Raw genomic sequence first — 112,634 nt, forward strand, 5'->3', positions numbered from 1 at the left:
CGAATCCGACAACAAGCCACGGCCTACCCAGAAGGCGGCCGCGCGAGTCGTCACCCACGCCGGTCATGACTGACACCGTACCTGCTCGTAATCCGAACGAGACCTACTCGGTCCAGCGAGCGGTGGGATTCCAGCGCTAACCGGTCAGCCGCGGGTGGGTTCCCGATCTTGGCCGCGCGGGGTCCGGCAGCAGTGTTCGAGCCACAAACCCCCTGCTACCAGCAGTGCCGCGGAAACCACGCCGACCACCGCGGCCCGGGTGTCGAGCACCGCGGCGACGAGTTCGTCACGTCGGGGAAAAAGGTAGCTGAGCGCCGCCAGCCAGGCGCCGGTCATGAATGCGCCGGCGAGTGACGAAGCCTTCGCCAAGGCCACCGATCGGGCGATCCCGATAGCGGCAACGACCCGGCCGCCCTTGATCCGGGAGCGGATGACGAACGCGAGCACGACCTCGATCACGGCGAGCACCGCGAACGTGACGCCGGCGAGCAGCGGCAGCTGGGGCAGCGAGCCGTAGGCCACCTGGAAGAGGAGGTAGCCGAGGACCAGGCCGAGGACCCCGGCCACCACCAGGTCGCGAGGCCGGGTGAAGTGCATGACCCAACCGTACCGTGGAATCCTTGACTCTCCCCCAACTGGAGAGTTCAAGATGCGTCTTGTGGGCACCACCGCGACCTTCACCATCGGCGAGCTGGCCCGGCGCACGGGCCTGCCGGTCAAGACCATCCGGTTCTACTCGGACGAGGGCCTGCTGCCCCCGACCGACCGGACGGACGCCGGCTACCGGCTCTACGACGCCACGGCCATGGCCCGGCTCGAGCTGGTCCGCACCCTGCGCGAGCTCGGCCTCGGCCTCGCCGACGTCTCCGCCGCCCTGACCCGGTCCTCGACCGTGGGCGAGCTGGCGAACCGGCACGTCGAGGCGCTCGACGAGCAGATCCGGCGGCTCCGGCTGCGCCGGGCGGTGCTGCGCGCGGTGGCCAAACGTGATTCCGAGCTGGAGGAAGTGAAACTGATGAACCGTCTCGCGTCGATGTCCGACGAGGAGCGCAAGCGGCTGGTCGACGAGTTCTGGGACGAGATGGTCGCCGGGCTCGAGATCGATCCGCAGTTCTACGAGCGGATGCGCGCCGGCAAGCCCGAGCTGCCGGACGACCCGTCGCCGGAGCAGCTGGAAGCGTGGATCGAGTTCGCCGAGCTCGTCCAGGACCCGTCGTTCCGGACCCTGATCCGCACGATGAGCGAAACCCAGGCCCAGCAGATCCGCGAAGGCGACTTCGAGCAGCCGTCTTCGGCCTGGCGGGAGAACTGGAACGCGTGGGTTGCCCGCGCCCAGGAGGCCGTCGACGCGAAGGAAAGCCCCACGTCGACGGCGGGGCAAACGCTTGCGGCGGAGATCGCGGCAGCCTCGGCCCGGCCGGACCAGGATCCGGCGTCGGCGGAGTTCCGCCACGAGCTGGCCGAACGCTTCGCCGCGGGTGGCGACCCCCGCGCCGAGCACTACTGGAAGCTGCTGGGGATCATCAACGGCTGGCCCCCGTTCCCGACAACCCGGCCGGCAGTCGGCTTCATGATCGCGGCACTGCGCGGCTGACCGCCCCTGGGCGGCAACTCGGCGACGAGCTGCCGCCCAGGGCTTGACTTTGGTCAGCTCAGCGTGAGGTCGGTACGCCGGACGGTGTCGACGTCGGACGCCGGACGCGCGGCCAGCAGCGCGGTGACCGGGCCGTGACCGGGCAGGACCGCGCGGGGCTCGATCTCCAGCCACGGGATCAGCACGCTCGCCCGGTCCGGCGTGCCCGGGTGCGGCAGCAGCAGCTCCGGGTCGGTGGATGTGACACCGTCGACCGTGACGACGTCGACGTCCAGCGTCCGCGGCCCCCAGCGCAGCTCCCGCACCCGCCCGGCCGCCTGTTCGGCGGCCTGGCCCGTGCGCAGCCACGCCCAGTGGTCGCGGTCCGGGTCGTCGACGACGCAGACGGCGTTGAGGAAGTCGGGCTGGTCCTCGACACCCCACGCCTGGGTTTCGTACACGCTCGACACCGCGACCAGCGCGGGCCGGACGGCGTCCAGCGCGAGCTTCAGGAAGCCGAGCCGGTCGCCGAGGTTGGACCCGAGGGAAAGGACGGCGCGGCTCATCGCTCGCGCCGGACCGTGACGGCCACGTCGTCGAAGGTCAGCGGGATCGGCGCCGACGGCTTGTGCACGGTCACCTCGACCGCGCTCAGGCGTTCGTCCCGGATGACCGCGTCGGCGATCGTGCCGGCGACCTTCTCGATCAGGTCGTACGGCTCACCCGCGACGATCCCGGCGGCCAGCTCGGCCAGCTCGCCGTAGTGCAGCGTCTTGGTCAGGTCGTCCGACGCCGCGGCCGGCCCGAGATCGAGCCACACCGTGATGTCGACGACGAACTCCTGGCCGTCCCGCTTCTCGTGCTCGAACACGCCGTGGTGCCCGAACACCCGCAGGCCGGTCAACGTGATCCGGTCAGACATCCGGCGAACCCTTCCACCACGCCGCGGCCACGGTGACCGCGTCCAGCGACGCCCCGACCTCGTGCACCCGCACGCCCCAGGCCCCGGCGGCCGCGGCGAGCGCCGAGATGGCCGCCGTCGCGTCCTCCCGGCCGTCCGGCGGCCGCGGCGTACCGCCCTTTTCGGACAGCAGCCGGCCGAGGAACCGCTTGCGGGACGCACCGACGAGCACCGGGAAACCCAGGGAGAGCAACGAGTCCAGCCCGCGCAGCAACGCCCAGTCGTGCTCGGCGTTCTTCGCGAACCCGAGCCCGGGATCCAGCACGATCGCGCTCTCGGCCACGCCGGCCGCGAGGGCGTCGTCCACCCGGGCCAGCAGCTCCGACCGGACGTCGGCGACGACGTCTTCGTACTTCGCGAGGGCCTGCATGTCCTCGCTGTGCCCGCGCCAGTGCATCAGCACCCACGGCGCCCCGGACTCGGCCGCGACCCGCGCCATGTCGGGATCGGCCAGCCCACCCGAAACGTCGTTGACCACGTGCGCCCCGGCCTCGAGCGCCGCGGCGGCCACGGCCGCGCGCGTGGTGTCGACCGACAACGCCACACCCTCACCGGCAAGCGTCCGGATCACCGGGAGCACCCGCGCCAGCTCGGTCTCGGCGTCCACCCGCAGCGCACCGGGCCGCGTCGACTCCCCGCCGACGTCGATCAGGTCGGCCCCCCGCGCCCACATCGCCCGCGCGTGCTCCAGCGCCTGGTCGACGTCGAGGTAACGGCCACCGTCCGAAAAGGAATCCGGCGTCACGTTCAGCACGCCCATCACGACGCACCGCCCGGGCGCGGGCAGGTTCGTGCTCACCGACGCGCCTTGATGAGGTCGAGCGCCTCCGCCCGTGACGAAGCGGAGGTCTTGAGCTGCCCCCGCACGGCCGAGGTGGTCGTGCGAGCACCGGGCTTACGGATCCCGCGCATGGCCATGCAGAGATGCTCAGCCTCGATGACGACGATGACGCCACGCGGCTCGAGCTTGCGGACGAGAGCGTCGGCGACCTGCGAGGTGAGGCGTTCCTGGACCTGCGGGCGCTTGGCGTAGAGGTCGACGAGGCGGGCGAGTTTCGAGAGCCCGGTGACCTTGCCGCCCGCGTTCGGGATGTACCCGACGTGCGCAACCCCGTGGAAGGGCACCAAATGGTGTTCACATTGGCTGTACATCGGGATGTCCGTGACCAGGACCAGCTCTTCGTGGGATTCGTCGAAGGTCTTGTCCAGTACCGAGTCCGGCTCGATGTAGAGGCCGGCGAACATCTCCTTGTACGCGCGGGCGACCCGGGCCGGGGTGTCCTTCAGGCCGTCCCGGTCCGGGTTTTCGCCGCAGGCCAGCAAAAGCTCGTGGATCGCCTTCTCCGCCCGGTCTTGGTCGAAGACCGGGCGGCCGGCGTCACTGGGGCTTTTCTGGTCCATCCACGTCACGACGCTCCCCCTCGCTCTGCTGGTTGCCCGCTTGATCGGCGAACCAGCCGTGCTCGCGAGTGCGTTCTTCGCCACCGGGACGCCACGACTGACCCGGCTGGCCGCCGGGAGAGGTCGCGGGGGTCCAGCCCGGAGGGGCACCGTAGTTCGGCGGGCCGCTCTGGCCTGCCGGGCCGCCCTGGTAACCACCGCCGGGCTGGGCGCCGTAGTTCTGCGGCCAGTGCGACGTGCCGTTCGGGCCACCGTTCGACCCGCCGTAGGGGCGGCCGCCGTTCGGGTAGGAGCCTGGGGGCGGCGGGGCGTACGGGTTGGCGTTCGGGTCCGGCGCCGAGGTCGGGTACGGCGGTCCGCCGGGCAGGTCGCCGCCGCCCTGTGCGGTGCCGACCGGGGTCGGCTCCGGCTTGAGGACCGGCTTCTCCTTCTCCGGCGGGGGCCACGGCTCGCCGCGCTCGATCGCCAGCTCGCCCGGGGTCTTGATGGGCGGCTTGTCGGAGGGCGTCCGCTCACCGAACTCGTTGAACACCGTGATGTGCGGGCGCTTCTCGACCGTCGCGAAGATCCGCTCGAGGTCCTTGCGGGTCAGCGTCTCCTTCTCGAGGAGTTCGATGACCAGCTCGTCGAGCACGTCACGGTAGGTGTTGAGCACGTGCCACGCCTCGGTGTGCGCGGTCTCGATGAGCTTGCGCACCTCCTCGTCGATCTCGTGCGCCACCTCGAGCGAGTAGTCCGCCTGACGGCCGGCCGAGCGGCCCAGGAACGGGTCGCCCTGCTCCTGGCCGTACTTGACCGCGCCCAGGCGGGCGCTCATGCCGTACTCGGTGACCATCGCGCGGGCGATCTTCGTCGCCTGCTCGATGTCCGAGGACGCGCCGGTGGTGGGCTCGTGGAAGACGAGCTCCTCCGCCGTGCGACCTCCCATCGCGAAGACCAGCCGCCCGATCATCTCGGAGCGGGTCATCAGGTCCTTGTCGTCCTCCGGGACGAGCAGCGCGTGCCCGCCCGTGCGGCCGCGCGGCAGGATGGTCAGCTTGTAGACCGGTTCGATGTCCGGCATCGCCCACGCGGCGAGCGCGTGGCCGCCCTCGTGGTAGGCCGTGATCTTCTTCTCCTTCTCGGAGATGATCCGGCTCTTGCGGGCGGGGCCGCCGACGACGCGGTCGACGGACTCCTCCAGCTCGACCTCGCTGATCACGTGCCCGTTCTTGCGGGCGGTGAGCAGCGCGGCCTCGTTCAGCACGTTCGCCAGGTCGGCGCCGGACATGCCGACGGTCCGCTTGGCCAGGCTGGTGAGGTCGGTGCCCTGGGCGATCGGCTTGCCCTTGGAGTGCACCTCGAGGATCGCCTTGCGGCCGCGCAGGTCGGGCGCCGAGACCGGGATCTGCCGGTCGAAGCGGCCCGGGCGCAGCAGCGCGGGGTCGAGGATGTCGGGCCGGTTGGTCGCCGCGATCAGGATGATGCCGCCGCGGGCGTCGAAGCCGTCCATCTCGACGAGCAGCTGGTTCAGGGTCTGCTCGCGCTCGTCGTGGCCGCCGCCGAGGCCGGCGCCGCGCTGGCGGCCGACCGCGTCGATCTCGTCGACGAAGATGATGCACGGCGCGTTCTGCTTGGCCTGTTCGAACAGGTCACGGACACGCGACGCACCGACACCGACGAACATCTCGACGAAGTCCGAGCCGGAGATCGTGTAGAACGGCACGCCCGCTTCACCCGCGACAGCTCGCGCGAGCAGCGTCTTGCCGGTACCGGGCGGCCCGTAGAGCAGGACGCCCTTCGGGATCTTCGCGCCGAGTGCCTGATATCGCGCCGGGTTCTGCAGGAAGTCCTTGATCTCGTAGAGCTCTTCGACGGCCTCGTCGGCCCCCGCGACATCCCCGAAGGTCGTCTTGGGCATGTCCTTGTTCAGCTGCTTGGCCTTGGACTTGCCGAAGTTGAGGACGCGGTTGCCGCCGCCCTGCGCGTTGTTCATCATCCACATCAGCAGGCCCAGCACGAGGGCCAGCGGGATGGCGAAGATGAGGATCTGGGTCAGCACGCCCTGCTGCGTGACCTTGGTGGTGAACTTGATCGGCTGGCCGCCGGTCTTCGCCGCGATCAACGAGTCGTAGATCGGGCGAGTGGCGTCCGCCGGGTACTGCGAAATGATCTGAGTGACCTGCTGGCCGTCGACGTCGATGGACTTGTTCAGCAGCAGCTTGAGCTGCTGCTCCTTGTCCTCGAGGCTGGCTTCCTTGACGTTGTTCGTGGTGATCTGGGAGTTCGCCACCGAGATGGGTGCCTGGGTGTACCCACGATCACTGTCGAAGATCGTGTTGTACGCGAACAACGCCAGCAACCCCGCGACGATCCACAGCAGTGGGTTCCTGAGCACGCTCTTCCGGTTCATACGACTCGGCCCTGGTGGCCTCGACCCTCCCTGGTTGGGCGGCTCCTGTGATACCCGCCATCACGATCTTGACAACCCGTGGTGCCTGGACACCCGTCCCAACAGGGTACCGTCCGCTGCCGCGTTCATCCCCTGTGAGCCTCTCGCAGGTCAACGGGCGATACCGCGTCCTGGTTCCCGTTCGGCCCGCACCCTTGTCACGCTATCGCGTGCCGTCCGACACACTGCTCACCATCTCGCCCAGCCGCGTCCGCAAGGTCGCCGGGTCCGCGGGGGCCACGGTGACCCACTCCCGACCGTCCGTACCTGCACGGGAGAGGCTGAGGTACCGCCCGGTGGCGGTGTCGAACCAGGCCAGCACCCGGGACCGCTGCTTGGCCCCGACGTGGGACCGGCTGTTCGCTGCCAGCTGACCGCCGCGCAGCCGGGGCTGCCCCGCGAGCCGCCCGTAGGCCTCCCGGGGGTCGGCGACGACCCGCTCGCTCAGCGGTGTGCGGCGCTTGCCCTTGGTCTCTTCCGCGCCGGTCGACGGCAGCGACACCGGCACCCGGATCGGGGCGGTGTGCAGGGCTTCGTCCAGCGGGAGCGTGACCGAGGCCTCGGTGCCGCGTGGCCCGCCGGGCAGCACGCCGACGACGGCCGAGACCAGCCCGTCCTTCGGGATGTCACGCAGCCAGATGCCGTCGGCGTCCTGGACCGCGAGCACGCCCTTGGTGTCGTCGGCCGCGGCCAGCACTCCGACGGTCGGCGTCTCGAACTGCGGGATGTGCAGCGCGTCGATGGTCAGGGGCGCGAAGGCCAGCAGCTCCAGCGCGTCCTCGATCGGCGGCGCCAGCCTGCCCCGCGGCTCGCGGATGCCGCGCGCCTTCAGCTCGACGTCGGTGCGGTGGCGCAGCGAGACCCGCTCGTCTTCGGTCGCGCCGTGCGAGCGGATCTGCAGCGGGTACGGCAGCTCGCCCACGCCGGCCGACTCCCACAGGAAGTCGAACGTCAGCGGCGAGAAGAACTCTTGCATCACTACTCTCCCGGATCGGACTCTTGCTCAGCGTAGCCCGCACCACCGACAAAACGGGATCGTTCCCGTCTGCAGGGTGGGCACGCTCGGAGAACCCGGGCCGATCTTGGCAGAGGAGGTGTGGGGCCGGTGTTCACGGTGTCCGGAACGAGGCCGCGGGTCAGACCGTGCTGGTCGCCGACGCTCCCGCGAGCATCTCGCCGAGCCGGTGCCGCAGCGTCGCCGCGTCCGCGGGCGCGATGGTGATCCAGTCGCGGCCGTCGCGGCCCTGGCTCGCCTGGGTGAAGTAGCGGCCCGACTCCGTGTCGAACCAGCTCAGCACCGGCGTGCGGGTCCGGGCGCCCATGCGGGTGCGGGCGTTCGCGGCGATCTGACCGCCGCGCAGGCGCGGCTGGGCGTGCAGGCGGGCGAGGGCCTTGCGGTCGTCTTCGGCGCTGGTGCGGTCGTCGCCGGTGCCGCGGCGCTGCAGGAAGTCGACGCCGTGCGCGCCGACCAGCTGGTCCAGCGGCACCGTGATCGACTTCTCGCTGCCGCGCGGGGCCCCGGGCAGCAGCGAGACGATCGCGCTGGCCAGGCCGTCCACCGGACACGGCTGCAGGTGCAGGCCCCGGGTGTCCTGGACGGCCAGCAGACCCTGTCCGCCCAGCACGCCGGCGATCGCGAGCAGCGGCTCGGCGTCCGGGGCGATCAGCTGGACGGCGTCCAGGCTCAGTTCCGGCGTCGCCAGCAGCCCGAAGTAGTCCTCGACGTGCGGTTCGGGACGGCCGCGGCCGTCCGCGAGCCCCCGCGCCGCCAACCCCTCCAGCGTCCGCTGGCGCAGCAGGGACCGCTCGTCCTCGGTTTCGCCGTGCGACCGGACGCGCAGCGGGTACGGCAGCTCACCCAGCCCGGCGGACTCCCACAGGAAGTCCACCTCGACCGGGGTCAGCAGCTCAGCGTTCGGCATCGAGCCACCCCCCAGAAAGACTCAACGGCAAGAAAAGCGGGCCGGACGCGCTGGGCGCGCCCGGCCCGTGCGGATCAGCGGTCTTCGTCGTCCTCGGACCACGCGCCGATGACCGGCGGCGGAGTCGCCTGGTCGGCGCCGAAGGCGGCGTCCGGGTCGGCTTCGATGAGGAACGAGGCGTGCGTGTGCTCCTCGTCCTGCTCGCCCTGGGCACCGTGCGGGGCCATTCCGCCGCCCATGCCACCCATGCCGGGCGGCGGCGGGGTCTGGCCGCCGATGGTGCCCGCGGACGACACGAGACCCTGCTGCGGCGCCTGGGCCGAAGCGGCGCTCTGCGCCTGGCCCTCCGCCGACGCGAGGCTCGTTTCGTTCTGCGACTTGGCGCCGGACCGGTTGCCCTTGCCCAGCGCGCGGGAAGCCAGCGCACCGAGACCGCCGGCGGCGCCGCCGATGCCGAGGCCCATGCCGATCTTGCCGAGCGGGTTGCTGCTGCCGCCGCCGGTGTGGCCGCCGCCGGGCACCTGGCCCGCACCCGTCGCGGTACCACCCGGGGTGGTGCCCGCGGTGCCACCAGGGCCGCCGGGACCGCCCGGACCGTCGGCGCCGAGCGCGGCCGCGGCTTCGTGGCCGCCGAAGCCCGCCGCGGCACCGTGGCCCGAGTTCGGGCCGAAGGCCGCGTGCTGCGCGTCGAACGCGCCGCCGTTGCCGCCGAAGCCCGCGCCGCTCGAGGCGAAGACCGCGTTGCCCGCGCCGCTCAGGCCCTGGACCGGGCCGGCGTTGCCGACGCTGCTGATGCCGCTGAACGAGATCGAGTTGTGCGACCCCGTCGGCTTCATGCCGAGCGACTCCGGGCCGAAGCTCGGGGTCGAGCTGTCGACCTCGCTCATCGACTTGGTGTAGGCGTTGAAGAACGCGACCTGCTGCGCCTTGACGTCGTTGGCCGCGTCCGACTGCGCCTTCTGGTCGGCGAGCAGCGCCGCCGGCCCGCCGGCCAGCGCCGCCGCCATGGCCTGCTTCGGGTCGAAGTCCTTCGGGGCCGGCATCTTCTTGACCTCGGCGGCCGCGGCGGCCTGCCGGGCGAGCCGGTCCGACATCGTGTTCGCGGCCTCGGAGGCCTGCGAACCGGAGTTGGCGATGGCCACCAGCGCGCCCTGCGCACCCGCGGCACCGCGACCGACCCAGGCGTTGCCCAGCTCGGAGATCGCGTTGTACAGGTGGTCGGAGGCCGCCTTCAGCTCGCTGCCGTGGTGCGCCCAGGCGTGCCCGGTCGCCTCGGCGGTGCCGGGGTCGTTGTTGTTGACCGCGCCGTTGTAGAGCTGCTGGCTGGCCTGCGCGTTCCAGTTCGGCGGGTTGGCGATCGCGCGGTCGCTGCCCATGTCGAAGCCGTCGGAACGGCCGCGGGCGTCCGCGACGATGTTCTGCGACGCCGAGTTGTCGCCGAGCGGGACGAGCGAGCCCTGATCAGCAGAGCCCGGAGTGGTGGCCGGCGGCTGGTCGCTGTGGTTCGGAGCCATGATTTCGAATCCCCCTCTGGGCTCAGGCGTTGCGGAACGGGTCGGCCGCGGCCTGGTCGATCTCGTGGTACCGGGACATCGCCGTGACGATGCCCTCCTCGGCGGCGGAGTACTGGTCGAGCAGGTTCTGCAGGGCCGCGGAGTACGAGTCCCCGCCACCGTCCGCGCGCTGGACGAACTTCGCCGCCATCGCGTTGCCGACCGGGTTGTCCCCGAGCTTCGGCGGCTGGGCGAGCGTGCCCGCGCCGCTGAGCAGGGCCTCGACGGCGTCCTTGCCGGTGCGGATCTTGTTCAGCACGGTCTGCGCGGCGTCGGGGTCGATGCCGACCTGACCCGCCGCGGCCGCGGCCTTGAAGGCGTTCGCGTCGGCAGTGCTGCTGTTGCCCATCTGCACTCTCTCCCGTTCCCCCGACCCGGATCACCGCGGGCACGAATAGGTCTTCGCATAGGTTAACGCACGTGATCAGAGCCTATGACGCAATCCGCGAAGCCAGGGTTCCGCAAATCCGGTCCTTGCGGTGAACGGTCGGTGAACTAGGACGTGTAGACCTTCGGGTCCAGCGTCCCGATGTAGGGCAGGTCCCGGTAGCGCTCGGCGTAGTCCAGGCCGTAGCCGACGACGAACTCGTTCGGGATGTCGAAGCCGATGTACTTCACCGGGACGTCGACCTTGACCGCGTCCGGCTTGCGCAGCAGCGAGACCACCTCGAGCGACGCGGGGTTGCGGCTGGCCAGGTTCTTGAGCAGCCACGACAGGGTCAGGCCGGAGTCGACGATGTCCTCGACGATCAGCACGTCCCGGCCCGCGATGTCGCGGTCGAGGTCCTTGAGGATCCGCACGACGCCGGACGACGACGTCGACGAGCCGTAGGAGGAGACGGCCATGAATTCCAGCTGCGTCGGCAGCGGCAGCGCGCGGGCGAAGTCGGTCATGAACATGACCGCGCCCTTCAGGACACCCACCAGCAGGAGTTCACCCTGCCCGTTGGCCGGATAGTCGGCGGCGATCTGCGCCGACAGCTCCGTGATCTTGTCCTGGATCTGCTGCTCGGTGACGAGCACGGAGGCGATTTCGCCCTCGTACACGGGTCAGTCCCCTCGGGTGGTGGGTTGGGAGATGACGCAGAGCCTGCCACGGCGCCGCCGGGCTTCCAAGTTGCCCGGCAACCAGACACCGCCCTGACCACGCCACCGGGCGACGAGCGCGTCGACCGCCCGGAGGTGCGCGTCGGTGAGCTCGCGCACCCCCGACTCCAGCAGCCACCTGCGGAGAACCCGCCGCCGCAGTGCCGCGGGCTCGCTCTCGAGGACTGCGACATCCAGACCTTCGACGCCGCCCGCACGGGTGAAGATCCTGTCCGCCGATGTGTCCAACGCCTCGCTGTCCTCACGCAGCTGCGCGGCCGTGCGGGCGAGTGCGGCCGCCACGCCGCCGTTGAGGACGTCCTCCAGCAGCGGCAGGACCTCGGTCCGCAGCCGGACCCTGGTGAAGCGCGCTTCGGCGTTGTGCGGGTCCTCCCAGGGCTCGACGCCGAGCTCCGCGCAGGCCGCCCGGGTCGTCGCGCGGGGCACCGCCAGCAGCGGACGGCCCCACGGCGGGTCGTGCGGGCGCATCCCGGCGAGGCTGCGCGGGCCGGACCCGCGGCCCAGCCCGAGCAGGACGGTCTCGGCCTGGTCGTCGAGGGTGTGGCCGAGCAGCACGAGGTCGTGCCCGGCGAGAGCGCCGTAGCGGGCCTTGCGCGCGGCCGCTTCCGGGCCGCCGGGACCGGTGACGTCGACCCGGCGCACCTCGGCTTCGTCGGCGCCCAGTGCCTTCGCCGCCGCGACGGCGTCGCGCGCGATCTTCGCCGAGCCGTCCTGCAGCCCGTGGTCGACGACCAGGGCGCGGACCCGGTGGCCATGAAGGCCACGGTGGTGCCCGACGTACGCCGTGGCCTCGGCCAGTGCGAGGGAGTCGGCGCCGCCGGAGACGGCGACACACAGTTCGGCGGGCGCGTCGATCGTCGCCAGGAACTCGCGGACGGCGCGCCGGACGGCCGCGACCGCCGGCCCGCTCACCCGTGCAGGCGCCGGACCCACGCGGCCGGATCGGCGATCTCGGCGCGCGACGGCAGCGTGTTCGGCGAGCGCCAGACGGCGTTGAACCCTTCCATGCCGACGGCGTCCACGACGTGCTTCGTGAACTTCGCGCCTTCTTCGTACTGACGGATCTTCGCGTCGACGCCGAGCAGCGCGCGCAGCAGCCGGTCGAAGACGCCGCCGCCCTTGCGCCGGGCGGTGAACCGCGCGCGGATCGTGTCGACGCTCGGCACGACCCGCGGGCCGACGGCGTCCATCACGTAGTCGGCGTGGCCCTCGAGCAGCGTCGAGAGCGCGAGCAGCCGGTCGAACACCGCACGTTCCTTCGGCGACTGGAGCAGCTCGGCGAGGTTCAGCTTCGGGCCCTGCTTGATCGCCTCGGGCAGCCGTCCGACGAGGTCCGCGAGGCTGTCGGAGCTGCCGCCGGCCAGGCCGGAGACGAGCCGCTCGACCTCGTCGGCGAAATAGTCGCGCAGCCAGGTGACCGCGGTGAACTGGAGCCGGTGGGTGCACTCGTGCAGGCAGACCCAGAGCCGGAAGTCGTGCCCGGGCACCTTCATCGCGCGTTCCGCGGCGACGACGTTCGGCGCGACCAGCAGCAGCTGCCCGGCGCGCTCGGGACCACCGAACGGGTCGTACTGACCCAGCACCCGGCTGGCCAGGAACGCGAGCACCAGGCCGGTCTGGACGCCGGCACCGCCGGCCAGTATCGGCCCGAACGGCCCGCCCTGCTGCGGCAGCGCGCGCCCGGTGAGCGCGTCCAGGCCCGCGGCGGCGGAGCGCACCCAGCCCGGCCGGTCGACGACCTCGCCGGGCAGCAGCGGCAGGTCGAGCCCGAGGCCCGTCAGCTCCCGGACGTGCCCCTCGGCTTCCATGGTCAGTTCGCGCAGGTCGGTGACGGCCGCCTCGGCCTCGTCGCGCGGCACCTGCGGGCCGCCGCGCACCAGCAGCGCCCCGGTCTGCGCGGCGAGCGACCAGTCGACCATGGGCCGGGTCTCGGTTTCCTGACTCACCCTTTCGACGCTACCTGCCCCGAGCGCGTTTCCGGCCACGACTTCCGCACGCTTCGCACACGGAGAGGTGGTGATCAGCCGCAGCCACACTTGCGCAGGCTCGTCGCGAGGACGTCGAGGGCGTTCCGGCCGGCGTCGGTGTCCGAGCCGTTGGACATGAACGCGAACACCAGTACCCGGCCGTCCTGGTCGAGGACCACGCCGGCGAGGGTGTTGACGCCGGTGAGCGTGCCGGTCTTGGCCCGCACCCAGCCGCGGCCGGCCTGCGAACCGGGGGTGTCGAACCGCTTGTCGGCGAGCGTGCCGGAGCCGCCGGCCACCGGCAGCCCGGCCAGCATCGCGCGCAGCTTGGCGGTGTTCGGGTTCTTGCCCTCGGGAGCCGCCGCGGCCGCCATCAGCTGGGTCAGCAGCTTCGCCGGGATCCGGTTCAGCGTGGTGATGCCGCTGCCGTCGCTCAGCTCGACGCCCGAGACGTCGAAGCCGTGGTCCTTCAGCACCTTGATGGTCGCCGCCGCACCGCCGGCGAAGCTCGCTTCCTGCCCGTTGGCCAGAGCCACCTGCCGGGCGAGGGCCTCGGCGAGGACGTCGTCCGACAGCTCCATGGTGTCGGAGACCAGCTCGGTCAGCGGCGCGGACTTGACCTCGGCGAGCACCTTCGCGTCCTTGGGCGCGGTCGCCTGGCCACCGGCCGAGGCACTGAGCTTCGACGCGATCGTCCCGGCGAGCGCGCTGCCCGCGTTGGGGATGCGCTGGGAGTTGTTGTTCTTCGGGTCGATGCGCCCGGAGTCCGCCATCACCGACGAGATCTGGGTGGCGAACGTCGACGGCGCGTCGCCGGCGGCCCAGCCCGGCGCGGTCGTCGCGCCCTTGAACAGGCTCAGGTCGACCTGCACCTTCTTGACGCCCGGGTGGGCCTTCTTCACCTGCGCGACGAGGTCGTCGACGTGCGCGGCGCCCGGGTACAGCGGCGATTCGGTGCCCAGCGGCAGCGCGGTGAGGGTGGGGTCGCCGCCGCCGACGAGGATCACGGTGCTCGGATCGGCGCCCTGGACGATCTTCGTCGACAGCCGGGTGTTCGGGTCCAGCGACAGCAGCGCGGCGGCGGAGGTGAGCACCTTCGTCGTCGACGCCGGCGTCACCGGCGACGTCGCGTTGTGGTTCCACAGCTCGGTGCCGCTGACCGGGTCGACGACGCTGCCGGTGAGCTGGCCGAGCGCGCTGTTGCCGGCCGCACTGGCCAGCGCCGACTTGACGCCGTTCGCGGTCGGCGCCGTCCCGGACGTGTTCGGCCCCTGCAGTGCGCGGGTGGCCGCGGCGGGGTCGGGGCTGTCGCCCTTCGGGGCGTTCGGGGCCCAGGGCAGGGCCAGCCGGTTGGCCACCTTCGGCATCGCGGCGGCGACACCGAGCCCGGCGAGCACCACCAGCACGAGCGCGCCGATCAGGATCAGCTTGCGCTTGCCCTTCTTCTTCGGCGGTTCCGCGGCGGCGGCCGGCTCGGCCGCGGGCGGCTCGGGAACCGGGGGCTCGGCCTGCGGTTCGTTGCGGGGCTGCGGCTGCTGCTGGAAGGCGGCGGGGAACTGGGTGGGCCGTTCGATCCCGACGGTCGCCTCGGCGTCGAACTGCCGCCCGTCCGGCTCGATCCGCATCGGCCGCGCGAGCGACCCCGCGGACGCCGACGGGACGATCCCGCGCGGCGGCTCCGGCGGCAGGCCGGGGCGACGCTCACCGGGCTCGGCCGGCCGGTCGCCGCGGTGTTCCCGCAGGTCGATGCGCTGCGCCCAGGGCGCGTCCGACGGGGACCGCTGCGGCTGCGCATCGGCGCGCTGCTGATCCTGCGGTCGCTGCTGCTCCTGCTGGCGCTGCTGCTGCGCGTCGGCGCGCTGCTGGTCCTCGCGGCGCTGCTGCTCGTCGCGCCAGTGCTGCAGCTCCTCGCGCCACGGCTGCTGCGGCTCCTCCGGCCCCTTGGCCTCGCCCGGCTGCGCCTCCGCCGCCCCACTGGGCCAGACGTTGCGCTCGACCGGCACCACCGGCGTCGGCTCCGGCTTCTTGATGTCGAGTTGCTTGACGTCGATCTGCCGCGTGCTCTCGGGGTCCCACTTCGGCTCGGCCGCCTCCGCCTCCGCGGGTTCGGCCGCCTTCTTGAGCTGCTTGACGTCGATCTGCCGGGTGCTCTCCGGGTCTGCCTTCAGCTCGTCGGCCGCCTTCGGCTCGGCGGGCTCGGCAGGCGCCGGCTCGGCCGGCTTGGACTCGGCGGCCTCCGTGGGCTCGGCGGGCTTCGGCGCCTGCTTCGGCAGCTTCGGCTTCGCCGTCCCGCCGAGGCGGTCGGCGAGGTCCTGCTTGACCGCGGGCGGCGACGGCGGCTCGACGGGCTCGGCGGGCGCGTTCAACCCCGGCACCGGCTCGGGTGGCACGTTCGGCGCGAACCACGACCCCTTAGGCGCCTCACTTCCTGTGACCTTCGGCACGCTCACCCGTTCGGCGGACTCCGGCGGGCTGTCGGGCAGCGACATCGGAGTGGTCTTGCCCGCGCCCGACGACGAGCGGTCTTCGTCCGACGAAGGCCACATCGGCTGGTCGTTTTCCGGCACCCACCACTCCTTCTCACCTGCCCCGGAAGGGGCCAAGCTCACATGCCGAGCAGCCGACATCGATGCGACCGCGAGGCAGGGCGTAGTCCACACTAGGAGACGTCAAGACAGCCCTTGAGGTTGCCGCCTGCGTCGCGCGGGCATGCCGTACCTACAAAGAAGCAAGTGAGGGACGCCGTGGAGTTCGACGTCACGATCGAAATCCCCAAAGGGGAGCGCAACAAGTACGAGGTCGACCACAAGACCGGCCGCATCAAGCTGGACCGGACCCTGTTCACGGCCACGCAGTACCCGGCCGACTACGGCTTCATCGACGACACTCTCGGCCAGGACGGCGACCCCCTGGACGTGATGGTGCTCGTGCAGGAGCCCACGTTCCCGGGTTGCCTGATCCGCTGCCGCGCGATCGGCATGTTCCGGATGACCGACGAGAAGGGCCCGGACGACAAGGTCATCGCCGTTCCGTCGAACGACCCGCGCCTGGAGCACCTGCGCGACATCCACCACATGAACGAGTTCCACCGCCTCGAGATCCAGCACTTTTTCGAGGTGTACAAGGACCTCGAGCCCGGCAAGAGCGTCGAAGGCTCGTCCTGGGTCGGCCGCACCGAGGCCGAGGCCGAGATCGGCCGTTCGTACGAGCGGGAGACCGACCGCCTGGCCAAGGAGAAGGCCGACGGCGGCGCCGCCCACTGACGTCCGCACGCGAAAGAGGCCCCTCGGATCCCGAGGGGCCTCTTCGCGTTTCAGCAGTCGGTTCAGCTGGTCAGTGCGCCAGGGCGAGGGCGGGAGCGTCCTCGGCCTCCGCGCGCTGCTCCATCGCGGACTTGTCCGACAGCGGCTTCTCCTTGAGGAACCACACCAGGGCGAACCCGACGGTCAGCACGATCCCGCCGACCAGGAACACCGTGCTCATCGACTCGGCGAAGCCCTGCAGGATCGGGCGGGCCAGCACCGGGTCGAGCGAGGACAGGAACGACGTGTCGTTGACGTCCAGGCCGCCCTTCAGCTGCTGCGCGAACTCCGGGTGCTGGGCCAGCGCCGCCGTGTAGGCCGGGGTGGCGATCGCCGAGCGGACGGCGTTCGCGATCTTGTCGCCGACCGTGCCGAACAGGATCGACAGGAACACCGCGGTGCCCGCCGTGCCGCCGATCTGCCGGAAGAACGTCGCCGCCGAGGTGGCGACGCCGATGTCCTGCGGACGGACGTCGTTGGTCGCGGCCAGCACCAGCGTCTGCATCGAGGCGCCGAGGCCGAGGCCGATCACGAAGGCGATCACCATGACGAAGGACAGCGAGGTGTCGGCGGTGATCGTCGACAGCGCGAACAGCGCCGCCGCCATCAGGCCGATCCCGGCCACCGCGAACATCTTGTAGCGCCCGGTCTTCGAGATCAGGCGGCCGCTGGTCAGGCTGGCGATCATGATGCCGAGCGTCAGCGGGAGCATCTGCAGGCCGGCCTGGGTCGGCGTCGCGCCCTTGACGATCTGCAGGTACAGCGGCAGCGACATCATCGCGCCGAACATCCCGGCGCCCTGCACGACGGTGACCAGCGTGGCCATCCGGAACACCGGGCGCTTGAACAGCCGCAACGGCAGCAGCGCGGCGTCACCCATGCGGCGTTCCTGCCAGACGAAGGCGGCGACACCCAGCGCGCCGATCGCGTACATCGCGATCGAACCGGCCGAACCCCAGCCCCACTCGCGGCCCTGCTCGGCGACGATCAGCAGCGGCACCAGCCCGACGGCCAGCGTCACGGCGCCCCAGTAGTCGACCTTCTGCTCGACGCGGGTGTGCGGGAGGTTGAGGACCTTGCTGACCACGACCAGCGCGGCGAGCGCGATCGGGACGTTGACGAGGAACACCCAGCGCCAGCCGGTGATGCCGGCGAAGGAGTCGATGCCGGCGAAGAAGCCGCCGACGACCGGGCCCGCGACGCTCGAGATGCCGAACACCGCCATGAAGTAACCCTGGTACTTGCTGCGCTCACGCGGCGCGGTGATGTCGGTGATGATCGCCAGCGCCAGGGACATCAGGCCACCGGCACCGAGGCCCTGGAACGCGCGGAACGCGGCCAGCTCGTACATCGACGTCGCCATGCCGCTGGCCAGCGAGCCGACCAGGAACAGCGAGATCGCCGTCAGGTACATGGGCTTGCGGCCGTAGAGGTCGGACAGCTTGCCGTAGAGCGGCGTCGAAAGCGTCGCGGTGATGAGGTACGCCGTGGTGGCCCAGGCCTGCAGTGACAGGCCGTGGAGCTCGTCGGCGATGGTGCGCATCGACGACGACACGATGGTCTGGTCGAGCGCGGCGAGGAACATACCGAGCATCAGCCCGGACAGGATGGTCAGGATCTGACGGTGCGATAGCCGGCCTTTCGTAGCGGCTGCTCCTTCCGCCGTGGTGGTGTCGCTCATGGTGGTCTCCCTCGGATACGCCTTCGTCGTAGTTGCTTGTAGCTGTCAACTACTTGCTCGGGCCAACTATTCCGCGGAAGCTTGTATCGTGCAATCAAATATCCTGTGACCCTGGTCTCCCACCCCGCTTGACGGCCCGCGCGACCACCGTGACCTCGGCGGACGGCACGTCGAGGCCGGTGACGAACGCGTAGAGGTCGCCCAGATCACGGCACCAGACGGCGGCCATCAGGTTGGTCACGCCGGTCGTGGCGAGGGTGCCGTGGACCATCGGGTGCCGCGCCAGCACGCGCCCGACGTCGTCGAGCCGCCCGGGCGGGACGGTCATCCAGACGTTGGCGTCGACCGTCAACCCGAGCGCTGTGACGTCGATGTTCGCGTAGGTCCGGATCCGCCCGGCCACGGTGAGCCGGTCGAGCCTCCTTCGCACCGTGGATTCCGGCGCTTCGGTGGCCAGTTCGCCGGGGCCGAGGCGGGCGTCGACCGCGAGCCGCGCCAGGAGCCGCCGGTCGAGCACGTCGAGGGTGACGTCGTCGCCGGGCGGCGGCGGGGCCAGCGCGGCGACCTCGGCGTCGGTGAGCAGGCCGGTGCGCCACCCGGTCGCGTCGGAGAAGACGTGGAGGACCGAGTGCGCGCGCAGCTCGGTGACCGCGGAGGTGGACGGCAGCGCGTCGTGCACCAGCCGGCCGTCGAGCCCGCCGAGCGCCACGGCGCTGATCTCCTCACCGCCGGCCAGGATGTCGACGAACAGGACGTCGTCACGTTGGGCGAGTGCGTCGGCGATCACCGGCGTCCGGCCGCGGAGCACCTTCAACCGCAGAAGCAGCGCGCCGCGCAGGCCGTGCGCGGGGTTCGGGACGCAGACGACCTTGAGCCGCCCGTCGGCGGTGAGCCGGGCGATGACGCGGGTGACCGTGCGCGGCGACAGGTCGAGGACCTCGGCGATCCGGCCGGGTCCGGCCCGGCCGTCGACCTGCAGAGCCGAAACGACGCGCTGTTCGATTTCGGTCAGTAACTGCATCCGCGAGTCCGTTTCCGCTCGATTTTTCACGCTGGAGTACCTGCAAGCGCCGCCCGAGCGTAACCCTGGACGCATGCTGAAATCAGTGATCGACATCGTGGAAACCCTGGCCACCGGCATCCGCGCCCCGCAGCGGCCGCCCACGTCGCTCGGCGAACTCGCCACGACGTTCTCCGCGATCGACGACCCGCTGGCCGCGAGCCTGCGCGCGGCGCTCGCCGAGATCCGGCCGGACGCGGGCTGGGTGGACGAGTTTGAGGACGTCCCCGGCGGTGAGGTCTGGGTGGTCGACGCGCTCGACGGCGCCGTCCAGCTCGTCCAGGGCCTGCCGCAGTACTGCGTCACCGTGACACTGCTGCGCGACGGCGAGGCCGAGCTGGCGGTGCTGCACTCGCCGTGGCTCGGCGAGACCTACTCGGCTTCGCGCGGCGCGGGTGCGTGGCGGAACGGGACGCCGATTTCGCCGTCGCGCAAGACTTCCCTGGACGCGGCGGTCGCGGCGACCAGCCAGCCGCCCTTCGTCACTCAGCAGCCCGGCGTCTCGGCGGCCGCGGGCCGATCGCTCACGGCGGTGCTCGACGAGGTCGCCGCGGTCCGGAACCTCGGCCCGACGTCGTGGCAGGTCGCCGACGTCGCGGCCGGGCGGCTGGACGTCTTCTGGCAGTACGGCCGCGACGCGACGAACCTCGTCGGCGCGGCCCTGATCGCCCGCGAGGCCGGCGCGGTGGTCACCACCGCCGACGGCACCCCGTGGGCGCCCACGTCGCCAAGCTTCCTCACCGCCACCCCCACCCTGCACCCCCTGGCGCTCGCCGCCCTGGCCGGAAAGCCGTGAATGTCGCATTGAGGGACTTAGAGTCCCTCAATGCGACATTCACGGACTTGGGCTCAGGCGGAGTAACCCGGGATCGGGAACGGCGCCAGGAACTCGCGGATCTCCGCGGCGATCGTGTCCAGCGAGGACTCGTTTTCCGCGGCGGCCGCGGTCACCGTGCGGTCGATCCAGTCCGCGACCTGCACCTGGTGCTCCGGCCGGAGACCGCGGGTGGTGATCGCGGAGGTGCCGAGCCGGATGCCCGACGGGTCGAACGGCTTGCGCGGGTCGAACGGCACCGTGTTGTAGTTCAGCTCGATGCCCGCGCGGTCCAGCGCCTGCGCGGCCGGCTTGCCCGCGACGGCCTTGTTCGTCAGGTCGATCAGCAGCAGGTGGTTGTCCGTGCCGCCGGAGACGAGGTCGTAACCGCGAGCCAGCAGCGCGTCCGCGAGAGCGCGAGCGTTGGCGACGATGGTGTGCGCGTAGTCGCCGAACGACGGCTGCTGCGCCTCCCCCAGAGCGACCGCGATGGCCGCCGTCGTGTGGTTGTGCGGACCGCCCTGCAGGCCGGGGAACACCGCCTTGTCGACGGCCTTCGCGTGCTCGGCGTCGGAAAGGATCATCGCACCACGCGGACCGCGCAACGTCTTGTGCGTCGTCGTGGTGATGACCTGCGCGTGCCCGACCGGCGACGGGTGCGCGCCACCGGCGACGAGTCCGGCGATGTGCGCGATGTCGGCGACGAGCACCGCGTCCACCTCGGCGGCGATCTCGGCGAACGCCGGGAAGTCGATGGTGCGTGGGATCGCCGTGCCGCCGGCGAAGATCAGCTTCGGCCGGTGCTCACGGGCGAGGTCGCGGACCTGGTCGAGGTCGACGCGGCCGGTCTCCTTGCGCACGCCGTAACGCACCGGCGTGAACCACTTGCCGGTCGCGGAGACGCTCCAGCCGTGCGTCAGGTGGCCGCCGTCCGGCAGCGCCATGCCGAGCACGGTGTCACCGGGCTTCGCGAAAGCGAGGTACACGGCCAGGTTCGCCGGAGACCCGGAGTACGGCTGGACGTTCGCGTGGTCCGCGCCGAAGACGGCCTTCGCGCGCTCGATGGCGAGCTGCTCGATCTGGTCGATGAACTGCTGGCCCTCGTAGTACCGCTTGCCCGCGTACCCCTCGGAGTACTTGTTGGTGAGCACGGTCCCGGTGGCTTCGAGCACGGCCTGCGAGACGTAGTTCTCCGACGCGATCAGGCGGATCTTGTCGTGCTGGCGCTTCGCTTCGTCCTCGACGAGCCCGGCGATCGCGGGATCGGCGGTGGCGAGCGCGTTCAGTTCCGGCTGGTGAGTCATGGGCGTACTCCGGCTCTGGAGTGGCCTTCACCCAGGCGCGCGGTGCCGGCCTCGTCGTCGCTTCCCGGTGGTGCTCCACCTCGATGGCGCCAGTCGCTGCTGCGCGGACCAGACTAGTGCACCCCGCTCGAGGCCCGGCGGTGTTCGGCGCACCACCTGCGCGTGCAGCCGGAGGTGCGGTCGCAGAACGGCCGGGCGCAGGTCGCGCACCGCTTGACCCGGCGCCAGCCGCCGACGGTGACCAGCTCGGCCAGGCCGGCCGCGGCCGTCGCCAGCTCGCCCGTTTCCGCACTGGACGTCACGTACACGATGCGCCACGCCGAGCCGGTGCCGACGAGCCGCGGCCGCGCACCCGCCTCGGCCAGCACGGCGTTGAGGCGACGCGCGGCCGCACGCTCGTCCGGGAGCTGCGCGACGATGCCGCTCAGCTCGGGATTTCCCTGGCGCAGCAACCATTCCGCCACCCCGAGCTCGGGGTCCAAAGCCCGGAACGGCGGCACGATCGCGTGCTTGCGCATGTCAATCGACGACCGCAACGCCCATCGACCGGGCCGTGCCCGCGATCGTGCGCATCGCCATCTCGACGTCCGAGGTGTTCAGGTCCGGCAGCTTGCGTTCGGCGATCTCCCGCAGCTGCTGCGTCGTGATCTTGCCGGCGACCTCGTGTCCCGGCCGCGAAGATCCCTTGTCCCCCAGCGCCTTCTTGATCAGGAAGGACGTCGGCGGGGTCTTGAGCCGGAGCGCGAAGGACCGGTCCTCGAACACCGAGACCACGACCGGGACGATGTCGCCGCGCTGGCTCGCGGTCGCCGCGTCGTAGGCCTTCTTGATCTCGACGAGGTTGACCCCGGTCTGCCCCAGCATCTTGCCGAGGTCGACGACCGGGGCGTTGCCCGCGGCGAGTTCGAGGGTGGCCTGGTGAGTGAGTTTCTTCGGAGCCATGGCCCGAAGCTAGAGTCTCCAGTTACTGGAGAGTCAAACTCAATCGACTGGCTTGGTCCCGGCGCGGTGACGGCGGGCGAGCTCCTGGTAGATCGCGGCGTTGTGCTCGACCCACATCCGCGCCGAGTCGGTCAGCGGCACGAACTTCTTCGCCGGGCTGCCCATCGCGATGACCTCCTCGGGCACCTCGGTGGCCGGCGTGACCGTCGCACCGGCCGCGACCAGCGCCCGCGCGCCGATCTTCGCCTTGTCGAGCACGGTCGAGCCGTTGCCGATCAGCGCCTGCTCCCCGATGGTGCAGTCGTGCACCAGGCACTGGTGGCCGACGGTGACGTTCTTGCCGACCTCGCAGACGCCGTCGTTGACGTGGATCACCGAGTTGTCCTGGATGTTGGCGCCCTCCCGGATGACGATCCGGCCGAAGTCGGCCCGGATCACCGCGCCGAACCAGACCGAGGCGTCCTTCTCGACGACGACGTCGCCGATGAGCGTGGCGGTGGGCGCGATCCAGGCGTCCGGGTGGACCTGCGGGCTGAGCCCTTCGAACGAGAACAGAGGCATGTCCGCACCCTAGACGAGCAGTTGCTAGCCGTAGTTGGCGAAGCAGAGCGCCTCGATGTCACCGCGCAGGGTGGCGAACGGGCGCGGCCGCACCCGCTGCTGGACGACCGTGCCGAGCAGGTACGACAGCAGCGCCCGGGCGCGCGCCCGGGGGTCGTCGACGTCCAGCGGCGCCAGCAGCTCGGCCAGGAGTTCGGTGAGCGACGTGAGCATCACGTCGATGGCCTGCGGGTGCTGCGCCCGGCCGGCGGCGATCCAGTACTCGAACCACAGGAACGCGGCGTTCGGGTTCGCGGCGAACACGCGCAGGTACTCCTCGACGACGGCGAACAGCCGCACGCGGGGGTCGTCGTGGGCCGCGGCGACGTCGCGCAGGCCCGAGGCGAACGCGGTGATGTGCGCGGCCATCGCGCGGTCGATGAGGACGTCGATGTCGGCGAAGTAGTAGTGGATCGCGCTCTTGGTGAGCGGTCCGGCGTCCGCGATGGCCCGGACGGTGCACCCCGCGAGCCCGTCACGCGCCAGGACGACGCGGGCGGCCTCGACGATCTGTTCCTGCTTGGCCAGCTGGTTGGGAGAGAGCCGGTCACTGCGACCGGGGACTGCGCTCACGGTGATTCTCGTTACCTTCTTTCCGGACGTCAGCCCCGAATCCTAGGGCAGACGTCCCGCGAGGGGCCTTCGGGTGAAAAACCGGATTGGCCACCCCGGTCCGCGCAGCGGACAATGCGCGGCATGGTGATCTCAGGGGACAAGGGGCTCAGCCCGGCTGCGCGCAGCCAGCTGGAGAAGGAAATCGCGAACTTGCGCGCTCAACGGGAAGCTCTCGCGCCGCAACCCGGCGAGCAGGAGCGCACGGGCGACGCGGCGGACCAGGCGGACGTGATCGACCGTGCGGAGGCCGCGGCGCGGCTCGACCGCCAGATCGCCGACCTGGCCGCGAAGATGGAACACGGCGGCTACGGCAACGCCCAGCTCCCGGACGGCACAACGGTCACCCTCCGCTTCTCGGACGGCGACGAAGAGACGTTCCAGGTGGTGACGGTCCCGGGCGAAGACTCGGACGCGATCACGTCGGACAGCCCACTGGGCCTGGCACTGGTAGGCGCCAAAGCGGGCGACGCGATCACCTACCGCACCCCCCGAGGCGAAGCCAAGGCCACGGTCGTCAAGGTCTCCCCGCCGAAGTAGCCCCCTGCTCACCCGAAGGCCCCCGCCCACAAAGCGGGGACCTTCGCCATCCACGCACCCCAAAACTTGACCCACCCGGGTGGTTCCTCAAAAGAATCTCGCCACCAAGATGGCCACGCGAGCCGACACGCGAAGGCGACCACCGAGGGGGGCCGGGGGCGAAGCCCTCCGGGCGGGGTGTGGGGCGGAGCCCCACAAAAACACGCGAGACAAGCCAAAAGGCCCGCGCTCTGTGCGAGCACGGGCCTTCCAGGTCTTGTCGAGCCGCCTAGGGGAATCGAACCCCTGACCTATTCATTACGAGTGAATCGCTCTGGCCGACTGAGCTAAGGCGGCATGTCTCCGGCTCGCGCTGGCGACGGGAACCAGTGTAGCGGAGGCTGTCAGCGTTACTTTCCCGGGGCACCGTCGTTAGGGCCCTATGACGTCGATCTCACACCACGGTCGACCTACCTGGAGGCACTGGCACATGCGGCGAAGACTGCCCCGTTCGGCGGCCCTGCCGGCGGCCGCGGCGTTGCTCCTGCTCAGCGCGGCGCCGGCGATGGCCGACCCGACCTATCCGACCACGCCGATTCCGCAGCCGGCGAGTTCCGGGCAGGCGCCCATCTCGGCGCCGATCGGGCCGCAGCCGCTGGGGCAGGCCGTCGGCGACGCGGGGACCGCGCTCGGGATCGTGCGCCTGCTGCCCAACTCCGTGCCGACGAGCACGATCCTGCCCGGCTTCGGGGACACCCTGCCGAAGCAGTCGGCGCTCGAGGCCGGGATGGGCCTGTCCAGCGCGTCCGCGAACTCCGACGCCTACCTCAGCTACGAGAAGGCGGTCGCGCAGGCGTCGCCGTTCGGGCTGTCGGTCGGCGGGAACGCGCCGCAGACGCCAGGGAGCGTCGTGCAGACCGCGCTGCCGGACAACCCGCAGCCGATCAGCGGTGGGCTGAACGCGCCGTCCAATCCGTTGCTGAACGTCGGGCTGCTGAACGGGACCGCGCACGCGCGCTGGAGCCCGACGCTCGGCCCGTGCGTCGACACCATCGCCGACGCCAGCACGTCGGTCGCGAGCCTTTCGCTGCTGAACGTCGTGCCGTCGCTGCCGAACCTCGGGCTCGACAAGCTGGCGCTCGACCCGTCGACGCTGGCGAAGGGGTTCGACCTGACCAAGGGCCTGCAGAGCCTCGGCGGCCTGCTGCAGGGCGGCGGCCAGACCGCGGCGAACGGCACCGGCTCGCTGCTGAGCCTGCCGAACACGCTCTCGTCGCGGTCGCAGGTGAAGCTCGTCGACCTGCCCGGCTCGAAGAACAAGGCCGTGCAGTCGACGTCGACGGTGCAGGGCGCCGACATCGAGATCCTCAAGGGCACCCCGCTGGCGCTGAGCATCAAGGTGGCCAGCCAGCCGACGCTGAAGGTGACCTCCACCGGCGACGCGAAGACGTCCAAAGTGGAGTACACCGCGCCGGTGCTGACCATCGAGGCCGGCGGCAAGGTGCTGTACACGCTCGACGCGGCGCACCCGACCAAGGACATCCCGATCGGGCTGCCGCTGGCCGGGCTGAGCGACCAGTTCGGGCAGCTCAACGACATCCCGGTGGTCGGCGGCCTGGTTTCGACGCTCACCAAGGGCGTCCAGCAGGTCGGCAACACCGCCGGCACCGTGCTCGACCTGGGCGTGCTGCGGCTGAGCATCGCCGGGCTCGACCAGAAGAGCGCCGCGATGACCACGCCGTTCAAGGGCTTCCAGCTCGGTGCGTCGGCCCGGATGTTCGACCTGCAGCTGCTGCCCACGACGAAGCTGAAGAGCCTGCTTCCGGCCGACCAGCAGAAGAACCTGCCGTCCTCGCTGGCCCAGCTGTCGCTCGGCGAGCAGATCGCGCGGGCCTACGCGCCGACCGACGGCGTGGTGTGCGGGACGACGAGCACGCCGCCGCCCGCGGGTGGCGAAGCGCCCAAGGGTCCTGTGAAGAACCTCGCCTACACCGGCGGCGCGTACGACACGGTGCCGCTGTTCTGGTCGGGCACCGCGATGTTGCTGCTGGGCGTGGTCATGGTGGCCGCGATGCCGGGCACACGCCGTCGTCCGCTGGCCGTGGCGGTCGAGGAGAAGCCGTTCAAGCCGTCACCTCGCCCGCGCGAGTGATCTGAGACAACCCCGGGGACAGTGGAGAAACCCCGTCAGGAGCTCGGCTCTTGACGGGGTTTCTTCGTGTCAGCCCTGGCGAAGCGTGGTGACCATCGCTTCGACGGCGATGCGCGGCTTCACGTTCAGGTCGATCGCCTCGCGGCATTCGAGCACCGCTTCGAGGCGGCGCAACGTCGACTCCGGGGTCCACGACGAGGCCGCCTCGGCGATCTGGTCGGCCTGGTCGGGGTGGTTGAGCGTCGCGCCGGAGCGGGTCGTCGTCACCAGGACGTCGCGGTAGAAGCCCAGGAGGTCGATCAGCGCGAGGTCGAGCGTGTCGCGCTGGGTGCGGGTGGCGCGGGACTTCTGCTTCTTCTCCAGCTGCTTCACCGCGGCTTCGGCGGCACGCTTCGCGCCGGCGACGCCCTTGCCGACGCCGTCGCCGCCCATCGCGGTGCGCAGCTCGTTGCGCTCGTCCTCGTCGCGGCCCTTGCTCGCCTCACCGGCGTCGGCCTCGGCCGCGCTGATCAGCTGGTCGGCGCACGTGAAGACGTCACTGGGCCGGCGCAGGCCGAGCGGGATCCGCAGCACGGTGGCCCGCCGCTGGCGCGCGGCTTCGTCGGTGGCGAGCCGGCGCGCGCGGCCGACGTGGCCGCCGCACACCGACGCGGCCCAGTGCGCCCGCTCCGGGTCGACGTGGTCACGGCGCACGAGCACGTCGGCGATCGCCTCGGCCGGCGGCGTCCGCAAATTCACCAGGCGGCAGCGCGAGCGGATCGTCACGGAGACGTCGTCGGGGTGGTCCGAAGGCGCGCACAGCAGGAACACCGTGCGGTCCGGCGGTTCCTCGACGGCCTTCAGCAGAGCGTTCGACGCGCCCTCGGTGAGCCTGTCCGCGTCCTCGATGATCACGACCTGCCAGCTGCCGGTGGTCGGGCGGCGCGCCGCGGCCTGGACCAGCGCGCGCATCTCGGCGACCGAGATCGACAGGCCTTCCGGCACCACGAGCCGGACGTCGGCGTGGGTGCCCGCCATCGTCGTGTGGCAGCCGGGGCAGGCGTCACAACCGGTGCCGGTGCTGCACTGCAGGCCCGCGGCGAACGTCCGCGCGGCCACCGAGCGGCCGGACCCGGCCGGCCCGGTGATCAGCCAGGCGTGGGTCATCGCGCCGGGCGGCGCCGGCTCCCCGGCGACGATCTTCGCCGCGGCGGACGCGGCCGCCGTCAGGGTTTCGACCGCGGCCTCTTGGCCGACCACGTGGTTCCAGACGCCGATGCGTTCGGTCGTCGTCACTTCGCCTCCACGCGAGACTCTTCCGATGTCTCGAGGGTTTCGACGGTCAAGGGGTCGTCGACTTCGAGCGGCAGCGTGACCGGCTTCTCGGTCGTCGGGGCCAGTGCCGACAGCCGGCCGACGAACACGGCGCGCAGCGCGGTGCGGATCCGCTCGGCGACCTCGGTGTCGGTGCCGTCGGCGTCGATCACGACGTACCGCTCGGGATCCGCCGCGGCCATTTCGATGAGCAGGTGCTGCACCCGCCACTGGTCGTTCATGGTGGCCGCCTTGTCGCGCGGCGCCCCGGGCGGCGCGGCGTCGAGCAGGACGGTCAGATCCGGGCGCAGCCGCCCGGTCGCCCAGTCGGCGAGGCCTTCGAGCTCGCTGCTGTCGAGGCCCGCGACGGCGGACAGGTGCGCCAGTGGCGAGTCGACGAAGCGTTCCATCACGACCACCGAACCGGCGTCGAGCGCCGGCTGGACGTGCCGCTCGACGATGTCGGCCCGCACCGCGGCGGCGGCCAGCGCCTGGGCGCGCGCGCCGGTCAGCGACGCGCCGGAAACCAGAGCCGTCAGCCGTTTGTCGTCGAGCGCCGGGTCGGCCGCGACGACGACCGGCCGGGTCCCGCCGCGCATCCAGTCGGCCAGGTTGACGGCCTGGATCGCGGTGTTGATCGCGGTGGTGCCCTCGACGGCGATGAGGAACCCGTTGACCCGCCGCGGCGTGAGGCGCAGCGCGTTGCGCAGGTCGGAGAGGATCGGCTCGGTGCGCTTGTCGTCCATCTGCCGGTAGGCGAAGAGCCCGGCGACCAGCGCGATCACGGCGCCGGCGAACATGATCGGCCGCGTGCCGTCAACCGAGACCCTGCCACCCCAGACGTCGAAGGTGCGCGTCCCCACGACACCGACCAGCAACGGGACGGTGACCGTGGTGCCGAACAGCACCAGCTTCATCATCAGCTGGTAGATCGCGTTGATCCGGCCGCGGATGGCGTCCTCGACGCGGGAGCCGATGATCGTGACACCGGTGAGGAACGCCGTCCCGGCCCAGAACCCGACCAGGACCACGGTGATCAGCGAGACCGACAGGTGCGGTGACAACGCGACCAGCGCGAGCGAGAGCCCGGCCGCGATGATGGAGACGCCGAACAGCCGGTCGTGCGGGAGCCGCCGGGACAGCTTCGGCGCGAAGGCCATGCCGGAGGCGAGGCCGACGAACACGGCCAGGACGAGCAGGCTGAACGCCGAGTCACCGGCCAGCAGGCTCGAGGAGTACGGCTTGGCCGAGCCGATCACGGCGCCGCCGGCGGCGAACGCGCCGAACGCGCCGACCAGCAGCCCGCGCACGAGCGGCGTGCTGCGGATGAAGCGGAAGCCGTCGGCGATCATCGTCCCGATGCCGAGCTTCTCCTCGTCGGCCGCCTTGACCTTCTGCTCCGGCAGCGCGTGGACGTTGCGCAGCGACAGTTCGGGGATGCGGGTGGCGATGAGGATCGCGCTGGCCAGGTAGAGCAGGCCGGTGATGACGACGACGAGCTTCGCGATGCTGAGGCTGGTGTCTTCGCCGGGAACGTGGAGGAAATTCGTGTTGATGCCGGTGAGGATCGCGTTCGCGCCGGCCGCGGTGACGACGGCGAGGCCGTAGGTCATCACCATGCCGAGCTGGTTGGCCGTCTCGACCTGGTCCGGCCGGCGGAGCAGGTTCGGGACCGCCGCTTCCTTGGACGGGATCCACATGCTCGCCGCGCTGCCGACCAGGAAGTTGCCGACCAGCAGCCACCACGGCGCGCTGACGAAGGCGATGGACAGCAGGAAGCCGCACCGCAGCAGGTCCGCCACGATCATGACCTTGCGGCGGTCGAACCGGTCCGCGAGCAGGCCGCCGACCGGGGCGAACAGCAGCCCCGGTGCCAGTCCGGTCAGCACGACGCCGACGAAGGCGAAGTTCTGCGCGAAGTAGTTGTTGGTCAGCTTCGTGGCCAGGCCGGTGAGAGCCAGGATGTTCAGCCAGTCGGCCACGCTGCACAGGTACGTGACGCCCCAGAGGCGCCGGAACGGTTTGATCGCCAGTACCCGCCGCACCCGGCTGATCGTGGACGCCTCGGCGCCCGACGACCCACCGGGAGCGGTCCCGGGTACCGATCGCACGCCCTCGCTGATACGCCCACCCCACTAGTCACCGCGGTGCCGGGCACCCTCGTGAGTTAGCCCGACCGTGTAGCCAGGGTAGCCCGATCGGCCTCTGGCACGCGGACGACCCCGAGGTCCCAATGGGGTGGGGAACAGCGGGAGAACGTCAGTCGAACAACCCCGTCACGCTGCTGACCAGGCTCGACACCATCTCGATGGCGACGAACCCGAACACGATCAGCAGCACCACCGCGAGGATGACGCCCGACGCGCTCGACGACGGACGGCCGATCGCCGGCATCGACATCGCCGGCATCTTCGGCAGCTTGCGCCGCTTGATGGGCACGACCTCGAGATCTTCGTCGAAGTCGTCCGCCGCCGGCGGCGCCTGCTGCGGCCGGACGGGCCGCAGCATCTGCGGTGCCCGCTTCGGCCAGGTCCGTTGCCGGTTGCGTTGCCGTGGCAGCACCCCGAGCGGCGGCGCCACGTCCTCGCCGAGCGTGCCCGTGGTGCCGGCGGGTGGGATCGCCCCCGGGGCCTGGGCCCCGGGCACGCCGTCTTCGCGGAGGGTCTCCTCCACCATCCGGCGTACGACCTCCTCGTCGTGCTGCACGGGCCCGGCGACCGGGATGGCGGCGGGCTCGTGGCCGTTCGGCATCGCGGTGCGGGGCTCGGGGTCCGTGGTGACCAGTCCGGAGACCGGGTCCGCGAACATCTCGCCTGGTGCTTCGGACAGTGTGCCGTCGCGCTGAGTGAGCTCGGGGGCACCGAAGAAGGGAGCCTCACCGTTCGCGCTCATGGTGACCACCTCACTACTGAATGTCCTCGCCTTTCCAGGGTAGCGACCATGGCGGATAACGCATCCGCCCAATGGCTCTGTCTCCAAAGGAGGGTTCGTCACGCAGCGCAAGCCCACGCCCGAACCCCCAGCAGTGTCCAGTCCGCCGAGGCTTCGGTCGACCGCCAATGGTGACAGATCGTAGTGAAGCCCATCACAGTCACGGCCGGCGACCAGCACGGAAGCGGTCACACCCAGGGTGTCAAGATGGCCGGTTTCGCGCGTGGCGATCGAGCCCGGATGGAGCAACCGCCCCTCGGTCATCGGGTCAGGAAATCTCCTCCTGCCCCAGATCGATCATCTTCCGGCACCAGTCGCGGAGCATCTCGCGGCTGAACGGGCTCAGCACCAGCTGGCGCCGGCCGTCACCACGGTCCAGTGCCGCCAGCGCGAAGCGGCCCAGGTCCGTGTCGACCAGGACGAACCCGTGGTCGGGGAACTCGGCGCACAGCCCGCCGAACGCGAGCATGTCCAGGACGGCCGTGCCCGAACGCGGGCGGGCCAGCACCTCGCGCATCGCGCCGACGTCGTCGTCCTGGCCGTCGTGGACCAGGCCGTCGGCGTCGACCGAGACCCAGATCGCGCGGCGCGGGCTGCCGAACGGCACTTCCGGCAGCTCCGCCACCAGCATCTCCGGCAGCTCGTCGAAGTCGGCGAGGTGGATCGCGGTGCGCCCCGGCAGCGAGCCCATCATGAACGCCCGCTCGCCGTCGGCGTAGCACCGGATGTCCGCGGTCTCCGGCCCTTCGTCGAACACGCCGCACAGCGCCGCGCGCACCGAGCCGCGCAGCATCAGCGACACCACCTCGAAGCCGACTTCGTTGAGCTCGCCGTCTTCGCCGAACGGTGTGCCGTCGATCCAGGCGGCCCACGCCACGTGCCGCTCGACCTCCTCGGCCAGGTCCGCCGGGTCGTCGGAGACCGGGCCGTGCACGAGGATGTCGTGGTCGCTGACGTCCGGGTTGTACAACCGGTCGACCGGCTCGCGGTCCGGCATCGCCGCCAGGACCGGCCAGGCCGCCAGCTCCAGCAGCTCGCGCGCCGCGGTGCGCTCAGCCATGGCGCCGCACCTCGCTCCGCCCGCGCCGGTCCGCCGCTCCCGTGTCGCGCGGCTCGACCGGCGCCGCGGCCGCGCCGCGCCACATCGGCACGCCGCTGTTCTCCTCGACCGCGGCGAGGATCGCGTCGCGCACCGTGAGATCTCTCCGCGCCGCCGGCTCAGGCATGGCTCTGCACCGCCTCGACGATCCACTGCTCGGCCGTGCTCCGCGACGCTGGTCCCCACGTGACGGTCCAGCGCCCGCTCCGCCCGATGGCCGCGCTGAACTGGTAGCGCCCGAGGTCGTTGTCCACCAGGCCGAACGCGCCGTGCGGGTACTCGGCCAGTATCGAGTTCCGCACCGCGAGGTCGACCAGCACCGTGCCCAGCCGCGGCCGCGCCGCGCACTCCCGGATCAGCTCGACGGCCTCCTCGCACCGGCGCGGGATCAGGCCGCCCTCGTCGGTCTCGATGCGCACCTGCCGGCCCGGGCCGGGTGGCCGGTCGGGCAGCCCGTCGAACACCCAGCCGGGCAGCTCGCTGAGGAACCCCGACCGCAGCCGCGCGCGGTTGCCCAGCTTGTGCAGCACCGTGGTGTAGTCCTCGTCGCCGAAGAACCGGACCTCCCACGGCTCGCGCCGGGCCGGGAAGACGCCGGTGACGACACCGCGGATGAAGCCGCCCCGCAACGCCCGGTACAGCCCGACGGCCTCCGCCGTGACCTCGCCACCCGGCGCCAGGCCGATCGCGGCCATCCCGGCGACGAACCGGGTGTACTGCTCGACCTCGTCGGCCAGGCTCCGCGGCCGCTCGTCCGGCCGCGAGAAGCGGGGTTCGGTGTCCGCCAGCACCGGCGGGATCTCGAACTCGGGGTCGTAGAACTCCATCACGGAGGGCCGCTCCGGGACCTCGGCCGAGAGCGGGGCGATGACCTCGTCGATGACGTCGAAGACGGCGACTGAGTTGTTCACCCCTCGATTGAACACCCTGGCACCGACAATTTCTCGCACATATGTTCGACTCCACGAGACGAGTCGCCGAACGGTCGGCAGGCGGTCCGAAACGCCGCGAAGGCCCCCTTACCGGACATAAGCGCCGGCGAGGGGGCCTTCGGGAGAGCGCTACTTGGCCTTGGTGGCCGTGGTGCGCTTGGGAGCGGTCTTCGTGGCCGCGGCCTTGGCGGTCTTGCTCGTCCCCGCCTTGACCGTCTTCGCCGTCGTCGACGCCGGCTTGCGCGCCGGCGCCTTCCGCTTCGGCGCCGGCCCCTTCGCCCGCTTCTCCGCCAGCAGCTCGGACGCCCGTTCGGCGGTGAGCTCGTCGATGTCGTCACCCTTGCGCAGCGTCGCGTTGTATTCGCCGTCGGTGACGTACGGGCCGAACCGGCCGTCCTTGACGACCATCGGCTTCTTCGACACCGGGTCCTCGCCGAGTTCCTTGAGCGGCGGCTTCGCGGTGGCGGACCGGCCGCGCTGCTTTGGCTCGGCGTAGATCTTCAGCGCCTCTTCGACGGTGATCGAGAACAGCTGGTCCTCGGTCGTGAGCGAGCGCGAGTCCGTGCCCTTCTTCAGGTACGGCCCGTAGCGCCCGTTCTGCGCCGTGATCTCGTCGCCGGACTCCGGGTCCTTGCCGACCACGCGCGGCAGCGAAAGCAGCTTCAGCGCGTCCTCGAGGTTCACCGTCTCGATGTCCATCGACTTGAACAGCGAGCCCGTGCGCGGCTTCGGCTGCTTCGCCTTCGCGGCCTTCTTCTGCGCGGCCGTAGCGGTCTCGGGCAGCGGCTCGGGCTCCGGCAGGACCTCGGTGACGTACGGCCCGAAGCGGCCTTCCTTCGCGACGATCTCGTGCCCGCTCACCGGGTCGGTACCCAGCGTGCGGCCCTCCTGCGGGGTCGCGAACAGCTTCTCCGCGATCTCCAGGGAGAGCTCGTCCGGCGGCAGGTCCTCGGGCAGGTTCGCGCGCTGCGAGTTCCCGTCGACCTCGCGCTCCAGGTACGGCCCGTAACGGCCGACCCGGACGACGACGGTGTGCCCCTCGGAGTCGCTGAACAGCGGGATCGAGTTGATCTCACGCGCGTCGATGTCCTCGACGCTGCCCTCGACCAGCTTCTTCAGCCCGCCCAGGCGGCCGATCGAGCCGTCGACGCCCATGTCGCCGCCGAAGTAGAACTTCGACAGCCACTGGCCGCGCTGCTCGTCGCCGTTGGCGATGCGGTCGAGCTCGTCCTCCATGCCGGCGGTGAAGTCGTAGTCGACGAGCCGCTCGAAGTGCCGTTCCATCAGGCCGATCACGGCGAACGCGACCCACGACGGAACGAGCGCGGAGCCCTTCTTCCAGACGTAACCGCGGTCCTGGATGGTCTTGATGATCGACGCGTACGTCGACGGGCGGCCGATGCCCAGCTCTTCCAGCTTGCTGACCAGGCTCGGCTCGGAGTACCGGGCCGGCGGCGAGGTCGTGTGCCCGTCCGGGCTCAGCTCGGTCGCGGTGAGGTCCTGGTCCTTCTCGAGCACCGGCAGGCGGCTCTGCTTGTCGTCGGCCTCACCGCCGGTCTCGGTGTCGACCGCCTCGACGTACGCCTTCAGGAAGCCTGCGAAGGTGATCGTGCGGCCCGAAGCGGCGAAGGTGCACTCCTCGCCCGAAGTCGCGTTGCCGACGATGCGCACCGACATCGTGGTGCCCTTGGCGTCGGCCATCTGCGAGGCGATCGTGCGCTGCCAGATCATCTCGTAGAGGCGGTACTCGTCGGTGTCCAGCTCGCTCGCGACCTGGCCCGGCGTGCGGAAGACCTCGCCGGAGGGACGGATCGCCTCGTGCGCCTCCTGCGCGTTCTTGACCTTGCGGGTGTACTGGCGCGGCGACGGCGAGACGTACTCCTTGCCGTACAGCTGCGTGGCCTGGCTGCGTGCCGCCGAGATCGCCGACTCCGAGAGCGTCGTCGAGTCGGTACGCATATAAGTGATGTAACCGTTCTCGTACAGCTTCTGCGCGATCCGCATGGTGCGCTCCGACGTGAACCGCATCTTGCGGCCCGCCTCCTGCTGCAGCGTCGAGGTCATGAACGGCGCGTACGGCTTCCGCGTGTACGGCTTCTCCTCGACGCTCGAGACCTCGAAGTCACGCTGCTTCAGGGCGTCGGCCAGGCGACGCGCGTCGGCCTCGGCCAGCACGCGGACCTCGTTGTTCGACGCCTTGAGCTGCCCGTCCGAACCGAAGTCGCGGCCGGTGGCCAGGCGCGCGCCGTCCACGGCGACCAGCCGGGCCGGGAAGTTCCGCGGCGAGGCCTCTTCGCCCGCGTCCATCGTCGCCGAGATGTCCCAGTACGACGCCGACGTGAAGCGCATCCGCTCGCGCTCCCGCTCGACCACGATCCGGGTCGCCACCGACTGCACGCGGCCCGCCGAAAGCTTCGGCATGACCTTCTTCCACAGCACCGGCGAGACCTCGTAGCCGTAGAGGCGGTCGAGGATGCGGCGGGTCTCCTGGGCGTCGACGAGGTCGGCGTCCAGCTCGCGGGTGGAGTCGGCGGCCGCGAGGATCGCCTGCTCGGTCACCTCGTGGAAGACCATCCGGCGGACCGGGACCTTCGGCTTCAGCGTCTCGAGCAGGTGCCACGCGATGGCTTCGCCCTCGCGGTCGGGGTCCGTCGCGAGGTAGAGCTCGTCGACGTCCTTCAGCAGCCCCTTGAGCTCGGTGACCTTGGACTTCTTGTCCGGGGTGACCACGTAGAGGGCCTTGAAGTCGTTGTCGACGTCGACCCCGAGCCGGGCCCACGACTCACCCTTGTACTGGGCGGGGACGTCAGCGGCTCCACGCGGCAGGTCGCGGATGTGGCCGACGGAGGACTCGACGACGTAACCGCCGCCGAGGTAGGGGGCGATCTTGCGGGCCTTGGTCGGCGACTCGACGATAACGAGCCGCCGGTGCCCGGCGCCGTTGTCCGCCCCGGCTCCGTTCTTCTTGGTCCGTGCTCCTGCCACGCTGTCCTGCTCTCCGCTCATCTCGTCCCGCCGCCGCGGGACTGCACCACGTCCGAACCCCTGACGGGGGGTCCAAGCCCGCGTCTCGACCTGTCAGTGTGCACGCTCTCCCAGCCCGGACGGCGTGGAGGTGGCCCAACACGCCGCTGAGCCTGTGTCCACCGCATCGCCGTTGACCTCGGCGATGTTTCCTCTCTACACCGGGCACGTGATTTCGGCCACGTGCCGCGCAGCCTAGCGCGTGACCGGCCGGATACCCTCCGTTCGACGGTGGTGGGCGCGGGGACGTGACCGCTTCACTGGATTCCCCGTCCAGCCGAAAGGATCCGCCATGACCCGACGCCTGCTCGGCGCCCTGCTCACCGCCGTGACCGCCACCGTATTACTGGGAGTCACTCCGGCGAACGCGGCCGCGGCGAACTTCGCCGGCACCGTGGCGCTGTCCAACTGCTCGGGCTCGGTGGTCAAACCGGTCGCGACGCCGGACACCGCGCCCGCCCTCGTCATGTCCAACGGCCACTGCCTCGAAAGCGGCTTCCCCGGCCCCGGCCAGGTGATCACCAACCAGGCGTCGAGCCGGACGTTCACGCTGCTCACCGCCAGCGGGAGCAACAAGGCGACCCTGCGGGCGAAGAAGATCATCTACGGCACGATGACCGACACCGACGTGTCGCTCTACCAGCTCAACACCACCTACGCGCAGATCAAGTCGAGCTACGGGATCTCGCCGCTGGAGCTGTCGAACGCGCACCCGACCGCGGGCTCCGCGATCGACGTCGTCTCGGGCTACTGGAAGCGCGTCTACTCCTGCAACATCGACGGGTTCGTCTACCGCCTCAAGGAGGGCAGCTGGACCTGGAAGGACTCGATCCGCTACACCTCCGCCTGCCAGACCATCGGCGGCACTTCGGGCTCGCCGATCATCTCCGGCGGCAAGGTCGTCGGCGTCAACAACACCGGCAACGAGGACGGCCAGCGCTGCACGGAGAACAACCCGTGCGAGGTCGACCAGGCCGGCAACGTGACGGTGCACCACCTGACCAACTACGGCCAGGAGACCTACGGCATCCCGGCCTGCCTCACCGCGGCCAGCGAAATCGCGCTCACCCAGACCGGCTGCACCCTGCCCCGGCCCTGACGCGGCAGCCGCACCCGGTCAGGCCGTGCTCGTCACGGCCTCCGGGTGCGGAGCCGCCTCCGGCGCCGCACCGGGCCACGCCGCTTCGGCGCCTCGCGGCGGCTCTCCGATCAGTTCCAGCAACGCCTCCAACCTGCGTTTCCCGGTGACCTTCACCGCCGGGACCTCGGCCTTCGGGCCGGTCAGCTTCGCCAGCACACCCAGCGGCGTCAGCGCCTCGACCAGCCGCTCGTGCATGCCGGGCGCCAGCGGGTCGACGCCCAGGAGGTACCCCTGCGTCCCGGGCCGGCCGCCGGCCAGCGCCCACATCCGCAGCACCGCGCCGCTCAGCCGGAAACCGTCCGGCACCGCCTTGCCCGAGTCGTCCTCCACCGGGCCGGCGCAACCCTCGCGCAGCCATCTCAGCGCCAGCGGGAGCAGGTCCACCCGGAACGACGTCCGCACCTGCGGGTTGCCGCACTCGGCCTTCGAGACCTGGGCGTCCGCGCCGCGCTGACGCAGCTCACGCGCCAGGACGTGCGCCCGCCACGGTTCCTCGACGACCACCGAAAGCCGCGCGGCGGTGCGCCCGAAACCGGTGATCTGGCCGTGGCAGCACAACAGCCCGGCCAGGTCGCCCAGGCCGGGCCCGCTGGCCTCCGCGGAGAAGAGCGAGATCGTCCGATCCACCGCGCCATACTAGAACACAAGTTCGATTCGTGGCGAGGGTCACCGTGATCTTTCAGCCGGGCGGCTGGTCGAGCTGACCGCAGCTGGGCGCCCGTCGCTGAGCCGACTCCAGGGCGGGGACGTTCTTGAGGCCCCTGAGGTAGTCCAGGGCGTCGATGCGGTCCAGCGTGGCGCCGGCCTCGCCGAGCGCCGCTTTGGTCGCCTCCGCGTCACCCTGGACGGCGGCGATGCGCTGCCGCGCGTTCTCGGCCTGCGTGCGGATCTCGGTGAACTGCCCGATGACGTCCTCGCGGCCGGCGTCCGCGGCGGGCACCGGCGGCGCGCCGAGCGCGTTCAGCCCGGCGAGGCTCCGGTCGAGCCCACCCACCACCGAAGAAAGGAGATCGCCCGTCGTCCGGGACGCCTGCTGCGGCGTGCTCGGATCGACCGTCGGGAGCGAGGCCAGCGCGCGGACCAGGTAACCCATCGCACCGCAGTAGCCGTCCGCCCATCTCGCCACGGGATCGGCCTGCGGCACCACGGTCGTCACCGACAGACCCTGGTCCCGCGCCGGCGACTGCGTTGGGGCTTGCTGCCCGCAGCCGGCGAGGCCGATGGTGATCGTCGTGGTCAGAGCGGCTAAGACGGTTGACCGCGGCCGCACCCGCACACCTCCAGCTCGACGACGTCCCCCGAGAGCCCGACGGTACCGACTCGGTGCCGCTTCGCAAGTCGCCAGGCCAGTGTGGGAAGTGCTGACACGCCCCGGGCCCGGCACGCGACGCTGCGTGCCGGGCCCGGGAAGCGGGTACTGCGTGTGTCAGGCCGTGATCTCGGTCGGGGTGTCCGTGAGGACGGTGCCCCGGCGCTTCGACACCACGATCGCCGCGACGATCACGGCGAGCGCGACCAGCGAGATGATGATGCGCACGGCGGTGTTCTGGTCCGGGCCGATCGAGAACTGCACGACGGCGGGCGCGATCAGCACGGAGACCAGGTTCATCACCTTGATCAGCGGGTTGATCGCCGGGCCGGCGGTGTCCTTGAACGGGTCACCCACGGTGTCACCGATGATGGTGGCCTCGTGCGCGGACGAGCCCTTGCCACCGTGGTTGCCGTCCTCGACCAGCTTCTTCGCGTTGTCCCACGCGCCACCGGAGTTGGCGAGGAAGATCGCCATCAGGGTGCCGCAGGCGATCGCGCCGGCCAGGTAGCCGGCGAGCGCGCCGGTGCCCAGGCCGAAACCGACCGCGATCGGGGCGAAGACCGCCAGCAGACCCGGCGTCGTCAGCTCACGCAGCGAGTCGCGCGTGACGATGTCGACGACCTTGCCGTACTCGGGACGGGTGGTGCCCTCCATGATCCCGGGGATGTCGCGGAACTGGCGACGGACCTCGTAGACCACCGCGCCGGCGGCGCGGGAGACCGCGTTGACGGCGAGACCGGAGAACATGAACACCACGGCCGCGCCGACGATGACGCCGACGAGGGTGTTCGGGCTGACGATCGTGTTGACGAACGAGTTCGCCGCACCGAGGCCGCTGGCCACGCCCGCGCCCATGCCCGACAGCGTCTTCTCGATCGCGTCGGAGTAGGAGCCGAACAGCGCCGTCGCCGCGAGCACCGCCGTGGCGATCGCGATGCCCTTGGTGATGGCCTTGGTGGTGTTGCCGACCGCGTCCAGCTCCGTGAGGATCTGCGCGGCCTTCTCGTCGACGTCGCCCGACATCTCGGCGATGCCCTGCGCGTTGTCCGAGACCGGGCCGAAGGTGTCCATCGCGACGATGACGCCGACGGTGGTCAGCAGGCCGGTACCGGCGAGCGCCACGGCGAACAGCGCGACGCCGCCGCCCAGCAGGTACGCGCCGAACACGGCCGCGCCGATCACCAGCGCGGTGTACACCGCGGACTCGAAACCGACCGAGATACCGGAGAGGATGACGGTCGCGCCGCCGGTCTCCGACGTCTGCGCGACGTCCTTGACCGGCTTGTACTCGGTGCCGGTGTAGTAACCGGTCAGCTTCAGGATGACCGCGGCGAGCACGATGCCGATGATCACCGCGATGGTCGCGATGACCGCCGGGTTGCCCGCGTTTTCGAAGCCCGCGCCGAAGTCCGAGAAGCTGCTCGGCAGGTAGACGAACGCCGCGATCGCCGACAGCACCGCGGAAATGACCGCGGAGATGTAGAAGGAGCGGTTGATCGTGACGAGGCCACCCTCGCCGACGCGCGCCTTCGTGATGTAGACGCCGATCACCGCGGTGATCACGCCGATGGCCGGCACGATCAGCGGGAAGATCAGGCCGTGCACGCCGAAGGCGGTGCTGCCCAGGATCAGGGCGGCGACGAGCATGACGGCGTAGGACTCGAAGAGGTCCGCGGCCATGCCGGCGCAGTCACCCACGTTGTCACCGACGTTGTCCGCGATGGTCGCGGCGTTGCGCGGGTCGTCCTCCGGGATGCCCTGCTCGACCTTGCCGACGAGGTCGGCGCCGACGTCGGCGGCCTTGGTGAAGATACCGCCGCCGACACGCATGAACATGGCGATCAGCGCGGCGCCGAAACCGAAACCTTCGAGCACCTTCGGGGCCTGGCCGGTGTACACCAGCACGACGACCGCGGCGCCGAACAGGCCGAGGCCGACGGTGATCATGCCGACCACACCACCGGTGCGGAAGGCCACGCGCATGGCGGTTTCGCGGCCGCCTTCCTCACGCGACGCGGCGGCCACGCGCAGGTTCGCCTGCGTCGCCAGCCACATGCCGAGGTAACCGATCGCGAACGAGAATGCCGCGCCGACCAGGAAGAAGATCGAGCGGCCGATCTTCTCGTTCCAGTCGTCGGCGGGGAGTGCGAAAAGCAGGAGGAACACGATCACGCCGAAAATGGCGAGGGTGTTCCGCTGCCGCTTCAGATATGCGGCCGCACCTTCCTGCACCGCCTTGGCGATGTCCTGCATCTTGGCGGTGCCCTGGCCCGCGGCCAGCACCTCCTTGAGCAAGACGTAGCCGATGACGAGTGCGGCAAGCGCGACCACGGCGACTACACCGACAATCGTGTAGCCACCTCCGGAGAGCGTGATGTTGCCGCCCTCCGCGAGGAACTGCCGTGCCATTCGTCCTCCAGGAGACGTCGACATGCGCCAGCGTCGACGAGCCGAGGGTTCGACACGGCCTACGCTGGCATGGACCCTGTACCGAGCGACACGCTAGCCGGGCAGCAATGCACGTCTCACATGACGCTCACCACAGAGGGTGTGGATTGCGGGAGTGTATTGGTACTGCAACCAGGCCCGACAAGCCGTCCCGGGGACGGTACATTCCGTTACCTTGTGAGCCTCCTCACTTGATCGATCACTCTGCTGCCGATCTGTTGGCCCAGTTGGCATGCGCCGGAACTGTCGGACCCCTGTGCCAAGCTCGGCGGGTGGACGAATCACGTGGGCGGCGGCTGCTGGGGCGGGTGACCGCGGGCATCCCGGCGCGCGAAGACCCGATCACGCACGTCGCGGACCTGCCGGGCCGGGCGGCGCGGTGCGTGCCGTGGCCGTCGTGGGCCGATCCGGCGGTCGTGAACGCGCTGAGTGACTGCGGGGTGCCGGCGCCGTGGGCGCACCAGGCCGAGGCTGCTTCGCACGCGTACGAGGGCCGGCACGTGGTGATTTCGACCGGCACGGCGTCCGGTAAGTCGCTGGCTTACCAGCTGCCGGTGTTGTCGCGGCTCGCCGCGGGCGAGAAGACGACGGCGCTGTACCTCTCGCCGACCAAGGCGCTGGGCGCCGACCAGCTGCGGTCGGTGTCCTCTTTGGACGTGCCGGGCGTCCGGGCGGCGTCGTTCGACGGGGACACGCCGATGGTGGAACGCGACTGGGTGCGCGCGCACGCGAACTGGGTCTTCACCAACCCGGACATGCTGCACCGCGGGATCCTCTCGGCGCACGGGCGGTGGGCGCCGTTCTTCCGGCGGCTCGGCTGCGTGGTCGTCGACGAGTGCCACAGTTATCGCGGGGTCTTCGGGTCGCACGTGGCCCTGCTGCTGCGCCGGCTCCGGCGGGTGGCCGAGCACTACGGCGCTTCGCCGGTGTTCGTGCTCGCGTCGGCGACCACGGCTTCGCCCGCTTCGTTCGCTTCGCGGCTCACCGGCGTTCCGTGTGTCGCGGTCACCGATGACGCGTCACCACGCGGCGCCCGGACGGTCGCGTTGTGGGAGCCGCCGCTGCTCGACGAACTGACCGGCGAGAACGGCGCGCCGGTCCGGCGGTCGGCCGGCGCGGAGGCGTCGCGAATCCTCGCCGACCTGGTCGTCGAGGGCGCGCGGTCGCTGGCCTTCATCCGCTCGCGCCGCGGCGCGGAGCTGGCCGCGCTGGGTGCGCGTCGCATACTGTCCGAAGTGGACCCCCGGTTGTCGGTAGCCGTTGCGGCGTATAGGTCTGGTTACTTGCCAGAGGAGCGCCGAGCACTCGAGGCGGCGTTGCTGTCGGGGCGTCTGCTGGGCGTCGCGACGACCAACGCGCTCGAGCTGGGCGTCGACATCGCGGGCCTGGACGCGGTGGTGCTGGCCGGCTACCCGGGCACCCTCGCGTCGTTCTGGCAGCAGGCCGGCCGCGCGGGCCGTTCGGGCGACTCGGCGCTGGTGGTTTTCGTGGCGCGGGACGACCCGCTGGACACGTACCTGGTGCACCACCCGGCGGCGTTGCTCGACCGGCCGGTGGAGACGGCGGTCCTCGACCCGGCGAACCCGTACGTGCTGGCGCCGCAGCTCGCCTGCGCCGTCGCCGAGCTGCCGCTGACCGTGCCCGAGCTGGAGATGTTCGGTGGCGACGCGGCGCTGGAGGTGCTCGCCGAGCTGGCGGACCAGAAGCTGCTGCGGCGCCGCTCGAGCGGCTGGTACTGGACGTCCCGCGACCGCCCACACGCCGACGTCGGCATCCGCGGCACTGGCGGCGACCAGATCGCGGTGGTGGAGTCGGACTCCGGCCGGATGCTGGGAACGGTCGACCCGGGCTCGGCCTGCTTCGCCGTCCACCCCGGCGCGGTCTACCTGCACCAGGGGTCGTCGTACGTCGTCGACGAGCTGGACCTGGAGACCGGGCTGGCGATGGTCCACGCGGAAAACCCGGACTGGACGACGACACCGCGAGAGATCGTGGACATCTCGGTGCTGAGCACGCTGGAGAAACAGGACTTCGGCGGCGTGACGGTCTGCCTCGGCGAGGTGGCGGTGACGTCCCAGGTAGTCGGCTACCTGCGGCGACGTCCGTCGGGTGAGGTGCTGGACTCCACGCCGCTCGACCTGCCGGAGCAGAGCCTGCACACGAGAGCGGTCTGGTACACGATCTCGTCAGAGCTGCTGGGGACCGACGCGGTGCGCGCGAGGTCAAGCGGTCTTGCGCGCTCGGCCGGGGTTCGGGTTACTTCGAGTTCCGCGGATCCGGAGATGACCGGCCTGGGCGGTTCCGCGGCTCCGGCTGGCCCGACCGGATCCACGAGTTCAGGGGAATCGGAGCTTACCGGCCCAGGCGGATCCGCGAATTCAGCGAATCCGGGTCTGACTGGTCCGAGCGGTTCTGCGGCTCCGGGGCCTACAGGCCCGATCGCTTCAGCGGCTCCGCGGCTTACAGGCCCGATCGCTTCCGCGGGTCTTGCGGATTCTGGGCTGACTGGCTCAAGTGGATCCGCGGATTCGGGGCCAACTGGTCCTGCGGCTCCGGGTCCGGCTGCCGCGAGCGGTTCCACGAATCCGGCCTCGGCTGGACCGAACGGCTCCACGGATCCGGGGCTGGCAGGTTCGAGCAGCTCCGCGGGTCTCGCGGATTCGGCTGCTCCGAGCGGTTCCGCGGCTCCGGCTGGGACGAGCAGTTCCGCGAGCTCCGCGGTTCCGGCGGGTTTGGGCCGTTCCGCGAATGCCTCAGAACTGACTGGGCCGAGTGCAACGGTTCCGGCTGGTTCGAGCCGCTCCGCGAATGCCTCAGAACTGTCTGGGCCGAGTGCCGCAGTTCCAGCTGGTTTGAGCCGCTCCGCGACTGCTGCAGACCTGACTGGGCCCAGTGCCGCAGTTCCAGCAGGTTCGAGCCGCTCCGCGAGTGCCGCGGATCAGGCTGGGCCGGGCGATTCCGCGAGTTCCGCGGATTCGGGTTCGGCCGATGGCGAGGCGGGGACCGGGGGCCATCGGGTGGGGACCGAATCTGCGGGGCCGGTGGGGACCGGGAAGGAGACCCTGGCGAACGGTCGGGGGCCCGTTCACGAGGGTGGCAGGGCACCGGGGGGTGCCGGATTGATTCCGGCACGGGTCCCCGGTGCCCTGCATGCCGCCGAGCACGCGGCGATCGGCCTGCTACCGCTGTTTGCTACGTGCGACCGATGGGACATCGGCGGGGTGAGTACCGCGTGGCACGAAGACACCGGGGAGGCAACGGTGTTCGTGCACGACGGCCATCCCGGGGGTGCGGGATTTGCCGAGCGCGGTTATGCCGCGATTGTCCCGTGGCTGGTCGCAACGCGGGAGGCGATCGTCTCCTGCGAGTGCCCGACGGGATGCCCGTCCTGCGTTCAGTCGCCGAAGTGCGGGAACGGCAACGAACCGCTGGACAAGGCGGGGGCGGTGGCAGTTCTGGGAACCGTGCTCGGGGCGTTGCGTCAACACAGCACCTAGAACAGCCACACAGTGGTCCATGGAGTTGTGTCCTGCTCCGCCTCGGCCGGGCTGGGACCGGCCGGGCGGCGGTTCGGGTGACTCAGGCCGCAGTGGTGTGAACCAGCTGCGCGGCGTCGGCGCCGGCCAGCGCACGGACGAGCACGTCCTGCACTTCGGCGGCGTCCGGCAGGTGCCAGCCGCAGACCTCGGGCTTGACGCGCCAGTGCACAACACCGTGCTGGAACGGCGAAGGAGGCAGCGGGATCCAGCTGTCCTTGCCGTGCCACTGGATCGAGGCGCGGGAGGCGAGCTCGGCCGGCACGTGGTCGGCGACGGTGGTGAGGAAGAGCCAGCGGCCGTTCGGCAGCGCGATGATGGGGGCGGGGTGACCCAGGGCGCGGAGCAGACGGCAGGCGCGCTTGCCGAGTTCGTCGTCGACCTCGATGGCGTCGAGCACGGTGCCGGTGGCGACGAGCAGGCTGTGCGTGCGATCGGAGAACCAGGTGGCCACCTCGTGGGCGTGGGTGCCGATCTGCTCGCGCCAGTTGTCACTGGCCGGGACGGGACGGCGCCAGGTGAGGTCGTCGCCGTCCGTGAGCGGCGCGGGGTTGACGCCCGGCAGCACCGGCCAGCCACGCCAGGCGAGACCGATCGCCTCCGCCCGCAGTTCGATGCGGAAGGCGCCGCGCCAGCTGTCCGGCCAATTCGCGTCCAACATGTCTTTCCTGCCTGTGAGGTCTGGTTCGTCGCGACCCCTCGAGACCCTGCCGTGGTGTCGCACGTCTCACTTAACGGCAAGTTGCACATTGCCCGGAACCCCCACGCGACAACCGGTGGTTACTGGGCGATGAACGCCTCGTAGTCCCTACCGCCGGACCGAACCCAGCGGTACGCCATGGACGGTGAACGGCAGGCGAACAAGGACCGTTCGTCGTGCGAAACCCGTCCTCACCTGCCCGTGGACGACCCGTGAGGCCGCCCGAACGGCGTCCATCAGCCCAGGTGGGACGCGGTTTTGACCGCTTACCGTGCATCAATGACCGCTGCGCGTGACCAACAGCCGCTCATCGCGCGATCGTCGGGAGCAGCCGGTCACCCCCGCATACCGACCGGTCGGCGTCCGCCGGTCGACCGCACCGGCAGGTCAGCCCGAGCGGCGGCGAGCGGTGGTTCAGCGTCGCGAGTTGTTGATGTACCCCTCGGCCGCGTTGGTGAACCGTCATTCGCTGAGAACGGGCTGCCGGTCACGGCTGACCGGCCGGACCAGCCCTGGCGTGGGCAGCCGGACCGGGCAGCCCGGCGAACCCCGAACTCGGTGCCTCGACCTCGACAAGGGCATCCAGCCGCTGCCAGCGGCAGGTCAGGAGCGTGACGCCCATCCGCTCGGCCACCCACCGAGCACGGTCACAGGCCCGGTCCGGCCCGTCCGAAGCGTGCGACGCCGCGGCGAGAGCACCCAGATCGGCAGCCGATTCGACGTGATGCCGCGCAACGACCAGGGCCCCGAGCCAGAACCCGAGCACGGCGACGCCGGTCACCGCAGCGACGGCCATGGCGGTCCAGATGGTCGCCGCACCACTGTCCGCCGGCCGCTCTCCGCCTGGTGCCCAGGCAGTCGGCTTTGTCGCCGCTCTGCCGCTCGTCCCGAGACGGCGCCTGCCTTGTGCCCGGGCAGTCGCCACTGTCGCCGCTCTGCCGCTCGTCTCAAGACGGCGCCTGCCTTGTGTCCAGGCGGGCGGTGCTGTCCGGGTGGTCGCCGCGCGCCGCCCCCTGCTTTGTATCCGAGCGGTCGGCATTGGCGCGCTGGGCGCCGCTCCGCTGACCGCCGCGAGCCGTTGCCCTCCTTCTGTCTGAGTGTTCGGCGCTATGCCGATGGGCACTCCTCCTCTACCCACCGGCAGCCGCCTTCCGCCTTGTGTCTGAGCGGTCGGCGCCGTCCAGATAGCCGCCACGCAGCTGCCTGCCGCCGGCCGCTGCTCGTCTTGTGCCCAGGCGGTCGCCGCACCGCTATCCGCCGTCGACCGCCCCTCGGCTTGTGGCCGGGTGGTCGGTGCACCTGCTCGGCGGCGGGCCTCTTGCGTGTCAACCTGGGGCATCGGCTGCCTCGGTACCTGGCTCCGCCATTGCGTAGGCCGTCGCCCTCAGGTTGATTGCCGGGAGGAGGCCGTCGGCTGGGTGGGCTGCCACGCTGACCGTGATTTCGCCGCCCGAGAGCTGGACGTCCAGCGTTGCGCCCCTTGGGGCGATCTGGTGGAACGCCGCCTCGGCCTCATTGGGCTGGCCTCTGGCCACCAGGCGCGCCGCCTCGCGGGCTGCGTCTGTACAGCTGAGCTGGGCTGACAGGACCGTCATGCCGGCTAGCAGCAGCACCGTCACCACCGTGAGCCCGGCCAGGCCTAGTGCCGCTTCCACCGTGACCGAGCCGTCGTCGCGGCGGCTCATGAGGGGACCGACAGGGCCTTCATGACCAGGCTCGTCAGCCATGAGACGACCGAGTCGCCGGTGAGCAGGGTGTAGAGGACGGCCGCGAAGGCCGCTACCGCGACCGTGACGATCGCGTATTCGACCGTCGTGGAGCCGTCGTCGCCGGTGGTGGGCACGCGCATGGGAGTTCCTTTCGATGGGGTGGTCAGAAGAGCGGGCCGAGACGTCCGGCCAGGCCGAGGACGACCGGCAGCACGCCGAGGCAGAAGAAGGCGGGCAGGAAGCACAGGCCGACCGGCAGGGCGAGCGCCACCCCGGCCCGTTCGGCGCGTTCCTCGGCCTCCGTGGCCAGTTCCTCCCGGAGCCGCTCGGCGAGGTCGCCGGCGGCCATGGCGAAGGCGGCGCCCGAGCGGGACGTCCGGATCGCCGCGACCGCCAGTTCACCGAGGCCGGGAAGCTCCTGCACCGGTGCCCAAGCCTCGCCCGGCTCAGAACCGAGGGCCAGCAGCGCCGCGGTCGAGTGCAACGCCGTCGCCATCTCGGCGGGCGCGGCGCCGGACACGGCGTCGAGTGCTGTCGGTACCGGGAGCCCCGCTCGCAGGCAGGCGGCCAAGAGGTCGAGCGTCCCGGCCAGCCGGAGTCTGGTGGCGATGTCGGCCGACGGTGCCCGTGGCCGACGGGAACGGCGGATCACCCACCACCCGGCGGCCGTCACGAGCGCGCCGACGACCGTCCCGGCCACGCCGCCGATCAGTACGGCCAGCAAGACGCCGCTCAGCGCGGCCGCTACGTGTGGCACCGCGCCGGGCCAGGTGCGCGCCGGCGGAGGTGGCCGGCTTGCCGTCAGCCAGGCGAACCGCCGTGCCACGGTGGCGTCGCCCGGCCAGATGAGTACTGCGCCGGCGAACAGCAGTAGGGCAGCCGCGGTCACCGGAGTCGCACCCGGCCGATCAGGGCGCGGCGCCGGCCGGTTCTCGCTGCCCAGATGAGGGCGGCGCCGAGCAGCGGCAGTGCGGCCGAGGTCACCTGTGCCGCGTCCGGTCGCCCTGGGCCCGGCACCGGGCAGTGCCCGGCCAGACGAAGACCGCGGCGAAGCACTGCGGCCGCGGTTATCGGAGCCAGGCCCGATCGCTCAGGGGGCGGCACCAGGTCGTTCCCCTTCAGACGGAGACCGCGCTGGCGAACAAGCAGGGCGGCCGCGGTCATCGGAGTCGTACCTGGGCGGTCAGGGCTCGGCACCAGGCCGTTCCTGCCCAGAGCAGGACGCTGCCGATGACCAGCAGGAGTTGGCCTGGCGTGCTTTCGATCAGTACGGACAGCGGGGCCGCGCCCATCGCCTGTCCGAGGAGCACGCACAGCACCGGGAGGCCGGTGAGCACCGCGGCGCTCGAGCGTGGGCCGGCCAGTTTGGCGCGCATCCGGCGGGCGTATGACAGGGCTGCTTCGGCGTCGCGGCGGGCGGCGTTCAGGACGTCGGCCATCGGCAGGCCGTAGCGCCTGCCCAACGTCCACGCTGCGGCCAGTTCCGGGATGGCCGGTGCGCGCAGCTCGCCGTCGAGCCGGGCTGCGGCCGCCAGCGCGCGCAGGTCCGCCGAGACGGCGGGGACGACTTCGGCGGCGGCTTCCGCCGCGGTCACCGGGTGGGCTCCGGCTCGTAGCTCGGCGACCATCGTCCGTAACGCGGTCGCCGTCTGTGAGGCCATCGCGAGGTCGCGGTTCGCGCGGCGGTGGGCTTGCCATTCCTGGCGCCACGCCAGCGTCAGCACGCCGACGGCGATGGCGCCGCCGATTCCGGCGAGCAGGCCGGCGAGCGCGCTAGGGAGCAGCCAGCGGACGACTGGCCACAGCCCGGGCAGCCGGATGCGGGACGTCGCCGCCGGGTGTTCGACCGCGGTCTGCAGCCGGCCGGGTGGCGCGGGCCAGCACGCCAGAGCCGCGCCGACGCACAGCGGGAGCCAAGCGGTGATCATCGTGATCTCCTTCGGCGGTACGGGAAAGCGTTGGCAGGAAAGAGAGTCAGCACGCGAGGGCTCCCGTCGTCACGAAGAGGTGGCGGTCGACCGTCCAGCGGCCCGCGCGCCACACCGGCACCACGCGGGCGCGGCCGCGTTCGCTGCGGAGCACGCCGACCTCGGCGAGACGTCGTCGGCCGCCCGGTTCGCGTCGCATGTGGAGCACGACGCGGATTGCCGCGACGAGCTGGCTGTGGACGGCGTCGCGGCCCAAGCCGCCGAGTGCGGCCAGGGCCTCGATGCGCGCGGGCACCTCGGCCGGGGAGTTGGCGTGGAGCGTGCAGGCGCCGCCGTCGTGACCGGTGTTCAGGGCGGTGAGCAGCGCGCCGACCTCGGCACCGCGGACCTCGCCGACCACCAGCCGGTCGGGACGCATCCGCAGGGCCTGGCGCACCAGCTCGGGCAGGCCGACCGCGCCCGCACCCTCCACATTGGCCGGTCGGGAGACCAGGCCGACGAACTGCGGGTGCGAGGGCTGCAGCTCACCCGCGTCCTCGACGCAGACGATCCGCTCGCCCGGGTCGACCGCGCCGAGCAACGCCGCCAGCAGCGTGGTCTTGCCCGCGCCGGTGCCGCCGGTGACGAGGAACGCCATGCGCCGCGACACGACGTTCTCCAGCAGCTTCGCACCGCTCGCGTCGAACGCGCCCAGGTCGCGCAACGTCGCGAGGCCGTGCGTCGCCGGGCGGAGGACCCGCAGGGAAAGGCAGGTGCCGTTGGCCGCGACCGGTGGGAGGACGGCGTGCACGCGGATGCGGCCGTGCGGGCCGGATCCGGGCAGCCAGCCGTCCACATAGGGCTGTGCGTCGTCGAGACGACGTCCTGCGGCCAGGGCCAGACGCTGGGCCAGGCGGCGGACGGATTCCTCGTCGTGAAAGCGGATTTCGGTGCGGGTGAGGCCGTGCGGACCGTCCGTCCAGACTTCGCCGGGGCCGGTGACGAGGACGTCGGTGGTGGCCGGGTCGTCGAGGAGCGGGGCCAGCGGGCCGGCGCCGACGAACTCGTCGCGGGCCTGGCGGACGGCGTCCAGCACCGCGTCGTGGCCGAGAGCGCCGGCCGCCTCGGCGCGCACGGCGGTCGCGACGGCGACCGGGTCGGCTTGGCGGCGGTCGCCGGCCAGGCGGTTGCGGACGCGGTCCACGAAGTCGGTCGTCACGGGTTCACCACCGGGGTCGGGGACGGCGTGCGGAGCCGGGTCAGGAAACGCTGGGCGCCGGCGCGGTCCCGGCCCGCCAGAGTGAGGAGCGTCGGGAGCAGGAGGTCACCCACCCGGGTCGGGCCGCCCGCTCGGCGGAGGACGTCGGGGCGCGTCATCGGCTTGCCGCCCGGGCTTCGCGGCGGGCTACCGCCAAGACGTTCGCCGCGGCCGCGGACAGGGGACCCGCCGGTTTGGCCGGGAACTCGCCGCGCTCCACCGCGCCCGGCAGACCTCGCTCCGGTGGCATCGCCGCCAGGAGCGGCGGGCCGAGAAGACCCGCTGTCCGGGCCGCCGAGACGCCGGACCGGGACCGTCCACACGCGACCACACCCAGCCGGGCCGTCAGCGCCGACAGACTCCGCAAGACCTGCTTCGCCGCCATGCACGCGCGAAACTCCACCGGCACCACGAGCACCACCAGGTCGGCCACCGTGACCGCTTCCGCCGCCGCGTCGCCGAGGGTGCGCGGCAGGTCGCAGACCACCGTGCGTCCCGCTCGGCGGCCGGCGGAGAGGACCGCCGACAGCGACTCCGCCGACGGGCCCTCGCCTTCGCGGCCGCACGCCAGCACCGGCAAGCTGCCGCCCCGGTGCCGGCGCTGGGGCAGCGCGGCGGCCAGCGCGGGTACCGACACCCGGCCGCTCAGCCGGACCTCGGACCAGCGCGGCCCGGGTGTCTTTTCCAAGCCGAGCAACAGATCCAGGCCGCCACCGAGGGGATCGCAGTCGACGAGCAGGGCGCCCCCGGGTTCGCGGTCGGCCGCCAGGGCGAGGGTCGCCGCGAAGACCGACGCACCCGCGCCGCCGCGGCCGCCGACCACGCCGAGCACCAGACCGGCCTCGTCGGCCGGCGTCTCGACGACGTCCGCGAACGCCCCCGCGAGCTCGGTCTCCTCCTCCGGCAACGAGATCACGCGCTCGACGCCGACGCGGAACGCGTGCTCCCAGGTCCTCGGCGCCGGAGCGCCTTTGCAGACCAGGAGGATCCCGCCACGACGGGGCAGGCCGGGCGGCCGCAGCGCGGTTTCCTCGTCGAGGACCACCAGCGGCGCACGGGCCCACTGCCCGCCCGCCGCCGTCAGGTCCGGGGCCCGGTCGAGCTCGCAGCCCGCCACCGCGGCCACGCGCAGTATCTCGTCGAGCACGGTTTCGTCCGTGGCGACCACGAGCGGTCGTTCCGCCGCCATGTGTTCCTCCCCCGTCGTCGGTGCGGGCCTCGGCTGGCCCGGGTTCCACCGTCGCGCCGGGTGGTGCGGGGGCACAACGGGCCGGGGGCCGAGCTGTGGACAACCGGGGTGTTGTGGACAACTGCCACCGCGGAACGGCTCGTGCGCCGGTTCTGTCGGTGGGGTGTGGCAAGATCGCGCCGCACCCGCGGCGGCAATGGGCACACCGAACCGCGTTCAAGAATTCGGCAAGGCGCGACAGAACTGTCCGGCGATTCGGAACCCGGCTCGCGAAAAGGCAAGCGGAAGGTTAAGAAGGCGGCCCCCGCCAGGGGGGAGGGACGGGGGCCGCCAAGGGTTCAGCCCCGGGGGGTCGGACTGAACCGGCCCGGTTGGACACCGGACTCCCTCACTGTAACTCCGCCGGACGCCGGTTTGCGCAACGGGCGAGGCACACAGTTCGGTAACGGCATCGCGCGCCGGAAGTCCCTTCCTGTCATGGATTTTCCGGCGACACGACGCGCTCGTGGTGGATCAACGGGACGCGTCGCGATCAAGCTCTTATCCTGGTGTCGTGGCCGAACCGATCAGCGCGCCGTCGCGCATCCGGAACCCGGGCCCGGAGCACGCGGTGGCCGCGTTCTTCGACCTGGACAAGACGATCATCGCTTCGTCGAGCGCACTGGCGTTCAGCAAACCATTGCTGAAAGAGGGGTTGATCAACCGTCGCGCCGCGTTGCGCAGTGCCTACGCGCAGCTGGTGTTCTCCCTCGCCGGCGCCGACGAGAACAAGACCGAGCGGATGCGCGCCGAGGTTTCCGCGTTGTGCACCGGCTGGGACGTCGCCCAGGTTTCGGCGATCGTGCGCGAAACCCTGCACGACGTCGTCGACCCGCTCGTGTACGCGGAGGCGACCGAGTTGATCGCGCAGCACCGGGAAGACGGTCACGACGTCATCGTGCTCTCGGCGACCGGCGAGGAGGTCGTCGCGCCGGTCGCGGAAATGCTCGGCGCCACCCGGAGCGTGGCGACCCGGATGCAGATCGTCGAAGGCCGCTATTCCGGCGAAGTCGATTTCTATTGCTACGGCGCCAACAAAGCTGTCGCGGCGAAGCAGCTCGCGGCGACCCACGGCTACGACCTCGCCGAGTGCTTCGCCTACACCGACTCGAGCACGGACATCCCGCTGCTCGAGGTCGTCGGCCACCCGCACGCGGTCAACCCGGACAAGCTGCTGCGGAAGGAGGCGCTCGAGCGCGGCTGGCCGATCCTCGCGTTCGACCGGCCCATGTCGCTGCGCAGCCGGATCCCGACCCGGTCCGCGGGGATGGTGGCGCTCGGTGTCGGCGCGGTGGCCGCCGGGGCGACCTGGTACGGCCTCAACCGTCGCCGTCGGTCCCGCTAGCCCCGGCCGGACCACCCAGACGGCCGAACGGCCTCCACTTTGCTTGGCCCAGCCTCGAATTGTCCGTCGCGCAGGGTGCCCGTGTCACCCGATCCAGCCTCTGTACCGGTGCACCCATCCGCGCACTTGAAGTGACCGGGCTCACGGCGTAGAAAGTAGGTGCGGACGTTCGGTCGGCCAGGGAACAGGTAGAAGAGAAGCCTGTTCCACCCCGGCAAACCTCCGTGCGCGGACTCCGGGTACCCACGCGCAGCGCGCCGCGGGAGGCTCGTCGTCTAGGGACTGCGTAGTGGGACGCCACACGCCGAGTCCATGTAGGTACGACCAGAGTTGCACGCTTGGTCGCCCGAGATGTTCGCGCTTTGCAGGCGGCGCCCGTTGGCCTTTGGCCACGGGCGCCGCCTCGTCATGTGGATAGGGCCCCCACGAGCGCACGCTGCGCGTTCGAGTTGCCTTCCCACCAGTCCGTTCGGGTGAGCCGCATCTTGCGAACGGCGAATTTCCTACCGATCCGGGTACCAACTCGACCGTTGCTGCGGTCGGTCGATGGACATCGATGTTTTCGGTGAGTAGCTTCCCGATATTGGCGCCTCCGAGTGGACTTCTCACGTCAACCGGGCGCCCGCAACTTTCTGGGAGGCTGGTCGTGACGACCCGAAATCGGAGGTTCCATGCGCTCGCGCTGCCCGTCGCGGGGCTGCTCGCCCTCACCGGTGTGGGTGTCGCGACCGCGGCGAGCGCACCGGCGGTGAGCGCGGACGCGCAGGCGGACGCCGCGGCGACGCAGGCGCTGCGCGGCCTGTCGCTCGAGCAGAAGGTCGGGCAGCTGTTCGTCACCTGGGTGAACGGCAAGTCCGCGGACGAGGTCAACCCGAAGAACCAGACCGACTTCGGCGTCGACACCCCGGCGCAGGTGATCCAGAAGTACCACCTCGGCGGCGTCATCTACTTCAACAACGACACCCGCGACAACTTCGACGACCCCGTCCAGGTCGCGAAGCTGTCCAACGGCCTCCAGAAGGCCGCCGTCGCGAGCGGGGCGCACATCCCGCTGCAGATCGGCGCCGACCAGGAGGGTGGCACGGTCACCCGGATGGGCGCGCCCGCCACGGAGTTCCCGAACTCGATGGCCGTCTCGGCCGGGCGTGACACGAGCCGGGCGACGAAGGCCGCGACGATTCTCGGCCACGAGCTGCGCGCGGTCGGCATCAACCAGGACTTCGCGCCCGATTCGGACGTCAACTCGAACCCGGCGAACCCGGTCATCGGCGTCCGCTCCTTCGCCGGGCAGCCCGGCCTCGCGAGCCAGTTCGTCACGGCCGAGGTGAAGGGTTACCAGAACTCGGACTTCCCGACGAAGACCGTCGCGGCGACCGCCAAGCACTTCCCCGGCCACGGTGACGCGGCCACCGACAGCCACACCGGCCTGCCCCGGATCGACCGGACCGAGCAGCAGTGGCGCGACATCGACGTGCCGCCGTTCAAGGCCGCGATCGCGGCGGGCATCGACTCGATCATGAGCGCGCACATCCAGTTCCCGAGCCTCGACCCGTCGCTCGAGCCGGCGACGCTGTCGCAGCCGATCATCACCGGCAAGCTGCGCAACGAACTCGGTTACAACGGCGTGGTCATCACCGACTCACTGGAAATGCAGGGTGTTCGGGAAATGCACAGCGACGCCGAGATCCCGGTGCTCGCGCTCAAGGCGGGCATCGACCAGCTGCTCATGCCGGTCCACCTGGACGTCGCGATCAACTCGGTGATCAACGCCGTGAAGACGGGCGAGCTGTCGATGCGGCGGATCGACCAGAGCGTGCTGCGCGTGCTGAAGCTGAAGTTCAAGCGCGGCATCCTGTTCTCGCCGTTCGTCGACGCGAACCGGGTGATGAAGACGGTCGGCACGCCGGCCAGCCTCAAGACCGCGCAGGACATCGCCGACCGCGGCATCACCGCCATCGCGAACGACGCCGGTGTGCTGCCGCTCAAGCAGAAGCCGGCGACGGCGCTCGTGACCGGCTGGGGTGTCTCCACGACGGCGGCGCTCGCACAGAAGCTCACCGCGCACGGCACAGCGGCGACCGCCTACCAGACCGGGCAGGCCCCCACGGACGCCCAGATCACGCAGGCGGCCGCGAGCGCCAAGAACGTCGACCTCGTGGTCGTGCTGACCAACAACATCGGCGGTTTCCCGCTGCAGACCAAGCTTCTCCAGGCTCTGCAGAACACCGGCAAACCGGTCGTAGCGGTCGCCGCGCAGATCCCGTACGACGCGGGTTACGCGAACGCCGTGCCGACCTGGCTGGCGACCTACGGCTACATCAACCCGACGCTGGAGGCGCTCACCAAGGTCATCCTCGGTGAGACGAAGCCGGTCGGGAAGCTGCCGGTCGACATCCCGGCGGGCGCCGACCTGCAGACCGTGAAGTACCCGTTCGGCCACGGGCTCACCTGGTGAACCTGAACCGGCGCCGCTTCCTCGGCGCGAGCGCGGGCGCCCTCGCGGTCCCGGTCCTGGCGGGAGGTTCGGCTCGGGCACAGCCGGAACAACCCGAGCAGACGCAGACCCACGGACGGGTGCTGACCGGCGCGGAGCAGCTGGCCGCCCAGGGCTGGCAGGCCTTCAAGGGCCGCAAGCTCGGCGTGCTGTCGAACCCGACCGGCGTCCTGCTGAACGGGGACCACATCGTCGACTCGATGGTCGCGGCCGGCGTCAAGCCCGCCGCGGCCTTCGGGCCCGAACACGGCTTCCGTGGCAGCGCGCAGGCCGGCGGTTCGGAAGGCGACTACACGGACCCGCGCACCGGCGTGCCGGTGTACGACGCGTACGGCGCCGACGCGACGAAGCTCGCTTCGCTGTTCACCAAGGCGGGCATCGACACCCTCGTGTTCGACATCGCGGACGTCGGCGCGCGCTTCTACACCTACATCTGGTCGCTCTACACGGCGATGGTGGCCGCGGCCCGGACCGGCGTCGCCGTCGTCGTCCTGGACCGCCCGAATCCGATCGGCGGCCGGCTGGCCGGGCCGGTGCTCGACCCGAAGTTCGCGTCCGGGATCGGGAAGAAGCCGATCGCCCAGCAGCACGGCATGACCGTCGGCGAGCTCGCGCGCTACTTCGCCGAGGAGTTCCTGCCGGGTGAAGGCGTGAAGCTCGCCAAGCTCGAGGTCGTCCAGGTCCGCGGCTGGCAGCGTGACGTCCAGTTCGCGCAGACCGGGCTGAACTGGGTCCTGCCGAGCCCGAACATGCCGACGCCGGACACCGCGCTCGTCTACCCCGGCACCGGCATGTTCGAAGGCACCGTGTTCTCCGAGGGCCGCGGGACGACCCGGCCGTTCGAGATCATCGGCGCGCCGGGGCTCGACTGGCGCTGGCGCGAGAAGCTCGAGGAACTCCGCCTGCCCGGCGCGAAGTTCCGGGAGATCTATTTCGTGCCGACGTTCAGCAAGTTCGTGAACGAGACCTGCGGCGGCGTCCAGGTGAGCGTCACCGACCCGCGGGCCTTCGACGCGATCCGGACGGCGGTCGCCATGCTCGTCACGGCCAAGGCGCTGCACCCGGACAGGTTCGCCTGGCGTCCCGACAACTACATCGACAAGCTCTCCGGGTCCGACCGGCTCCGGACGATGGTCGACGCCGGGGCGGGCGTCGACGAGGTCACCGGCGCCTGGCGGGCCGAGCTGGCCGAGTTCGACCGCAGACGTCGTCGTCACCTGCTCTACCGCTGAGAGGAAGAGTCGTGCGTGCTAGGAAGGTCATCGCCGCGGCCACCGGAGTGCTGGTCGCGCTGACCACGTTGACCTCGGGAGCCAGTGCCATCGCCACCCCCGCCGGACGCCACGCTGACGCCGGCCGGTTCGACCGGCCGCAGCAGGGGTTCGCCCCGTCGTGGACGACCCTGCGCGACGGGCCACCGAAGGACGTCAACCTCGACCCGGCGCCAATCAAGTCGGCCGAGGACTTCCTGGCGAGCTGGACGAAGCCCGACGCCACCGGGCACCCGCACTTCTCCGGCGCGGTCGGGCTGCTCGCGCACGAGGGAGTGGTCGTCGACCGGTACGCGGTCGGCGGCGCCGTGCGGTACGCCGACGCCGCGGGCACCGAACTGCCCGCCGACCAGCAGGTCCCGATGCGGGGCGACACCATCTTCGACATGGCGTCGATCTCGAAGCTGTTCACGTCGATCGCCGTGCTGCAGCTCATCGAGCGCGGGCAGCTGACCGTCGACACCCCGGTGAGCCGCTTCTTCCCGGAGTTCGCGACCGGCGACAAGGCCGCCATCACGATCAAGATGCTGCTCACGCACGTCTCCGGGTTCGACGCCGACCCGATCCCGTCGCTGTGGGCCGGCTACCCGGACATCCCGTCGCGCCGCCAGGCCGTGCTCGACAGCCCGCTCAAGAACAAGCCGGGCACGACGTACCTCTACTCCGACATCAACCTGCTCACCCTCGGCTTCATCGTCGAGAAGCTGACCGGGACGACGCTGGACAAGGTGGTGCACGACCGGATCACCGCGCCGCTGGGCATGACCGACACCGGTTACAACCCGCCCGCGTCGAAGCTGAACCGGATCGCCGCCACGGAGTTCGAGGCGAACCCGCCGCGCGGGATGGTGCGCGGCAGCGTGCACGACGAGAACGCGTGGTCGCTCGGCGGCGTCGCCGGGCACGCCGGGGTGTTCAGCACCGCTGGCGACATGGCCACGCTGGCCCAGACGATCCTCAACGGCGGCACCTACCGCGGTCACCGGATCCTGGGCGCGGACACCGTGCGTCTGATGCTCACGAACTACAACCAGCAGTTCCCGGACGACTCGCACGGCCTCGGCTTCGAGCTCGACCAGCCCTGGTACATGGGTGCGCTGGCCTCGCCGGTCACCGCCGGGCACACCGGTTTCACCGGAACGACGCTGGTCATCGACCCGGAGTCGCGCTCGTTCGCGATCCTGCTGACGAACCGGGTGCACCCGAGCCGCACCTGGGGCTCGATCAACACCGCCCGCCAGGTGTGGGCGACGTCGCTGGCGCGGGCCATGGCCGTGAAACCGGCCGCCGGGAAGGACGCCTGGACGAGCACGCTGGGTAACGCCAGCGTCGCGACGCTGAGTACGCGCCCAATTACCACGCATAGTGATCAAGCGCGCGTGTCCTTCTATGCCTTCGTGGACACCGAGGGAAGCACCGATCCACTACAGCTGCAGACCAGCACCGACGGGGTGAACTGGCAACCGATCGTGCTATCGGTATCCGGGCCGGGTGCACCGTCCGGAGATGTGACGTCGCTCTCCGGACACGGGCACCGTGCCTGGTGGAAGGTGACGGCCGCCCTGCCCCAGGGGGCCGCGGTCAGCCTCAGGTGGCGTTACAGCACCGATCCGAACTACACGGGCCGCGGTGTTTCGGTCGACGGTGTGAAAGTCACCGAACGCGGCCGATCACTCCTCGACGGTGAGCGAGAACCGTCTGGTTTCACCGCCGAAGGTTTCCAGTTGAGCGCACGGTGACCAGTCGGTCGCCGAACGCCGACAACCATGTACCGCTGAGCGGTACCAAGCCGTTTGCGTCGCGACACTAAGTTGCCAAGTCGTTAGCTTGACCTCGTTAACAAGGTCGACCCTGTTGGCGACTTTCTGGTCAACGATTAATCGCAAATCGAGATCCGCAGACACGGACGGGTTGCGATCGTACCGAAGGGTGTGGGTAGCCTTGTCGCAAATGCCAACGGTTAGTAACTTTCCGACGGTGACTGATACCGAATCCGTAGTCGGAGCGGCACCGTCCGAACCTGTACCGGTCCAGGCGGCCGTGCGGGAGGCCGACGCCAGTCCGCTGGTCCGGATCCGGTCCCTGCTCCCCGGCCTGGCCCGCGCCGAGCAGCGCGTGGCCAAGGTGGTGCTGGAGGATCCCGCGCAGGTCGCGAGACGCAGCATCACCGAGGTGGCCCTGGCCGCCAACACGAGCGAGACCACGGTGACGCGGTTCTGCAAGGCCGTCGGCGTCGGCGGGTACCCGCAGCTGCGCATCGCGCTGGCCGCGGACACCGCCCGCACCGAGGCGCGCAGCTCGCGCAACCTCGGCGGCGAGATCGGCCCCGAGGACGACCTGGCCGCGGTCATCAGCAAGGTCAGCTTCGCCGACGCGCGCGCCGTGGAAGAGACGGCCGAGCAGCTCGACGTCGCGACGCTGCAGCGCGTCATCGAGGTCCTCGCCGGCGCCGGCCGCGCGGACGTCTACGGCGTGGGCGCCAGCGCGTTCGTCGCCGCGGACCTGCAGCAGAAGCTGCACCGCATCGGCCGCGTGTGCTTCTCGTGGTCGGACACGCACATCATGCTCACCTCGGCCGCGGTGCTGAGCCCCGGTGACGTCGCGATCGGCGTCTCGCACACCGGCGCGACCACCGACACCGTCGAGGCGCTGCGGGTAGCCCGGGAACACGGCGCGATCACCGTCGCCGTGACGAACTTCCCGCGCTCCCCGATCACCGAGGTGGCCGACTACGTTTTGACCACGGCCGCCCGGGAAACCACGTTCCGTTCGGGAGCCACGGCGAGCCGCATCGCCCAGCTCACCGTCATCGACTGCCTGTTCATCGGCGTCGCGCAGCGGCACATGGACGCGTCGGTCAACGCCCTGGACGCCACCAGGGACGCGGTCGGCTCGCACCGCCTGGGAGTGAGGCCGGACGGTCGTCGCCGTCCGCGGGAAACCGGCAAGTAATGACCGGAGAAAATGTGAGGCGCATGATGACCGTCCCCATGCAGGCGGTGCACGTCGATTCGCCGACCGAGACCCGCAATCCCCGCACCACGGACATCGACCTGATGTCCACCGCGGGGATCCTGGGCGCGATCAACGCCGAGGACCGCACGGTCCCCGGTGCGGTCGCCGCCGTGCTGCCGGAGGTGGCGCGCGCGGTGGACTACGCGGTGGACGCCCTGCGGTCGGGCGGCCGGGTGCACTACGTCGGCGCGGGGACGTCGGGTCGTCTCGCCACGCTGGACGCGGCCGAACTGGTGCCGACGTTCAACGTGCCGGGTGACTGGTTCATCGCGCACCACGCCGGCGGCGAGCGCGCCCTGCGCCAGGCCGTCGAAAACGCGGAGGACGACGACGGGGCCGGCGCGGCCGAGATGGCCGCCATGGTTCAGCCGGGTGACTTCGTGCTGGGGCTGACGGCGTCGGGCAGGACGCCGTACGTCTTGGGCGCGCTGCTCGCCGCACAGCGCCAGGGCGCCCACACCGGCCTCGTGTCGGGCAACGCGAAGGCGGCCAAGCCCGCCGGGGTCGACGTGCTCATCGCCGTCGACACCGGGCCGGAAGCGATCGCCGGCTCGACCCGGATGAAGGCGGGCACGGCGCAGAAGATGATCCTCACGTCGTTCTCGACGGCGACGATGATCAAGCTCGGCCGGACCTACTCCAACCTGATGGTCAGCATGCGGGCCACCAACGCGAAGCTGCGCGGCCGGACCATCCGCATCCTGCAGGAAGCCACCGGCATGACGATGGCGGACTGCTCGGACGCGCTCACCGAGGCCGGGGGCGACCTCAAGGTGGCGCTGGTGCACCTGCTGTCCGGGGCGGACGTCACGAGCGCGGCGAAGGCGCTCCACACGTCCGGCGGACACGTCCGCAAGGCGCTGGACCTCGTGAGGGCACGCGCCAGCTAAGACATTGCCCTTCATCTGTTCACCTGCCTAACCTCTCAGATGAGAGGGAAGGCGGGTGGGCCATGACGGGCACGATCGGGGCGACCGGGTCACGGCTTTCACGCCGTGAATGGGTGTCCGTGGGCGGGATGGCCGGTTTCATCCTGTTGCTGAACGTCGTGGGCTGGGTGGTGCTGGCGGCTTTCGTCGCACCCCAGCACTACGCGTTGGGGACGTCCGGCGTGTTCGGCATCGGGCTGGGCGTCACGGCGTTCACGCTCGGCATGCGGCACGCGTTCGACGCCGACCACATCGCGGCGATCGACAACACGACCCGCAAGCTGATGGCCGACGGCCAGCGGCCGCTGTCGGTCGGCTTCTGGTTCTCCCTCGGGCACTCGACGATCGTCTTCGTGCTGTGCCTGCTGCTCTCCCTCGGTGTCCGGGCGCTGGCCGGGCAGGTCCAGGACAACGGGTCGGCGCTGCACAAGACCACCGGCCTCATCGGGACGTCGGTGTCCGGCGTGTTCCTGTACGTGATCGCGATCCTGAACCTCGTGGTGCTCGTCGGCATTCTGCGCGTCTTCAAGCGGATGCGCCGCGGCGAGTTCGACGAGGCCGCGCTGGAACACCAGCTGGACAACCGGGGCGTGCTGAACCGGCTGCTGCGCGGGGCGACGAAGGCCGTGCGCAAGCCGTGGCACATCTACCCGGTCGGCCTGCTGTTCGGCCTGGGCTTCGACACCGCGACGGAGGTCGGCCTGCTCGTGCTGGCCGCGGGCGCCGCGACGTTCGCCCTGCCCTGGTACGCGATCCTCGTGCTGCCGATCCTGTTCGCCGCCGGGATGAGCCTGTTCGACACCGTGGACGGCTGTTTCATGAACTTCGCCTACGGCTGGGCGTTCGCGAAGCCGGTGCGCAAGATCTTCTACAACCTCACGGTGACGGCGCTGTCGGTCGCCGTCGCGCTGCTGATCGGCACGATCGAGCTGGTGTCGATCCTCGCCGAGAAGCTGGACATCACGTCCGGGCCGCTGGCCGCGATCGCGTCGGTCGACCTGGACTACGTCGGGTTCGGGATCGTCGGGTTGTTCGTGCTCACCTGGGTGATCGCACTGGCGGTGTGGCGGTTCGGGCGGATCGAGGAGAAGTGGTCCGCGAAGCTGGGTTGACGCACAGCGCTAGCGCGGCCAGTGCGGCGAGCGCGCCGGCCGGGCCAACCCACGCCGGGCCCGCTTCGGCGAGGACGACGCCGCCGAGCACCGAGCCGAGCGCACCGCCGACGTAGATCGCCGAGCCGTTCACGCCCAGCGCGACGGTCGGGACGTCCGGCGCGATCGTGAACAGCCGGTGCTGCTGCGGCACCATGAGCAGCCCGCCGAACGCCCCGGCCAGCACCGCGAACAGCAGCGCCCCGGGCAGGGACAGCACGGCGACGTCCACGACCGCGAGCACGACCGCGGTGCCCGTCAGCGAGAACGCGAGGACCCGCGCCGGGCCGAGCCGGTCGGTGGCGCGGCCGGTGAGCGTCGTCCCGGCGAGCTGGCCGAGCCCGAACCCGACGAGCACCCACGACAGCACGGCGCCGCTCGCGACCGGTGCGACCAGCACCGGCAGGTAGACGAACACGGTGAACGCGGCGAGCGTGCCGAAGACCGTCACCACCAGGACGCGGGCGACGGCCGGCCGCACGACGACGGCGAGGCGTTCGCGCAGCCCGGCCGCGGGCACACGGACCTCGGGGATGAGCGGGATCAGCGCCGCGACGACCACCGCGACCACGCCGATCCCCCACATCACCGCACGCCAGCCGAACCAGTTCCCGGCGAGCACGCCGATCGGGACGCCGAGCACCATCGACACGCTCATCCCGGCGGCGACCGTCGACAGCGCCCGCCCACGCCGTTCTTCGGACGAGAGCGCGCCGGCGAGGACGTAGGCGTTGGATTGGAACGCGGCCGCGCCGACGGCGGCGAGCAGCCGGGCCGCGGCGACCACCGCGAACGACGTCCCGAGCGCCTGCCCGGCCATGCCGACGGTGAACAGGGCCATGCCGCCGGCCAGCACCCACCGGCGGTCCCAGGTGCCGGTGAACGCGGCGATGAGCGGCGACGCGACCGCGTACGTCAGGGCGAAGACGGTGGTGAGCTGCCCCGCGACGGACTCCGTCACGTGCAGGTCGGCGGCGATGACCGGCAGCAGGCCGTTGAGCACGAACCCGTCGGTGCCGACGGTGAACGTGCCCACCGCGAGGACGAGCAGGATCCCCAGCCGATCATTAGATGATCGTCGAATCGTCATACGGTCATGATGGAGCTATACTTCGATCGTTGTCAAACGATCCAACTGTTGGGAGGCCACGGTGGCCCGGACGCTGCCTCAGCCGGCGCGCGAAGCGATCGAGATCGTGACGGTGCTGCAGGCACTCGCCGATCCGGTGCGCCTGGAGGTCATCCGTGAGCTGTCGACGGTGACGGAGCCGCGAAGCTGCTCGCTCGAGGCGTACGACGTCGACATCACGGCGGCGACGCTGTCGCACCACTGGCGCGTGCTGCGCGAAGCCGGGTTGACGACGACGTTCGTCGACGGACGCCGGCGCTGGGTCGAACTACGGCGTGACGACCTGCAGGCACGGTTCCCCGGCCTGCTGGACGCCGTGCTGGCTTAGGAAGCCGCGTCCGAGATGCTCTTCGCTTCACGCGCACCGGCTTCGAACGCTTCGCAGTTGAAGAGCAGCCACGCGCGTACGCCCTCCGGCGTCCCGCTCGCAAATCCTTGTGCCGCTTCGAGATAACGCGGCACGCGGCGGAAGAACGCGACCTCGGGGATGCTGAGCGCCTTCGGGTCCAGGCCCGTCGCGACCATCGTCAGCCGGGCCGCGGCCCGCGCGACGACGCCGTCCGCGCTGCCGAAAGGCTTGAGGGCCAACAGTTCCCCGTGCACGACGGCCGTCAGGACCGGCCCCGGCACGGACGTCGCCCCGGTCACCAGCTGCGCCAGCATCTCCAGCCGGCCACCGCCGGAATGCGGGCGTCCCAACGCATCCGGGTCCGACACGAGGTCCGCCGCGGCGAGAACGTGCATGCGTGCCAACGCCTGCATCGGCGCGCGGCGCCACGTCGGCAGCAGCGACTCCAACGTCTCCGCGACACGCAACGCCCCGGCCAGCACCGGGTCCGTGACCCCGCCGTCGGCCGGCAGTTCCGGGTTGGTGCCCTCGATCCCCGCCGACGCCCGCGCCGCGCGGACCGAGGCTTCGGCCGCGGTCGCCGCGCCGCCGCGCAGGTTCGCCGGGAGGCGGTGCACCGCGAACACGGCGTCCTGCGCGGACTTCGCCGCCGCCGCCACGCCTTCGAGGTCGAGCAGGGGCTTCAGCGGGTCACTCATGCGTCGAGAACCTGTCCTTCGCGCTTGACCACGGGCGGCAGCACCGACCACGGGAAGTTGATCCACTTGTCGGTGCGGCGCCAGGCGTACTCGCACTTGACCGTCGAACGCGGCTTCTCGTAGACGACGGCCGAGCGCACCTCGGCGACGTGGTCGAGGCAGTAGTCGCGGACGAGCTTGAGGGTGGCGCCGGTGTCGGCGACGTCGTCCGCGATCAGCACCTTCTTGCTGGTGAGGTCGACGGCGTTCGGCACCGGCGGCAGCATCACCGGCAGGTCGAGGCGCTGGTCGACGCCGGTGTAGAACTCGACGTTCATCACGTGCAGGTTCTTCACGTCGAGCGCGTACCCGAGCGCGCCGGCGACGAACAGGCCGCCGCGGGCGATGGAGAGGATGAGGTCGGGCGCGAAGCCGTCTTCGGCGATGGTGTGAGCCAGTTCACGGCTTGCCGTGCCGAACAGCTCCCAGCTCAGCTCTTCCCGCTCTTCGGCCATCGATCTCGCCCTTCCGTCGTGGTCGGTCGAGCATAGGCAACGCCGAAGTGGCCTGCGGAAACGCTCGAATATTGGCTATCAGGAACAGCCAATAACCGTGCTTAAGGTGATCACGTGAGCGACTGGAGCACCCGACCGACCCTGTCCGGCGAGCACGTCCGCCTGGAGCCGTTGACGCCCGGCCACGCCAAGGGCCTGCTGGAGGCTGGCGCCGACCCGGGCATCTGGGCGTGGCTCAGCGTCCGGCAGCCCGTGGACGTCCCGGCCGCCGAACGGATGATCTCGGACGCGCTGGCCGACCTCGCCCGGCGGCCCTTCGCGCAGATCGACGCCACCTCCGGCCGGGTCGCCGGGACGACGTCGTACTACCAGGTCGTCGAGCAGCACCGGATCCTCTCGATCGGGCACACCTGGATCGGCGCGGACTGGCAGCGCACCGGGCTGAACACCGAGTCGAAACTGCTGCTGCTCACGCACGCGTTCGAAACCCTTGGGGCACAACGGGTCGCGTGGGAGACCGACATCCGCAACCTGCGCTCACAACGCGCCATCGAGCGACTTGGCGCGCTTCGTGAAGGCGTCCTGCGCGCGCACCGGATCCGGCCGGACGGGTCCTCGCGCGACACCGTCACCTACTCGATGCTCGCGCCGGAGTGGCCGGCCGCGAAGGCCCGCCTGAACGAACGCTTAGTCACCGGGGCTCGCCTGCCTCGGTGAAACCCCGGGGCAACGTGGGTGCAACCTTTTACAAGGCGGACTAACGTCGCTAGCGTGCCGCTAGCCGGTGATCGGCGCACTACAGGAGGCCTTGCAACCATGACCGAGCAGTCCCCAGCCCTGGACAACCTGCTCACCGAGAGCCGTACTTTCCCGCCCAGTGACGATTTCGCTGCTCAGGCCAACGCGCAGGCCGATCTCTACAGCGAGGCGGACGCCGATCGCGAGGCCTTCTGGGCGAAGCAGGCGGAGCGGCTGACGTGGGACACGAAGTGGACCACGGTACTGGACTGGACCAATGCGCCCTTCGCGAAGTGGTTCGTCGGCGGCAAGCTGAACGTCGCGTACAACTGCGTCGACCGGCACGTCGAGTCCGGTCACGGCGAGCAGGTCGCGATCCACTGGGTCGGCGAGCCGGGTGACACCCGGGACATCACCTACGCCGAGCTGAAGACCGAGGTCTCCCGGGCCGCCAACGCCCTCCTGTCCCTCGGCGTCACCGCCGGCGACGTCGTGGCGATCCAGCTGCAGATGGTCCCCGAGGCCATCTTCGCGATGCTCGCGTGCGCCCGGATCGGCGCGCTGCACAGCGTCGTCTTCGGCGGTTTCTCCCCGACCGCGCTGCGCGCCCGCGTCGACGACGCCGCCGCGAAGATCGTGATCACCTCCGACGGCCAGTTCCGCCGCGGCAAGGCCGCGCCGATGAAGGCCAACGTCGACGAAGCGCTCGAAGGCGCCGAAACCGTCGAGAAGGTCATCGTCGTGCAGCGCACCGGCGACCAGCTCGAGGGCGACGTCCCGTGGACCGACGGCCGCGACCTCTGGTGGCACGAGCTCGTCGGCGATCAGTCCGAAGAGCACACTCCCGAGGCGTTCGACAGCGAGCACCCGCTGTTCATCCTCTACACCTCCGGCACCACCGGGAAGCCGAAGGGCATCCTGCACACCTCCGGCGGCTACCTGACGCAGACGGCGTACACGCACCACAACGTCTTCGACCACAAGGCCGGCGAAGACGTCTACTGGTGCACCGCCGACATCGGCTGGATCACCGGCCACAGCTACATCGTCTACGGCCCGCTCGCGAACGGCGTCACCCAGGTCGTCTACGAAGGCACGCCGAACACCCCGCACGAGGGCCGGCACTGGGAGATCATCCAGAAGTACAAGGTCTCCATCTACTACACGGCGCCGACGCTGATCCGCACGTTCATGAAGTGGGGCGCGGAAATCCCGGAGAAGTACGACCTTTCGTCGCTGCGGGTGCTGGGCTCGGTCGGCGAGCCGATCAACCCCGAGGCGTGGATCTGGTACCGCGAGAACATCGGCGCGGGCAAGGCGCCGATCGTCGACACGTGGTGGCAGACCGAAACCGGCGCGATCATGATCTCGCCGCTGCCGGGCGTCACGTCCACCAAGCCGGGTTCGGCGCAGAAGGCGCTGCCGGGCATCTCGGCGAAGATCGTCGACGACCAGGCGTCCGAAGTGCCGCACGGCGGCGGTGGCTACCTCGTGCTCGACCAGCCGTGGCCGTCGATGCTGCGCGGCATCTGGGGCGACGAAGAGCGCTACAAGGAGACGTACTGGTCGCGCTTCAAGGACCAGGGCTTCTACTTCGCCGGCGACGGCGCGAAGTACGACAACGACGGTGACATCTGGCTGCTGGGCCGCGTCGACGACGTGATGAACGTGTCCGGCCACCGCATCTCGACGACCGAGGTCGAGTCGGCGCTCGTCTCGCACCCGACGGTCGCCGAGGCGGCGGTCGTCGGCGCGTCGGACCCGACGACCGGGCAGGGCATCGTCGCGTTCGTCATCCTGCGCGGCAACGCGGTGGACGGCGGCGAGGAGGCCATCCAGGCGCTGCGCAACCATGTCGCGAAGGAGATCGGGCCGATCGCGAAGCCGCGGCAGATCATGGTCGTGCCGGAGCTGCCGAAGACGCGCTCGGGCAAGATCATGCGCCGTCTCCTCCGCGACGTCGCGGAGAACCGGCAGGTCGGCGACGTCACCACGCTGGCCGACTCGACGGTGATGGACCTGATCTCGTCGGGCCTGAAGACGGGCAAGTCCGAGGAGTGAGCTAGCGTTCTCGTTGTCAGAGCCCTTCCGGCTTCGCGCCGGGAGGGCTCTGTCATGACACCCCCGCGCGGCATGCGTCGAACGCATGTTCTACACTGTGCCGCGAACCACACCCCCTTCCCGGGCAAGGAGACGACACGACGATGACCGTGGATGTCCTGACGCACGACGAGGAAACGGCTTCGGCGACCCCTGAGGCGCCCGCCGTTGCCACTGACGAGGCGACGACCGTCACCGAGTCCGCGTCCACCTCTTCGGAGGACCCGGCCCCCTCGGCTTCGGAGGACCCGGCTCCGGCCGAGCCCGCCGCCGAAGAGGCCCCCAAGCCCAAGCGCGGCCGCCCGAAGGGTGCGGCGACCGCGTCGACGGCGAAGAAGACCCGCACGGTCGAGCTGATCCTGACCGTCACCGGCACCGCCGATGGCGAATGGCAGGCCGAGCTGAAGAACGGCTCCAAGTGGGTCGCGAAGGGCCTGGAGATCCCCGCCGCCGCGGTGTCGCGCGCGGCGAAGGAGCTGCACTCCGACCTGTCCGGCCCGATCGACGAGGTGATCAACCAGGCCCGCGAGGCGCAGGCCGCGAAGGTCGCCGCGCTGGAAGCCGAGCTCGAGAAGGCCAAGCAGGCCCTCGCCGAGCTGGACGCCTGAGTCTCAGCTTTCTTCCCAGGAAGCGCCCGGTTCCGCATTGGCGGGGCCGGGCGTTTCCGCTTTTGTGCACCCCGCGGCCTCGGCCCCGAAAAGGCAGCCCCCACCCTTCCCGGGGGGCGTCCCCTGTCCAGTCTACTGGCCCCCACCTGCGAAAACGGGCCGCTCGGCGATCTGTGGACAACTCAGGCGACTGTGGATGGACGTTTGCGCGGCCGCTCGGAATCCGGTATCAGCCGAGGCGCGAGGCCGGGCCGGCGGGGTTGGGCTCACGCACCTGAAGGCCGGCTCGAGTACTCGGACAGTTGGCTCGCGTGCCTGGAGGGTCGGCTCGCGTATCTGGAGGTCGACTCAGCACCCTCCGACGGTCGGCTCGCGTACCCGAAGAGTCAGCTCACGTACCTGGAGGGTCGGCTCGCGTATCTGGAGGTCGACTCAGCACCTCCGACGGTCGGCTCGCGTACCCGAAGAGTCAGCTCACGTACCTGGACGGTCGGCTCGCGTACTCGGACGGTCGGCTCGCGCACCTGGAAGGTCGGCTCGCGCACCGCGATGGTCGGCTCACGTGATCCGCTGGCCAACGGCGCGCGCTTGGACAGTCGACACATGTCTGGAGGGTCGACACGCGTGATTGAAGGGTCGAAACGCCAGACCAGTTCAGGCGATGGGGGGTTGGGCGGGCAACGGGGACTTGAACTCGACCCACATCGAGTCCGTCAGCGCCTCCACCTGGTGTGACACCCCGCGCGGGTGCACCGCCGAATCGCCCGGTTCCAGTACCGCCTCCACCCCGTCGACGGAGCCGCGCAGGCGACCGGACAGGACGTACACGATCGAGTCGTGGTCGTGCGCGTGGAGCGGCGAACCCACCCCGGCCGGGTAGTGGATCAGGTAGGCCAGGCCCGAGTCCGCGCTCTCCAGCAGCCGGAACCGGCCCTCGCCGCCCTGGAGCGGGAGGCCCTCCACCGTCACCAGCGGCTGCCACACTTGCTCGTCCATGCCGCCCATCATGACCGAATGTTCCGCTGAGCGAGAAGTCCACTGAGGACTCTCTCAGGAACCCGGTTGTGTTTCACTTGTCAGGTGATCGGAACGCACCCCCATGAGCCGCACGAAGGTGTGGGCGGCAAGCTCAACTGGCTGCGCGCCGGGGTTCTCGGGGCGAACGACGGGATCGTGTCGGTCGCGGGCATCGTCGTCGGGGTCGCCGGGGCGACCACGGACAGCACCACGATCCTCACCGCCGGGATCGCCGGGCTCGTCGCCGGGGCGTTTTCCATGGCCGGCGGGGAGTACGTCTCGGTCAGCACCCAGCGCGACACCGAGCAGGCGCTGATCCGGCTGGAGAAGCAGGAACTGAAGACCATGCCGGAGGCCGAGGAGCAGGAGCTCGCCGACATCTACCGGCAGAAGGGCCTCTCACCCGAGCTGGCCAAGCAGGTTGCCCGCGAGCTGACCGAAAACGACGCGCTGCAGGCGCACGCCGAGGCCGAACTGGGCATCGATCCGGGCAACCTGACCAGCCCGTGGCAGGCGGCGTGGGCGTCGCTGGTCGCGTTCTCCGTCGGCGCGCTGCTGCCGCTCCTGGCCATCGCCTGGACCGGCGTCTCCCTGCGGGTCTGGGCCTGCGCGGCCGCGGTCGTCGTCGGCCTCACGCTGACCGGGTTGATCAGCGCGAGGCTCGGCGACGCGAACGTGGGACGCGCGATCCTGCGCAACGTCGGGGTCGGCGCCCTCACGATGGTGGTGACGTACTTCGTCGGTGTGCTCTTCGGCGTCACCGTCGGTTAGTGCACGCCCTTCATCATCCGGCGGATGAACGGCGACGCGAGGAACAGCAGGATGCCGATGGCGATGGCGACACCGCCGACGATGCCGAAGTACGCGCCCTCGTGGTCGGGCGAGTAGTACTGGGCGAGCTTGCCCGACATGGCCGTGCCGAACGAGATCGACAGGAAGTTCAGCGCGACCATCTGGGTGCGGAACGCCTCCGGCGCCAGCTTCGTGGCCAGCGACAGCCCGACCGGCGAGAGCCCCAGCTCACCGAGGGTGAACACGGCCAGGATGAGCACCATCGCGATCAGTGGGGTGCCGTTCGTGCCCGTGCCGGTGAACGGCAGGAACAGCAGGAACGCGACGCCCATGACGATCGTGCTGCCGACGAACTTCAGCGGTGACGACGGCTGCCGCGAACCCAGCTTCGTCCACAGCAGCGCGAACAGCGGGGAGAACAGGATGACCCAGACCGGGCCGACCGAGCCGACCCACGGGATCGGCACCTCCCAGCCGAAGATCCGGCGGTTCAGCCGGGTGTCGGCGTAGGTCGCGAGCACCGTGAAGATCTGCTGGTAGAGCGAGAAGAACGCGGCGCTGGCGATGAACATCGGGATGAACGAGTAGACCCGGCTGCGCTCGTCGCCGCTGAGCTTGCGGCTGGAGAGGATCACCGCGAAGTAGATGACCGAGATGATCCCGACGGTCCAGATCACGACGTCGGCCAGGTTCTCCGCGGTGACGATTCCGCTGAGCAGCAGCACGACGATCAGGGCGAGGACGACGACCACGCCGCCGACGACCAGCCGCCGGTTCGACGCCGGCAGCGGGTTCGGCACCTCGCCCGCCTTGTCCGGCAGGTTCTTCCGGCCCAGCGAGTACTGGATCAGGCCGAACGCCATGCCCACCGCGGCGAGGCCGAAGGCGAGGTGGAACCGGTGGTCGTTCTCGTTGCCCCAGACGAGGCCGGTGAGGATCTGGCCGACGAAGGCGCCGACGTTGATGCCCATGTAGAAGATCGTGAAGCCGCCGTCGCGGCGTTCGTCGTCGGGCGCGTAGAGCGTGCCGACGATGCCGGTCGCGTTCGCCTTCAGCCCGCCGCTGCCGATCGCGACGCAGGCGAGACCGATGCCGAGGCCGACGAGGCCCGGGAGCACGGCCAGGCTGATGTGCCCGAGCATGATGAGCGCGGCGCTGTAGAACAGCGTCCGCTCGGAGCCGAGCAGCCGGTCCGCGACCCACGACCCGACCACGGTCGCGAGGTAGACCAGGCCGCCGTACGCGCCGACGATGCCGAGCGCCGGGGCCTTCGGCAGGGCGAGCCCGCCGCGGTCGATCTCGTAGTACAGGTAGAACGGCAGGATGCTGAGCATCCCGTAGTAGGAGAACCGCTCCCACATCTCGACGCCGAAGAGGTTCGCCAGCCCTCGTGGGTGCCCGAAGAACCTCGTGTCCTGCTGGACCTCGGTGGAGGTGCTCACAACTGAGTCTTCCTTTGTCTGGACTTCGTTGTCGGTTCGCATGCTATGAGGACAACGTGTGACCCACCACCGGCACCAGGTGTGGTCCCGGCCATAACGTTCGGTGACGAAAGGTATTAAAATACCGTCAAGGTGCGCCGGGAAGTCTGGTCGGCAACAGTGATCAGCGACCCCAGGAGCCGCCGTGTCCCGTCCCTTGAGCGAGTTCGCTCGCTACCTGCGCACCGAGACCACCGGCGGGCTGATCCTGCTGGGCGCGACCGCGGTCGCGCTGCTCTGGGCCAACTCCCCGCTGCGCGAGAGCTACGACGCCCTGCGCGACTTCCGGCTCGGCCCGGAGCTCCTCCACCTGAACCTCACGATCGGCGACTGGGCGAAAGACGGCCTGCTCGCGCTGTTCTTCTTCGTCGCCGGGCTGGAGCTCAAGCGCGAGCTCGTCATCGGCGAGCTGTCGCGGTTCCGGCAGGCCGTGCTGCCGGTCGTCGCCGCGGTCGGCGGCATGATCGTGCCCGCGCTGGTCGCGCTGGGCGTCGGCTGGGGGACCCCGGGGATCGACCGGGCCTGGGCCATCCCGGTCGCGACGGACATCGCGTTCGCACTGGGCGTGCTCGCGCTGACGGCGTCCAACCTGCCCTCGAGCGCACGGGTGTTCCTGCTGTCGCTGGCCGTCGTCGACGACCTCGGCGCGATCATCGTCATCGCCGTCGTCTTCACGACCGGCTTCGACCTGGTGGCGGTGGGTGTCGCCGTCGTGGCGCTCGCGCTCTACGCCTACCTGCAGCACCGGCGGGTCCGGACGCCGTGGATCTACGTGCCGCTCGCGCTGGTCACCTGGGTCGCGGTGCACTCGGCGGGCATCCACGCGACGATCGCCGGCGTCGCGCTGGGCCTGCTCACCCGCGTCCGGGCCGACGAGGGTGAGGCCGAGGCGCCGGCCCTGCGGCTCGAGCACCGGCTGCAGCCGTGGTCGGCGGCCGTGGCCGTGCCGCTCTTCGCGCTGTTCGCGGCCGGGATCTCGGTCAGCGGTGACTCGCTCGGCCAGGTGCTCACGACGGCATTGCCGCTCGCCGTGCTCGCCGGCCTGCTCGTCGGCAAGGTCGTCGGGATCTTCGGCGCGAGCTGGCTGGCCGTGCGGCTCAAGGTCGCCGAGAAGCCCCGCGACGTGGGCTGGCGTGACATCGGCGCGTTGTCGGTGCTCGGCGGGGTCGGGTTCACGGTCAGCCTGCTGATCGCGGAGCTGGCGCTGCCCGGCGACGCGAGCGAACTGGCGAAGGCGGCCGTGCTGATCGCCTCCGGAATCGCGTCCCTGCTGGCCGCCGTGATGCTGCTGAGGCGGAGCAAGGTGCACGCCGAAGCGGATTGATCGCCGACACTCGCCCGGTCCGCCGCGCCCGCTCCAGGGCGTCATGGCACGATGACCCGGTGAGCAGCCCCAAACACGAACGCACCGGCCCCGACGGCGTGGGGGCCGTGCCTTACCTCCCGCTGTCCTCCGACACCGACGTCCCCGGCGACCAGTCCCTCGGCCGTCTCGTCGGCGACGCGACCCAGCACATCTCCACCCTGGTCAGGGCCGAGATGGAGCTGGCGAAGTCCGAGCTGGTCGGCGAGGTGAAGAAGGGCCTCAAGGGGGCCGTCTACTTCCTGATCGCGCTGACCGTCATCCTGTACAGCTCGTTCTTCTTCTTTTTCTTCCTGGCCGAAGGTTTCGCGGACTGGTTCCGGCCCGTCCACCGCTGGGGCGCGTTCGGCATCGTGTTCGTCCTGATGCTGCTGGTCGCGCTCGGCGCCGGGTTCCTCGGCTACCGCAAGGTGAAGAAGTTCAAGGCACCCGAGCGGACGATCGCCAGTGTCAAGGAGACCGCCGCCGCGCTGAAGCCGCAGAAGGCGCCCGAAGCCGACTTGACCACCACGCGCGACTGAGTTCGTTGCACGCGTCCCCCGACCCGTCGATCGTCCGGACCGGCGGACCGTGGGCGCACCGCGACGTGTCCGCGAACGGCATCCGGCTGCACGTCGCCGAGCTCGGCGAAGGCCCCGTCGTGGTGCTGCTGCACGGGTTCGCCGAGTTCTGGTGGACCTGGCACCACCAGCTGAAGGCGCTGGCCGACGCCGGGTTCCGCGCGGTCGCCGTCGACCTGCGCGGCTACGGCGACTCCGACAAACCCCCGCGGGGCTACGACGCCTGGACGCTCGCCGGGGACATCGGCGGGCTCGTGAAGTCCCTCGGCGCGCGGCGCGCGCACCTGGTCGGGCACGCGTGGGGCGGCATGCTCGCCTGGACGGTCGCCGCGCTGCACCCCCGGCTCGTGTCGTCGGTGACGGCGATCGGGGGCGCCCACCCGCTCGCGCTGCGGTCGTCGATCGCCCGGACGCTCTGGCGTGGTCAGGGCCGCGCGGCCGGGCACCTCTTCCGCTTCCAGATGCCGATGGCGCCGGAGAAGTGGCTGGTCCGCGAAGACGCCCAAGCCGTCGAGGACCTGTTCGCCGCGTGGGCCGGCGAGCCCTGGCGGTCCACTTCGGACTTCTCCGAAAGCACGGCGTCGTTCCGGCAGGCGATGCTCGTGCCGGGGGTCGCGCACAGCGCCCTGGAGTACTACCGCTGGGCGTTCCGCGCCCAGTTCCGCGGCGAGGGGCGCCGGTTCACCGACGCCGTCGGCCGCCGGATCGCGGCGCCGACACTGCAGCTGCACGGCGCCGACGACACCTGCATCCTCCCGGAGACGGCGACGTCGTCCGTGCGCTGGGCGGGCCCGCACGCCGAGCCGGAGTTCTGGCCGGGCGTCGGGCACTTCCCCCACCTCGAAGTGCCGGACCGCACGTCGGCGGCCTTGGCGGACTTCCTCAGCCGAGCGTGACGGCGTTCTTCGCCCGCTCCAGCGACGGAACGTCCGCATCCACGGTCTCGCGCTGCGGGACGGGCGTCAGGCGGCGCAGGAGCCGGTCGACACGTTCGTCGTCTGCGACGGCGCCGCGTCCACCTCCGCGCGGACCTGTTCGGCCGTCAGCGTGAAGCCGGTCTCCGGGTCCTCCACCGCCGCGCCGAACACGACGCCGATGACCCGGCCGTCCGGGGTCACCATCGGGCCGCCGGAGTTGCCGCTGCGGATCTCCGCGCGGACCGTGAAGACGTCCCGCTGCACGGTGTTGGCCTCGTAGATGTCCGGTCCGCGCAGGTTGATCCGGCCGCGCACGCGGGCCGGGGTCGCGCGGTACGGGCCGTCGAGCGGGTAGCCGAGCACGATCGCGCTGTCCCCCGCCCGGGCGGTTTCCGGCGCGAACTGCAGTGCCGGGGCCCGCAGCCGCGGCACGGCCAGCACGGCGATGTCGACCTCGGGGTCGAAGTAGACGACCCGGGCCGGGTAGTCGCCCTGGGTGGTCTCGATGCCGACGGTGTCGGTACCGGCCACGACGTGCGCGTTCGTCATCACCCGCTGCGGCGAGATCACGAACCCGCTGCCCTCCAGCGACCGCGAGCAGGAGCTGGCGGTGCCGCGGATCTTGACGACGCTGCCGTGCAGCTGCTGAACGGTCGCGCTGCTCTGCAGGGCCGGGTCCGGCGGCGACGTGTCCGCCGTCGGGGCCTTCTCGAACGGGTCGGTGATCGACGGGAAGCCGGATGCGTCGAGCAGCTTGCGCAGCTGGCTCGGGAGGTCCTGCGCGACCGCCGGCATGGCGTCGTTGACCTTGCCGAGCACCACCGAGTTGTTGATCGCCCGTGGCAGCCACGGGATGGCCGACACCGTGGTCAGCGAGGTCGCGAGCAGCCACGCCACCACGAACACGACCGCGGCCTGCACGATCGCGCCGAGCGTCTTGTCGATACCGGAGAGCTTGTCCGGGTTGATCTTCTGCCGCAGCCGCCGTCCGACGTAGACGCCGATCGCCTCACCGAAGGCGACCAGGAACACCACGGTCGCGACGGCGAAGGCGACCTTCCACACCGGGTCGTCGAAGAACGAGACCACCACGGGCGCCAGCTTGATGCCCACGATCGCGCCGAGCACGACGCCGACCAGCGACGGCAGCGCGATGATCACGCCCTGGTATGCGCCGGACACCGCCGCCAGCACGGCCAGCAGCAGCACCAGCACATCGACCCAGTTCAAAGTCACTCCTCGCTCGCCACTCGCGCCTGGTACGCGGCCAGCGCCTCGTCGAGGTCCCGGACGTCGTCCTGGTCCCATTCGCGCTCCCAGCCTCCCAGGCCGAGCAGCACGGACAGCAATCCGGCGGTGAACCCCCACACGAACAGGCCCGAAACCTCGAAGGCCGGGCCCTTCCACGGCGCGCCGGCCTTCTTGACCGTGAAGCGGTTGGCCGGGTCGACGAGGTCGGCCACCGGGACACGGGCCACGGACGCCGTCTCGCCCGGGTCGACGGCGTGCACCGGCGACGGCTCGGCCCAGTAGGCCAGCACCGGCGTCACGGCGAACGCGGACACCGGGACGAACAGCTCCGGCAGCACCGCGACCGGCCGGATGCCCGACGGGACGACCCCGGTCTCTTCCTCGGCCTCGCGCAGCGCCGTGCCGACCGGGCCGCCGTCACCGTCCTCGGCGCCGCCGCCCGGGAAGGCGACCTGGCCGGCGTGCGAGCCCAGCGTGTCGGCGCGTCGCTGCAGGAGGACGTCCGGTTCGCCGGTGGTGGCGTCCTCGCCGAAGAGGATGAGCACCGCGGCCGAGCGGGTGTAGGCGCCGTCGGGCGGGCTGAACCGGGTGAACGTCTTCGAGTCGACCTCGGCGCTGACCTTGACCAGCGGCCGGAGCCATTCCGGGACCGACTCCGGCTCGACCAGCGGTCCGATCACGGTTTTCCCTCCCCTGCCCCCGCCACTGCCGCGCGCACCTGGTCAGTGTTCCCGAAGACGCGCGGGTTCGCGATGAACCGCACCTCGCCCGCGGCGGTGACCAGGTAGGACGCCGGCAGCGACGAGGGCACCTTCAAGGCCGTCCGGACCGGGCCGGCCTGGCCGCCACCGTCGAACACCGACGGTAGGTGCACGCCCAGCTTCGCCAGCAGGTTCAAGCCGTCCTCCGCCGGGCTCTGCACCTGGACGCCGAGGACCCGCACGGCACCCGGCTGCTTCGTGTACTCCTGCAGCACGGGCAGCTCCGTCTTGCACGGCTCGCACCACGACGCCCACACGTTGAGCAGCACCGGAGCGCCGGCCAGTGCCTTGCCGACGTCGACGCTCCCGCCGTCACCGAGGCAGTCCGCGCGGACGCCTTCGAGCTGCTTCACCGGCGCCGCCGGGCTCGACGGCGGGCACGGCTGCAGCGCCGCCGCGGACCGCGCGGGCGCGAGGTCCTCCGACGGCTTCGCCGCGGTGTCCGGGCCCCCGCGCGGCAGCAGCGCGACGATCAGCGCCACCACCAGCACCGCGGCGGCCAGCGCCCACTTGGTGACGGTTGTCACCGGGGCGCCGCCAGCGCCAGGATGTGGTCCTTTTCGACGCCTTTGACCAGCTTCGCGGCTTCCTCGAACCCGGTCGGGCCGGTGCCGTACGACGGGCAGTCCTTGGCCAGCGGGCAGGCGCCGCAGGCGGGCTTCTTGGCGTGGCAGACGCGGCGGCCGTGGAAGATCACCCCGTGCGAGAGCATCGTCCACTCCTTGCGGGGGATCAGCTCGCCGACCGCGTGCTCGACCTTGACCGGGTCCTCCTCCGCCGTCCAGCCCCAGCGCCGGACCAGCCGGCCGAAGTGGGTGTCGACGGTGATCCCCGGCACGTCGAAGGCGTTCCCGAGCACGACGTTGGCCGTCTTGCGGCCGACACCGGGCAGCGTGACGAGGTCCTCGAGCTTGCCGGGCACCTCGCCGCCGAAGCGCTCGACCAGGGCCGCGCCGAGCCCCATGACGGAGTTGGCCTTGGCCCGGTAGAAGCCCGTCGACCGGAGGTATTCCTCCAGCTCGGGGCGGTCGGCACCGGCGTAGTCGGCGGCGGTCCGGTAGCGCTTGAACAGCGCGGGCGTGACGAGGTTCACCCGGACGTCGGTGGTCTGCGCGGACAGGACGACCGCGACCAGCAGTTCCAGTGGTGTGGTGAAGTCGAGCTCGCAGTGGGCGTCGGGATACACGTCGTCGAGGCAACGCTTCATCCGCCTGGCGCGTCTCACCAGAGCTAACCGGCTTTCACCAGCGCCCTCACGGGGGGCGTTCGTGGTGGCAGGTGGCACCCCGATAGCCTACGGGCGCCGTCGGACGAGCCGGGCACAGCACCGGTGGACGACCGACACGCCAGAGCACCACCTCGGCGCAGTTTCCGGCCGCCATGAGCGAGGATCTGGAGTAGATGCTTTTCACTGAGTGTTTCGGGCTGCGTGCGGGGGGCCGGTCATGACCGTCTGGTTCGTCATCCTGGTCCCCCTGGTGATCATGTTCTTCGCCCTGTTCATGGAGCGGGTGGAGAGCCGGTTGAAGCACGTCGCGGTGCAGGAGAACGAGGTCGAGGAGTTCCTCGAGCAGGCGCAGCCCAACGAGGTGCGGGCGCTCTACGGGCACGGCATCGGGCGTGCGCTGGAGCTGTTCCGGCTGCGTAGGCTGGGCGGACGGGCAGCCAGGCTACGCGCGCGTCGCGTGCGGAGTTAGGCTCCACGTTCGGACGAGATCGTTTGCCGGGCCGCGTGCCCGACAGGCGATCTCGCGAGTACGCCCTAGACTGACGCGCAAGTGACTGGCGTCACGCTCTGCGACCGACGCCGAGCGTGATCGTTTCTCGACGAGGAGGCACCCGAGGTGGACGAAACCCTGGCCCGTGCGGGCATTTTCCAGGGTGTGGAGCCGGCAGCGGCGGAGGCGCTGGCCCAGACCTTGGAATCCGTGGAGTTCCCCCGCGGCCATGTCATCTTCAACGAGGGTGAACCCGGCGACAAGCTCTACATCATCCAGTCCGGCAAGGTGAAGATCGGCCGCAAGTCCCCGGACGGCCGCGAGAACCTGCTGGGCATCTTCGGCCCGTCCGACATGTTCGGCGAGCTGTCGATCTTCGACCCCGGCCCCCGGACGTCGAGCGCGACCACGGTCACCGAGGTCCGCGCCGTCACGATGGACCGGCCCGCCCTGCGGCAGTGGATCTCGACCCGGCCGGAGATCGCCGAGCAGCTGCTGCGCGTGGTCGCGCGCCGCCTGCGCCGGACGAACAACATGGTCGCCGAGCTGATCTTCACCGACGTCCCGGGCCGCGTGGCGCGGGCGCTGCTGCAGCTCGCGCAGCGGTTCGGCAGCCAGGAGGCGGGCCTGCTGCGGGTCACGCACGACCTGACGCAGGAAGAGATCGCCCAGTACGTCGGCGCCTCCCGCGAGACCGTGAACAAGGCGCTGGCCGACTTCGCGCACCGCGGCTGGCTGCGGCTGGAAGGCAAGAGCGTCCTGATCCTGGACCCGGAGCGCCTGGCGCGCCGCGCTCGCTGATCCCCTTTTCCTCTACGAGAAAGGCCTCCTGACCTGCGGGTCAGGAGGCCTTTCTCGTAGAAAAACAAAGAGCCGGGCGCCACCCCCGACGTGGCGCACCGGCTCTTCGTTCGTCGCGCGGACCATCCCCCGACGATCCGCGCTCCCCACCCTCCGAACCAGGCCCCGACCCGTATGCCGGAGGGAGTTGGGTTTCTGTGCTGTTGTCCAACCATCACGGCCCATACCCACGAATTCAAGGCCATTCACTCTCAAGGACGCCATCTGCGCCGTTTCGTTGCAGGAGTCCACGGAGAATGTCGTGAGTGTTACCGGATCGAGACCGTCCCACTTCGGCACCAAGATCCGTTCAGGATGCCGGTGACGCACCTGACCGTCAAATAACTGGTACTCACGTACCACTCTGCGGCATACTGGCACGCGTGTCCCAGTCTGCCTCGAACCACGAAAGCCGTACGTCCCTCGCCGACTACCGCACCGCGCTGACGACCCGCGCGGCCCGGCGGCCCGCCGTCGCGTCCGTGCTCGCCCGCCTGCCGATCGCCATGATCGGCATCTCGGCCCTGCTCTACGTCCAGCGTGAGACCGGTTCCTTCGCGGCAGCCGGGCTCGTCTCGGCCGGCTCGCTCGCCGGTGTCTCGGTGGGCGCGGTGATCCAGGGCAGGCTGATCGACCGGTTCGGGCCGACGCGTCCGCTGCTCGTCGTCGCCACCCTGCTGGCGCTGCTGATGGCCACGCTCGTCACCGCGATCGAGTCGCACGCGCCGACCGCCGTGCTGGTCGCGCTGGGTGCGGCCACCGGGCTGTCGGAGCCGATGGTCGGGTCGGCGTCGCGGGCCCTGTGGACCCGCCTGCTGCCGCCGGGCGGCGCGCGCAACGCGGCGTTCTCGTACGAGGCGATCAGCATGGAGGTCTTCTTCATCCTCGGCCCCGGTGTGGCCGGGCTGCTGGTCATGGCGCCGTGGGCGGGTACCGGCCTGGTGCTGGGGGTCGCCCTCCAGTTCACCGGCGCGGTGCTGTTCGCGCTGAGCCCGGCCGTGCGGGCCTGGGGCCCGGCGGTCAGTTCGCGCAGCTCGCTGCTGGGTGCGCTGTCGAGCCCCGGCATGCGGACGGTCGCCGTGGCCGCGCTCGGCTTCGGCATCGTGATCGGGTTCGTCGAGGTCGCCGTGCCGGCGTCGGCCACCGAAGCCGGGCACGCCTCGGTGGGTGGACTGCTGCTGTCGGCGTGGTCGCTGAGCTCGGTCGCGTTCGGCGTCCTGTACAGCCTTTCGCCGTGGCCCCGCCGGCTCGGCCTGCGGCTGCCGGTGCTGCTGGGCGGGTTCGGCGCGCTGGTGGCGCTGCTCGCGTGGCCGTCGTCGTTGTGGGGCCTGGCGCTGGCGATGCTCGTCGCGGGCGCGCTGATCACCCCGCAGTCCACGGCCCACTCGGCGGCGATCGAGGTGGTCGCGCCCGAGGGCACGGCCGCGGAGGCGTTCGGCTGGGTGCTGACGGCGGTGACGCTGGGGCTGGCGATGGGCCAGTCGGTCAGCGGGTACGTCGTCGAGCACGCGGGCCCGAGCACGGCGTTCCTGGTGGCGAGTGTCGCCGGAGTGGTGCTCGCCGGCGTCGTCTGGCTGCTGCGCGGCACGATGCGGCCGGTCACCCGGCCCGCGGCCTCCCAGGTGGCGCTGACCAGCGTCTGAGCCGTTTTTGTCGGTGGTCGGCGCTAGCTTTCGGGCATGGACGTCACCGCGCCTGCCCACCGCCTCTCGGCGGCCGTCTCCGCCGCGTCGCGCCTGCTGCCCGCGCGCACCGCGCTGCGGCTGCGGGCGGACGCGGCGGGGCTGACGGTCGCCGGCCGCGACCCGGATCTCACGGTCCGGTTCGACTGCCCGGCGACCACCCACACCGACGGCGAGGTGGCCGTGCCGGCGGCTCCGCTCGCCGAGACGCTGAAGATGCTGGGCGCGGAGCCGGTACGCGTGGTCGTCGAGGGCAGCAGGCTGGCGCTGCGCCTCGACCAGGCCCGGTTCGCCCTGCCGTTGCTCTCCGTTGCCGAATCGCCGGCTTCGGAGCTACCCCGAGTGTCCGAAGTGGACGGTCCAGCATTCGCCTCGGCCCTGCGGATCGTCGCCGGGACGGCGGCCAAGGACGACCCGCTGCCGCTGTTCACCGGCGTCCGCGTCCAGGCGGGCGATGGTGAGCTGACACTGACGGCGTCGGACCGCTACCGGATGGCGGTCGCCCGGCTGCCACTGCGGTCGCCGGGTTCGCTGGACGTCCTGGTGCCCGCGGCCCTGCTGACCGAGGCGGCGAGGCAGGCTCGCGGCGTCGTCGGGCTCCACACCGGCCCCGGCCGGTTCGGCCTGAGCTGGGCGGGCGGCCTGGTCGGCACCGCCGTCCTCGACGCGGGCTTCCTGTCGGAGGAGGCCATCCCGTCGGGAGCGGTCGACACCACCGTCACGCTGGACGCGGACGCCCTCGCGGCGGCCGTCCGCCGCGTCGGGGTGTACGCGGAGGACCGCCGGGTGCTGACCCTGGAGGTCGGCGACACCCAGGTCCGCCTGGCGAGCGCCCGCCAGGACACGGGCGAAGCCGAGGAAACCCTGAAGGCGGACGTCAGCGGCGGCCGGACGTCCCCGTCCTTCCAGGCGAGGTACCTGCTGGACGCGCTGGGCGCGTTCCTCGGCGAGCGAGTGGTGCTGTCCATCCAGCCGGGGATGCGCGCGTGCGTCCTGCGGGCGGCCGACGTCGCGGCCGGGGAGGTGGCGCTGACGTACTATCTGATGCCGATGCTGGCCCGCTGAGTCACGCGCCCGGAGTCGTCAGCGATGTTCACGAGGTCTCGTCGTCGGCCTCGGCGTCATACGAGAGGCACGATGATCGTCGAAACGACCGGTGGTCAGGTCCGCGGGACGAATGGCGTGTACCGAGGAATCCCTTACGCGGAAGCAAAACGCTTCGAGCTGCCGGCCCCGCCGAAGCCGTGGACCGGCGTCCGCGACGCCCTCGAACCCGGGTCCGCGGCGCCGCAACCGCCGTCCCGGCTCGAACACGCCCTCGGGCCGATGCCGCTGCCGCAGAGCGAGGACTGCCTGTCGCTCAACGTCTTCACGCCCTCGACCACCGGCCGCCGTCCGGTGCTGGTCTGGATCCACGGCGGCGGGTTCTCCAGCGGCTCGGGCGGTCAGGTCTGGTACACCGGCACGCGCCTGGCCCGCGAGGCGGACGCCGTCGTGGTGACGCTCAACTACCGGCTCGGCGCCCTCGGTTTCCTGGCCACCGAAGGAGTTCCGCCCAACCTCGGTCTCGCCGACCAGCTCGCGGCCCTCGAATGGGTCCGCGACAACATCGCCGCGTTCGGCGGGGATCCCGCCGAGGTCACCCTGGGCGGTCAGTCGGCGGGCGCCCAGTCGACGCTCGCGCTCTGGTCGTCGCCCCGGACCAAGAACCTGGTCAAGCGGATCGCCCTGCAGAGCGCGCCGCTCGGGATGCGACCGTCCACTTGGGACGAGGCGAACCGGAACGCCTTGCTGCTGCACCAAGAAGTGGACGTCCGTACGACCACACTGGACAAGCTGCTCGAAGCACAGCTCAAGGTCGCCGCGAAGACGGCGAAGCCCGGTTCGCTCGAACCGCCGTTCCAGCTCGTCGCCGACTGCGACCTCGTCGCGGACGACCTCATCGAGGCGGCGCCGCGCGGCGAAGCACTCATCAGCTGGACGCGGGACGAGCTGCGCGCGTTCGTCCCCGACGCACCCCAAGACGTCGTCGACAAAGCGACCAGCGCGTTCTTCGCTGCCGACGTCCCGCGGCTCGCCGGGAAGCTCGACGCGGTCGTCTACCGCTTCGACTGGCAGGCGCCCGGCAACCGGTTCGGCGCGTGCCACTGCGTCGACATCCCGTTCCTGTTCGGCACCCACGACGTCTGGGACGCGCCGATGCTCGAAGGCGCGCCGAAGAGCCTCGAAGAGGAAGCCGGCCTGCGCAGGGTCTGGGCCGCCTTCCTGCACGGAAAGCGGCCCAGCCTGGAGTGGGAGGCGCTCAGGCCGCCTGAGCGGCCTTGACCGCGGCTTCGACCTCGGCGAACGACGGGTTGACCATCGCGACCGAGCCGACGATCACCGTCGGGACGGTCTCGTTCCCGTTCGCGACCTCGCGCACGCGCGCGGCCGCGGCCGGGTCCTCCCAGATGTTGATCTTCCGGACGGTGAAGCCGCTCTTCGACATCGGCCGGTCGAGTGCCGCGCAGAACCCGCACCCGGGCCGCCAGTAGAACTCCACCTCGACGTTGCTCATCCCTGTCCCTCCGACCGCAAGTAGTCCAGCTGCGCCTGCACGCTCCATTCGGCGGGCGCCCACAGTGCCCGGTCGACGTCGGCGTAGACGACCTCGACGACCTGGCGCGGTGTGGCGTCCGCCCCGAGCACCTGCAAGGCCGAACGCACCTGATCGAGCCGCTGTTCCCGATGGGCAAGGTACTCGCGCGCGGTCGCGGGCAGATCGGGCAGCTCTGGACCGTGCCCCGGCAGCCCGAGGGTGCCCGCCGGCAGCTCGATCAGCTTACGCAGGGACCGCAGGTAGTCACCGAGGTCGTGCAGCACGGTGGTGCCGCGGCCGAGCACGGTGTCACCGGTCAGCACCTGGCCGTCGAGCACCAGCGACACGGAGTCGTCGGTGTGCCCCGGGGTGTGCAGCACCCGGATCTCCAAGCCACCGGCGGAAATCAGTTCACCGTCCTCAATGGACGTCGCATTGAGACAGAGCGAAGGGTCGAACGCGCGCACCGGCGCGCCGACGCGTTCGGCGTACCACGGCGCGCCCTCGGCGTGGTCCGGGTGGAAGTGCGTCAGCAGGATCAGCTCGACCTCGCCGACGCCGGCCAGCAGCTCGAGGTGTTCCAGATCGCGGTAGCCGGGGTCGACGACGACCGCCGACCGCTCCGGCGTCGCCCGCAGCACCCAGCTGTTCGTGCCTTCGAGCGTCATCGACGACGGGTTGTTCTCGAGCAGCACCGACGCCGTCTCCGACACCCGCCGCAGGACGCCGTAGGCCGGGGCGCTCATCGCCGCTCCAGCACGACGCGGACCTGGTCGTTCTCCCGGACGAGCGTCGGCGCGATGCGGACGATCTCGCGCTGCGCGTTCAGCACGTCGTCGGCCGTCGCGAACTCGGCCAGCTCGCTGAGCGTCAGCCAGGTCGGCGGCATCAGCATCCGGCGGCCTTCGCGGGCGTCGGCGATCGCGTCCTCCGGGCGCTGCCAGCCGGAGCTCGACGCCTCCGACGTCGCGCCGTCGGCCTGCTGGCCCTCCGGCAGCTTCGCGACGTAGAACCGGGTGTCGTACCGGCGCGGCTCCTGTTCGGGCGTGATCCAGTGCGCCCACGGGCGCAGCAGGTCCGCGCGCAGCGTGAGCCCGGCGTCGGCGAGGAACGCGGCCAGCGACACCTCGCGGGACTCCAGGGCCTGCCTCGCCGCCGCGTACGGCGTGACGTCGGTGAGGACCTCGTCGGCGCTGCCCGCGAGCAGCACGCCGGACTCCTCGAACGTCTCGCGCACCGCCGCGCAGGTCAATGCCCGCGCGAGCGCGTCGTCACAGCCGAAGCGGGAAGCCCACCACGACGGCCCGGGGCCGGCCCACGCCACGGACGCGTCGGCGTCGCGCTTGTCGACCCCGCCGCCGGGGAAGACCGTCATGCCACCGGCGAAGGGCATGCCCTTGACCCGGTGCTGCAGGAAGATCTCGACGCCCTCGGCACCGTCACGGACGAGGATCACCGTGGCCGCGTCCTTGGGGACGGCGGGCGGCCCGTCGGTGTTGGCGCGGGTGGCTACCCCGGCGCCGACGGGGATGTCGAAGACAAACTCCTTTGGCTGCTCCACCCGGGAAACATACCTCCGCCACCCGACGTTCCGTCGCGCAGTTGTGGCATCCCAGACAGTGAAAAGGCGGCACTTTCACGTGAAAGTGCCGCCTGGTCACAACGGAGGACTCAAGGAGCGGTCCAGCCGCGCTGGTCGCCGCCGGAGCGGGACGCGCCGTTGAGCCGCATCTTCGCCGCTTCGGCCCGCTCGCGCTCGGCCAGCTCGGCGTGCAGTTCACGCAGCAGCGCCCGGTCGCGCTCGCTCAGGCTCGGGTCGTCCAGGTCCAGCGCCGGCAGCTCGACGACCTCGTGCATCGACGGCTTGCCCGCGGCGATCTCGCGGCCCTTCTCCGGGTCTTCGGCCAGCGCCTGCCGCAGCTGCGCGACCTCGGCCGGCGTCAGGTCGGCCGTGCGCTCCGCGCGCGTCTCGGCCCGTTCCGACGACCGCGCCTTGCGGGGTGGCTCGGGAGCCGGTGGTGGCGTCGGCGAAACGATCGGCACCACCGGGGCGACCGGCTCCGGTGCCGTGGTCGTCGTCGCGCCCGAGCGCATGCTGTGCCTGCTGCCCGACTCCGCGACCGGTTCCGGCGACGCGGCGGCCGCCGGCTTCGCGGCCGGCTCGGGCCGGTAGGACGACGTGCTCGACGTCGCGCTCCCGGTCACCCAGGCCGGCGATGCGGCCGCCGAAGCCGCCTGGTGGTACTCGGAGTGCGCGACGCCCGGACCGCTGACCTCGACGACCGAGTGGATGCCGGCCCGGCGCAGCGCCGTGTCGACGCGGAAGGCGACGGCGGGCGGGTTGCCCTCCGGCCCCAGCTCGACGAGCACCACGCGCTGCGGCAGCGCGCCCGGCACGCTCCCGGCCGGGGTGTTGCGCCACACCGCGTGCACCGACCGGACGTCCGGCAGCACCTGCAGCGTCCGGTCGAGGGCCTCGGCGATGCCGAACTCCGGGGAGTTCTCGCCGCTGAACCGGTGCGTGTTGACCGGATCGGCCTCGTCGACCAGCAGGTCGTTCGCCAGCGTCGCGTCCGACCGGCTCATCTCCAGCACCAGCGCGAGCTCGCGCTGTTCGATGGAGCTGACCGGGATCCGGCCCGCGATGAGCGTGCCGGTCGTCAGCTCGACGGCCTCGTCGATGTGCGCGCGGGCGATCAGCTCGCGTGCTTCGGTGAGCGCGCTGTCGTCGATCCGGCCCGCCAAGGCCAGCAACAGGTTGTGCAGGCGCAGGGGCACCGAGAACCCGTCCATGGGCGGGCCGTCGTGGACCTCCACCATTGCCTTGCTCCCTCCCAGCTCGCTGGCGGGCGAGCGTTATGCGGCTACTAGCCGGTTCCCCGTGACCGCGCCCACGCAGACCAGCTCCGAGTCGGCCAGCGCGGCCAGGTGGTAACTCGGCATGGCGAAGCGCGACGGGATGACCTCGACGCTGGGCTCTTCGTCGCCCAGAACGCGCAGCACCCGCTGCAGTTCGCCGGTCAACCTCGGCAGACCGTTCAGCGCGGTGATCAGCAGGACGCGCTTCGCGGTGCCCTGCCCGACCACACCGACGTGCCGCCAGCTCTGCCGCACTTCCCCCACGTCCGGGCGTCCTCGCAACGTTGCGTGGATCAAAACGGACACGGAGTCGACCGAGTTAACCCATTCGGGCGCACTCGCCGTGAATGTGTACCGGTTCTCGGAGACGTCGTCTACCCCCAGCGTCGAACTGACCTGGTGCCAGTCGGCGCCGTGCGGGATGAGCCCGGCCACGAGCAGGCGGTACTCCGTCTGGTCGAGGTCAATCCTGTGCTTAAGCAAAGACCTCGGCAGCGTCCGGGCGAGGGTGCCCATCGCGCCCTCGCCGAGCCAGTCCCGGAAGCGCCACAGCAGCTGGTCGGGCAGCCGCCCGGCCAGCCGGAGCAGCAGCTCGTGGGTGGACTGCTCGATGTCCGGATCCATCACTGCACCTCCACGATCAGTTCGACCTCCACCGGCGAGCCCAGGGGCAGCTCCGCGACGCCGACGGCCGAGCGGGCGTGGACACCCGCGTCGCCGAAGATCTCGCCGAGCACCTCGGAGGCGCCGTTGACGACCGCGGGCTGACCGGTGAAGCCCTCCGCGGAAGCCACGAAGCCGACAACCTTGACGATCCGCGCGACGTTGTCAATGCCGACCAGGGCGTGCACGGCCGCGACGGCGTTGAGCGCCGACGTGCGCGCGTGCCCCTTCGCCTCTTCGGGGCTGATCTCCGCGCCGACCTTGCCGGTCGCGGCCAGCACGCCGTCGACGAAGGGCAGCTGGCCGGAGGTGTAGACGTGCTTGCCGCTCTGCACGGCGGGCACGTACGCGGCCAGCGGGGCGGCCACGCCGGGCAGCTCGATGCCGAGCTCCTTCAGCCGTTCGCTCCAGCTCACGCCGATCAGCCCTTCGGACGCTTGAGGTACGCGACGTGCTGCTCGCCCGTCGGGTTCGGCAGGACGGTGACCAGCTCCCAGCCGTCCTCGCCCCACTGGTCGAGGATCTGCTTCGTGGCGTGGATCAGCAGAGGGACCGTCGAGTACTCCCACTTGGTGGCGCTCATAGCCCGCGAGCGTAGCCAAGCGGGCAAGGGCGCCGGGGGCCGCCGCCGGAAAAGGGCCCCGGAAAGAGCTGAGGCCCGGGTGACCCCGGCAGAGTGAACGATCCCTCGTTGTGGGCCACCTCACATCCGGCACCGGACCGCTAGCGTGGGCCCGTGGAAACGTGGCGGGTGATCGCGACGGCCCTGCTGGCCGCGGCCGGACTGCCGCTCGTGCTGGTCGTGATGGCGAAGGTGCGTGACCGGACGCAGAGTTCGGGGCAGGTCGCGCTCGGCGGCGTGGTCACCTTCACCCTTCTGGTCGTCGTCGGTGTGCTGATGCTCACGGTGCTGCCGGGCCTGGCCACCTGGCTGCTGGTGGCCGCCGTCGCCGCTGCGGTCAGCGTCATGCTGCTGGCCAGCTGAGCACTGATTTAGGGTGAAGAAGTGACCACTCCCCATGCCGGCTGGACCGACGAGCTTGCCCGCGCCCGGCTGCACTTCGTCACCGGCAAGGGCGGAACCGGCAAGACGACGCTGGCGGCCGCGCTCGGCCTCGCGCTCGCCCGCGAGGGGCGCCGGGTGCTGCTGATCGAGGTCGAGGGCCGTCAGGGCATCGCCCAGCTCTTCGACACCGAGCCGCTGCCCTACGCCGAGCAGCGGATCGCGTCCGTACCCGGCGGTGGTGAGCTGCGCGCGCTGCACATCGACGTCGAAGCCGCGCTGCTCGAGTACTTCGAGATGTTCTACAACCTGGGCTTCGCCGGCCGGACGCTGCGGCGGATGGGCGCGATCGAGTTCGCGACCACGCTCGCGCCGGGCCTGCGGGACGTCCTGCTCACCGGGAAGGTCAAGGAGTGCGTCGGCCGGACCGAATCCGACGGGCGGCACACCTACGACGCGGTGGTCGTCGACTCGCCGCCGACCGGCCGGGTCGTCAAGTTCCTCGACGTCACCAAGGCCCTGACCGACCTCGCGAAGACCGGCCCGATCCGCGGCCAGGCCGACGGCGTCGTCCGGCTGCTGCACTCCGGCGAGACCGTGATCCACATCGCCACCCTGCTGGAGGAGATGCCGGTCCGCGAGACCGTCGAGGCCGTGGCCGAGCTGGACGGCGCCGACCTGCGCCCCGGCGCGGTGCTGGTCAACCGGGTCCGCCCGCCGCGGCTGCCGGCCCGGTCGGTGCTGGCCGCGGCCGACGGGCGCGTCGACGCCTCCCGCGTCCGCACCGGGCTCGCGTCGGCCGGGCTGAAGCTGCCCGACGACACCCTGGACGCGCTGGTCGAGGAGACCGTCGAGCACGCCGTGCGGGTCGCCGCCGAACAGCGGGCTCGCGAGCAGCTCGCCGAAGCCGACCTGCCGACGCTCGAGCTGCCCGACCTCACCGGCGGCGTCGACGTCGGGGCGCTCTACGAGCTGGCCGAGGCACTGACCGACCAGGGGGTGCGGCTGTGACCGACATCGACATCGACGCACTGCTCGACGCGCCGGAGAGCCGCGTGATCGTCTGCTGCGGTTCCGGCGGCGTCGGCAAGACCACCACCGCTGCGGCCCTGGCGCTGCGCGCCGCCGAGCGCGGCCGCCAGACCGTCGTGCTCACCATCGACCCCGCGCGGCGCCTGGCGCAGGCGCTCGGCCTGCGCGAGCTGGGCAACCACCCGCGGCAGGTGCAGGTCGAAGGGTTCGAGCCCAAGGGCGAACTGTGGGCGATGATGCTCGACATGCGCCGCACCTTCGACGACATGGTGCGGGTGCACGCCGGCCCGGAACGCGCCGAGCAGCTGCTGCAGAACCCCTTCTACCAGACCATTTCCACGTCGTTCTCCGGCACGCAGGAGTACATGGCGATGGAGAAGCTGGGCCAGCTCGCGGCCACCGGCGAGTGGGACCTGATCATCGTCGACACCCCGCCGAGCCGCTCCGCGCTGGACTTCCTCGACGCGCCGACGCGGCTGTCGTCCGCGCTTGACGGCCGGATGATCCGGCTGCTCACCGGCCCGGCGAAGGCCGGCGGCTGGGGCCTGCGCAAGGTCGTCAACGCCGGGTTCTCGATGTTCGCCAAGGCCGTGTCGACGATCATCGGCGGCCAGCTGCTGACCGACGCGTCGGCGTTCATGCAGGCCTTCGACAGCATGTTCGGCGGCTTCCGCGAGCGCGCCCGCAAGACCGCCGAGCTGCTGCGCTCGTCGGGGACGTCGTTCCTGGTCGTGGCCGCGCCGGAGCCGGACGCGCTGCGTGAGGCGTCCTACTTCGTCGAACGGCTCTCGGCCGAGTCGATGCCGCTGGCCGGGCTGATCGCGAACCGGACGCACCCGGTGCTCGCGAAGCTGTCCGGCAGCGAGGCACTGGCCGCGGCCGAGTCGCTGCAGGAGGGTGACGTGAACGCGCCGCTGGCCGAAGCCGTGCTGCGGCTGCACGCCGACCGCGTCGAGCTCGCCGGCCGTGAGGAACGGCTGCTCGCGCGGTTCACCCGGGCCCACCCCGAGGTGGCGCTGGCCCGGGTGCCCGCGCTGGCCGGTGACGTGCACGACCTCGAAGGCCTGCGCGACATCGGCACCAAGCTCACGTCGTGAGGGTTCAGCCGGGTTCGAACCCGGCTGAACACCCACAACCGCTCAGCCGACCTCGACCCGGTCCAAGGCGTCCCTCTTGGCCGCCTCGAGCAGGTCGGCCCAGCTCACCACGTCGGGACGGCGGCGCAGCAGGGCCCGCCGTTCCCGTTCGGTCATACCGCCCCAGACACCGAAGTTGATCCGGCCGTCGAGTGCTTCGGCGAGGCATTCCGTGCGGACCGGGCAGCCCATGCAAACGGCTTTCGCCCGGTTCTGCTCCGCACCCCGGACGAACAGGCCGTCCGGATCGGCGTCCCGGCAGGACGCGTTGATTCGCCAGCTCGACTGGTTGGTTTCCATACCCCCAGCTCCCTACCTGGTGTTCGACGCACCAGCGGGGAAAGGCACTGCGCTCCTTGCCCCCGCGAGCGTGTCTCCCTCTGCTCACGTCGGTTGACCGGGCACCTCCCCGGTGCCGGTGCCGCCGTTCGGACCAAGCGAGCTCCCACTCGCGTTGATCCGTCTGACGGCTTTTCTTCGTGAGACGTTGACGGACTGTAGGGGCCCTCGGTTCCCCCCGCCAAGACCTAGAATGCCTTCTGTTACCAGATGTCACCGAAGGGGGTCGGTTTTGTCACTGATTTCACACCTGTGGGGACACGGCGTCACCGGCGCCTGACTCACTCCGGGTAGCCTGGCCCTCGTGCGAAAAGCGGATGGTTTGTTCAAGCTCATCGGCCTCTGCCTGCTCGCGGGGGTGCTCGTCGCCGGCATGCTCTTCCCGGTCGTGGGGGCGGCCGGTGTGATGTCGAACCAGGCCAGCGAGACCGTCGAGAAGACGTCGTCCGACCTCGCGGACATCCCGCCGCCCCTGGTCACGACCGTCACGGACAGCGCAGGCACCCCGATCGCGACGATGTACGACCAGTACCGGCTGCCGATCAACGAGAACCAGATCAACGAGGCCATGAAGTGGGCCCTGGTCTCGGTCGAGGACAAGCGGTTCTACGACCACCACGGCGTCGACTGGCAGGGCACGCTGCGCGCGGCCGTCAGCAACAGCACCGGCGCGGACACGCAGGGTGCGTCGACCCTCACGCAGCAGTACGTGAAGAACTACCTGATCAACGTCGTCTACCGCGGCGACACGGTCGGGCAGAAGAAGGCGCAGGAGCAGTCGGTCGCCCGCAAGCTGAAGGAAGCGCGGATCGCGATCCAGCTCGAGACGAAGCTGACCAAGCAGCAGATCCTGGCCGGCTACCTGAACATCGTCGAGTTCTCCCGGCAGATCTACGGGATCGGCGCCGCCGCGCACGCGTACTTCAACACCACGCCGGAGAAGCTGACCGTGCCGCAGGCCGCGCTGCTGGCCGGCCTGGTGAACAACCCGATCAACAACGACCCGTGGAAGCACGCGGACAAGGCGACCGCGCGCCGCAACCTCGTCCTGGACCGGATGGTCGAGAACAAGAAGCTGGCCAAGGCCGACGCCGACCGCTTCAAGGGCGAGCCACTGGGGGTCGTGCCGGACTCGCCGGCCAAGCCCCCGGCCAACTGCATCGGCGCGGGCCCGGAGGCCGGGTTCTTCTGCCAGTACGTCGAGGACTACCTGATCAAGTCGGGGATGAGCAAGGACCAGCTCTACACCGGCGGCTACACGATCAAGACGACGCTGGACCAGCGCGCCAACCACGAGGCGAAGGTCTCGGCGGAGGCGCAGGTGAAGAAGACCCAGCCGTACGTGGCGAACACGCTGTCGCTGATCAGGCCGGGCAAGAACCGGCACGAGGTGGTGGCGCTGGCGGCCAACCGCGACTACGGCCAGGACCCGGACTCCGGCCAGACTACGTACGCGTTGCCCGCGGGCGTCTACAACACGGGTGGCGCGGGGTCGACGTACAAGATCTTCACCACGGCCGCGGCGATGGAGAAGGGCGTGGCGGGGATTTACTCGCCGATCGACGTGCCGGACTCCTACACCTCGCACGTGTTCTTGGGTGGCGCGAAAACCTGTCCGAAGGCCGGAAATTCGAACTGGTACTGCGTCGGCAACGCGGGCGACTACAGCCGCATCGCGCAGGGTGCCACGGTCCAGACCGCGCTCGCGACGTCACCGAACACCGCATTCGTCGAGCTGGAAGACCGGCTCGGCAGCACGGCACCCGGCATCGACATGGCCAAGCGGCTCGGGATGCGCGACACCATGGCGAGCAACATCGGCGGCGGCACGGTCGACCCGAAGGCGGACAAGGCCGAGAAGAGCCAGAGCCAGGCCGAGTACTACGGCCCCAGGCCGGGCTGGGCGGGCTTCGGCGCGTTCACTCTGGGCTTCAGCCCGCTGAGCGGCCTGGAGCTGGGCAACGTCGCGGCGACGATCCTCTCCGGCGGCGTCTGGTGCCCGCCGACGCCGATCGCCGGCGTGACCGACCGCAACGGCCAGCCGGTGCCGGTCAAGGAAGCCGGGTGCGAGCAGGCGGTGCCCGAAGGCCTGGCGAACACCCTGGCCGTCGGCATGAGCAAGGACGACCAGCCGGGCGGCACGTCGGCGGCCGCGGCCGCCGCGGTCGGCTGGGACCGCCCCATCATCGGCAAGACGGGCACGACCCAGGGCAACGTCTCGGCGACGTTCGTGGGCGGCACCCCGCAGCTCGCGGGCGCGGCGATGACGTTCAAGTTCGGCGGCGGCGGCTCGGGTGGCCTCTGCGACGCCGGTCCGGGCAACGTCCGGGTGTGCGGCAGCGGAAACATGTTCGGTGGCAAGGCCCCGGCCCGCACATGGTTCGGCGCGATGAAGAACATCATGGACGACAGCCAGCCCCACGTGGACCTGCCGCAGCCCGACCCGCAGTACATGGGCGGCCCAGGCCGTTAGCCCTTGCTGTCCAACGAAGGCCCCTTCACCGCGCTTCGGCGGTGAAGGGGCCTTCGTCGTTCAGCTGCCACCGGGCATGTCCACCAGGATCTCCTCGTTCCACCAGTAGTAGAGCTGATCCAGCTGGTCGGTGTTCGTGACCTTCGTGGACAGCAGGATGCCCGCGGTGAGGGTCTTCGCGTCCGTCCACACCAGCTGGGCCGGCTCGCCGAGGAAGCACGTCAGGTAGTCACCCGGGACCGGGTTGCGGGTCTCGGCGCGGTTGTACGTGCCCCAGATCTTCGGGTACGTCAGCGGGCGGCAGGCACCCTGGGCGTCGTTGCGGGTGAGGCCCTGCGTTTTGACGATGTTCCGGAAGAACGCGTCCATCGCCGCCGCGTCGGCGAAGCGCAGGAACTTCGCGCCCGTCGGCTGGGGGAAGACGACGTTGCCGGACTTGACGTCGCCGACGTTCGAATCACCGCACTCGACCGCGGCGGCCGCGCCGGCCGGGGTCGCCGCGTCTTCGCACGTGGATTCCTTGTAGACGGACGGAAGTGCCGCATACAGCTTCTCGTCGTGCGGTGGCGGCGGTTTCGATTCCGAAGTGGACGGTGGCGGCGGCGAAGACGACGACGTGGCAGGCGGCGGCGACGTGTCGTCCGGGGTGACACTGACCGGCGCCGTCGGCCCCGGGCCGCCCGTCTGCGTCGTCTTGTCCTTGCTCACGAAGTACGTGACCAGCAACGCCACCACGACGATCCCGGCGAGCGCGCTGCACAACGCGATCCACCGGCCCCGCTGGGACTTCGGCGGCTGCGACGGCGCGGTGAGCGGTGGCGGCCCGGTCATCGGCCGCGGCCCCGGGTACGGCCCGGTCGGCGGGCCGACGTAGGTCGGGCGTGGCGGCGTCATCGGCCCGGACACGGCGTGCGGCACCGCCAACGTCGGCATCGGACGCGGCGGGGTCACCGGCCCGGGCAGGGTTTTCTGCCACGTCGGAATCGGCGCGGACGTCGGGGTCGCCAGCGCGTTCCGGACGGCTTCGGCGAACGCGGCCGCCGTCGGGTAGCGGTCGGCCGGGTTCTTCGCCATCCCGCGCGCCACCACCGCGTCCAGCGCGGCCGGCACCCCCGGCCGCGCCTGCGAAAGCACGGGCGGTGGCGCGGTCAGGTGCGCGCCCATCTGCGCGGCCGCACCGTCGGCCTGGAACGGACGGTGCCCGGTGAGGCACTCGAAGAACACGCACGCGAGCGCGTAGACGTCGACGAGCCCGGTGATCGGGGCGTCGCCGAAGCGTTCCGGCGCCATGTAGTCGAGCGTGCCGATCACGTTGCCGGTGCCGGTGAGGGACGTGCCCTCGGCGCTCATCGACCGCGCGATGCCGAAGTCCACGAGGTACACGAAGTCGCCGGTCGTGACGAGCACGTTCGACGGCTTGACGTCGCGGTGCACCAGGCCGTCCTCGTGCGCGGCGTCGAGCGCGCCCGCCACCTGCTCGACGATGCCGGCGGCGCGATCCGGCGTCAGCGGCCCGTCTTCGAGCAGTTCCTTCAGGTCCTTGCCCTCGACGAGCCGCATGTCGAGGTACAGCTGCCCGTCGATCTCCCCGTACGCGTGGATCGGGATCACGTGCGGCTCCCGCAGCCGCGCCACGATCTGCGACTCACGGCGGAACCGCGCGCGGAACGCCTCGTCCGCCGCGTTCGGACCGGACAACAGCTTCAGCGCGACGACGCGGTCGTGCGCCGTGTCGTAGGCGCGGTGGACCTCGCCCATGCCACCACGGCCGAGCAGGCCCTCGATCCGGTACGGCCCGAACTGCTCCATCGCTCTCCCCAAGCCCCCCGGCTCGAAACCCGTGTGACAGGGCCGACGCAAATGCTAAGCGCGAGGTTCCCCGTAACGGCGGCGAAGTCATCCAACTGTTGAGCACGTATCCTGGACCCCGTGAGCACGCTCAGTAACAAATCCACGTCGGGGGCGAAGGCGGCACGCCTCGCCGCGGGGACGTTGGCGCTCGGCGCCGCGACCCTCGGTTACGCCGTCGGCATCGAACGGCGCCACTGGACCCTGCGCACCGCCGAGCTCCCGGTGCTGGCGCCCGGGTCGCGGCCGTTCACCGTCCTGCACGTTTCGGACCTGCACATGCTGCCGAGTCACCTCAGCAAGCAGCGCTGGGTCGCCGCCCTGAACGAGCTCGAGCCGGACCTCGTCGTCAACACCGGGGACAACCTGTCGCACCACCAGGCCGTGCCGTCGGTGCTGCGCGCGCTCGGCCCGCTGCTCGACCGGCCTGGTGTGTTCGTCTTCGGCAGCAACGACTACTACGCGCCGAAACCCAAGAACCCGGCCCGCTACCTGATGCCGAAGGGCAAGAAGAAGCGCATCCACGGCGTCCAGCTGCCGTGGCGCGACCTGCGCGCGGCGTTCGTCGAGCACGGCTGGACCGACCTGACGCACGTGCGCCGCACGATCGACGTCGGCGGGCAGCGGGTGTTCGCCGCCGGCGTCGACGACCCGCATCTGCGCCGCGACCGCTACGCCGACATCTCCGGCCCGGCCGACAGCGGCGCGGCCGTCCGCATCGGTGTCACGCACTCGCCGGAGCCGCGGGTCCTCGACACGTTCGCCACGGACGGTTACGACCTCGTGCTGGCCGGCCACACCCACGGCGGCCAGCTGCGTCTCCCGGGTTACGGCGCGATCGTCACCAACTGTGACCTGGATCGCAGCCGCGCCCGCGGCGCCTCCCGCTGGGGCGCGCACATGTGGCTGCACGTTTCGGCCGGCTTGGGGACGTCGCCGTGGGCCCCCGCGCGGTTCGCGTGCCCGCCCGAGGCAAGCCTGTTGACGCTGGTCCCGCGCGGATCGGGCGCCGACGAACCCCGTAAGACAGCCCGCCGTAAAGCCCGCGACAACGTCCGCTAGACTTCTCCACGACCCGTTAAGCAGTACCTCGGGGTGTGGCGCAGCTTGGTAGCGTGCCTCGTTCGGGTCGAGGAGGTCGTGGGTTCGAATCCCGCCACCCCGACGAGTAAGAGCCGGTGTCTTCGGACACCGGCTCTTCTGGTTTCCGGGGTCAGCGCGTCGCGGTCAGTTCGACCCAGCACTGGCTGAAATCGCCGTCACCACTTCTGACCCACGTCCACGCCGAACGGGCCGCGCTCGCCAGCTGGTCGCGGTCGCGCCCGAAGGCCGGGTCCGCGATCGCCGCGTCCAAGCGGGACTCGACGTACTTCGCCAGGTCCCGGTACGTCATGTCCTCCCGGTAGCGAGCGCGCGAGACGATCTCCGTGAACCCCGCCGCCGCGCAGTGGTCGGCGATCTTGCGGCCCGCGAACGGGTCGCCGCCGGCCCGGCGGCGCAGCAGGTAGTGACCGCGCAGGGCCGCGTCGACGTTCGCCGTCTTCGGGCGCAGCCGCGCCTTGCTCCAGTCCGAAGTGGACAGCGCGAGCCTGCCACCCGGCTTGAGGACGCGGCGCAGCTCCGCCAGCGCGTCCAGCGGTGCGGCGAGGTGCTCGAACAGCGCGTGCGAGAACGCGACGTCGAAACTGCCGTCGGCGAACGGCAGCCGGTAGGCCGACGCCGCCAGGAAGTCCACTGTGGACCGACCGGCGCGGCGCGCGACGTCACGGGCCATCGCGACCTGGCCGGCGTCGACGTCGACCCCGGTGACGCGTGACCCGGCGCCCAGCCCCAGCGTGATCGAACCCGGGCCGCAGCCGAGGTCGACCACCCACATCCCCGGCCCGAACAGCGGCTGGGCGAACGTCGCGCGCTCGGCAGCCGTGCGCGCGGACATCATCGAAACCGCGTCTCGCCCGTAGCCCGGCGCGTAACCCTCCAGCACCCCGCACACAGTACGGCCAGAAGGTGGCAGGATCGAGGGGTGAGCACGCAGTCAGCCAACCAATATCCGCCCGCGGTGGTCCCGGACCGGCTGTTCGACGAGGCCGAGACCGAAGCCCGCTGGCGCGCCCGCTTCCACGCGCCGCGCATTTCCGTGCCCGACTGGGCTCGCGACGCCCCCGATTCGAACATCTACGTCTCCAACTCAAGCGGCGTCTGGGAGGTCTACGCCTGGAACCGGGCGACCGGCGAGCACCGCCGCGTCACCGACCGGCCCAACGGCACCATGCACGCCACACCGTCCCCGGACGGGGAGTGGATCTGGTGGTTCGACGACACCGACGGCGACGAGTTCGGCTCGTGGGTGCGCGAGCCGTTCGCCGCGACCGAGGGCAGCAAGCCCGAGAAGGCGGTGCCGGACGTCCACGACGGCTACCCGGCCGGCCTCGAGATCGGCACGAAGCTCGTCGCGGTCGGCGTCTCGACCGACGACGGCAGTGAGCTGTTCGCCCGGATCGACGGCGAGACCCACCGCTTCTACAGCCACGCGGACGACGCCGGCATCACGTCGCTCTCCCGCGACGAGAGCCTGATCGCCATCTCCCACTCCGAGCACGGCGACTCGCGCCACCCGGCGCTGCGGGTGCTCGCGACCGACGGTTTCGCCGCCGTCGCCGAGAAGTGGGACGGAGAGGGCAAGGGCCTGTCCGCCCTGGAGTTCTCGCCGCTGCCCGGCGACCAGCGGCTGCTGGTCCTGCACGAACGGCGGGGCCGCGAGGAGCTGCTGGTCTGGGACGTCCGGGAGGACACCGAGACGGAGATCGAGCTGGACCTGCCCGGCGAGGTCGTCGCCGGCTGGTACCCGGACGCGCGGGCCCTGCTCGTCGTCCACTTCCACGAGGGCCGTAGCTCGTTGTACCGCTACGACCTCGACTCCGCCGACCTGTCCTCAGTGGACACTCCGGCGGGCCGGATCGGCGGCGCCGGCGTGCGTCCCGACGGCACCGTCGAGTACTCCTGGTCGAGCGCGGCCGAGCCGGCCGCCGTCCGGGCGCGCACGGCCGACGGCGCCGACTCGGTGCTGCTCGAGCCGCCAGGTGACCGGGCGCCGGGGTCCGAGCCGGTGACCGACGCGTTCGTCGAAGGGGTCGGCGGGCGGATCCACGCGCTGGTCTCGCGGCCGTCCGGAGCGACCGACGGTCCGCTGCCGACGGTGTTCTCCCTGCACGGTGGTCCGCACGCGGCCGACGAAGACCGCTTCTCGGCGTACCGCGCGACCTGGCTCGACGCCGGGTTCGCCGTGGTCGAGGTCAACTACCGGGGCTCGACCGGCTACGGCTCGGCCTGGCGCGACGCCATCGAGGGCCGGCCGGGGCTGACCGAGCTGGAGGACGTCGCCTCGGTGCACGACTGGGCCGTCCAAAGTGGACTCAGTGACCCGAAGAAGTGCGTCGTCAACGGCGCTTCGTGGGGCGGTTACCTGTCGCTGCTGGCGATCGGCACCCAGCCGACCCGGTGGGCGGCGGCCGTCGCCGGGGTGCCGGTGGCGGACTACGTCGCCGCGTACGAGGACGAGATGGAGCAGCTGCGCTCGTTCGACCGCGCGCTCTTCGGCGGTTCGCCCGAGGACGTGCCGGCGGTGTACCAGGAGTGCTCACCGATCACGTACGTCGACGCCGTCACGGCGCCGGTGCTCGTGCTCGCCGGGGACAACGACCCGCGCTGCCCGATCCGGCAGATCGAGAACTACCTCGACCGGCTGGGCGGCCGCGAGCTGCACCACGAGTTCTACCGCTACGACGCCGGCCACGGCTCGCTGGTGATCGCCGAGACGATCAAGCAGACCTCCATCGAGGTCAACTTCGCCCAGCGGGCCCTCGGCCTGCGCTGACCAAGGTCCGTGAATGTCGCATTGAGGGACTCTAAGTCCCTCAATGCGACATTCACGGCTTTCAGCGTTCGGAGTGCAGGACCCCGCCGGTGGCCCAGTGGTCCGCGCCCACCTCGATCAGCGTCACCTGGACGCCCTCCGGCTTGCCCCCGCAGGTGCGGATGAAGGCGTCCGTCAGCTCGCGCACCAGGGCGCTCTTCTGCGCGGGCGTGCGGCCGGGGAACATCGAAACACTGATCATCGGCATGGCGCCCAGCCTAGAGCCCGCGCTTGACCGCCTGAAGCTTCGCGACGGCGGCCGGGTCACCCTGGAAGTCCAGGTTCACGGCGTCACGGCCGAACACGAACAGCAGCAGGTCGACCGGGTCCCCGACGACCGTCACCGGGTCCGGCCCGGTCTTGACCGCGGCCTCGCGCCCGTCGGTGGTCCGGAGAGTGACGCCGACCGGCGACTTGCGGAGGTTGAGCTTCGCGGCGCCCTTCGCCGAGCGCCACGCCGTGGCGTCCCGGGTGGGGTCGGCCGGGCGCGGCTTCCAGTCCGGCTGCGCGCGGCGGACGTCTTCGTGGTGGACGAGGAACTCCGCGCCGTTGGTCAGCTCGTCGAGCGGGCCGATCGAGGTGGGCCAGAACTTCGACGGCCCCTGGCGCACCTGGTCGACCAGGCTCGGCCACGGCTTCGCGGCGTAGCGGTCCTGGACCTTCTTCGTGTACCGGGCGAGCGCGGGCACCGCGATGCCCGGCGCGGCGTCGATCCGGTGCTCGCGCACGACGAGGTGCGCGGCGAGATCCCGCGTCGTCCAGCCTTCGCACAACGTCGGCGCGTCGGGCCCGAGGTCTTCGAAGAGCGAGCTCAACGCCTGGCGTTCGTCTGCAGCGACACCCATGTGTGTGACGCTACTCGCCGGTACCCGCGCTGGCGACGGGAAGAGACCGCGGGCACGTGTCGTTGATCGAAAGGTGAGCCGACTCTTCAGCCCGATCACGGTCCGCGGCCTGACGCTGCCGAACCGCGCGTGGGTGTCCCCGATGTGCCAGTACTCCGCGACCGACGGCCTGCCAGGCGACTGGCACCTGGTCCACCTCGGCCAGTTCGCCACCGGCGGCGCCGGCCTGGTCCTGACCGAGGCGACCGCCGTCACACCCGAGGGCCGGATCAGCCCGCAGGACACCGGCATCTGGAGCGAGGCGCACGCTGACGCGTGGCGCCGGATCGTCGACTTCGTGCACGCCCAGGGCACGTCGATCGGCATGCAGCTGGCCCACGCGGGCCGCAAGGGATCGACGAAGCGCCCGTGGGAGGGCTCCAGCAGCGTCCCGGCCGACGAGGGCGGCTGGCAGAGCGTCGGCGCGGACCGGCAGGCGTTCGGCCCGTACGCCCCGGCGCGTCCGCTTTCGACGGACGAGGTGAGCGCCCTGCCCGCGGTGTTCGCGGCCGGCGCGCGCCGCGCCCTGGACGCCGGGTTCGACCTGCTCGAGCTGCACTTCGCGCACGGGTACCTGGTACACCAGTTCCTGTCGCCGCTGTCGAACTCCCGCACGGACCAGTACGGCGGCGACTTCGAGGGCCGCACCCGGCTGGCGCTGGAGATCACCGACGCGGTGCGCGCCGAGGTGGGTCCGTCGGTGCCGTTGTTCGCGCGGTTGTCGTCGTCCGACTGGACGGAAGGCGGCTGGACGATCGAGGACTCGGTGCGCCTCACGAAGCTGCTGGCGGAGCGGGGCGTCGACCTGATCGACGCGTCCTCGGGCGGCAACACCCCGAACCCGGACATCCCGGTCGGGCCGGGTTACCAGGTCCCGTTCGCCGCCCGGATCCGCACCGAGACGAGCGTGCCGACCGGCTCGGTGGGCATGATCACGGACCCGGAGCAGGCGGAGGAGATCGTGGCCTCGGGCTCGGCGGACGCGGTCTTCCTGGCGAGGGCCCTCCTGCGCGACCCGCACTGGCCCCTGCGCGCCGCGAACGTCCTCGACGGCGACGTTCGCTGGCCGGACCAATACGCCCGCGCCAAGTCCTGGCACTGATTTTTGCCGCGAAAGGTCGGTTCCGGTCCGATTCGGACCGGGACCGACCTTTCGCGCGCGCCGCTGTCGGCGGATGGCGCTACCGTCGCTTTCATGGTGTTGCATCAGGGGAAAACCGACAGCCCGAGCCGCGTCGGCGGCACGAATCCGATGTACGCCGGGGCGAACCCGGCGCTCGCGGCGGACTTCGTCATGCCACACGACAAGCTGCTCGACACGTCGGTGCCACCCGACACGGCCCTGCAGCTGGTGCGGGACGAGCTGATGCTCGACGGCAACGCGCGGCTGAACCTCGCCACGTTCGTCACCACGTGGATGGAGCCGCAGGCGCGTGAGCTGATGGCCGAGTGCGTCGACAAGAACATGATCGACAAGGACGAGTACCCGCAGACCGCCGAGCTGGAGCGGCGCTGCGTGAACATCCTCGCCGACCTGTGGCACGCGCCCGACCCGGCCGACGTCATGGGCTGCTCGACCACCGGGTCGTCCGAGGCCTGCATGCTCGCCGGGATGGCGCTGAAGCGGCGCTGGTCGAAGCTGGGCCGCACCGGCAAGCCGAACCTGGTGATGGGCGTGAACGTCCAGGTGTGCTGGGAAAAGTTCTGCGAGTACTGGGAGGTCGAGCCGCGGCTGGTGCCGATGGAGGGCGACCGGTACCACCTCTCCGCGGAGGAGGCGGTCGCGCGCTGCGACGAGAACACGATCGGCGTGGTGGCGATCCTCGGGTCGACGTTCGACGGCAGCTACGAGCCGGTGGCCGAGATCGCGGCGGCGCTCGACGCACTGCAGGAGCGCACGGGCTGGGACATCCCGGTGCACGTCGACGGCGCGTCCGGCGCGATGATCGCGCCGTTCCTCGACCCGGACCTGGAATGGGACTTCCGGCTGCCCCGGGTCGCGTCGATCAACACCTCCGGGCACAAGTACGGGCTGGTGTACCCGGGTGTCGGCTGGGTGATCTGGCGGAACCAGGCGGCACTGCCGTCGGAACTCGTGTTCAACGTCAATTACCTGGGCGGCAACATGCCGACGTTCGCGCTCAACTTCTCCCGGCCCGGCGCCGAAGTCGCGGCGCAGTACTACACATTCGTGCGACTCGGGCGCGAAGGGTTCCGCGCGGTGCAACAGGCGTCGCGTGACGTGGCGATGCACCTTTCGGCCGGGATCGCCGGCCTCGGGCCGTTCGAACTGCTGACCCACGGCGACCAGCTGCCGGTGTTCGCCGCGACCACCCGTGCGGACGCGGGCTTCGACGTGTTCGACGTCTCCCGCAGGCTGCGCGAGCGCGGCTGGCTGGTGCCGGCGTACACGTTCCCGGACAACCGCACGGACCTGGCGGTGCTGCGGATCGTGGTCCGCAACGGCTTCACGCACGACCTGGCCGACCTGCTTCTGACCGACCTGGCGCGCGTCCTCCCGGAGCTGCGGAAGGAAGGAGGCCGCCCCAAGGACCCAGCCAAAGCGACGGCGTTCCACCACTGAGCGCGCGAAAGGCCGGCTCCTCGCGGAACCGGCCCTTCGCGGACGAGGTCAGGCCTGCTGGGCCTGCCACATCCAGTGCGCCTCTTCGAGGGCACGGGTGATCTCGATCAGCAGGTCCTGCGTCACGAGGTCGCTCTTGTCGGTCTCGTCGATGCGCTTGCGCAGCCGCGCGATGAGAGCCGAGAGGATGTCGACGATCGCGGCGACCGTCGACTCGACCGACTGCCAGTTGTCCGGGTAGTCGGGCAGCCCGGAGCTCTCGACGACGGTCTTGGCCTTGCCGTTCGGCGAGACGCCGATGGCGTTCGCCCGCTCGGCGACCTGGTCGACGTACTCGCGCGCGGTGGTCACGAGCTCGTCGAGCTGGAGGTGCGCGCTGCGGAAGTTCGCGCCGACGACGTTCCAGTGCGCCTGCTTGGCGATCAGGGAGAGATCGACGAGGTCGACCAGCGTCGCCTGGAGGGCGTTGCCGGTGATCTCCTTGTCGGCCTCGGCCAGCGGGCTCTTGATCGGAGAGGTGGACATGTGCGGTGATCCTTTCCTCGAACTGAGGCGGGGATCAGACGGTCGCGGAGAGCGCGACCTCGATGTTCCCGCGGGTGGCGTTGGAGTAGGGGCAGACCTGGTGGGCCTGCTCGACCAGCTGGTCGGCCTGGGCCTGCTCGACACCGGGCAGCGACACCTTCAGCGCGACGCCGAGCCCGAACCCGACGTCCTGCTTCAGCACGCTGACCTCGGCAGTGACGGTCGTGTCGTGCAGCGGCACCTTGGCCTGACGGGCGACCAGCTGCAGCGCGCTGTGGAAGCACGCCGAGTAGCCGGCGGCGAAGAGCTGTTCGGGGTTCGTCTTGTCCCCGCCGGGGCCGCCCATCTCCTTCGGGATGGCCAACGACTCGTCGATGACGCCGTCGGACGAGGTGACCTCGCCGTTGCGGCCGTCTCCGCGTGCCGTCGCCACCGCGGTGTAGATCGCCTGACCCATTCTTCGCCTGCCTTCTGTCCGGGGACGCTCACCATCGAGCGTCTCATCGGGCACAACATCCCGCACCCGCGGAACAGTGCCCCTGCATGGCAGACATCACGCGCTTCGTTTACCCGGCACCGGCCGGGCGAAACGCTAGGAGTGGCGCGCCACAGCGAACTCGGCGACCTGGCGGCCGATCAGGCGAAGCGTGCGGATGCTCTTCTCGTCGGACGCGCCGCCGCCGTCGTCGAACTTGGTCTCGGCGGAGTTGATCGAGCCACCCAGCGGGGTGGCCCAGCCGCGCAGTGCGTGCGTGATCGTGCGCAGCTGCTCGAGCGTCGTCACCGCGGCTTGCCAGCCGTAGGCGACGGCGGCGAGGCCGACAGCGCGGCCGTCGAGGTAGGGGCGGGCGTCGTCGCGGAGGTCTTCGACGTAGTCCAGGGCGTTCTTGACCAGCCCGGACAGCGCGCCGTGGTAGCCGGGCGAGACGACGATGAGCCCGTCGGCGTGGCGGACGGCGTCGACGAGTTGCTTCGCGCGTTCGTCACGCTCCAGCTCACCCGCGTCGTAGAAGGGCAGCACCAGATCCGGACCGGAGAGCAGCCGCGTCCGGACGCCGGCTTCCGCCGCCGCGGCGAGCGCGATCTGCAACGCGCGTTCGGACTGCGAGCCCTCCCGCAGAGAGCCGCCGATCCCGAGCACGTTGACCGTCCTGGCTGAAGTCACGCTTTCCAGGCTAACCCCTCCACTTAACTGGAGGACCAGACTTTGGGACGGAGGCCCCGGTCACACCCGGCGCCGCACTGGACCTGATACCTACTGACAAGTAACATCTGCGCCGCACCGATGCACAGGAGGCAACGATGGCGATCCCGCTCCCGGTCCGCGTTCAGGCCGCCGCGTCCCAGCTCGCGTTCTGGCTGCCCCGGCCGGTGCGGCGAGCCGTGGCGGGCCGCCCGGTGCACCTCGACGGGCAGGACCTCGCGCTCGACGCCCAGCTGCTGCTGCGGCTGCAGAAGATCGCCCGCGCGGAGCTGGTCCGCGGGTCGGTCGAGAGCTCCCGCGCGCTGCTCGACGTGGGCAGGCACCTGGTGAGCGGCAAGCCGATCGAGCCGGTCTCGGTGCGCGAGGTCGCCGTGCCGACGCCGGACGGCGATCTGCCGGCAACGCTCTACACGCCGGTCGGGCTGCCGGAGAAGTCGCCGCTGCTGGTGTTCTTCCACGGCGGCGGCTGGGTGATCGGCACCCGCGCGAGCCACGACAACGCCGTCCGCTTCCTGGCCAAGCACGCCGGCGTGCGGGTGCTGTCGATCGAATACCGGCTGGCCCCGGAATTCCCGTTCCCGGCGGCGGCGGACGACGCACTGGCGGCGTTCGACTTCGCGCACGCCAAGGCGAGCGACCTCGGCGCGGACCCGTCCCGCATCGCGGTCGGCGGCGACAGCGCGGGCGGCAACCTCGCCGCGGTGACGGCCCAGCAGGCGGTGCGCCGCGGCGGCCCGGCACCGGCGTTCCAGCTGCTGATCTACCCGGCGACGGACTTCGCTCAGCGCTACCGCTCGCAGGACCTGTTCGCCGAAAACCTGTTCCTCACCGACGTGCACATGAAGTGGTTCGAGAGCCACTACGTGCCGAAGGGCAGCGACCTGACCGACCCGCGCCTCTCCCCGCTGCGCGCGGACGACCTGAGCGGTCTCCCACCGGCCCTGATCGTGACGGCGGGCTTCGACCCGCTGCGCGACGAAGGCGAGGCGTACGCGGAGAAACTCGCCGACGCCGGAGTCGAGGTGGCGCTGCGCCGCCACGAGGACCTGATCCACGGGTTCATCAACTTCACGGGCGTCGGCACCCGCTTCCGCGAAGCCCTCGCCGAAACGGCAGGAGCCCTGCGGCAGGGTCTGTCCATTCGCGACTGACGCCCGAGGCGTCCCGATTCGAGCCGCTGGACAGCCGACGCCCAGACCTGTCCACATGGGACCGGCCTCACCGAGAGCGCGAGCCGCCGCCGGTCACCCCGCCCCGGGAAACGACCCGGAGCCCGGCGCGGAGGAATGTCCGCGGCCGGGCTCCGGGCCCCCTGTTTCTGCGATAGCCGTACTCAGCCCGCCGGTGCAGGCAGGGGCGGGACCGGCAGCGGCGGCACCGGGAGGCCGCCGAGCAGGCCACCCAAAATGCCCGTTACCGCGCCCAGCAGGGCCTTCACCAGGTCGCTGACGATCTTCAGCGGGCCCGGCAGGTCCGGCAGCGAAGGGATCGGCAGCGGCAACGGCGGCAGCTGGCGCGCCTTGGCCGTCGGGTCGGTCAGCAGCCGGGCGGACTCGTCCGCCCGGCCCTTGGCCAGCCCGGCGAGCTGCTGGGTGTCGGTCTGGATCGTGTAGCGCTTTCCGGCGGCGATGTCCGACAGCACCGGGCTCATCTGGCCCAGGTCGGACCGCGTGGCGCCGACGTTGCCCGCGTAGGCCACCTTGGTCAGGTCGTCACGCATCTGCAGAACCTGTGCGGCGAGGGCCTGGGTGCTGGAGGAACCCTTGCCCCCGTCCGGGCTCGCCGAAGCGATCCCCGCCGTCGCGACTGCCAGCAAACTGCCGGCGGCTACCAGGGCGATGGACCGCCCGAACTTGCCTTTCATACCCTTTACCTCCTGGCCTCGGGAGACCTGACGGGTTAAAGCGATACCCGCCGTATCGGAGATAAGCCACCCGATCACCGGATAGGGAAGTTTTCTAACCCTTACGTGCCGGATGCGGAAGAGGCGAACTCGACCGCAATTGATTAACGGCGAAACCTTGCGTCTCCCCCTGAAGATCATCTTGACCGATCCCCGTCATCACTGCTGGTCATCACCGTCCACTATGGAACAGTTCGATCACCCACATCGGTGTAAACGGTGATCTTTTCGCTTCATCACTCCGCTGGACCGCGTGTCGCAACTGCTCCAGAAGGGCGTCCCCCACGCTCGCACCGCCACCCACACGATTCCGCGGAAACCGCTTCCCCGAGGTGGGAGCACGAACCGGAAAATGGTTCGGGAAAACCCCCTCAAAGTGGAAGGCCCGCCTCCAAATGGGCGAAGGCGTCGTCGAGGGAGTGCAGGAGACGGTCCGGGTCGCCGCCGGCGGTGTAGAACGCCGCGAGCACGACGCCGACGACCGCGCCCGCCCAGTTGCGCACCTCGAAGTCGGTCGCGGACCGGCCGACGCGCCGGGCGGCGAGGTCGGCGAGCAGGTCGATGCCGTCGCCGTACTGATCCAGCATCGGGGCGCGCAGCTCCGGCTCGTTGAACACCAGCAGCTGCCGCTCGCGCTCGTCCTGCCAGGCCTCCTCCGGCATCCGCTCGTAGACCTCGCGCAGCGTCGCCCGGAGCGCTCCCATCAGGCTCAGCTCGGGCGGCTGGGCCAGCGCGGCCTCGACCATCAGCGGGTCGAGGGCGTCGTAGAGGACCGTCGCCTCCTTCGTCGGGAAGTACCGGAAGAAGGTGCTCGGCGAGATCTCCGCGGCGGCCGCGATCTGGTCCACCGTCGTGGCCGCGTATCCCTGCTCGCGGAACAGCCGCAACGCGTGCCGCTGGATCGCGGCACGCGTCCTGGCCTTCTTCCGTTCTCGCAACCCCTGGGGCTCAGCCGGCGACGACGTCATGCTCCGATTCTCGCGGCTCGGTCCCGGCGACCGCGCGCCCGGGCAGGAACAGCACCGCCAGGACGGCACCGGCGACACCGAGCCCGGCGCAGACCCACAGCGTCGCCGCCATGCCGTCGGCGAACGCGGCCCGCGCGGAGTCGGCCAGGGCGGGCAGGTGGAGCTTCCCGGCGACGGCGACCGCGCCGGACGCGCTGCCCCGCGCGGCGTCGGCCACCGGCCCCGGCAGGCCCTGGACCGCGACACCGGCGCGGTAGACGCCGTTGAGGACCGTGCCCAGCACCGCCACGCCGATGGTGCCGCCGATCTGACGCAACACCTGGATGAGCGCCGAGCCGGCCCCCGAGCGGCCTTCGGTGAGCGCACCCATCGCCATCGACATCAGCGGCGGCAGCGTGCACCCGGTGCCGAGGCCGATGACGATCTCCCAGCCGAGGGTCAGGCCGTAGCCGGACGCGGCCGACGTCGTCGAACCCCAGCCCAGACCGGCCGCGAGCAGCAGGAACCCGGCCGTGACGACGACTCGGACGCTGAACACGGTGACCAGCCGTTCGGCGATCTTCGCCGAGACCAGCATCCCGCCGATCAGCGGCAGCAGCCGCAGCCCGGTCTGCAGCGCGTCGGCGCCCTGCACCGCCTGGAACAGCTGCGGCAGCACGAACAGCAGGCCCATCAACGCGAACGACGCGACGGTGGCGAGCACCGCGCCCCAGACGAACCGCGGCTCCCGGAACAGCGCGAGGTCGGCGAGCGGCGCGGCCACCCGCGTCTGCTCCCACCAGAACACCGCGAGCAGCGCGGCACCGAGCGCGACCAGCCCGTACGTCATCGGGTCGGCCCAGCCGTGCTCACCCGCGTAGACGAAGCCGTAGGTGAGCGCGACGAGCCCGGCCGCCGACAGCGCGATGCCGGCGTAGTCGATCGCGCCCGCGCCGGAACCACGGGTCAGCGGCACCAGGAAGAGCACCGCGACCAGGCCGACGACGGTCAGCGGGACGTTGATCAGGAACACCGAGCCCCAGGCGAAGTGGTCGAGCAGCCAGCCGCCGAGCAGCGGGCCGAGCGGGATGCCGACGAACGTCGCCATCACCCACGTCGTCAGCGCCTTCGCCCGCTCCTCCGGCGGGAACAGGACGTTCAGCAGCGAGAGCGACAGCGGGATCAGGAACGCGGCGCCGACGCCGAGCACGACCCGGGCGGCGATCAGCTCGCCCGGCGAAGTCGCGTAGGCGCACCACAGCGACGCCAGGCCGAACACCGCGAGCGCGCCGAGCAGCAGCTTCTTCGGGCCGAACCGGTCGCCGAGCAGGCCGGCGGGCAGCAGCAGCGCCGCCAGCGCCAGCGTGTAGGCGTTGCCGAACCACTGCAGCTGCGTGGTCGTGGCGCCGAGGTCGACGGCGAGCGTCGGCACCGCCACGTTCAGCACGGTCAGGTCCAGGCCGACGGTCAGCAGGCTCACCGCGAGCGCTCCGAGCGCCCACCACCTGCGCGGATACAGCTGATTCATAGTGACCCCCACTTGATAGTTACTACCAAATGAGAGTAGCTCTCAAAATGTTCGGGCACCAGGGCCGGAAATAAGTTGCACGCGCGTACCACCTTGGGTTCTCATCGGGGGGTGCCGCTGCAGCCCTACCGCCGGGTGCTCTCCGTCCCCCGCGTCCCCTCGACGATGACCCTGATGTTCCTGGCCCGGCTGCCGATGACCATGAACGGCGTGCTGATGACGCTGTACGTCGTCACCGGCCTCGGCCGCGGTTACGGCGCCGCCGGCCTGGTCGGCGCCGGCGTCACCCTCGGGATGGCCCTCGGCGCGCCGCTGCTCGGCCGCGCTTTCGACAAGTACGGGCTGCGCCCGGTCGTCGCCGTCTGCGGCATCGGCACCACGGTGTTCTGGATCGCCGCACCGCACCTGCCGTTCGAAGCGCTCGCCGCGGTCGCCGTCCCGGCCGGGATGCTCTCGGTGCCCGCGGGCTCGCTGGCCCGGCAGGTCCTGGCCACGCTCGTCCCGGTCGAGGAGCGCCGCGCGGCGTACTCGCTCGACACCATCTCGATCGAGGCGACGTTCATGATCGGCCCCGCGGCCGGGATCGCGGCGATCACCGCGTTCTCGCCGACGTGGACGCTCAGCGCGCTCGGTGTGCTGTTCGGGGGCACGGCGTTCCTGATCTGGCTGGTGAACCCGCCGATCCGCGACGCCGTCGAGCCGGGGATGGCCGAGGCCCGGCCGCCGCTGCGCAGCTGGCTGACCGGCCGGCTGGTGGGCACGCTGATGGTCGCCGCGGGCGCGTTGTTCGTGCTCGTCGGCACCGAACTGGCGACGCTCGCGAGCCTGCGCGCCCACGGCGACATCGGCGTCACCGGCCTGGTCATCGCGGTGATGTGCGCCGCGTCGATCGCCGGCGGCATCGTGCACGGCTCGGTGAAGCGCTCGCTGCCCCAAGGCGTGCTGATGCTGCTGCTCGCGCTCTTGGTGGTGCCCGTGGGGCTCGCCGAACAGCCGTGGTGGCTGCTGACGCTGGTCCTGATCCCGACGAACCTGCTCTGCGCACCCACGCTGGCCGCGACCACCGAGACGGTCAGCCGGATCGCGCCGCCGCGGGTGCGCGGCGAGGCGATGGGGCTGATGGACTCGTTCACCCGGCTCGGGCTCGCGGTGGGCAGCCCGGTGGTCGGCTTCGCGATCGACCACTCGAGCCCGGCCTGGGGCTTCGCGGCGGCCGGCCTCGGCGGCCTGGTGGTCGCGTCCGGCGGGCTGATCCGGTGGCGACGCCGGCGGACGCCTGAGCCGGCACCGGTGCCGGCGTTGGCCGAAACCCCCCGATAGCTAGCCGCAGGCGGCGCGCAGCGCGTCGAGCTTGGCGACGTTGCGCTTCGCCCACCTGGCCACGACACCGGCGTCCTCGATGCGTTCCTTCTGCACCTCGACGTAGGAGTCGGCCATGCCGAGGAGCGCGTTCTTGACGTCCTGGTCGGAGACGTTCCCGGCCAGCTCGCGCAGCCGCCGCTCCTTGTCCTCGGCCCGCTCCTTGAGCTTCTGCGGGTCGACGAGTGGATTCAGGTCCGCGAGCCCGAGCGCCTCGGCGCACGCGCCGACCTTGTCCGCGGTCTTGCTCCCCTGGTCGACCGCGCTGCTCACCTGGTCGCACCCGCTCAGCAGCAGTGCGATCCCGGCCAGCAGCGCGGCCGTCCTCCCCCGACTGGTCATATCACCCAAGGTACCGCGTCAGCCCTTGACGCAGACCACCTGCTTGAGGTGGGCGACGACCTCGACCAGGTCCGTCTGGGCCTTGATGACCGTGTCGATGTCCTTGTACGCCGCCGGGATCTCGTCGACGACGCCGGTGTCCTTGCGGCACTCGACGCCCGCCGTCTGCTCCGCCAGGTCGTCCGCGGTGTACAGCTTCTTCGCCTTGGTCCGCGACATCCGGCGGCCGGCGCCGTGCGACGCCGACTGGAACGACGACTCGTTGCCGAGCCCGCGCACGATGTACGAACCGGTCCCCATGCTGCCCGGGATGATCCCGAGGTCACCCGAGCCGGCGCGGATCGCGCCCTTGCGGGTGACGAGCAGCTCGACGCCGTCGTAGGTCTCTTCGGCGACGTAGTTGTGGTGGCACGAGATCGCGTCGTCGAAGGTCGTGCCCGGCACGACGTCCGCCAGCGCCAGCTTCACGAGCGCGACCATCGTGGCGCGGTTGCGCGCCGCGTAGTCCTGCGCCCAGAACAGGTCGCGCCGGTAGGCCTCCATCTCCGGCGTCCCCGCGACGAACACCGCGAGGTCCCGGTCGGGCAGGTCGGCGTTGTGCGGCAGCTTGCGCGCCACGGCCATGTGCCGCTCCGCGAGCTCCTTGCCGATGTTGCGCGAACCCGAGTGCAGCATCAGCCAGACGCGGCCCTCATCGGCGCCACCCTGCTCGAGGCAGACCTCGATGAAGTGGTTGCCGCCGCCGAGGCTCCCGATCTGGCGCGCGGCCCGGTCGTGCAGCTCCTGGACGCCGGTGTGCAGCTCGCCGAAGCCCTTCCAGAACGCGTCCCAGCCGCCGACACCGTGCACCTTCGCCGGGTTCACGGGCGTCTTATGCAGCCCGAACCCGACGGGCACGGCGTTTTCGATGCGCCGGCGCAGCTTCCCGAGGTCGTCGGGCAGGTCGGCGGCGGTCAGCGACGTCCGCACAGCGCTCATCCCGCAGCCGATGTCGACGCCGACCGCGGCGGGCGAAACGGCGTCGCGCATCGCGATGACGCTGCCGACGGTCGCACCCTTGCCGTAGTGCACGTCGGGCATCACGGCGACCCCGTGCACCCACGGCAGGTTGGCGACGTTGTGCAGCTGCCGCATGGCCTGGTCTTCGACGGACGCGGGGTCCGCCCACATCCGGATCGGGACGCGCGCGCCGTCGACAGCGGTGTACATGATTTCCTCCCCTGGAACTGATTGTGAGGCTTAGGATCCCTCTTGGCCGGGAATCGGACAAGGCGATTTCCGATCGTCCACTGTGGAGGAAGCCGCCCGGGCAGCTCCCCACCCTCCCTGGGGGGCGTGCCCTTGTCCAGCCTATCGGTGGCTGCCGACGAAAAGCCGCTGCGCGGGCGTCGGGCGTCGGGGTGTCCACAGCGGGCTGCGATTGTGGACAACTGGCGGTGCGCTGATCGCGCCGGGCTCAACCACGCACGGCCACCACAGAACGCCAGTGGCTGCTGCGCCGAGCGGGAAGACGATCCCGAAGCCGCCGTCGTCCAGGCGGAAACGTTCGTCGGCCTGGCCTGGCAACGGCGGGGCAGGGCCGCCACTCGTCAGCAGTGCGCACCGCTACTGGAGTACGCCGAAGCCGCCGCCTGGCGGGCGGCCGAACTCGCCGGAACGGATCCGACCCCCTGGGCGACCCTCGTCACCGTCTGCAAGGGGCTCGAAGTCCGGTACCAGCCCTTCGACGGGATCTGGTCGGGGCTGCTCGTCCGCGCGCCTGCCCACCGCCTCGGCCACAACCGCGCCCTGCAGTACTGGTGCCCGAAGTGGCACGGCACCGAAGAGCGCCTGCTCGACTTCGCCGCCGGAGCCGCGGCTCTCGCGCCGTCGCTGACGCCACTGCCTCTGCACGCGGCCTTCGAAACGGCCATGGAGGGCAACCCGATCTGGCGTAGCCGGTACGTCCAGGAGGCCCTCGAAACGGCCCTGCCCTGGCTCGACGGCGAAGGCGCCGAGCACCCCCGCTACCCGGGAAGACCGCGGTTACGCCGTTTACGCGCTGCACCACAACGGTCGCCCCGACGAAGCCGTTGCCCAGTTCCGGCGGCTCGGCGGCCACGCCGGCGGTTACGTCTGGAACTTCGACACCGACGTCAAGCGATCCGCGAAGCCCGGCGTTGCGCGCCCAGGCGTGCCGGAAAGCCGCCCGGGACGCGTGAAGGCCCCCTCGAGCCGAGGGGGCCTTCGACGTCGTCGGGCCTACTGCTGCGCGATCAGCTCCGCGATCTGCACGGCGTTGAGCGCGGCGCCCTTGCGCAGGTTGTCGTTCGCGATGAACAGCGCGAGACCGCGGCCGCCCTCGACACCCTGGTCGACGCGGATGCGGCCGACGTAACTCGGGTCGTTGCCCGCCGCCTGCAGCGGGGTCGGGATGTCGGACAGCTCGACGCCGGGGGCGTGCGCCAGCAGCTGCGTCGCCCGTTCGACGGTCAGCGGCTGCGCGAACTCCGCGTTGACCGAGATCGAGTGCCCCGAGAACACCGGGACCCGCACGCAGGTGCAGGACACGCCCAGCCCCGGAATGCTCAGGATCTTGCGGCTCTCGTTGCGGAACTTCTTCTCCTCGTCCGTTTCGAGCTCGCCGTCGTCCACAATGGACCCAGCCATCGGGAGGACGTTGAACGCGATCGGGCGGACGTACTTGTTCGGCGCGGGGAACTCGATCGCCGCGCCGTCGTGGGTGAGCAGCGACGCGTGCTCGGCGCCGGCCTTCACCTGGCCGGCCAGCTCGTCCACGCCGGCCAGCCCGCTGCCGGACACCGCCTGGTAGGTCGACGCGACCAGCCGGACCAGGCCGGCCTCGTCGTGCAGCGGCTTCAGCACCGGCATCGCGGCCATCGTGGTGCAGTTGGGGTTCGCGATGATCCCCTTCCGCGCCTCCTTGATGGCCTCCGGGTTGACCTCGCTGACGACCAGCGGCACGTCCGGGTCCATCCGGAACGCCGAGGAGTTGTCGATCACCGTGACACCGGCGTCGGCGAACCGGGGCGCCTGCGCCTTGGACGTCGACCCGCCCGCGGAGAACAGCGCGATGTCCAAACCGGACGGATCCGCCGTGGACGCGTCTTCGATCGTGATTTCGCTGTCACGCCAAGGAAGTTTCGACCCCGCCGAGCGTGACGAAGCGAAGTACCGGAGCTCGGCGATCGGGAACTCCCGCTCCGCCAGCAGCTTGCGCATCACCGCGCCGACCTGGCCGGTCGCGCCGACCACCCCGACCCGCAGTCCCTCCGCCATCAGCGACCACTCCCCGCGTAGACCACGGCTTCCTCGTCGCCGCCGAGCTCGAACGCGGCGTGGATGGCGCGCACGGCCTCGTCGAGCTGCGCGTCGCGGATGAGCACCGAGATGCGGATCTCCGAGGTGTTGATGATTTCGATGTTGACACCCGCCTGGGCCAGCGCCTCGCAGAAGGTGGCCGTGACACCCGGGTGCGACCGCATCCCGGCGCCGACCAGCGAGACCTTGCCGACGTGGTCGTCGTAGAGCACCGACTCGAAACCGATCTCGGCCTTGACCTTCTCGAGCTCCTTGACGGCCTTGGCGCCGTTGGCCTTCGACAGCGTGAACGTGATGTCCGTGCGGCCGGAGACGGTGCTGGACACGTTCTGCAGCACCATGTCGATGTCGATCTCGGCGTCGGCGATCACGCGGAAGATCCGGGCCGCCGCACCGGCGGTGTCCGGCACCCCGGTGACCGTGATCTTGGCCTCGGAGCGGTCGTGTGCCACACCGGTGATCAGCGCTTGTTCCACGGGGATCTCCTCGATTGAACCGGCCACGGTGGTGCCCGGCTTGTCACTGTAGGAAGAACGGACACGGATCGGGACGCCGTAGCGGCGCGCGTACTCGACCGACCGCAGGTGCAGGATCTTCGACCCGCTGGCGGCCAGCTCCAGCATCTCCTCGTAGGGGATGGTGTCGAGCTTGCGCGCGTCCGGCACGATCCGCGGGTCGGCGGAGTACACACCGTCCACATCGGAGTAGATCTCGCAGACGTCGGCGTTGAGCGCGGCGGCCAGCGCGACGGCGGTGGTGTCCGACCCGCCGCGGCCCAGCGTGGTGATGTCCTTGGTGTCCTGCGCGACGCCCTGGAAGCCCGCCACCAGCGCGACGTAACCCTGCTCGAGGGCCTCCGTGACGCGGCTCGGCGTGACGTCGATGATGCGCGCGTTCCCGTGCACCGACGTCGTGACGACGCCGGCCTGCGAACCGGTGAACGACCACGCCTCGGCACCCTGGGCGGCGATGGCCATGGCGACCAGCGAGTTCGAGATGCGCTCACCCGCGGTGAGCAGCATGTCCATCTCCCGCTCCGGCGGCGCCGGGTTGACCTGCTGCGCCAGGTCG

General features: G+C 70.9%; 109 protein-coding genes and 2 tRNA genes (2 of these 111 running past the window's edge). 38 read left to right on the forward strand and 73 right to left on the reverse strand.

The features are described from left to right. Both ACGFMK_RS10115 and ACGFMK_RS10120 read right to left on the reverse strand, forming a co-directional pair. Window positions 1-67, reverse strand: the 5' end (the start) of a protein-coding gene (locus ACGFMK_RS10115; protein ID WP_392760212.1) for a DUF6779 domain-containing protein. The gene continues 2,303 nt to the left of window position 1, outside the view; the window shows 67 of its 2,370 coding nt (coding positions 1-67); its start codon is at window positions 65-67; its stop codon lies beyond the left edge, outside the window. Between the two features lie 77 nt (window positions 68-144). Further along, window positions 145-597 (reverse strand): DUF3180 domain-containing protein, encoded by a 453-nt coding sequence (locus ACGFMK_RS10120; RefSeq protein ID WP_392760214.1) that lies wholly within the window; start codon window positions 595-597, stop codon window positions 145-147. Between the two features lie 61 nt (window positions 598-658). Here ACGFMK_RS10120 and ACGFMK_RS10125 point away from each other — a divergent pair, with 61 nt between their 5' ends. After that, window positions 659-1,594, forward strand: coding sequence for a MerR family transcriptional regulator (locus tag ACGFMK_RS10125; RefSeq protein ID WP_392760525.1), 936 nt, complete (start codon window positions 659-661; stop codon window positions 1,592-1,594). Between the two features lie 53 nt (window positions 1,595-1,647). Here the strand turns inward: ACGFMK_RS10125 and folK are convergent, their stop codons facing one another. The 13 genes from folK to dacB all read right to left on the reverse strand — a co-directional run bounded on the left by folK (window position 1,648) and on the right by dacB (window position 15,482). Continuing rightward, window positions 1,648-2,139 (reverse strand): 2-amino-4-hydroxy-6-hydroxymethyldihydropteridine diphosphokinase, encoded by a 492-nt coding sequence (gene folK / locus ACGFMK_RS10130; RefSeq protein ID WP_392760216.1) that lies wholly within the window; start codon window positions 2,137-2,139, stop codon window positions 1,648-1,650. Beyond that, window positions 2,136-2,495 (reverse strand): dihydroneopterin aldolase, encoded by a 360-nt coding sequence (gene folB / locus ACGFMK_RS10135; RefSeq protein ID WP_392760218.1) that lies wholly within the window; start codon window positions 2,493-2,495, stop codon window positions 2,136-2,138. Before folB ends, folK begins: the two co-directional genes overlap by 4 nt. Then, complete coding sequence (gene folP, locus ACGFMK_RS10140) at window positions 2,488-3,294, reverse strand: dihydropteroate synthase (protein ID WP_392760528.1); 807 nt, start codon at window positions 3,292-3,294, stop codon at window positions 2,488-2,490. Before folP ends, folB begins: the two co-directional genes overlap by 8 nt. Before the next feature lie 35 nt (window positions 3,295-3,329). Next, the gene (gene folE, locus ACGFMK_RS10145; RefSeq protein WP_392760220.1) at window positions 3,330-3,935 is read right to left on the reverse strand and encodes a GTP cyclohydrolase I FolE; all 606 of its coding nucleotides are present in this window, start codon (window positions 3,933-3,935) and stop codon (window positions 3,330-3,332) included. After that, a complete protein-coding gene (ftsH, locus tag ACGFMK_RS10150; protein WP_392760222.1) occupies window positions 3,913-6,327 on the reverse strand; it encodes an ATP-dependent zinc metalloprotease FtsH in 2,415 nt (804 codons plus the stop codon). Before ftsH ends, folE begins: the two co-directional genes overlap by 23 nt. A gap of 202 nt (window positions 6,328-6,529) precedes the next feature. After that, window positions 6,530-7,345: an ESX secretion-associated protein EspG gene (locus ACGFMK_RS10155; protein ID WP_392760223.1), complete on the reverse strand. Its 816-nt coding sequence runs from the start codon at window positions 7,343-7,345 to the stop codon at window positions 6,530-6,532. A gap of 157 nt (window positions 7,346-7,502) precedes the next feature. Further along, window positions 7,503-8,288 carry an ESX secretion-associated protein EspG gene (locus ACGFMK_RS10160; RefSeq protein ID WP_392760225.1) on the reverse strand — a complete coding sequence of 262 codons (786 nt, stop codon included), beginning with the start codon at window positions 8,286-8,288 and terminating at the stop codon, window positions 7,503-7,505. 74 nt (window positions 8,289-8,362) lie between these two features. Then, the gene (locus tag ACGFMK_RS10165) at window positions 8,363-9,802 is read right to left on the reverse strand and encodes a hypothetical protein (protein WP_392760227.1); all 1,440 of its coding nucleotides are present in this window, start codon (window positions 9,800-9,802) and stop codon (window positions 8,363-8,365) included. Between the two features lie 22 nt (window positions 9,803-9,824). After that, window positions 9,825-10,190 (reverse strand): hypothetical protein, encoded by a 366-nt coding sequence (locus ACGFMK_RS10170; RefSeq protein ID WP_392760229.1) that lies wholly within the window; start codon window positions 10,188-10,190, stop codon window positions 9,825-9,827. Window positions 10,191-10,336: 146 nt separating this feature from the next. Then, complete coding sequence (gene hpt, locus ACGFMK_RS10175; protein ID WP_323324456.1) at window positions 10,337-10,888, reverse strand: hypoxanthine phosphoribosyltransferase; 552 nt, start codon at window positions 10,886-10,888, stop codon at window positions 10,337-10,339. A 3-nt stretch (window positions 10,889-10,891) separates the two neighbouring features. After that, window positions 10,892-11,860 (reverse strand): tRNA lysidine(34) synthetase TilS, encoded by a 969-nt coding sequence (tilS, locus tag ACGFMK_RS10180; RefSeq protein WP_392760232.1) that lies wholly within the window; start codon window positions 11,858-11,860, stop codon window positions 10,892-10,894. Then, the gene (locus ACGFMK_RS10185; protein WP_392760531.1) at window positions 11,857-12,867 is read right to left on the reverse strand and encodes a zinc-dependent metalloprotease; all 1,011 of its coding nucleotides are present in this window, start codon (window positions 12,865-12,867) and stop codon (window positions 11,857-11,859) included. Before ACGFMK_RS10185 ends, tilS begins: the two co-directional genes overlap by 4 nt. Window positions 12,868-12,968: 101 nt before the next feature. Further along, window positions 12,969-15,482 carry a D-alanyl-D-alanine carboxypeptidase/D-alanyl-D-alanine-endopeptidase gene (gene dacB, locus ACGFMK_RS10190; RefSeq protein ID WP_392760234.1) on the reverse strand — a complete coding sequence of 838 codons (2,514 nt, stop codon included), beginning with the start codon at window positions 15,480-15,482 and terminating at the stop codon, window positions 12,969-12,971. 177 nt (window positions 15,483-15,659) lie between these two features. Between dacB and ACGFMK_RS10195 the strand changes: the two genes are divergently transcribed. Continuing rightward, entirely contained in the window at window positions 15,660-16,178 is a 519-nt protein-coding gene (locus tag ACGFMK_RS10195; protein WP_360666903.1) for an inorganic diphosphatase, read from the forward strand. Between the two features lie 70 nt (window positions 16,179-16,248). Here ACGFMK_RS10195 and ACGFMK_RS10200 read toward each other — a convergent pair whose 3' ends face one another. After that, window positions 16,249-17,898 carry an MDR family MFS transporter gene (locus tag ACGFMK_RS10200; protein ID WP_392760235.1) on the reverse strand — a complete coding sequence of 550 codons (1,650 nt, stop codon included), beginning with the start codon at window positions 17,896-17,898 and terminating at the stop codon, window positions 16,249-16,251. A 94-nt stretch (window positions 17,899-17,992) separates the two neighbouring features. Continuing rightward, window positions 17,993-18,919, reverse strand: coding sequence for a winged helix-turn-helix transcriptional regulator (locus ACGFMK_RS10205; RefSeq protein WP_392760237.1), 927 nt, complete (start codon window positions 18,917-18,919; stop codon window positions 17,993-17,995). A 73-nt stretch (window positions 18,920-18,992) separates the two neighbouring features. Here ACGFMK_RS10205 and ACGFMK_RS10210 point away from each other — a divergent pair, with 73 nt between their 5' ends. Beyond that, on the forward strand, window positions 18,993-19,754 hold the full coding sequence (locus tag ACGFMK_RS10210; protein ID WP_392760239.1) for an inositol monophosphatase family protein: 762 nt from the start codon (window positions 18,993-18,995) through the stop codon (window positions 19,752-19,754). Window positions 19,755-19,807: 53 nt separating this feature from the next. Here ACGFMK_RS10210 and glyA read toward each other — a convergent pair whose 3' ends face one another. The 5 genes from glyA to ACGFMK_RS10235 form a co-directional block, all read right to left on the reverse strand. After that, window positions 19,808-21,076, reverse strand: coding sequence for a serine hydroxymethyltransferase (glyA, locus tag ACGFMK_RS10215; RefSeq protein ID WP_392760240.1), 1,269 nt, complete (start codon window positions 21,074-21,076; stop codon window positions 19,808-19,810). Between the two features lie 113 nt (window positions 21,077-21,189). Next, the gene (locus ACGFMK_RS10220) at window positions 21,190-21,594 is read right to left on the reverse strand and encodes a hypothetical protein (protein ID WP_392760242.1); all 405 of its coding nucleotides are present in this window, start codon (window positions 21,592-21,594) and stop codon (window positions 21,190-21,192) included. 1 nt (window position 21,595) lies between these two features. Further along, on the reverse strand, window positions 21,596-22,018 hold the full coding sequence (gene rplK, locus ACGFMK_RS10225) for a 50S ribosomal protein L11 (RefSeq protein WP_392760244.1): 423 nt from the start codon (window positions 22,016-22,018) through the stop codon (window positions 21,596-21,598). A gap of 39 nt (window positions 22,019-22,057) precedes the next feature. Continuing rightward, window positions 22,058-22,579, reverse strand: a complete 522-nt coding sequence (locus tag ACGFMK_RS10230) for a gamma carbonic anhydrase family protein (RefSeq protein ID WP_392760246.1) — start codon at window positions 22,577-22,579, stop codon at window positions 22,058-22,060. Window positions 22,580-22,603: 24 nt separating this feature from the next. After that, entirely contained in the window at window positions 22,604-23,191 is a 588-nt protein-coding gene (locus tag ACGFMK_RS10235) for a TetR/AcrR family transcriptional regulator (RefSeq protein ID WP_392760248.1), read from the reverse strand. A 123-nt stretch (window positions 23,192-23,314) separates the two neighbouring features. Between ACGFMK_RS10235 and ACGFMK_RS10240 the strand changes: the two genes are divergently transcribed. Beyond that, on the forward strand, window positions 23,315-23,770 hold the full coding sequence (locus ACGFMK_RS10240) for a GreA/GreB family elongation factor (protein WP_392760250.1): 456 nt from the start codon (window positions 23,315-23,317) through the stop codon (window positions 23,768-23,770). Window positions 23,771-24,032: 262 nt separating this feature from the next. Here the strand turns inward: ACGFMK_RS10240 and ACGFMK_RS10245 are convergent. Continuing rightward, window positions 24,033-24,106 (reverse strand) — tRNA-Thr (locus ACGFMK_RS10245). 133 nt (window positions 24,107-24,239) lie between these two features. Between ACGFMK_RS10245 and ACGFMK_RS10250 the strand changes: the two genes are divergently transcribed. After that, window positions 24,240-25,901, forward strand: a complete 1,662-nt coding sequence (locus ACGFMK_RS10250; RefSeq protein WP_392760252.1) for a hypothetical protein — start codon at window positions 24,240-24,242, stop codon at window positions 25,899-25,901. A 69-nt stretch (window positions 25,902-25,970) separates the two neighbouring features. Here ACGFMK_RS10250 and ACGFMK_RS10255 read toward each other — a convergent pair whose 3' ends face one another. The 7 genes from ACGFMK_RS10255 to topA form a co-directional block, all read right to left on the reverse strand. Then, window positions 25,971-27,176: a DNA polymerase III subunit delta' gene (locus ACGFMK_RS10255; RefSeq protein ID WP_392760253.1), complete on the reverse strand. Its 1,206-nt coding sequence runs from the start codon at window positions 27,174-27,176 to the stop codon at window positions 25,971-25,973. Beyond that, the gene (locus ACGFMK_RS10260) at window positions 27,173-29,305 is read right to left on the reverse strand and encodes a bifunctional MFS transporter/dTMP kinase (RefSeq protein WP_392760255.1); all 2,133 of its coding nucleotides are present in this window, start codon (window positions 29,303-29,305) and stop codon (window positions 27,173-27,175) included. Before ACGFMK_RS10260 ends, ACGFMK_RS10255 begins: the two co-directional genes overlap by 4 nt. A gap of 148 nt (window positions 29,306-29,453) precedes the next feature. Continuing rightward, complete coding sequence (locus ACGFMK_RS10265) at window positions 29,454-30,086, reverse strand: hypothetical protein (protein WP_392760257.1); 633 nt, start codon at window positions 30,084-30,086, stop codon at window positions 29,454-29,456. A 307-nt stretch (window positions 30,087-30,393) separates the two neighbouring features. Continuing rightward, entirely contained in the window at window positions 30,394-31,185 is a 792-nt protein-coding gene (locus ACGFMK_RS10270; RefSeq protein WP_392760259.1) for a hypothetical protein, read from the reverse strand. After that, window positions 31,178-31,351, reverse strand: a complete 174-nt coding sequence (locus ACGFMK_RS10275) for a hypothetical protein (protein ID WP_392760261.1) — start codon at window positions 31,349-31,351, stop codon at window positions 31,178-31,180. Before ACGFMK_RS10275 ends, ACGFMK_RS10270 begins: the two co-directional genes overlap by 8 nt. Beyond that, a complete protein-coding gene (locus ACGFMK_RS10280; RefSeq protein WP_392760262.1) occupies window positions 31,344-32,135 on the reverse strand; it encodes an ESX secretion-associated protein EspG in 792 nt (263 codons plus the stop codon). Before ACGFMK_RS10280 ends, ACGFMK_RS10275 begins: the two co-directional genes overlap by 8 nt. A 150-nt stretch (window positions 32,136-32,285) precedes the next feature. Then, window positions 32,286-35,162: a type I DNA topoisomerase gene (gene topA, locus ACGFMK_RS10285; RefSeq protein ID WP_392760265.1), complete on the reverse strand. Its 2,877-nt coding sequence runs from the start codon at window positions 35,160-35,162 to the stop codon at window positions 32,286-32,288. A gap of 310 nt (window positions 35,163-35,472) precedes the next feature. Between topA and ACGFMK_RS10290 the strand changes: the two genes are divergently transcribed. After that, on the forward strand, window positions 35,473-36,279 hold the full coding sequence (locus ACGFMK_RS10290) for a serine protease (RefSeq protein WP_392760267.1): 807 nt from the start codon (window positions 35,473-35,475) through the stop codon (window positions 36,277-36,279). 18 nt (window positions 36,280-36,297) lie between these two features. Here the strand turns inward: ACGFMK_RS10290 and ACGFMK_RS10295 are convergent, their stop codons facing one another. From ACGFMK_RS10295 to ACGFMK_RS10305, 3 genes are all read right to left on the reverse strand, one after another. Next, the gene (locus ACGFMK_RS10295) at window positions 36,298-36,948 is read right to left on the reverse strand and encodes a hypothetical protein (RefSeq protein WP_392760269.1); all 651 of its coding nucleotides are present in this window, start codon (window positions 36,946-36,948) and stop codon (window positions 36,298-36,300) included. 52 nt (window positions 36,949-37,000) lie between these two features. After that, window positions 37,001-37,477, reverse strand: a complete 477-nt coding sequence (locus ACGFMK_RS10300; protein WP_392760271.1) for a hypothetical protein — start codon at window positions 37,475-37,477, stop codon at window positions 37,001-37,003. Between the two features lie 270 nt (window positions 37,478-37,747). Continuing rightward, entirely contained in the window at window positions 37,748-40,042 is a 2,295-nt protein-coding gene (locus ACGFMK_RS10305) for a sodium-translocating pyrophosphatase (protein ID WP_392760272.1), read from the reverse strand. A 347-nt stretch (window positions 40,043-40,389) separates the two neighbouring features. On the opposite strand from ACGFMK_RS10305, the gene ACGFMK_RS10310 reads away from it, so the two are divergent. Continuing rightward, window positions 40,390-43,578 (forward strand): DEAD/DEAH box helicase, encoded by a 3,189-nt coding sequence (locus tag ACGFMK_RS10310; RefSeq protein ID WP_392760533.1) that lies wholly within the window; start codon window positions 40,390-40,392, stop codon window positions 43,576-43,578. 82 nt (window positions 43,579-43,660) lie between these two features. Here ACGFMK_RS10310 and ACGFMK_RS10315 read toward each other — a convergent pair whose 3' ends face one another. From ACGFMK_RS10315 to ssd, 9 genes are all read right to left on the reverse strand, one after another. Next, the gene (locus tag ACGFMK_RS10315; RefSeq protein ID WP_392760274.1) at window positions 43,661-44,278 is read right to left on the reverse strand and encodes a bifunctional DNA primase/polymerase; all 618 of its coding nucleotides are present in this window, start codon (window positions 44,276-44,278) and stop codon (window positions 43,661-43,663) included. A 526-nt stretch (window positions 44,279-44,804) separates the two neighbouring features. Further along, on the reverse strand, window positions 44,805-45,656 hold the full coding sequence (locus ACGFMK_RS10320) for an Rv3654c family TadE-like protein (protein WP_392760276.1): 852 nt from the start codon (window positions 45,654-45,656) through the stop codon (window positions 44,805-44,807). After that, entirely contained in the window at window positions 45,643-46,002 is a 360-nt protein-coding gene (locus ACGFMK_RS10325; protein WP_392760278.1) for a TadE family type IV pilus minor pilin, read from the reverse strand. Before ACGFMK_RS10325 ends, ACGFMK_RS10320 begins: the two co-directional genes overlap by 14 nt. Beyond that, window positions 45,999-46,166 (reverse strand): DUF4244 domain-containing protein, encoded by a 168-nt coding sequence (locus ACGFMK_RS10330; protein WP_392760280.1) that lies wholly within the window; start codon window positions 46,164-46,166, stop codon window positions 45,999-46,001. Before ACGFMK_RS10330 ends, ACGFMK_RS10325 begins: the two co-directional genes overlap by 4 nt. 23 nt (window positions 46,167-46,189) lie before the next feature. Then, window positions 46,190-46,915 (reverse strand): type II secretion system F family protein, encoded by a 726-nt coding sequence (locus tag ACGFMK_RS10335; RefSeq protein WP_392760282.1) that lies wholly within the window; start codon window positions 46,913-46,915, stop codon window positions 46,190-46,192. Window positions 46,916-47,186: 271 nt separating this feature from the next. Beyond that, entirely contained in the window at window positions 47,187-47,954 is a 768-nt protein-coding gene (locus ACGFMK_RS10340; protein WP_392760284.1) for a type II secretion system F family protein, read from the reverse strand. A 46-nt stretch (window positions 47,955-48,000) separates the two neighbouring features. Beyond that, the gene (locus ACGFMK_RS10345; protein ID WP_392760285.1) at window positions 48,001-49,152 is read right to left on the reverse strand and encodes a TadA family conjugal transfer-associated ATPase; all 1,152 of its coding nucleotides are present in this window, start codon (window positions 49,150-49,152) and stop codon (window positions 48,001-48,003) included. Then, window positions 49,149-49,310, reverse strand: a complete 162-nt coding sequence (locus tag ACGFMK_RS10350; RefSeq protein WP_392760287.1) for a hypothetical protein — start codon at window positions 49,308-49,310, stop codon at window positions 49,149-49,151. The genes ACGFMK_RS10345 and ACGFMK_RS10350 overlap by 4 nt, the downstream gene beginning before the upstream one ends. Then, on the reverse strand, window positions 49,307-50,380 hold the full coding sequence (gene ssd, locus ACGFMK_RS10355) for a septum site-determining protein Ssd (protein ID WP_392760289.1): 1,074 nt from the start codon (window positions 50,378-50,380) through the stop codon (window positions 49,307-49,309). Before ssd ends, ACGFMK_RS10350 begins: the two co-directional genes overlap by 4 nt. Before the next feature lie 553 nt (window positions 50,381-50,933). On the opposite strand from ssd, the gene ACGFMK_RS10360 reads away from it, so the two are divergent. The 7 genes from ACGFMK_RS10360 to ACGFMK_RS10390 all read left to right on the forward strand — a co-directional run bounded on the left by ACGFMK_RS10360 (window position 50,934) and on the right by ACGFMK_RS10390 (window position 60,585). Then, the gene (locus tag ACGFMK_RS10360; RefSeq protein ID WP_392760291.1) at window positions 50,934-51,764 is read left to right on the forward strand and encodes an HAD family hydrolase; all 831 of its coding nucleotides are present in this window, start codon (window positions 50,934-50,936) and stop codon (window positions 51,762-51,764) included. Between the two features lie 697 nt (window positions 51,765-52,461). After that, window positions 52,462-54,219 (forward strand): glycoside hydrolase family 3 protein, encoded by a 1,758-nt coding sequence (locus ACGFMK_RS10365; protein ID WP_392760536.1) that lies wholly within the window; start codon window positions 52,462-52,464, stop codon window positions 54,217-54,219. Further along, window positions 54,216-55,490 carry an exo-beta-N-acetylmuramidase NamZ domain-containing protein gene (locus ACGFMK_RS10370; protein WP_392760293.1) on the forward strand — a complete coding sequence of 425 codons (1,275 nt, stop codon included), beginning with the start codon at window positions 54,216-54,218 and terminating at the stop codon, window positions 55,488-55,490. Before ACGFMK_RS10365 ends, ACGFMK_RS10370 begins: the two co-directional genes overlap by 4 nt. A gap of 47 nt (window positions 55,491-55,537) precedes the next feature. Continuing rightward, window positions 55,538-57,268 (forward strand): serine hydrolase, encoded by a 1,731-nt coding sequence (locus ACGFMK_RS10375; RefSeq protein ID WP_392760539.1) that lies wholly within the window; start codon window positions 55,538-55,540, stop codon window positions 57,266-57,268. A 211-nt stretch (window positions 57,269-57,479) separates the two neighbouring features. Next, a complete protein-coding gene (locus ACGFMK_RS10380; protein WP_392760294.1) occupies window positions 57,480-58,481 on the forward strand; it encodes a MurR/RpiR family transcriptional regulator in 1,002 nt (333 codons plus the stop codon). Window positions 58,482-58,504: 23 nt separating this feature from the next. After that, a complete protein-coding gene (locus tag ACGFMK_RS10385; protein WP_392760295.1) occupies window positions 58,505-59,434 on the forward strand; it encodes an N-acetylmuramic acid 6-phosphate etherase in 930 nt (309 codons plus the stop codon). A gap of 62 nt (window positions 59,435-59,496) precedes the next feature. Next, the gene (locus tag ACGFMK_RS10390; protein ID WP_392760297.1) at window positions 59,497-60,585 is read left to right on the forward strand and encodes a HoxN/HupN/NixA family nickel/cobalt transporter; all 1,089 of its coding nucleotides are present in this window, start codon (window positions 59,497-59,499) and stop codon (window positions 60,583-60,585) included. On the opposite strand, the gene ACGFMK_RS10395 is transcribed toward ACGFMK_RS10390, so the two are convergent. Further along, complete coding sequence (locus tag ACGFMK_RS10395) at window positions 60,512-61,714, reverse strand: MFS transporter (RefSeq protein ID WP_392760299.1); 1,203 nt, start codon at window positions 61,712-61,714, stop codon at window positions 60,512-60,514. The genes ACGFMK_RS10390 and ACGFMK_RS10395 overlap by 74 nt on opposite strands. A gap of 61 nt (window positions 61,715-61,775) precedes the next feature. On the opposite strand from ACGFMK_RS10395, the gene ACGFMK_RS10400 reads away from it, so the two are divergent. Then, on the forward strand, window positions 61,776-62,081 hold the full coding sequence (locus tag ACGFMK_RS10400; RefSeq protein WP_328612913.1) for a helix-turn-helix domain-containing protein: 306 nt from the start codon (window positions 61,776-61,778) through the stop codon (window positions 62,079-62,081). Here ACGFMK_RS10400 and ACGFMK_RS10405 read toward each other — a convergent pair. Together ACGFMK_RS10405 and ACGFMK_RS10410 are read right to left on the reverse strand one after the other, a co-directional pair. Beyond that, window positions 62,078-62,800 (reverse strand): oxidoreductase, encoded by a 723-nt coding sequence (locus ACGFMK_RS10405; protein ID WP_392760301.1) that lies wholly within the window; start codon window positions 62,798-62,800, stop codon window positions 62,078-62,080. The two genes, ACGFMK_RS10400 and ACGFMK_RS10405, sit on opposite strands and share 4 nt — an antisense overlap. Continuing rightward, complete coding sequence (locus ACGFMK_RS10410) at window positions 62,797-63,294, reverse strand: phosphoribosyltransferase (RefSeq protein WP_392760303.1); 498 nt, start codon at window positions 63,292-63,294, stop codon at window positions 62,797-62,799. Before ACGFMK_RS10410 ends, ACGFMK_RS10405 begins: the two co-directional genes overlap by 4 nt. Before the next feature lie 114 nt (window positions 63,295-63,408). Here ACGFMK_RS10410 and ACGFMK_RS10415 point away from each other — a divergent pair, with 114 nt between their 5' ends. The 3 genes from ACGFMK_RS10415 (at window position 63,409) to ACGFMK_RS10425 (ending at window position 66,740) form a co-directional block, all read left to right on the forward strand. After that, window positions 63,409-64,011 (forward strand): GNAT family N-acetyltransferase, encoded by a 603-nt coding sequence (locus ACGFMK_RS10415; protein WP_392760305.1) that lies wholly within the window; start codon window positions 63,409-63,411, stop codon window positions 64,009-64,011. A gap of 99 nt (window positions 64,012-64,110) precedes the next feature. Next, a complete protein-coding gene (gene acs, locus ACGFMK_RS10420) occupies window positions 64,111-66,093 on the forward strand; it encodes an acetate--CoA ligase (RefSeq protein WP_392760306.1) in 1,983 nt (660 codons plus the stop codon). Window positions 66,094-66,236: 143 nt separating this feature from the next. Then, window positions 66,237-66,740 (forward strand): DUF6319 family protein, encoded by a 504-nt coding sequence (locus ACGFMK_RS10425; RefSeq protein ID WP_392760307.1) that lies wholly within the window; start codon window positions 66,237-66,239, stop codon window positions 66,738-66,740. 654 nt (window positions 66,741-67,394) lie between these two features. Here ACGFMK_RS10425 and ACGFMK_RS10430 read toward each other — a convergent pair. After that, window positions 67,395-67,748: a cupin domain-containing protein gene (locus ACGFMK_RS10430; protein ID WP_392760308.1), complete on the reverse strand. Its 354-nt coding sequence runs from the start codon at window positions 67,746-67,748 to the stop codon at window positions 67,395-67,397. Between the two features lie 72 nt (window positions 67,749-67,820). On the opposite strand from ACGFMK_RS10430, the gene ACGFMK_RS10435 reads away from it, so the two are divergent. Further along, window positions 67,821-68,528: a VIT family protein gene (locus ACGFMK_RS10435; protein WP_392760310.1), complete on the forward strand. Its 708-nt coding sequence runs from the start codon at window positions 67,821-67,823 to the stop codon at window positions 68,526-68,528. Here the strand turns inward: ACGFMK_RS10435 and ACGFMK_RS10440 are convergent. After that, on the reverse strand, window positions 68,525-69,991 hold the full coding sequence (locus ACGFMK_RS10440) for a peptide MFS transporter (protein WP_392760312.1): 1,467 nt from the start codon (window positions 69,989-69,991) through the stop codon (window positions 68,525-68,527). The genes ACGFMK_RS10435 and ACGFMK_RS10440 overlap by 4 nt on opposite strands. A 184-nt stretch (window positions 69,992-70,175) precedes the next feature. Between ACGFMK_RS10440 and nhaA the strand changes: the two genes are divergently transcribed. From nhaA to ACGFMK_RS10455, 3 genes are read left to right on the forward strand one after another with little or no spacing between them, the layout of a single operon-like run. Further along, a complete protein-coding gene (gene nhaA / locus ACGFMK_RS10445; protein WP_392760313.1) occupies window positions 70,176-71,354 on the forward strand; it encodes a Na+/H+ antiporter NhaA in 1,179 nt (392 codons plus the stop codon). Between the two features lie 59 nt (window positions 71,355-71,413). Further along, window positions 71,414-71,914: a phage holin family protein gene (locus ACGFMK_RS10450; RefSeq protein ID WP_392760315.1), complete on the forward strand. Its 501-nt coding sequence runs from the start codon at window positions 71,414-71,416 to the stop codon at window positions 71,912-71,914. 5 nt (window positions 71,915-71,919) lie between these two features. Beyond that, window positions 71,920-72,849, forward strand: a complete 930-nt coding sequence (locus ACGFMK_RS10455) for an alpha/beta fold hydrolase (protein WP_392760319.1) — start codon at window positions 71,920-71,922, stop codon at window positions 72,847-72,849. 66 nt (window positions 72,850-72,915) lie between these two features. On the opposite strand, the gene ACGFMK_RS10460 is transcribed toward ACGFMK_RS10455, so the two are convergent. Genes ACGFMK_RS10460 through nth form a run of 4 tightly spaced genes read right to left on the reverse strand, consistent with a single transcriptional unit; the run spans window position 72,916 to window position 76,089 of the window. Continuing rightward, window positions 72,916-74,100: a MarP family serine protease gene (locus ACGFMK_RS10460; RefSeq protein ID WP_392760321.1), complete on the reverse strand. Its 1,185-nt coding sequence runs from the start codon at window positions 74,098-74,100 to the stop codon at window positions 72,916-72,918. Between the two features lie 2 nt (window positions 74,101-74,102). After that, on the reverse strand, window positions 74,103-74,801 hold the full coding sequence (locus tag ACGFMK_RS10465) for an NUDIX hydrolase (protein ID WP_392760323.1): 699 nt from the start codon (window positions 74,799-74,801) through the stop codon (window positions 74,103-74,105). Continuing rightward, on the reverse strand, window positions 74,798-75,409 hold the full coding sequence (locus ACGFMK_RS10470) for a TlpA family protein disulfide reductase (protein ID WP_392760325.1): 612 nt from the start codon (window positions 75,407-75,409) through the stop codon (window positions 74,798-74,800). Before ACGFMK_RS10470 ends, ACGFMK_RS10465 begins: the two co-directional genes overlap by 4 nt. Further along, on the reverse strand, window positions 75,406-76,089 hold the full coding sequence (nth, locus tag ACGFMK_RS10475) for an endonuclease III (protein WP_392760326.1): 684 nt from the start codon (window positions 76,087-76,089) through the stop codon (window positions 75,406-75,408). The genes ACGFMK_RS10470 and nth overlap by 4 nt, the downstream gene beginning before the upstream one ends. A gap of 238 nt (window positions 76,090-76,327) precedes the next feature. On the opposite strand from nth, the gene ACGFMK_RS10480 reads away from it, so the two are divergent. The 5 genes from ACGFMK_RS10480 to ACGFMK_RS10500 all read left to right on the forward strand — a co-directional run bounded on the left by ACGFMK_RS10480 (window position 76,328) and on the right by ACGFMK_RS10500 (window position 81,447). Continuing rightward, on the forward strand, window positions 76,328-76,579 hold the full coding sequence (locus tag ACGFMK_RS10480) for a hypothetical protein (protein WP_013230551.1): 252 nt from the start codon (window positions 76,328-76,330) through the stop codon (window positions 76,577-76,579). Between the two features lie 147 nt (window positions 76,580-76,726). Continuing rightward, on the forward strand, window positions 76,727-77,401 hold the full coding sequence (locus ACGFMK_RS10485; RefSeq protein ID WP_003081747.1) for a Crp/Fnr family transcriptional regulator: 675 nt from the start codon (window positions 76,727-76,729) through the stop codon (window positions 77,399-77,401). Window positions 77,402-77,823: 422 nt separating this feature from the next. After that, the gene (locus ACGFMK_RS10490; RefSeq protein WP_392760330.1) at window positions 77,824-79,083 is read left to right on the forward strand and encodes an MFS transporter; all 1,260 of its coding nucleotides are present in this window, start codon (window positions 77,824-77,826) and stop codon (window positions 79,081-79,083) included. A gap of 36 nt (window positions 79,084-79,119) precedes the next feature. Next, entirely contained in the window at window positions 79,120-80,187 is a 1,068-nt protein-coding gene (locus ACGFMK_RS10495; protein ID WP_392760332.1) for a DNA polymerase III subunit beta, read from the forward strand. Window positions 80,188-80,259: 72 nt separating this feature from the next. Continuing rightward, window positions 80,260-81,447, forward strand: coding sequence for a carboxylesterase family protein (locus ACGFMK_RS10500; protein ID WP_392760333.1), 1,188 nt, complete (start codon window positions 80,260-80,262; stop codon window positions 81,445-81,447). Here the strand turns inward: ACGFMK_RS10500 and ACGFMK_RS10505 are convergent. The 7 genes from ACGFMK_RS10505 to ACGFMK_RS10535 form a co-directional block, all read right to left on the reverse strand. Next, on the reverse strand, window positions 81,425-81,679 hold the full coding sequence (locus tag ACGFMK_RS10505) for a glutaredoxin domain-containing protein (RefSeq protein ID WP_392760335.1): 255 nt from the start codon (window positions 81,677-81,679) through the stop codon (window positions 81,425-81,427). The two genes, ACGFMK_RS10500 and ACGFMK_RS10505, sit on opposite strands and share 23 nt — an antisense overlap. Then, window positions 81,676-82,446, reverse strand: coding sequence for an MBL fold metallo-hydrolase (locus ACGFMK_RS10510; protein WP_392760337.1), 771 nt, complete (start codon window positions 82,444-82,446; stop codon window positions 81,676-81,678). Before ACGFMK_RS10510 ends, ACGFMK_RS10505 begins: the two co-directional genes overlap by 4 nt. After that, window positions 82,443-83,261 (reverse strand): NUDIX hydrolase, encoded by an 819-nt coding sequence (locus ACGFMK_RS10515; RefSeq protein WP_392760339.1) that lies wholly within the window; start codon window positions 83,259-83,261, stop codon window positions 82,443-82,445. Before ACGFMK_RS10515 ends, ACGFMK_RS10510 begins: the two co-directional genes overlap by 4 nt. Before the next feature lie 110 nt (window positions 83,262-83,371). Further along, window positions 83,372-84,520, reverse strand: a complete 1,149-nt coding sequence (locus tag ACGFMK_RS10520) for a hypothetical protein (RefSeq protein ID WP_392760340.1) — start codon at window positions 84,518-84,520, stop codon at window positions 83,372-83,374. Between the two features lie 36 nt (window positions 84,521-84,556). Beyond that, window positions 84,557-85,183, reverse strand: a complete 627-nt coding sequence (locus ACGFMK_RS10525) for a hypothetical protein (protein ID WP_392760342.1) — start codon at window positions 85,181-85,183, stop codon at window positions 84,557-84,559. Then, entirely contained in the window at window positions 85,183-85,638 is a 456-nt protein-coding gene (locus tag ACGFMK_RS10530; RefSeq protein WP_392760344.1) for a RidA family protein, read from the reverse strand. Before ACGFMK_RS10530 ends, ACGFMK_RS10525 begins: the two co-directional genes overlap by 1 nt. Window positions 85,639-85,643: 5 nt before the next feature. Beyond that, a complete protein-coding gene (locus ACGFMK_RS10535; RefSeq protein ID WP_020642049.1) occupies window positions 85,644-85,805 on the reverse strand; it encodes a DUF4177 domain-containing protein in 162 nt (53 codons plus the stop codon). Window positions 85,806-85,958: 153 nt separating this feature from the next. On the opposite strand from ACGFMK_RS10535, the gene ACGFMK_RS10540 reads away from it, so the two are divergent. The 3 genes from ACGFMK_RS10540 to ACGFMK_RS10550 are packed head-to-tail and all read left to right on the forward strand — an operon-like array spanning window position 85,959 to window position 88,354. After that, window positions 85,959-86,207: a hypothetical protein gene (locus ACGFMK_RS10540; protein ID WP_323324523.1), complete on the forward strand. Its 249-nt coding sequence runs from the start codon at window positions 85,959-85,961 to the stop codon at window positions 86,205-86,207. Between the two features lie 21 nt (window positions 86,208-86,228). Beyond that, window positions 86,229-87,236, forward strand: coding sequence for an ArsA-related P-loop ATPase (locus ACGFMK_RS10545; protein WP_392760347.1), 1,008 nt, complete (start codon window positions 86,229-86,231; stop codon window positions 87,234-87,236). Next, the gene (locus tag ACGFMK_RS10550; protein WP_392760349.1) at window positions 87,233-88,354 is read left to right on the forward strand and encodes an ArsA family ATPase; all 1,122 of its coding nucleotides are present in this window, start codon (window positions 87,233-87,235) and stop codon (window positions 88,352-88,354) included. The genes ACGFMK_RS10545 and ACGFMK_RS10550 overlap by 4 nt, the downstream gene beginning before the upstream one ends. 42 nt (window positions 88,355-88,396) lie before the next feature. On the opposite strand, the gene ACGFMK_RS10555 is transcribed toward ACGFMK_RS10550, so the two are convergent. Beyond that, window positions 88,397-88,693 (reverse strand): WhiB family transcriptional regulator, encoded by a 297-nt coding sequence (locus ACGFMK_RS10555; protein WP_392760350.1) that lies wholly within the window; start codon window positions 88,691-88,693, stop codon window positions 88,397-88,399. A 343-nt stretch (window positions 88,694-89,036) separates the two neighbouring features. On the opposite strand from ACGFMK_RS10555, the gene ACGFMK_RS10560 reads away from it, so the two are divergent. Then, on the forward strand, window positions 89,037-91,205 hold the full coding sequence (locus ACGFMK_RS10560; protein ID WP_392760351.1) for a transglycosylase domain-containing protein: 2,169 nt from the start codon (window positions 89,037-89,039) through the stop codon (window positions 91,203-91,205). 60 nt (window positions 91,206-91,265) lie between these two features. Here the strand turns inward: ACGFMK_RS10560 and ACGFMK_RS10565 are convergent, their stop codons facing one another. Then, window positions 91,266-93,014 (reverse strand): protein kinase, encoded by a 1,749-nt coding sequence (locus ACGFMK_RS10565; protein ID WP_392760353.1) that lies wholly within the window; start codon window positions 93,012-93,014, stop codon window positions 91,266-91,268. 120 nt (window positions 93,015-93,134) lie between these two features. Between ACGFMK_RS10565 and ACGFMK_RS10570 the strand changes: the two genes are divergently transcribed. Together ACGFMK_RS10570 and ACGFMK_RS10575 are read left to right on the forward strand one after the other, a co-directional pair. Beyond that, entirely contained in the window at window positions 93,135-94,115 is a 981-nt protein-coding gene (locus tag ACGFMK_RS10570; protein ID WP_392760355.1) for a metallophosphoesterase, read from the forward strand. Window positions 94,116-94,144: 29 nt separating this feature from the next. Continuing rightward, window positions 94,145-94,218: transfer RNA gene (locus tag ACGFMK_RS10575), tRNA-Pro, on the forward strand. Window positions 94,219-94,266: 48 nt separating this feature from the next. On the opposite strand, the gene ACGFMK_RS10580 is transcribed toward ACGFMK_RS10575, so the two are convergent. Then, complete coding sequence (locus tag ACGFMK_RS10580) at window positions 94,267-95,037, reverse strand: methyltransferase domain-containing protein (RefSeq protein ID WP_392760356.1); 771 nt, start codon at window positions 95,035-95,037, stop codon at window positions 94,267-94,269. A 39-nt stretch (window positions 95,038-95,076) separates the two neighbouring features. Here ACGFMK_RS10580 and ACGFMK_RS10585 point away from each other — a divergent pair, with 39 nt between their 5' ends. Next, window positions 95,077-96,927, forward strand: a complete 1,851-nt coding sequence (locus tag ACGFMK_RS10585) for a prolyl oligopeptidase family serine peptidase (protein ID WP_392760358.1) — start codon at window positions 95,077-95,079, stop codon at window positions 96,925-96,927. A gap of 61 nt (window positions 96,928-96,988) precedes the next feature. Here ACGFMK_RS10585 and ACGFMK_RS10590 read toward each other — a convergent pair whose 3' ends face one another. Next, the gene (locus ACGFMK_RS10590; protein ID WP_392760360.1) at window positions 96,989-97,174 is read right to left on the reverse strand and encodes a 4-oxalocrotonate tautomerase family protein; all 186 of its coding nucleotides are present in this window, start codon (window positions 97,172-97,174) and stop codon (window positions 96,989-96,991) included. A 10-nt stretch (window positions 97,175-97,184) separates the two neighbouring features. Beyond that, complete coding sequence (locus ACGFMK_RS10595) at window positions 97,185-97,811, reverse strand: TIGR03085 family metal-binding protein (protein ID WP_392760361.1); 627 nt, start codon at window positions 97,809-97,811, stop codon at window positions 97,185-97,187. A 73-nt stretch (window positions 97,812-97,884) separates the two neighbouring features. Between ACGFMK_RS10595 and ACGFMK_RS10600 the strand changes: the two genes are divergently transcribed. Both ACGFMK_RS10600 and ACGFMK_RS10605 read left to right on the forward strand, forming a co-directional pair. Further along, window positions 97,885-98,952: an NADH:flavin oxidoreductase/NADH oxidase gene (locus ACGFMK_RS10600; RefSeq protein ID WP_392760363.1), complete on the forward strand. Its 1,068-nt coding sequence runs from the start codon at window positions 97,885-97,887 to the stop codon at window positions 98,950-98,952. Between the two features lie 93 nt (window positions 98,953-99,045). Continuing rightward, on the forward strand, window positions 99,046-100,434 hold the full coding sequence (locus ACGFMK_RS10605) for a glutamate decarboxylase (protein ID WP_392760365.1): 1,389 nt from the start codon (window positions 99,046-99,048) through the stop codon (window positions 100,432-100,434). A 48-nt stretch (window positions 100,435-100,482) separates the two neighbouring features. On the opposite strand, the gene ACGFMK_RS10610 is transcribed toward ACGFMK_RS10605, so the two are convergent. The 3 genes from ACGFMK_RS10610 to ACGFMK_RS10620 all read right to left on the reverse strand — a co-directional run bounded on the left by ACGFMK_RS10610 (window position 100,483) and on the right by ACGFMK_RS10620 (window position 102,124). Continuing rightward, the gene (locus ACGFMK_RS10610; protein ID WP_392760367.1) at window positions 100,483-100,959 is read right to left on the reverse strand and encodes a Dps family protein; all 477 of its coding nucleotides are present in this window, start codon (window positions 100,957-100,959) and stop codon (window positions 100,483-100,485) included. Window positions 100,960-100,993: 34 nt separating this feature from the next. Then, entirely contained in the window at window positions 100,994-101,416 is a 423-nt protein-coding gene (locus tag ACGFMK_RS10615) for an organic hydroperoxide resistance protein (protein WP_326956753.1), read from the reverse strand. A gap of 135 nt (window positions 101,417-101,551) precedes the next feature. Continuing rightward, window positions 101,552-102,124, reverse strand: coding sequence for an NADPH-dependent FMN reductase (locus ACGFMK_RS10620; protein ID WP_392760370.1), 573 nt, complete (start codon window positions 102,122-102,124; stop codon window positions 101,552-101,554). Between the two features lie 137 nt (window positions 102,125-102,261). Between ACGFMK_RS10620 and ACGFMK_RS10625 the strand changes: the two genes are divergently transcribed. After that, window positions 102,262-103,314 (forward strand): alpha/beta hydrolase, encoded by a 1,053-nt coding sequence (locus ACGFMK_RS10625; protein WP_392760372.1) that lies wholly within the window; start codon window positions 102,262-102,264, stop codon window positions 103,312-103,314. Between the two features lie 182 nt (window positions 103,315-103,496). On the opposite strand, the gene ACGFMK_RS10630 is transcribed toward ACGFMK_RS10625, so the two are convergent. From ACGFMK_RS10630 to ACGFMK_RS10640, 3 genes are all read right to left on the reverse strand, one after another. Further along, window positions 103,497-104,027, reverse strand: coding sequence for a hypothetical protein (locus ACGFMK_RS10630; protein ID WP_392760373.1), 531 nt, complete (start codon window positions 104,025-104,027; stop codon window positions 103,497-103,499). 410 nt (window positions 104,028-104,437) lie between these two features. After that, the gene (locus ACGFMK_RS10635; protein WP_392760375.1) at window positions 104,438-105,034 is read right to left on the reverse strand and encodes a TetR family transcriptional regulator; all 597 of its coding nucleotides are present in this window, start codon (window positions 105,032-105,034) and stop codon (window positions 104,438-104,440) included. Continuing rightward, entirely contained in the window at window positions 105,015-106,541 is a 1,527-nt protein-coding gene (locus ACGFMK_RS10640; protein ID WP_392760377.1) for a DHA2 family efflux MFS transporter permease subunit, read from the reverse strand. The genes ACGFMK_RS10635 and ACGFMK_RS10640 overlap by 20 nt, the downstream gene beginning before the upstream one ends. Window positions 106,542-106,715: 174 nt before the next feature. Here ACGFMK_RS10640 and ACGFMK_RS10645 point away from each other — a divergent pair, with 174 nt between their 5' ends. Then, on the forward strand, window positions 106,716-107,861 hold the full coding sequence (locus ACGFMK_RS10645; RefSeq protein WP_392760540.1) for an MFS transporter: 1,146 nt from the start codon (window positions 106,716-106,718) through the stop codon (window positions 107,859-107,861). On the opposite strand, the gene ACGFMK_RS10650 is transcribed toward ACGFMK_RS10645, so the two are convergent. From ACGFMK_RS10650 to ACGFMK_RS10665, 4 genes are all read right to left on the reverse strand, one after another. Then, window positions 107,862-108,242, reverse strand: coding sequence for a hypothetical protein (locus tag ACGFMK_RS10650; RefSeq protein WP_392760379.1), 381 nt, complete (start codon window positions 108,240-108,242; stop codon window positions 107,862-107,864). Window positions 108,243-108,260: 18 nt separating this feature from the next. Then, a complete protein-coding gene (locus tag ACGFMK_RS10655; RefSeq protein WP_392760380.1) occupies window positions 108,261-109,451 on the reverse strand; it encodes an RtcB family protein in 1,191 nt (396 codons plus the stop codon). A 1,032-nt stretch (window positions 109,452-110,483) separates the two neighbouring features. Beyond that, window positions 110,484-111,521, reverse strand: coding sequence for an aspartate-semialdehyde dehydrogenase (locus tag ACGFMK_RS10660; RefSeq protein ID WP_392760382.1), 1,038 nt, complete (start codon window positions 111,519-111,521; stop codon window positions 110,484-110,486). Then, on the reverse strand, window positions 111,521-112,634 hold the 3' portion of the coding sequence (locus ACGFMK_RS10665; protein WP_392760384.1) for an aspartate kinase. It continues 152 nt past the right edge of the window; only the last 1,114 of its 1,266 coding nucleotides appear in the window; the start codon falls outside the window, past its right edge; its stop codon occupies window positions 111,521-111,523. The genes ACGFMK_RS10660 and ACGFMK_RS10665 overlap by 1 nt, the downstream gene beginning before the upstream one ends.

It is taken from the genome of Amycolatopsis sp. NPDC049252, assembly GCF_043197175.1.
GTDB lineage: Bacteria > Actinomycetota > Actinomycetes > Mycobacteriales > Pseudonocardiaceae > Amycolatopsis.

Bases quoted from the DNA above. Each gene is read 5' to 3' on its own strand.
- ACGFMK_RS10655 (WP_392760380.1), bottom strand. From the start codon at position 109,451: ATGTACACCGCTGTCGACGGCGCGCGCGTCCCGATCCGGATGTGGGCG.
- ACGFMK_RS10330 (WP_392760280.1), bottom strand. From the start codon at position 46,166: ATGCGCGTGCCCACCACCGGCGACGACGGCTCCACGACGGTCGAATAC.
- ACGFMK_RS10615 (WP_326956753.1), bottom strand. From the start codon at position 101,416: ATGGGTCAGGCGATCTACACCGCGGTGGCGACGGCACGCGGAGACGGC.
- ACGFMK_RS10185 (WP_392760531.1), bottom strand. From the start codon at position 12,867: ATGGTCGACTGGTCGCTCGCCGCGCAGACCGGGGCGCTGCTGGTGCGC.
- ACGFMK_RS10565 (WP_392760353.1), bottom strand. From the start codon at position 93,014: ATGGAGCAGTTCGGGCCGTACCGGATCGAGGGCCTGCTCGGCCGTGGT.
- ACGFMK_RS10160 (WP_392760225.1), bottom strand. From the start codon at position 8,288: ATGCCGAACGCTGAGCTGCTGACCCCGGTCGAGGTGGACTTCCTGTGG.
- nth (WP_392760326.1), bottom strand. From the start codon at position 76,089: ATGAAGCGTTGCCTCGACGACGTGTATCCCGACGCCCACTGCGAGCTC.
- ACGFMK_RS10390 (WP_392760297.1), top strand. From the start codon at position 59,497: ATGACGGGCACGATCGGGGCGACCGGGTCACGGCTTTCACGCCGTGAA.
- ACGFMK_RS10320 (WP_392760276.1), bottom strand. From the start codon at position 45,656: ATGCCCCAGGTTGACACGCAAGAGGCCCGCCGCCGAGCAGGTGCACCG.
- folK (WP_392760216.1), bottom strand. From the start codon at position 2,139: ATGAGCCGCGCCGTCCTTTCCCTCGGGTCCAACCTCGGCGACCGGCTC.
- ACGFMK_RS10635 (WP_392760375.1), bottom strand. From the start codon at position 105,034: ATGACGTCGTCGCCGGCTGAGCCCCAGGGGTTGCGAGAACGGAAGAAG.
- ACGFMK_RS10520 (WP_392760340.1), bottom strand. From the start codon at position 84,520: ATGGTGGAGGTCCACGACGGCCCGCCCATGGACGGGTTCTCGGTGCCC.
- ACGFMK_RS10605 (WP_392760365.1), top strand. From the start codon at position 99,046: ATGGTGTTGCATCAGGGGAAAACCGACAGCCCGAGCCGCGTCGGCGGC.
- ACGFMK_RS10315 (WP_392760274.1), bottom strand. From the start codon at position 44,278: ATGTTGGACGCGAATTGGCCGGACAGCTGGCGCGGCGCCTTCCGCATC.
- ACGFMK_RS10340 (WP_392760284.1), bottom strand. From the start codon at position 47,954: ATGATCACCGCTTGGCTCCCGCTGTGCGTCGGCGCGGCTCTGGCGTGC.
- ACGFMK_RS10120 (WP_392760214.1), bottom strand. From the start codon at position 597: ATGCACTTCACCCGGCCTCGCGACCTGGTGGTGGCCGGGGTCCTCGGC.
- ACGFMK_RS10510 (WP_392760337.1), bottom strand. From the start codon at position 82,446: ATGAGCGCCCCGGCCTACGGCGTCCTGCGGCGGGTGTCGGAGACGGCG.
- ACGFMK_RS10275 (WP_392760261.1), bottom strand. From the start codon at position 31,351: ATGCCTGAGCCGGCGGCGCGGAGAGATCTCACGGTGCGCGACGCGATC.
- ACGFMK_RS10535 (WP_020642049.1), bottom strand. From the start codon at position 85,805: ATGAGCGCCACCAAGTGGGAGTACTCGACGGTCCCTCTGCTGATCCAC.
- ACGFMK_RS10660 (WP_392760382.1), bottom strand. From the start codon at position 111,521: ATGGCGGAGGGACTGCGGGTCGGGGTGGTCGGCGCGACCGGCCAGGTC.
- ACGFMK_RS10430 (WP_392760308.1), bottom strand. From the start codon at position 67,748: ATGATGGGCGGCATGGACGAGCAAGTGTGGCAGCCGCTGGTGACGGTG.
- ACGFMK_RS10380 (WP_392760294.1), top strand. From the start codon at position 57,480: ATGCCAACGGTTAGTAACTTTCCGACGGTGACTGATACCGAATCCGTA.
- ACGFMK_RS10270 (WP_392760259.1), bottom strand. From the start codon at position 31,185: ATGGCTGAGCGCACCGCGGCGCGCGAGCTGCTGGAGCTGGCGGCCTGG.
- ACGFMK_RS10625 (WP_392760372.1), top strand. From the start codon at position 102,262: ATGGCGATCCCGCTCCCGGTCCGCGTTCAGGCCGCCGCGTCCCAGCTC.
- topA (WP_392760265.1), bottom strand. From the start codon at position 35,162: ATGAGCGGAGAGCAGGACAGCGTGGCAGGAGCACGGACCAAGAAGAAC.
- ACGFMK_RS10650 (WP_392760379.1), bottom strand. From the start codon at position 108,242: ATGACCAGTCGGGGGAGGACGGCCGCGCTGCTGGCCGGGATCGCACTG.
- ACGFMK_RS10290 (WP_392760267.1), top strand. From the start codon at position 35,473: ATGACCCGACGCCTGCTCGGCGCCCTGCTCACCGCCGTGACCGCCACC.
- ACGFMK_RS10645 (WP_392760540.1), top strand. From the start codon at position 106,716: ATGTTCCTGGCCCGGCTGCCGATGACCATGAACGGCGTGCTGATGACG.
- ACGFMK_RS10525 (WP_392760342.1), bottom strand. From the start codon at position 85,183: ATGGATCCGGACATCGAGCAGTCCACCCACGAGCTGCTGCTCCGGCTG.
- ACGFMK_RS10205 (WP_392760237.1), bottom strand. From the start codon at position 18,919: ATGCAGTTACTGACCGAAATCGAACAGCGCGTCGTTTCGGCTCTGCAG.
- ACGFMK_RS10395 (WP_392760299.1), bottom strand. From the start codon at position 61,714: ATGACGATTCGACGATCATCTAATGATCGGCTGGGGATCCTGCTCGTC.
- ACGFMK_RS10385 (WP_392760295.1), top strand. From the start codon at position 58,505: ATGATGACCGTCCCCATGCAGGCGGTGCACGTCGATTCGCCGACCGAG.
- ACGFMK_RS10200 (WP_392760235.1), bottom strand. From the start codon at position 17,898: ATGAGCGACACCACCACGGCGGAAGGAGCAGCCGCTACGAAAGGCCGG.
- ACGFMK_RS10480 (WP_013230551.1), top strand. From the start codon at position 76,328: ATGACCGTCTGGTTCGTCATCCTGGTCCCCCTGGTGATCATGTTCTTC.
- ACGFMK_RS10305 (WP_392760272.1), bottom strand. From the start codon at position 40,042: ATGGCACGGCAGTTCCTCGCGGAGGGCGGCAACATCACGCTCTCCGGA.
- ACGFMK_RS10410 (WP_392760303.1), bottom strand. From the start codon at position 63,294: ATGGCCGAAGAGCGGGAAGAGCTGAGCTGGGAGCTGTTCGGCACGGCA.
- ACGFMK_RS10165 (WP_392760227.1), bottom strand. From the start codon at position 9,802: ATGGCTCCGAACCACAGCGACCAGCCGCCGGCCACCACTCCGGGCTCT.
- ACGFMK_RS10230 (WP_392760246.1), bottom strand. From the start codon at position 22,579: ATGCCTCTGTTCTCGTTCGAAGGGCTCAGCCCGCAGGTCCACCCGGAC.
- ACGFMK_RS10210 (WP_392760239.1), top strand. From the start codon at position 18,993: ATGCTGAAATCAGTGATCGACATCGTGGAAACCCTGGCCACCGGCATC.
- ACGFMK_RS10630 (WP_392760373.1), bottom strand. From the start codon at position 104,027: ATGAAAGGCAAGTTCGGGCGGTCCATCGCCCTGGTAGCCGCCGGCAGT.
- ssd (WP_392760289.1), bottom strand. From the start codon at position 50,380: ATGGCGGCGGAACGACCGCTCGTGGTCGCCACGGACGAAACCGTGCTC.
- ACGFMK_RS10610 (WP_392760367.1), bottom strand. From the start codon at position 100,959: ATGTCCACCTCTCCGATCAAGAGCCCGCTGGCCGAGGCCGACAAGGAG.
- ACGFMK_RS10250 (WP_392760252.1), top strand. From the start codon at position 24,240: ATGCGGCGAAGACTGCCCCGTTCGGCGGCCCTGCCGGCGGCCGCGGCG.
- ACGFMK_RS10170 (WP_392760229.1), bottom strand. From the start codon at position 10,190: ATGGGCAACAGCAGCACTGCCGACGCGAACGCCTTCAAGGCCGCGGCC.
- acs (WP_392760306.1), top strand. From the start codon at position 64,111: ATGACCGAGCAGTCCCCAGCCCTGGACAACCTGCTCACCGAGAGCCGT.
- ACGFMK_RS10265 (WP_392760257.1), bottom strand. From the start codon at position 30,086: ATGAGCGCGAACGGTGAGGCTCCCTTCTTCGGTGCCCCCGAGCTCACT.
- folP (WP_392760528.1), bottom strand. From the start codon at position 3,294: ATGGGCGTGCTGAACGTGACGCCGGATTCCTTTTCGGACGGTGGCCGT.
- ACGFMK_RS10505 (WP_392760335.1), bottom strand. From the start codon at position 81,679: ATGAGCAACGTCGAGGTGGAGTTCTACTGGCGGCCCGGGTGCGGGTTC.
- ACGFMK_RS10640 (WP_392760377.1), bottom strand. From the start codon at position 106,541: ATGAATCAGCTGTATCCGCGCAGGTGGTGGGCGCTCGGAGCGCTCGCG.
- folB (WP_392760218.1), bottom strand. From the start codon at position 2,495: ATGTCTGACCGGATCACGTTGACCGGCCTGCGGGTGTTCGGGCACCAC.
- glyA (WP_392760240.1), bottom strand. From the start codon at position 21,076: ATGACTCACCAGCCGGAACTGAACGCGCTCGCCACCGCCGATCCCGCG.
- ACGFMK_RS10325 (WP_392760278.1), bottom strand. From the start codon at position 46,002: ATGAGCCGCCGCGACGACGGCTCGGTCACGGTGGAAGCGGCACTAGGC.
- folE (WP_392760220.1), bottom strand. From the start codon at position 3,935: ATGGACCAGAAAAGCCCCAGTGACGCCGGCCGCCCGGTCTTCGACCAA.
- ACGFMK_RS10405 (WP_392760301.1), bottom strand. From the start codon at position 62,800: ATGAGTGACCCGCTGAAGCCCCTGCTCGACCTCGAAGGCGTGGCGGCG.
- ftsH (WP_392760222.1), bottom strand. From the start codon at position 6,327: ATGAACCGGAAGAGCGTGCTCAGGAACCCACTGCTGTGGATCGTCGCG.
- ACGFMK_RS10350 (WP_392760287.1), bottom strand. From the start codon at position 49,310: ATGACGCGCCCCGACGTCCTCCGCCGAGCGGGCGGCCCGACCCGGGTG.
- ACGFMK_RS10220 (WP_392760242.1), bottom strand. From the start codon at position 21,594: ATGCGCAAGCACGCGATCGTGCCGCCGTTCCGGGCTTTGGACCCCGAG.
- ACGFMK_RS10495 (WP_392760332.1), top strand. From the start codon at position 79,120: ATGGACGTCACCGCGCCTGCCCACCGCCTCTCGGCGGCCGTCTCCGCC.
- ACGFMK_RS10500 (WP_392760333.1), top strand. From the start codon at position 80,260: ATGATCGTCGAAACGACCGGTGGTCAGGTCCGCGGGACGAATGGCGTG.
- ACGFMK_RS10590 (WP_392760360.1), bottom strand. From the start codon at position 97,174: ATGCCGATGATCAGTGTTTCGATGTTCCCCGGCCGCACGCCCGCGCAG.
- ACGFMK_RS10240 (WP_392760250.1), top strand. From the start codon at position 23,315: ATGGTGATCTCAGGGGACAAGGGGCTCAGCCCGGCTGCGCGCAGCCAG.
- rplK (WP_392760244.1), bottom strand. From the start codon at position 22,018: ATGGCTCCGAAGAAACTCACTCACCAGGCCACCCTCGAACTCGCCGCG.
- ACGFMK_RS10425 (WP_392760307.1), top strand. From the start codon at position 66,237: ATGACCGTGGATGTCCTGACGCACGACGAGGAAACGGCTTCGGCGACC.
- ACGFMK_RS10595 (WP_392760361.1), bottom strand. From the start codon at position 97,811: ATGGGTGTCGCTGCAGACGAACGCCAGGCGTTGAGCTCGCTCTTCGAA.
- ACGFMK_RS10555 (WP_392760350.1), bottom strand. From the start codon at position 88,693: ATGGAAACCAACCAGTCGAGCTGGCGAATCAACGCGTCCTGCCGGGAC.